The 111,235-nt window shown below is 65.3% G+C and carries 112 protein-coding genes, 2 tRNA genes and 1 riboswitch (2 of these 115 running past the window's edge); of the genes, 72 read left to right on the top strand and 42 right to left on the bottom strand.

What is annotated here, in order from left to right; genetic code table 11:
• From D002_RS0112665 to D002_RS0112655, 3 genes are all read left to right on the top strand, one after another.
• Positions 1–902, top strand: partial view of a molybdopterin oxidoreductase family protein gene (locus D002_RS0112665; protein ID WP_018142300.1) — the 3' portion only. Its footprint begins 2,014 nt before the window's first position; 902 of the gene's 2,916 nt are visible here — the last part of the coding sequence; its start codon lies off the left edge, out of view; the stop codon is at positions 900–902.
• A 69-nt stretch (positions 903–971) separates the two neighbouring features.
• On the top strand, positions 972–1,667 hold the full coding sequence (locus D002_RS0112660) for a 4Fe-4S dicluster domain-containing protein (RefSeq protein WP_018142299.1): 696 nt from the start codon (positions 972–974) through the stop codon (positions 1,665–1,667).
• Positions 1,668–1,693: 26 nt separating this feature from the next.
• Positions 1,694–2,746: a DmsC/YnfH family molybdoenzyme membrane anchor subunit gene (locus D002_RS0112655; RefSeq protein ID WP_018142298.1), complete on the top strand. Its 1,053-nt coding sequence runs from the start codon at positions 1,694–1,696 to the stop codon at positions 2,744–2,746.
• Positions 2,747–2,852: 106 nt separating this feature from the next.
• Here the strand turns inward: D002_RS0112655 and D002_RS13890 are convergent, their stop codons facing one another.
• Both D002_RS13890 and D002_RS0112645 read right to left on the bottom strand, forming a co-directional pair.
• Complete coding sequence (locus tag D002_RS13890; RefSeq protein ID WP_018142297.1) at positions 2,853–2,987, bottom strand: hypothetical protein; 135 nt, start codon at positions 2,985–2,987, stop codon at positions 2,853–2,855.
• Between the two features lie 221 nt (positions 2,988–3,208).
• Positions 3,209–3,285, bottom strand: a tRNA-Arg gene (locus tag D002_RS0112645).
• Positions 3,286–3,469: 184 nt separating this feature from the next.
• On the opposite strand from D002_RS0112645, the gene D002_RS0112640 reads away from it, so the two are divergent.
• Positions 3,470–4,354 (top strand): c-type cytochrome, encoded by an 885-nt coding sequence (locus tag D002_RS0112640; RefSeq protein WP_018142296.1) that lies wholly within the window; start codon positions 3,470–3,472, stop codon positions 4,352–4,354.
• Between the two features lie 74 nt (positions 4,355–4,428).
• Here D002_RS0112640 and D002_RS0112635 read toward each other — a convergent pair whose 3' ends face one another.
• The 3 genes from D002_RS0112635 to D002_RS0112625 all read right to left on the bottom strand — a co-directional run bounded on the left by D002_RS0112635 (position 4,429) and on the right by D002_RS0112625 (position 7,041).
• Complete coding sequence (locus D002_RS0112635; protein ID WP_018142295.1) at positions 4,429–5,934, bottom strand: YifB family Mg chelatase-like AAA ATPase; 1,506 nt, start codon at positions 5,932–5,934, stop codon at positions 4,429–4,431.
• Between the two features lie 60 nt (positions 5,935–5,994).
• Positions 5,995–6,255 carry a ubiquinone biosynthesis accessory factor UbiK gene (locus tag D002_RS0112630; RefSeq protein ID WP_018142294.1) on the bottom strand — a complete coding sequence of 87 codons (261 nt, stop codon included), beginning with the start codon at positions 6,253–6,255 and terminating at the stop codon, positions 5,995–5,997.
• A 63-nt stretch (positions 6,256–6,318) separates the two neighbouring features.
• Positions 6,319–7,041 carry a pteridine reductase gene (locus D002_RS0112625; protein WP_018142293.1) on the bottom strand — a complete coding sequence of 241 codons (723 nt, stop codon included), beginning with the start codon at positions 7,039–7,041 and terminating at the stop codon, positions 6,319–6,321.
• Between the two features lie 82 nt (positions 7,042–7,123).
• Between D002_RS0112625 and D002_RS0112620 the strand changes: the two genes are divergently transcribed.
• Positions 7,124–8,323, top strand: a complete 1,200-nt coding sequence (locus tag D002_RS0112620; RefSeq protein WP_018142292.1) for a class I SAM-dependent methyltransferase — start codon at positions 7,124–7,126, stop codon at positions 8,321–8,323.
• A gap of 76 nt (positions 8,324–8,399) precedes the next feature.
• The gene (tsaD, locus tag D002_RS0112615; protein ID WP_018142291.1) at positions 8,400–9,419 is read left to right on the top strand and encodes a tRNA (adenosine(37)-N6)-threonylcarbamoyltransferase complex transferase subunit TsaD; all 1,020 of its coding nucleotides are present in this window, start codon (positions 8,400–8,402) and stop codon (positions 9,417–9,419) included.
• Positions 9,420–9,431: 12 nt separating this feature from the next.
• On the opposite strand, the gene plsY is transcribed toward tsaD, so the two are convergent.
• Positions 9,432–10,049, bottom strand: a complete 618-nt coding sequence (gene plsY / locus D002_RS0112610; RefSeq protein WP_018142290.1) for a glycerol-3-phosphate 1-O-acyltransferase PlsY — start codon at positions 10,047–10,049, stop codon at positions 9,432–9,434.
• 44 nt (positions 10,050–10,093) lie between these two features.
• Between plsY and D002_RS0112605 the strand changes: the two genes are divergently transcribed.
• The 10 genes from D002_RS0112605 to ccoS all read left to right on the top strand — a co-directional run bounded on the left by D002_RS0112605 (position 10,094) and on the right by ccoS (position 20,735).
• Positions 10,094–10,918 carry an alpha/beta fold hydrolase gene (locus D002_RS0112605; RefSeq protein ID WP_018142289.1) on the top strand — a complete coding sequence of 275 codons (825 nt, stop codon included), beginning with the start codon at positions 10,094–10,096 and terminating at the stop codon, positions 10,916–10,918.
• Positions 10,915–11,787 (top strand): malonyl-ACP O-methyltransferase BioC, encoded by an 873-nt coding sequence (gene bioC, locus D002_RS0112600; RefSeq protein WP_018142288.1) that lies wholly within the window; start codon positions 10,915–10,917, stop codon positions 11,785–11,787. The genes D002_RS0112605 and bioC overlap by 4 nt, the downstream gene beginning before the upstream one ends.
• A gap of 204 nt (positions 11,788–11,991) precedes the next feature.
• Positions 11,992–13,476 (top strand): cytochrome-c oxidase, cbb3-type subunit I, encoded by a 1,485-nt coding sequence (ccoN, locus tag D002_RS0112595; RefSeq protein ID WP_018142287.1) that lies wholly within the window; start codon positions 11,992–11,994, stop codon positions 13,474–13,476.
• 19 nt (positions 13,477–13,495) lie between these two features.
• Entirely contained in the window at positions 13,496–14,230 is a 735-nt protein-coding gene (ccoO, locus tag D002_RS0112590) for a cytochrome-c oxidase, cbb3-type subunit II (RefSeq protein WP_018142286.1), read from the top strand.
• A gap of 18 nt (positions 14,231–14,248) precedes the next feature.
• Positions 14,249–14,467: a cbb3-type cytochrome c oxidase subunit 3 gene (locus D002_RS0112585; protein ID WP_018142285.1), complete on the top strand. Its 219-nt coding sequence runs from the start codon at positions 14,249–14,251 to the stop codon at positions 14,465–14,467.
• Complete coding sequence (gene ccoP, locus D002_RS0112580; protein ID WP_018142284.1) at positions 14,464–15,396, top strand: cytochrome-c oxidase, cbb3-type subunit III; 933 nt, start codon at positions 14,464–14,466, stop codon at positions 15,394–15,396. The genes D002_RS0112585 and ccoP overlap by 4 nt, the downstream gene beginning before the upstream one ends.
• 180 nt (positions 15,397–15,576) lie before the next feature.
• Positions 15,577–16,977, top strand: coding sequence for a cytochrome c oxidase accessory protein CcoG (ccoG, locus tag D002_RS0112575; RefSeq protein WP_018142283.1), 1,401 nt, complete (start codon positions 15,577–15,579; stop codon positions 16,975–16,977).
• Between the two features lie 111 nt (positions 16,978–17,088).
• Positions 17,089–17,922, top strand: a complete 834-nt coding sequence (locus tag D002_RS0112570) for a FixH family protein (protein WP_018142282.1) — start codon at positions 17,089–17,091, stop codon at positions 17,920–17,922.
• A gap of 17 nt (positions 17,923–17,939) precedes the next feature.
• Positions 17,940–20,483, top strand: coding sequence for a heavy metal translocating P-type ATPase (locus D002_RS0112565; RefSeq protein WP_018142281.1), 2,544 nt, complete (start codon positions 17,940–17,942; stop codon positions 20,481–20,483).
• 30 nt (positions 20,484–20,513) lie between these two features.
• Entirely contained in the window at positions 20,514–20,735 is a 222-nt protein-coding gene (gene ccoS / locus D002_RS0112560) for a cbb3-type cytochrome oxidase assembly protein CcoS (RefSeq protein ID WP_018142280.1), read from the top strand.
• Between the two features lie 307 nt (positions 20,736–21,042).
• On the opposite strand, the gene rpoH is transcribed toward ccoS, so the two are convergent.
• The 4 genes from rpoH to ftsY all read right to left on the bottom strand — a co-directional run bounded on the left by rpoH (position 21,043) and on the right by ftsY (position 24,635).
• Positions 21,043–21,909 carry an RNA polymerase sigma factor RpoH gene (gene rpoH, locus D002_RS0112550; protein ID WP_018142278.1) on the bottom strand — a complete coding sequence of 289 codons (867 nt, stop codon included), beginning with the start codon at positions 21,907–21,909 and terminating at the stop codon, positions 21,043–21,045.
• A gap of 102 nt (positions 21,910–22,011) precedes the next feature.
• Positions 22,012–22,941: an ABC transporter permease gene (locus tag D002_RS0112545; RefSeq protein ID WP_026181712.1), complete on the bottom strand. Its 930-nt coding sequence runs from the start codon at positions 22,939–22,941 to the stop codon at positions 22,012–22,014.
• Entirely contained in the window at positions 22,938–23,615 is a 678-nt protein-coding gene (gene ftsE / locus D002_RS0112540; RefSeq protein WP_018142276.1) for a cell division ATP-binding protein FtsE, read from the bottom strand. The genes D002_RS0112545 and ftsE overlap by 4 nt, the downstream gene beginning before the upstream one ends.
• Before the next feature lie 12 nt (positions 23,616–23,627).
• Positions 23,628–24,635, bottom strand: coding sequence for a signal recognition particle-docking protein FtsY (gene ftsY, locus D002_RS0112535; RefSeq protein WP_018142275.1), 1,008 nt, complete (start codon positions 24,633–24,635; stop codon positions 23,628–23,630).
• Between the two features lie 55 nt (positions 24,636–24,690).
• Between ftsY and D002_RS0112530 the strand changes: the two genes are divergently transcribed.
• The 14 genes from D002_RS0112530 (at position 24,691) to D002_RS0112465 (ending at position 39,602) form a co-directional block, all read left to right on the top strand.
• Positions 24,691–26,097, top strand: coding sequence for a pitrilysin family protein (locus D002_RS0112530; protein ID WP_026181711.1), 1,407 nt, complete (start codon positions 24,691–24,693; stop codon positions 26,095–26,097).
• Positions 26,098–26,111: 14 nt separating this feature from the next.
• Positions 26,112–27,416 carry a pitrilysin family protein gene (locus tag D002_RS0112525; RefSeq protein WP_026181710.1) on the top strand — a complete coding sequence of 435 codons (1,305 nt, stop codon included), beginning with the start codon at positions 26,112–26,114 and terminating at the stop codon, positions 27,414–27,416.
• Positions 27,403–28,005: a 16S rRNA (guanine(966)-N(2))-methyltransferase RsmD gene (gene rsmD, locus D002_RS0112520; RefSeq protein WP_018142272.1), complete on the top strand. Its 603-nt coding sequence runs from the start codon at positions 27,403–27,405 to the stop codon at positions 28,003–28,005. The genes D002_RS0112525 and rsmD overlap by 14 nt, the downstream gene beginning before the upstream one ends.
• Positions 28,006–28,186: 181 nt before the next feature.
• A complete protein-coding gene (locus tag D002_RS0112515) occupies positions 28,187–29,809 on the top strand; it encodes a BCCT family transporter (RefSeq protein ID WP_018142271.1) in 1,623 nt (540 codons plus the stop codon).
• 8 nt (positions 29,810–29,817) lie between these two features.
• Positions 29,818–30,699 (top strand): NAD(P)-dependent oxidoreductase, encoded by an 882-nt coding sequence (locus D002_RS0112510; protein ID WP_026280054.1) that lies wholly within the window; start codon positions 29,818–29,820, stop codon positions 30,697–30,699.
• 376 nt (positions 30,700–31,075) lie between these two features.
• The gene (gene rpmE / locus D002_RS0112505) at positions 31,076–31,279 is read left to right on the top strand and encodes a 50S ribosomal protein L31 (protein WP_026181709.1); all 204 of its coding nucleotides are present in this window, start codon (positions 31,076–31,078) and stop codon (positions 31,277–31,279) included.
• Positions 31,280–31,283: 4 nt separating this feature from the next.
• The gene (locus D002_RS0112500; protein WP_038055492.1) at positions 31,284–32,156 is read left to right on the top strand and encodes a thermonuclease family protein; all 873 of its coding nucleotides are present in this window, start codon (positions 31,284–31,286) and stop codon (positions 32,154–32,156) included.
• The gene (locus D002_RS0112495; protein ID WP_018142267.1) at positions 32,156–33,022 is read left to right on the top strand and encodes a M48 family metallopeptidase; all 867 of its coding nucleotides are present in this window, start codon (positions 32,156–32,158) and stop codon (positions 33,020–33,022) included. The genes D002_RS0112500 and D002_RS0112495 overlap by 1 nt, the downstream gene beginning before the upstream one ends.
• A gap of 83 nt (positions 33,023–33,105) precedes the next feature.
• Positions 33,106–34,326, top strand: a complete 1,221-nt coding sequence (locus tag D002_RS0112490) for a malic enzyme-like NAD(P)-binding protein (RefSeq protein WP_018142266.1) — start codon at positions 33,106–33,108, stop codon at positions 34,324–34,326.
• A gap of 28 nt (positions 34,327–34,354) precedes the next feature.
• Positions 34,355–35,278: a malate dehydrogenase gene (gene mdh / locus D002_RS0112485; protein WP_018142265.1), complete on the top strand. Its 924-nt coding sequence runs from the start codon at positions 34,355–34,357 to the stop codon at positions 35,276–35,278.
• Positions 35,262–36,218 carry a 5'-3' exonuclease H3TH domain-containing protein gene (locus tag D002_RS0112480; protein ID WP_369772096.1) on the top strand — a complete coding sequence of 319 codons (957 nt, stop codon included), beginning with the start codon at positions 35,262–35,264 and terminating at the stop codon, positions 36,216–36,218. The genes mdh and D002_RS0112480 overlap by 17 nt, the downstream gene beginning before the upstream one ends.
• On the top strand, positions 36,215–36,874 hold the full coding sequence (locus D002_RS0112475) for a DUF1007 family protein (protein WP_018142263.1): 660 nt from the start codon (positions 36,215–36,217) through the stop codon (positions 36,872–36,874). Before D002_RS0112480 ends, D002_RS0112475 begins: the two co-directional genes overlap by 4 nt.
• 11 nt (positions 36,875–36,885) lie before the next feature.
• Entirely contained in the window at positions 36,886–37,425 is a 540-nt protein-coding gene (locus tag D002_RS0112470) for a pseudouridine synthase (protein ID WP_018142262.1), read from the top strand.
• Positions 37,426–37,544: 119 nt separating this feature from the next.
• The gene (locus tag D002_RS0112465) at positions 37,545–39,602 is read left to right on the top strand and encodes a transglycosylase SLT domain-containing protein (RefSeq protein ID WP_026181707.1); all 2,058 of its coding nucleotides are present in this window, start codon (positions 37,545–37,547) and stop codon (positions 39,600–39,602) included.
• A gap of 299 nt (positions 39,603–39,901) precedes the next feature.
• On the opposite strand, the gene D002_RS0112460 is transcribed toward D002_RS0112465, so the two are convergent.
• Positions 39,902–40,285 (bottom strand): group III truncated hemoglobin, encoded by a 384-nt coding sequence (locus D002_RS0112460; protein ID WP_018142260.1) that lies wholly within the window; start codon positions 40,283–40,285, stop codon positions 39,902–39,904.
• Positions 40,286–40,353: 68 nt separating this feature from the next.
• On the opposite strand from D002_RS0112460, the gene D002_RS0112455 reads away from it, so the two are divergent.
• Positions 40,354–41,262: a fructosamine kinase family protein gene (locus tag D002_RS0112455; protein ID WP_018142259.1), complete on the top strand. Its 909-nt coding sequence runs from the start codon at positions 40,354–40,356 to the stop codon at positions 41,260–41,262.
• A gap of 303 nt (positions 41,263–41,565) precedes the next feature.
• Here the strand turns inward: D002_RS0112455 and proC are convergent, their stop codons facing one another.
• Positions 41,566–42,384 carry a pyrroline-5-carboxylate reductase gene (gene proC / locus D002_RS0112450; protein ID WP_018142258.1) on the bottom strand — a complete coding sequence of 273 codons (819 nt, stop codon included), beginning with the start codon at positions 42,382–42,384 and terminating at the stop codon, positions 41,566–41,568.
• Positions 42,381–43,094: a YggS family pyridoxal phosphate-dependent enzyme gene (locus D002_RS0112445; protein WP_018142257.1), complete on the bottom strand. Its 714-nt coding sequence runs from the start codon at positions 43,092–43,094 to the stop codon at positions 42,381–42,383. Before D002_RS0112445 ends, proC begins: the two co-directional genes overlap by 4 nt.
• A gap of 137 nt (positions 43,095–43,231) precedes the next feature.
• Here D002_RS0112445 and D002_RS0112440 point away from each other — a divergent pair, with 137 nt between their 5' ends.
• From D002_RS0112440 to D002_RS0112430, 3 genes are read left to right on the top strand one after another with little or no spacing between them, the layout of a single operon-like run.
• On the top strand, positions 43,232–44,266 hold the full coding sequence (locus D002_RS0112440) for a type IV pilus twitching motility protein PilT (protein ID WP_018142256.1): 1,035 nt from the start codon (positions 43,232–43,234) through the stop codon (positions 44,264–44,266).
• A 53-nt stretch (positions 44,267–44,319) separates the two neighbouring features.
• Entirely contained in the window at positions 44,320–45,492 is a 1,173-nt protein-coding gene (locus D002_RS0112435; RefSeq protein ID WP_018142255.1) for a PilT/PilU family type 4a pilus ATPase, read from the top strand.
• 17 nt (positions 45,493–45,509) lie between these two features.
• Positions 45,510–46,628: a PilT/PilU family type 4a pilus ATPase gene (locus D002_RS0112430; RefSeq protein WP_018142254.1), complete on the top strand. Its 1,119-nt coding sequence runs from the start codon at positions 45,510–45,512 to the stop codon at positions 46,626–46,628.
• Positions 46,629–46,751: 123 nt separating this feature from the next.
• Here the strand turns inward: D002_RS0112430 and D002_RS0112425 are convergent, their stop codons facing one another.
• The 11 genes from D002_RS0112425 to gshB all read right to left on the bottom strand — a co-directional run bounded on the left by D002_RS0112425 (position 46,752) and on the right by gshB (position 55,490).
• On the bottom strand, positions 46,752–47,660 hold the full coding sequence (locus D002_RS0112425; RefSeq protein ID WP_018142253.1) for a dihydroorotate dehydrogenase electron transfer subunit: 909 nt from the start codon (positions 47,658–47,660) through the stop codon (positions 46,752–46,754).
• Positions 47,657–48,949: a dihydroorotase gene (locus D002_RS0112420; protein WP_018142252.1), complete on the bottom strand. Its 1,293-nt coding sequence runs from the start codon at positions 48,947–48,949 to the stop codon at positions 47,657–47,659. Before D002_RS0112420 ends, D002_RS0112425 begins: the two co-directional genes overlap by 4 nt.
• Positions 48,946–49,959, bottom strand: coding sequence for an aspartate carbamoyltransferase catalytic subunit (locus D002_RS0112415; protein ID WP_018142251.1), 1,014 nt, complete (start codon positions 49,957–49,959; stop codon positions 48,946–48,948). Before D002_RS0112415 ends, D002_RS0112420 begins: the two co-directional genes overlap by 4 nt.
• A gap of 18 nt (positions 49,960–49,977) precedes the next feature.
• Complete coding sequence (gene pyrR, locus D002_RS0112410) at positions 49,978–50,496, bottom strand: bifunctional pyr operon transcriptional regulator/uracil phosphoribosyltransferase PyrR (protein WP_018142250.1); 519 nt, start codon at positions 50,494–50,496, stop codon at positions 49,978–49,980.
• Positions 50,493–50,888, bottom strand: a complete 396-nt coding sequence (gene ruvX, locus D002_RS0112405) for a Holliday junction resolvase RuvX (protein ID WP_018142249.1) — start codon at positions 50,886–50,888, stop codon at positions 50,493–50,495. Before ruvX ends, pyrR begins: the two co-directional genes overlap by 4 nt.
• Positions 50,889–50,890: 2 nt before the next feature.
• Entirely contained in the window at positions 50,891–51,469 is a 579-nt protein-coding gene (locus tag D002_RS0112400; protein ID WP_018142248.1) for a YqgE/AlgH family protein, read from the bottom strand.
• An 86-nt stretch (positions 51,470–51,555) separates the two neighbouring features.
• Entirely contained in the window at positions 51,556–52,512 is a 957-nt protein-coding gene (locus tag D002_RS0112395; protein ID WP_018142247.1) for a TonB family protein, read from the bottom strand.
• A gap of 54 nt (positions 52,513–52,566) precedes the next feature.
• A complete protein-coding gene (locus D002_RS0112390; RefSeq protein WP_018142246.1) occupies positions 52,567–53,100 on the bottom strand; it encodes a Gx transporter family protein in 534 nt (177 codons plus the stop codon).
• 25 nt (positions 53,101–53,125) lie between these two features.
• On the bottom strand, positions 53,126–53,500 hold the full coding sequence (locus tag D002_RS0112385) for a NusG domain II-containing protein (protein WP_018142245.1): 375 nt from the start codon (positions 53,498–53,500) through the stop codon (positions 53,126–53,128).
• Positions 53,497–54,534, bottom strand: a complete 1,038-nt coding sequence (locus D002_RS0112380) for an FAD:protein FMN transferase (protein ID WP_018142244.1) — start codon at positions 54,532–54,534, stop codon at positions 53,497–53,499. The genes D002_RS0112385 and D002_RS0112380 overlap by 4 nt, the downstream gene beginning before the upstream one ends.
• A 5-nt stretch (positions 54,535–54,539) precedes the next feature.
• Positions 54,540–55,490: a glutathione synthase gene (gshB, locus tag D002_RS0112375; RefSeq protein ID WP_018142243.1), complete on the bottom strand. Its 951-nt coding sequence runs from the start codon at positions 55,488–55,490 to the stop codon at positions 54,540–54,542.
• A 184-nt stretch (positions 55,491–55,674) separates the two neighbouring features.
• Here gshB and pilG point away from each other — a divergent pair, with 184 nt between their 5' ends.
• The 6 genes from pilG to D002_RS0112345 are packed head-to-tail and all read left to right on the top strand — an operon-like array spanning position 55,675 to position 65,279.
• On the top strand, positions 55,675–56,091 hold the full coding sequence (pilG, locus tag D002_RS0112370; RefSeq protein WP_018142242.1) for a twitching motility response regulator PilG: 417 nt from the start codon (positions 55,675–55,677) through the stop codon (positions 56,089–56,091).
• Positions 56,092–56,128: 37 nt separating this feature from the next.
• Positions 56,129–56,494 carry a PleD family two-component system response regulator gene (locus D002_RS0112365; RefSeq protein ID WP_018142241.1) on the top strand — a complete coding sequence of 122 codons (366 nt, stop codon included), beginning with the start codon at positions 56,129–56,131 and terminating at the stop codon, positions 56,492–56,494.
• Positions 56,491–57,072 carry a chemotaxis protein CheW gene (locus tag D002_RS0112360; RefSeq protein WP_018142240.1) on the top strand — a complete coding sequence of 194 codons (582 nt, stop codon included), beginning with the start codon at positions 56,491–56,493 and terminating at the stop codon, positions 57,070–57,072. The genes D002_RS0112365 and D002_RS0112360 overlap by 4 nt, the downstream gene beginning before the upstream one ends.
• 36 nt (positions 57,073–57,108) lie before the next feature.
• Positions 57,109–59,199, top strand: a complete 2,091-nt coding sequence (locus D002_RS0112355; protein ID WP_018142239.1) for a methyl-accepting chemotaxis protein — start codon at positions 57,109–57,111, stop codon at positions 59,197–59,199.
• 15 nt (positions 59,200–59,214) lie between these two features.
• Positions 59,215–64,791, top strand: coding sequence for an Hpt domain-containing protein (locus tag D002_RS0112350; RefSeq protein WP_018142238.1), 5,577 nt, complete (start codon positions 59,215–59,217; stop codon positions 64,789–64,791).
• The gene (locus D002_RS0112345) at positions 64,788–65,279 is read left to right on the top strand and encodes a hypothetical protein (RefSeq protein WP_018142237.1); all 492 of its coding nucleotides are present in this window, start codon (positions 64,788–64,790) and stop codon (positions 65,277–65,279) included. The genes D002_RS0112350 and D002_RS0112345 overlap by 4 nt, the downstream gene beginning before the upstream one ends.
• A 42-nt stretch (positions 65,280–65,321) precedes the next feature.
• On the opposite strand, the gene D002_RS0112340 is transcribed toward D002_RS0112345, so the two are convergent.
• The 4 genes from D002_RS0112340 to metK all read right to left on the bottom strand — a co-directional run bounded on the left by D002_RS0112340 (position 65,322) and on the right by metK (position 69,743).
• Positions 65,322–66,068 (bottom strand): 16S rRNA (uracil(1498)-N(3))-methyltransferase, encoded by a 747-nt coding sequence (locus tag D002_RS0112340; RefSeq protein ID WP_018142236.1) that lies wholly within the window; start codon positions 66,066–66,068, stop codon positions 65,322–65,324.
• A 6-nt stretch (positions 66,069–66,074) separates the two neighbouring features.
• Positions 66,075–66,929, bottom strand: a complete 855-nt coding sequence (gene metF / locus D002_RS0112335; RefSeq protein WP_018142235.1) for a methylenetetrahydrofolate reductase [NAD(P)H] — start codon at positions 66,927–66,929, stop codon at positions 66,075–66,077.
• A gap of 95 nt (positions 66,930–67,024) precedes the next feature.
• Positions 67,025–68,437 (bottom strand): adenosylhomocysteinase, encoded by a 1,413-nt coding sequence (ahcY, locus tag D002_RS0112330; protein WP_018142234.1) that lies wholly within the window; start codon positions 68,435–68,437, stop codon positions 67,025–67,027.
• A 19-nt stretch (positions 68,438–68,456) separates the two neighbouring features.
• Positions 68,457–68,537, bottom strand: a riboswitch (S-adenosyl-L-homocysteine riboswitch).
• A gap of 33 nt (positions 68,538–68,570) precedes the next feature.
• Entirely contained in the window at positions 68,571–69,743 is a 1,173-nt protein-coding gene (gene metK, locus D002_RS0112325; protein ID WP_018142233.1) for a methionine adenosyltransferase, read from the bottom strand.
• A 406-nt stretch (positions 69,744–70,149) separates the two neighbouring features.
• Between metK and tkt the strand changes: the two genes are divergently transcribed.
• The 6 genes from tkt to D002_RS0112295 all read left to right on the top strand — a co-directional run bounded on the left by tkt (position 70,150) and on the right by D002_RS0112295 (position 77,986).
• On the top strand, positions 70,150–72,150 hold the full coding sequence (gene tkt, locus D002_RS0112320; RefSeq protein ID WP_018142232.1) for a transketolase: 2,001 nt from the start codon (positions 70,150–70,152) through the stop codon (positions 72,148–72,150).
• A 41-nt stretch (positions 72,151–72,191) separates the two neighbouring features.
• On the top strand, positions 72,192–73,190 hold the full coding sequence (gap, locus tag D002_RS0112315; RefSeq protein WP_018138126.1) for a type I glyceraldehyde-3-phosphate dehydrogenase: 999 nt from the start codon (positions 72,192–72,194) through the stop codon (positions 73,188–73,190).
• A 133-nt stretch (positions 73,191–73,323) separates the two neighbouring features.
• Positions 73,324–74,502, top strand: coding sequence for a phosphoglycerate kinase (locus D002_RS0112310; protein WP_018142231.1), 1,179 nt, complete (start codon positions 73,324–73,326; stop codon positions 74,500–74,502).
• A gap of 38 nt (positions 74,503–74,540) precedes the next feature.
• The gene (pyk, locus tag D002_RS0112305; RefSeq protein ID WP_018142230.1) at positions 74,541–75,971 is read left to right on the top strand and encodes a pyruvate kinase; all 1,431 of its coding nucleotides are present in this window, start codon (positions 74,541–74,543) and stop codon (positions 75,969–75,971) included.
• 78 nt (positions 75,972–76,049) lie between these two features.
• Positions 76,050–77,114: a class II fructose-bisphosphate aldolase gene (gene fba / locus D002_RS0112300; protein ID WP_018142229.1), complete on the top strand. Its 1,065-nt coding sequence runs from the start codon at positions 76,050–76,052 to the stop codon at positions 77,112–77,114.
• Between the two features lie 92 nt (positions 77,115–77,206).
• Positions 77,207–77,986: a lipid-binding SYLF domain-containing protein gene (locus D002_RS0112295; RefSeq protein ID WP_026181705.1), complete on the top strand. Its 780-nt coding sequence runs from the start codon at positions 77,207–77,209 to the stop codon at positions 77,984–77,986.
• Here the strand turns inward: D002_RS0112295 and bioD are convergent.
• Entirely contained in the window at positions 77,920–78,630 is a 711-nt protein-coding gene (gene bioD / locus D002_RS0112290) for a dethiobiotin synthase (RefSeq protein ID WP_155996190.1), read from the bottom strand. The genes D002_RS0112295 and bioD overlap by 67 nt on opposite strands.
• An 11-nt stretch (positions 78,631–78,641) precedes the next feature.
• Positions 78,642–79,538, bottom strand: a complete 897-nt coding sequence (locus tag D002_RS0112285; protein WP_018142226.1) for a phosphoribosylaminoimidazolesuccinocarboxamide synthase — start codon at positions 79,536–79,538, stop codon at positions 78,642–78,644.
• A 265-nt stretch (positions 79,539–79,803) separates the two neighbouring features.
• Here D002_RS0112285 and purE point away from each other — a divergent pair, with 265 nt between their 5' ends.
• The 13 genes from purE (at position 79,804) to trpC (ending at position 91,493) form a co-directional block, all read left to right on the top strand.
• Entirely contained in the window at positions 79,804–80,313 is a 510-nt protein-coding gene (gene purE / locus D002_RS0112280; RefSeq protein WP_018142225.1) for a 5-(carboxyamino)imidazole ribonucleotide mutase, read from the top strand.
• A complete protein-coding gene (locus D002_RS0112275; RefSeq protein WP_018142224.1) occupies positions 80,310–81,491 on the top strand; it encodes a 5-(carboxyamino)imidazole ribonucleotide synthase in 1,182 nt (393 codons plus the stop codon). The genes purE and D002_RS0112275 overlap by 4 nt, the downstream gene beginning before the upstream one ends.
• Positions 81,488–82,105, top strand: a complete 618-nt coding sequence (locus D002_RS0112270) for a class I SAM-dependent methyltransferase (protein ID WP_018142223.1) — start codon at positions 81,488–81,490, stop codon at positions 82,103–82,105. The genes D002_RS0112275 and D002_RS0112270 overlap by 4 nt, the downstream gene beginning before the upstream one ends.
• A 2-nt stretch (positions 82,106–82,107) precedes the next feature.
• Positions 82,108–82,773, top strand: a complete 666-nt coding sequence (locus D002_RS0112265) for an energy-coupling factor ABC transporter permease (RefSeq protein ID WP_018142222.1) — start codon at positions 82,108–82,110, stop codon at positions 82,771–82,773.
• A gap of 145 nt (positions 82,774–82,918) precedes the next feature.
• Positions 82,919–83,242, top strand: a complete 324-nt coding sequence (locus D002_RS0112260; RefSeq protein WP_026181704.1) for a cytochrome c — start codon at positions 82,919–82,921, stop codon at positions 83,240–83,242.
• A 215-nt stretch (positions 83,243–83,457) separates the two neighbouring features.
• The gene (gene rpe, locus D002_RS0112255; RefSeq protein WP_018142220.1) at positions 83,458–84,147 is read left to right on the top strand and encodes a ribulose-phosphate 3-epimerase; all 690 of its coding nucleotides are present in this window, start codon (positions 83,458–83,460) and stop codon (positions 84,145–84,147) included.
• 23 nt (positions 84,148–84,170) lie between these two features.
• Positions 84,171–84,854 carry a phosphoglycolate phosphatase gene (locus tag D002_RS0112250; RefSeq protein ID WP_018142219.1) on the top strand — a complete coding sequence of 228 codons (684 nt, stop codon included), beginning with the start codon at positions 84,171–84,173 and terminating at the stop codon, positions 84,852–84,854.
• A gap of 88 nt (positions 84,855–84,942) precedes the next feature.
• On the top strand, positions 84,943–86,430 hold the full coding sequence (trpE, locus tag D002_RS0112245; protein WP_018142218.1) for an anthranilate synthase component I: 1,488 nt from the start codon (positions 84,943–84,945) through the stop codon (positions 86,428–86,430).
• Between the two features lie 39 nt (positions 86,431–86,469).
• On the top strand, positions 86,470–87,294 hold the full coding sequence (locus D002_RS0112240; protein WP_018142217.1) for a triacylglycerol lipase: 825 nt from the start codon (positions 86,470–86,472) through the stop codon (positions 87,292–87,294).
• A gap of 127 nt (positions 87,295–87,421) precedes the next feature.
• Positions 87,422–88,015 carry an aminodeoxychorismate/anthranilate synthase component II gene (locus tag D002_RS0112235; protein ID WP_018142216.1) on the top strand — a complete coding sequence of 198 codons (594 nt, stop codon included), beginning with the start codon at positions 87,422–87,424 and terminating at the stop codon, positions 88,013–88,015.
• 381 nt (positions 88,016–88,396) lie between these two features.
• Positions 88,397–89,617: a multidrug effflux MFS transporter gene (locus tag D002_RS0112230; protein WP_018142215.1), complete on the top strand. Its 1,221-nt coding sequence runs from the start codon at positions 88,397–88,399 to the stop codon at positions 89,615–89,617.
• 29 nt (positions 89,618–89,646) lie between these two features.
• Complete coding sequence (gene trpD, locus D002_RS0112225; protein ID WP_018142214.1) at positions 89,647–90,681, top strand: anthranilate phosphoribosyltransferase; 1,035 nt, start codon at positions 89,647–89,649, stop codon at positions 90,679–90,681.
• A complete protein-coding gene (gene trpC, locus D002_RS0112220; RefSeq protein WP_018142213.1) occupies positions 90,678–91,493 on the top strand; it encodes an indole-3-glycerol phosphate synthase TrpC in 816 nt (271 codons plus the stop codon). Before trpD ends, trpC begins: the two co-directional genes overlap by 4 nt.
• An 86-nt stretch (positions 91,494–91,579) precedes the next feature.
• Here trpC and crp read toward each other — a convergent pair whose 3' ends face one another.
• Positions 91,580–92,227, bottom strand: coding sequence for a cAMP-activated global transcriptional regulator CRP (crp, locus tag D002_RS0112215; protein WP_018142212.1), 648 nt, complete (start codon positions 92,225–92,227; stop codon positions 91,580–91,582).
• 192 nt (positions 92,228–92,419) lie between these two features.
• Here crp and D002_RS0112210 point away from each other — a divergent pair, with 192 nt between their 5' ends.
• Positions 92,420–92,848, top strand: coding sequence for an OsmC family protein (locus D002_RS0112210; RefSeq protein ID WP_018142211.1), 429 nt, complete (start codon positions 92,420–92,422; stop codon positions 92,846–92,848).
• A 75-nt stretch (positions 92,849–92,923) separates the two neighbouring features.
• Positions 92,924–93,733 (top strand): adenosylmethionine decarboxylase, encoded by an 810-nt coding sequence (gene speD, locus D002_RS0112205; protein WP_018142210.1) that lies wholly within the window; start codon positions 92,924–92,926, stop codon positions 93,731–93,733.
• A 62-nt stretch (positions 93,734–93,795) separates the two neighbouring features.
• Here speD and coq7 read toward each other — a convergent pair whose 3' ends face one another.
• Positions 93,796–94,437 carry a 2-polyprenyl-3-methyl-6-methoxy-1,4-benzoquinone monooxygenase gene (gene coq7, locus D002_RS0112200; RefSeq protein ID WP_018142209.1) on the bottom strand — a complete coding sequence of 214 codons (642 nt, stop codon included), beginning with the start codon at positions 94,435–94,437 and terminating at the stop codon, positions 93,796–93,798.
• A gap of 64 nt (positions 94,438–94,501) precedes the next feature.
• On the bottom strand, positions 94,502–95,680 hold the full coding sequence (locus D002_RS0112195; protein WP_231362946.1) for a (Fe-S)-binding protein: 1,179 nt from the start codon (positions 95,678–95,680) through the stop codon (positions 94,502–94,504).
• A 103-nt stretch (positions 95,681–95,783) separates the two neighbouring features.
• Here D002_RS0112195 and D002_RS0112190 point away from each other — a divergent pair, with 103 nt between their 5' ends.
• From D002_RS0112190 to D002_RS0112165, 6 genes are all read left to right on the top strand, one after another.
• Positions 95,784–96,521, top strand: coding sequence for a YdiY family protein (locus tag D002_RS0112190; protein ID WP_018142207.1), 738 nt, complete (start codon positions 95,784–95,786; stop codon positions 96,519–96,521).
• Positions 96,522–96,603: 82 nt separating this feature from the next.
• Positions 96,604–96,909, top strand: a complete 306-nt coding sequence (locus D002_RS0112185) for a ferredoxin (RefSeq protein WP_018142206.1) — start codon at positions 96,604–96,606, stop codon at positions 96,907–96,909.
• A gap of 58 nt (positions 96,910–96,967) precedes the next feature.
• A tRNA-Met gene (locus D002_RS0112180) sits at positions 96,968–97,044 on the top strand.
• 133 nt (positions 97,045–97,177) lie between these two features.
• Positions 97,178–97,852: a M15 family metallopeptidase gene (locus tag D002_RS0112175; protein WP_369772101.1), complete on the top strand. Its 675-nt coding sequence runs from the start codon at positions 97,178–97,180 to the stop codon at positions 97,850–97,852.
• Between the two features lie 134 nt (positions 97,853–97,986).
• Positions 97,987–98,196, top strand: coding sequence for a hypothetical protein (locus D002_RS0112170; protein WP_018142204.1), 210 nt, complete (start codon positions 97,987–97,989; stop codon positions 98,194–98,196).
• Between the two features lie 202 nt (positions 98,197–98,398).
• A complete protein-coding gene (locus tag D002_RS0112165; RefSeq protein WP_018142203.1) occupies positions 98,399–100,648 on the top strand; it encodes a hypothetical protein in 2,250 nt (749 codons plus the stop codon).
• A 40-nt stretch (positions 100,649–100,688) separates the two neighbouring features.
• Here D002_RS0112165 and D002_RS0112160 read toward each other — a convergent pair whose 3' ends face one another.
• Genes D002_RS0112160 through D002_RS0112150 form a run of 3 tightly spaced genes read right to left on the bottom strand, consistent with a single transcriptional unit; the run spans position 100,689 to position 103,637 of the window.
• Positions 100,689–101,699, bottom strand: coding sequence for a M14 family metallopeptidase (locus D002_RS0112160; protein ID WP_018142202.1), 1,011 nt, complete (start codon positions 101,697–101,699; stop codon positions 100,689–100,691).
• Positions 101,700–101,705: 6 nt separating this feature from the next.
• Positions 101,706–103,145: a glutamate-cysteine ligase family protein gene (locus D002_RS0112155; RefSeq protein ID WP_018142201.1), complete on the bottom strand. Its 1,440-nt coding sequence runs from the start codon at positions 103,143–103,145 to the stop codon at positions 101,706–101,708.
• A gap of 39 nt (positions 103,146–103,184) precedes the next feature.
• Entirely contained in the window at positions 103,185–103,637 is a 453-nt protein-coding gene (locus D002_RS0112150; protein WP_018142200.1) for a hypothetical protein, read from the bottom strand.
• A 142-nt stretch (positions 103,638–103,779) separates the two neighbouring features.
• On the opposite strand from D002_RS0112150, the gene D002_RS0112145 reads away from it, so the two are divergent.
• Genes D002_RS0112145 through D002_RS0112135 form a run of 3 tightly spaced genes read left to right on the top strand, consistent with a single transcriptional unit; the run spans position 103,780 to position 105,662 of the window.
• Positions 103,780–104,343: an RNA polymerase sigma factor gene (locus D002_RS0112145; protein ID WP_018142199.1), complete on the top strand. Its 564-nt coding sequence runs from the start codon at positions 103,780–103,782 to the stop codon at positions 104,341–104,343.
• On the top strand, positions 104,333–105,151 hold the full coding sequence (locus tag D002_RS0112140) for a hypothetical protein (RefSeq protein WP_018142198.1): 819 nt from the start codon (positions 104,333–104,335) through the stop codon (positions 105,149–105,151). Before D002_RS0112145 ends, D002_RS0112140 begins: the two co-directional genes overlap by 11 nt.
• Before the next feature lie 22 nt (positions 105,152–105,173).
• Positions 105,174–105,662 (top strand): DsrE family protein, encoded by a 489-nt coding sequence (locus D002_RS0112135; protein ID WP_018142197.1) that lies wholly within the window; start codon positions 105,174–105,176, stop codon positions 105,660–105,662.
• Positions 105,663–105,686: 24 nt separating this feature from the next.
• Here D002_RS0112135 and murU read toward each other — a convergent pair whose 3' ends face one another.
• Genes murU through D002_RS0112120 form a run of 3 tightly spaced genes read right to left on the bottom strand, consistent with a single transcriptional unit; the run spans position 105,687 to position 108,148 of the window.
• Positions 105,687–106,361, bottom strand: a complete 675-nt coding sequence (gene murU, locus D002_RS0112130) for an N-acetylmuramate alpha-1-phosphate uridylyltransferase MurU (protein ID WP_026181701.1) — start codon at positions 106,359–106,361, stop codon at positions 105,687–105,689.
• A 3-nt stretch (positions 106,362–106,364) separates the two neighbouring features.
• A complete protein-coding gene (locus D002_RS0112125; protein ID WP_018142195.1) occupies positions 106,365–107,372 on the bottom strand; it encodes an aminoglycoside phosphotransferase family protein in 1,008 nt (335 codons plus the stop codon).
• Positions 107,369–108,148 (bottom strand): metallophosphoesterase, encoded by a 780-nt coding sequence (locus tag D002_RS0112120; protein ID WP_018142194.1) that lies wholly within the window; start codon positions 108,146–108,148, stop codon positions 107,369–107,371. Before D002_RS0112120 ends, D002_RS0112125 begins: the two co-directional genes overlap by 4 nt.
• Before the next feature lie 166 nt (positions 108,149–108,314).
• Between D002_RS0112120 and dksA the strand changes: the two genes are divergently transcribed.
• Complete coding sequence (gene dksA, locus D002_RS0112115) at positions 108,315–108,740, top strand: RNA polymerase-binding protein DksA (RefSeq protein ID WP_018142193.1); 426 nt, start codon at positions 108,315–108,317, stop codon at positions 108,738–108,740.
• A gap of 16 nt (positions 108,741–108,756) precedes the next feature.
• On the opposite strand, the gene argA is transcribed toward dksA, so the two are convergent.
• The 3 genes from argA to D002_RS0112100 form a co-directional block, all read right to left on the bottom strand.
• Complete coding sequence (argA, locus tag D002_RS0112110) at positions 108,757–110,127, bottom strand: amino-acid N-acetyltransferase (RefSeq protein ID WP_038055488.1); 1,371 nt, start codon at positions 110,125–110,127, stop codon at positions 108,757–108,759.
• Between the two features lie 101 nt (positions 110,128–110,228).
• Complete coding sequence (locus D002_RS0112105; RefSeq protein ID WP_018142191.1) at positions 110,229–110,702, bottom strand: DUF192 domain-containing protein; 474 nt, start codon at positions 110,700–110,702, stop codon at positions 110,229–110,231.
• A 3-nt stretch (positions 110,703–110,705) separates the two neighbouring features.
• Positions 110,706–110,978, bottom strand: a complete 273-nt coding sequence (locus D002_RS0112100) for a heavy-metal-associated domain-containing protein (protein WP_018142190.1) — start codon at positions 110,976–110,978, stop codon at positions 110,706–110,708.
• A gap of 82 nt (positions 110,979–111,060) precedes the next feature.
• Between D002_RS0112100 and ilvD the strand changes: the two genes are divergently transcribed.
• Positions 111,061–111,235, top strand: partial view of a dihydroxy-acid dehydratase gene (gene ilvD / locus D002_RS0112095; protein ID WP_018142189.1) — the 5' portion only. The gene runs 1,679 nt beyond the window's last position; only the first 175 of its 1,854 coding nucleotides appear in the window; its start codon is at positions 111,061–111,063; the stop codon falls past the right edge of the window.

Below are 111,235 nucleotides of genomic sequence, written 5' to 3'. Positions count from 1 at the left end.
CGTACATCGAGAACCAGGGGTTCTTCATGTACCACCTGGCGCCGAACCAGCAGTTCTATCGCTATGCGAACAAGGACTACCTGGAGCTGGCCAAGCACGCCGGCTGGGTGGGCAAGACCGATCCCATCACCATCGAGCTCTACTCCGAGACCCAGCAGCGCTTCAAGCTGGCCGGCCAGGGCCTGTATGACGGCCCGCAGCCGACCAAGCAGGAACACAAGGATCGTCTGACGCAGTTCTTCGATCCGCTACCGATCTGGCACAAGCCGCTGGAGCAGACGCGTATCGACGAGGACGAGTACCCGTTCTACGCGGTCAACCAGCGTCCGATGTTCATGTACCACTCCTGGGACTCGCAGAACGCCTGGCTGCGCCAGATCTGCGCTCAGAACTACCTGTACATGAACCGCGGCAGGGCGGAGTCCATGGGCATCGAGGACATGTCCTGGGTGTGGATGGAATCGCACAACGGCAAGATCCGCGTGCAGGTGAAGCTGATGGAGGGTTGCGAACCCGGCACCGTCTGGACCTGGAACGCGATCGGTAAGCAGAAGGGCGCCTGGGGCCTGAAGCCGGACGCGAACGAGTCCAACAAGGGCTTCCTGATGAACCATCTGATCAGCGAGTTGCTGCCGAAGAAGGGCGACGCGATCGATGCGATCACCAACTCCGATCCGGTAACCGGGCAGGCCGCGTGGTACGACCTGAAGGTCAAGATAACCCCGGTCGATGCGCCGGAACCGGACGAACAGGGTTCCTTGCCCGAGTTCGAGACGATCAAGCCGGCCCCGGGCATGACCGAGGCCCCGGACCAGTTGCGTTATTCCACGCACAAGCCGGTGCACCTGAATCGTTCCATTCGCGATGTCCTGACCCGCGGCTCGCTGGACGAAGAAAAGTAGCCACGCCGGACAAGGGACCTGCCGCCGGCTGTAGCCAGCGGCCCTAGAGAAATTTGAGGAGTACCTGATATGCGACTTGGACTCGTAATCGACATGGATACCTGCGTTGGCTGTCACGCCTGCGCGGTGGCCTGTAAGCAGTGGAACACCAGTGGCACCACCGGCGCGCTGACCGACTATCGCCCCTATGGCGAGGACCCGTCGGGGGTGTGGTTCAACCGCATCCGCCACTACGAGGTGGGTGACTACCCCAACAACAAGACCGTGAACATCCCGATGTCCTGCATGCACTGCCAGCATGCCGACTGCGTGAATGTCTGCCCCACCGGCGCCTCCTACAAGCGCCCGGAAGACGGAATCGTGCTGGTCGACCAGGACAAGTGCATGGGTTGCAACTACTGCGCTTGGGCTTGCCCCTATGGCGCGCGGGAGCTGGACCGCGAAGACGGCGTGATGAAGAAGTGCACGCTGTGTGTGGACCGCATCTACGACCAGCAGCTGCCGCCGGAAGAGCGTCAGCCCGCCTGCGTGATCACCTGCCCGGCGCATGCGCGCTTCTTCGGGGACTTCGATGACGCCAACTCCGAGGTCAGCCGTTTGGTGCGCGAACGCGGGGGAGTCAAGCAGATGCCGGAGCTGGGCTACAAGCCGGTCAACACGTATCTGCCGCCGCGTATCACCCGACCGATCCCCACCGACGATGTGCGAGCCAATCGGCTGGTCACCTCGGTGAAGGACTGGGTCAACAAGATGGTCGCGCGCTAAGCGCGGCCCGATCGGGAGAATTCGTTATGCATCCAGCATTTTCCGTCATTCTTTTTACCGTCATCTCGGGCGCGGGCTACGGCCTGTTCATCCTGCTGGCGGCCTTCCACCTGGCGGGTATCGGCCCGGCGATGAGCCACGGTGAACTGCTCGTGCACGGTGGCGTGGCCATGGGCATGATCACGCTTGGCCTGCTGCTTTCCACCGGGCACCTGGCGAACAAGAAGAACGCCTGGCGTTCGTTCATGCGCTTCAAGACCTCCTGGCTGTCCCGCGAGGCGGTGTTCGCGGTGCTGTTCTACCCCTTTGCCGGGATCTACGCCCTGGGCGTGCTGTTGCAAGGGCCAGCTGTCGGTCCGCTGGCAGCCGTCGCAGGCGTCCTGGCTGCACTGCTGGCCGTGATTACCCTGTTCTCCACCGGCATGATCTATGGCTGTCTGAAGACGATCCGTCAGTGGAACACTGCGTTGACGCCGGCCAACTACATCATGCTTGGCATCGCCACCGGTACCACGCTGTTTGCGGCCATCGCCAGCGTGTTCGGCAATGCCACCTCCATGCACGCTGGCGTTGCCATGGTGGCGCTGGTCGCGGCGGCCCTGCTGAAGGGGATCTACTACTTCTGGATCTCGCGTGTGAACGGCCCGACCATCAACACCGCGACCACCTTCAACCGTGCAACCGTGCGTCTGCTGGATACCGGCCACACCGCCGGCACCTTCCTGACCGACGAGTTCGGCTATGACCCGCGCAAGGACACCATCGACAACATCAAGATGGGGGTCTTCCTGCTTGGCTTCATCGCCCCGGTACTGGTCTTCGCGTCGATCCTGTCTGGTGCCCCGGAGGCCGTCGCCTGGCTGGCCGCGATCTCGAGCCTGATCGGGATTGGCATGGAACGCTGGCTGTTCTTTGCCGAGGCCAAGCATGTCGTGCGCCTGTATCACGGTGCCCCGAACTGCACCAGCCCGCTGACCCAGCCCGCCAGCGACGGACCGGAAGTTCCGGAAACCGCCGGTGCCGGCGAGAAAGGGCCCGGCTGGCGCCTGGGCGACACGCCTGGGGGTTCGGGCTCCTGACCGACCCTGAAAGACCAAGAAGCCCCGGGCAGCTGCCCGGGGCTTCTTGCTTTTGGGTCAGCACCAAGTCCGGGTCGAGAGGCCCCCGTTGCCCTGACGCCTTGCGTTAATGGGACTTGTCGTCTTCGTGCATGCCGTGAACGATGAAATACCCCACGTAGGCGAAGAACGCGACAATCCCCAGCAGGGTGATGATCGTGAGGATGCCGATCGGCGACTGAAACATGATTTCGGTGAGCATGACAGATCCTCCTTCGTTTGCCTGTCTGTCACCTTCGACGCTAGCCTCGGGATACAAACCATCGATTGATCTGGATCAACACCGCGGTGTTTTCGGGAGGCGAGTTTGCGGCTGGGCGCGCGGCGATCGCGCGTAGCGAATGGTGCGGACTGGGGGCTCGAATCGGACCCTTCGCTACCCCATTACGCAGAAAGGGACCACGAGGGTCCCTTTCTGCGTAATGGCGCGCCCGGCAGGATTCGAACCTGCGACCCCTGCCTTCGGAGGGCAGTACTCTATCCAGCTGAGCTACGGGCGCAAGGTCTGCAATGATACGGGCGCGTACTTCGGTGCGTCCAGCCATATTTGACCGCCGCGCTAGGTTTGTGGTCGTGCTCTGTTCGATGCCCTATACTCTGCGCCCGATTTGCGCGTCTTGCGCGCACGCTTTCAGATAAGCACACCACAAGGCCACGAATGGCCGGAATCTCGGAGGGAGAGAAGTGGCAAATCAACCGATCAAGATGGACACCGGGAACAAGGTGTTGCTGTTTATCGCGTCGCTGGCGCTGTTGGCCACGGTCCTTTTCCTGGTGTCGCACCTGGCCGGCTGGCTCGCCGGTTTGCAGGTCTCCCAGCCCGAGACCGTTAGCGAGGAGCGGATCGCTCAGCGCATCGCCCCGATCGGTCAGGTCACTTCCGGTCGGGTGGATGCAGCCGAGGAAGCGGACGATCTGAGCCCGGGTGATATCTACTCCAACGTCTGCGCGGCCTGCCATGATAGCGGCGCCTCCGGCGCCCCGCTCAAGGATGACACCGACGAGTGGAGCAATCGCCTGAACGAGAAGGGTCTGGAGGGGCTGTTCGAAAACTCCATCAATGGGATTGGCGCGATGCCGGCCCGTGGTGGTGATTCGAGCTTGAGCGACGAACAGGTGCAGGACGTTGTGGCCTTCATGCTGGATGAGGCCGGTGTGGAACATGATCACGAGCCCGCCACCGATGACAACGGTAATGGCAACGGCAATGGTGATGAGGCGGCGGCCGCCGAGGGCGACGAGCCGGTCGAGACCACCGAAGCGGGTGAAGCGGCCGCCGAAGAAGAAGCGGAAGCCGTTGCCGCAATCGCCGTCGACGAGGGTGATGTCGAGCGTGGCCAGTCTCGCTATAACACCTGTGTCGCCTGCCATGGTGCCCAGGGCCAGGGTACCCCGGTGTTCCCGGCGCTGGCCGGTCGTGATGCGGAATACATCGCCGATAAGCTGGTGCGTTACCGTGCCGGCGAGACGGTGGGTGACCGGACGGCCCTGATGGCGCCGAATGCCGCGAACCTTTCGGATGAAGACATCGCGGACCTGGCGGTCTACGTGGCGACCTTCGAAGACTGATTGGCGTCGCTAATCTCAGTACCGAAGCCCCGCCCGGGTTCAGCCCGCGCGGGGCTTTCTTTTTGCTGGGGTGCTTATTGCGTGCGCCAATGGTCCAGGGCTCGGTAGCAAAGGGCCTCGGTCAGGTGGGATGTTGTGATCGCTTGGGCGTCGTTGAGGTCGGCGATGCTGCGGGCGACACGCAGGATGCGGTGGTAGGCGCGTGCGGAGAGGCGGAATCGTTCGGCTGCCGTATCCAGCAGTTGTCGGTCGGTGCGCTGTAGCTGGGCGTAACGATCCAGCGCCGTGCCGTCCAGCGTGCTGTTGAGTCGGCCCTGGCGCTCGTTTTGTACCGCTCGCGCTCGGGCGACGCGCGCCGCCACACTTGCCGAGCCTTCGCAGGGTTCGTTCGAGCTGGCCAGCTCCGCGGGCGGAATGCGGGGGACCTCGATCGCGAGATCGATGCGGTCCAGTAGTGGGGCCGACAGGCGCTTGCGGTGGCGTGTGCGCTGCTCCGGTGTGCATTCGCAGCGTTCGGCTAGGTCGCAGTCGAACCCCTGTGGGCAGGGGTTCATCGCTCCTACTAGCTGGAAGCGAGCCGGAAATTCGGCCTGACGCGCCGCGCGCGAGATGTGGATGACGCCCGTCTCCAATGGCTCGCGCAGCACGTCCAGCACCGAGCGGTCAAACTCCGTTAGCTCGTCCAGGAACAGCACGCCCTGATGGGCCAGCGAGATCTCGCCGGGACGTGGAGTGCTGCCCCCTCCGACCAGCGCCACGCCCGAGGCCGTGTGGTGGGGCGAGCGAAACGGCCGTGCCCGCCAGTCCCCGCGCAGATGGGTACTGCCGCGCAGGCTGTGGATCGCGGCGGTCTCCAGGGCCTCGCCCTCGTCCATTGGGGGCAGGATGCCGGGGATGCGGGCGGCCAGCATGGACTTGCCGCTCCCGGGCGGTCCCACCATCAGCAGGTGATGTCCTCCGGCCGCTGCGATCTCCAGTGCCCGACGGGCCTGATGCTGGCCGCGGACGTCGGCGAGATCCGGATGCGTGGGCGGGGTCGCGTCAGGCGTGCGCGCGGCCGGAAGGGCGGATCGACCGGCAAGGTGAGAGCAGACCTCGGTGAGATGGTGGCCGGTCAGCACGCGCGTGCGGCTCGCCAGCGCCGCTTCGGCTCCGTCCTCCGGACTGACGATCAGGGTGCGTTCCGCATCGGCGGCCGCGAGCCCTGCAGTCAGGGTTCCGCCGACCGGCCGCAGCTGGCCGTCCAGCCCCAGCTCGCCCAGGAATTCGTGTTGGGCGAGGCTCTCCAGCGGGACCTGCTGGCTGGCGGCGAGGATGCCAAGTGCGATCCCGAGATCGAAGCGTCCGCCATCCTTCGGCAGGTCGGCGGGGGCCAGGTTGACGGTGATGCGTCGGCGGGGGAATTCGAAGCCACTGGTCTGGATCGCGGCGCGCACGCGGTCGCGGCTTTCGCGTACCGCGGCCTCGGGCAGGCCGACGATCTGGAAGGCGGGCAGCCCGTTGGCCAGGTGAGTCTCGATGGTGACCAGCGGCGCGTGGATTCCGTCGAGCGCGCGGGCGTAGGCGATGGCAATGGGCATCCTTGCCCCTCCGTTCTGTGGCCGGGCGGTCCGTGCCCGGCGCGGGGATTCAGGTGGACGTTACGATTCGCTTTTGTCGCTTGCTTGAGCTTCCAGTAAAGCGACCCGGGCCTCGAGTTCGGCCAGGCGTTCGCGGGTGCGCTCGAGCAGTGCGACCTGGATATCGAAGTCCTCGCTGGTCACCAGGTCCATGCGTTCGAAGCCGCTTTGCAGGGACGAGCGGACCTGGCGCTGCACGTCTTCCTGCACGTGACGCACCGACTCTGGCAGGCTCTCGGTGATGCGGCGGGCGAGGTCGTCGAAGCGTTTGGGATCGATCATGCGGCACTCTCCTGGCGCAAATTCTTGATGGGACCAGTGTAGCGCGTCCGGCCGGGGTCGCGGCTACTGCGAAGCCGAGCGCCCACCGTCCACCGGGATGATCTGGCCGGTGATGTACGGCGCGTCCAGCAGCAGGAAACGCACGGTGCGGGCGATATCCTCCGGACTCCCCTCGCGCTTGAGGGCGGTGCGTTCAATCATCGCCTCGTGGGTGCCGGCGTTGGTGGCATCTTCCGGCGCGAGGATCGCGCCGGGGGCGACGCCGTTGACCCGCACATCCGGTCCCAACTCGCGGGCGTAGGCCTGGGTCAGGGCCCATAGCCCAGCCTTGGCGGCGGAATACACCGGGTAGCCCTTCAGTGGGCGCAGGGCGTGGATGTCGACGATGTTCACAACGGCCCCGCGCTGGTGCCGCAGCGCCTGGTGGCAGGCCTGGATCAGGAAGGTCGGGGCCCGCAGGTTGGACCCCATCAGGTCATCCCAGGCCTGTGGCGTGATGGCGCCCACGGCGGTCGGATAAAAGGTCGAGGCGTTGTTGACCAGGAAGTCGAGGCGGCCCCATGCGTCCACGGCGTCGCGCGCCAGGCGTTCGATGGCGTCCAGGTCCAGAAGGTCGGCCTGCAGAGTGCGGGCGCTGTCGGGGCGGTCGCCGTTGAGTTCGCCAGCCAGGGCATCGGCATCCGAGTGCGATCCGCGATAATGGATCAGCACCCGCAGTCCGGCCGCGTGCAGCACGCGCGCAATGGTCGCGCCCACGCGGCGGGCCGCCCCCGTGACCAGCACCACGGGTGCTCCGTCGGGGGCCGTATCCCTGCTGTCGGACTGCGCCTGCGTCACGTCTGCCCCCGGGTTGGTACCATTCGTCGCCATGATGCCGCCGAAACCTAGCACAAACGCCCCCGACGATCCGGTCGCCGCCGCGATCGCCGAACGCCTGCAGGCCTCCCTGAAAGAGAGTATCGCGGCGGGCGACGGGTTCCTCCCGTTTCTCGATTACATGCAGGCCGCGTTGTATGCGCCAGGCCTGGGCTATTACGTGAACGGCGCGCACAAGCTGGGCGAGGGCGGCGACTTTGTAACAGCGCCGGAGCTCTCTCCCTTGTTTGGGGAAACCCTGGCCACGTGGTTGGCCCCCGTGTTGCGTGACGACCTTGGCGGGCACGGAACCATGCTCGAATTTGGGGCTGGGAGTGGCCGATTGGCGGGCGATTTTATTGCCACGTTGCGTGAGCAGGGCGTCGACTGGGAGCGCTACTGGATCATTGAGGTGAGCCCGGACCTGCGCGCCCGCCAGCAGGCGCACCTGGAAGCCACGCTCACGCCGCAAGAGTATGCCCGCGTCGCCTGGCTGGACACCTTGCCCGATGCCCCGGTGCGCGGCGTGGTGCTGGCCAACGAGGTGCTGGACGCCTTGCCGGTGGAGCTATTTCGCTGGCGCGAGGGGCGGGTCTGGCAGGTCGGGGTGACGACCGGCGTGGGTGGGGATCTGGGCCTGGCCGAGCGACCGGCTCCGCCGGCCCTGGCCGAGCCGGTGGCGCACTTGCAGGCCGAGTACGGCCCGTGGCCCGAGGGCTATCTGTCCGAGTGGCGGCCCGCGCAACGCGCGTGGGTCGGCGCGCTCGCCGATTGTCTCGCGCAAGGGGTGGCCGTGATCGTCGATTACGGTTTTCCACGTGCCGCCTACTATGCCCCCGAACGCCACCAGGGGACTCTGGTGGGCTACTACCGCCAGCAGATGATCCAGGACCCGCTCGCGCACCCCGGCCTGATGGATCTGACAGCCAGCGTGGACTTCACTGGCGTGGCCGAGGCCGCGGCGGGTGCGGCTCTCGACGTGCTCGCCTACGCCGGGCAGGGCGAGTTCCTGCTGGGTGCCGGACTGCCGCAGCGCTTCGAGGCCCGTGTGGGCAGCGGGGAGGACGCGCGTCTGACCATGCAGGCCGCCCAGGCCGTGCGCATGCTGACCCTGCCGGGGGAGATGGGCGAGCGCTTCCAGATGATGGCCCTGGGCCGGGGTTGCTCGCACCTGCCGTTGACGGCGATTCCGGATCGACGGGGCCGGTTGTGAGGGCCGCCCGGGTTTCAAGTACATGGCACCACAAGGGCTGCTTGGTTCCCGCTCGGAACGGCGGCATGCTGCAGCCATGAAAGTACTGGGTATCGAGACCTCCTGTGACGAGACGGGCGTGGCGCTGATCGACGCGGATCAGGGCCTGCTTGCGCACCGGCTATACAGCCAGACGGATCTGCACGCGATCTACGGGGGCGTGGTGCCGGAGCTCGCCTCGCGCGACCACATCCGCCGTTTGTTGCCGCTGGTGCGCGCAGTGCTGGACGAGGCGGGTGTGGACGGTCACGACCTGGATGCAGTGGCCTACACCGGTGGCCCGGGGTTGCTGGGCGCGCTGCTGACTGGGGCCTCGGTCGCTCGTGCGCTTGCCTGGGGCTGGGATATCCCGGCGCTGGCGGTGCACCACCTGGAGGGCCATCTGCTAGCACCGTTTCTGGAAGATGCCGGCCTGGACTTCCCGTTCCTGGTGCTACAGGTCTCCGGTGGGCACACCCAGCTGATCCATGCCCGCGCGCTGGGCGACTATGACTTGATTGGCGAGAGTATCGACGATGCCGCCGGCGAGGCCTTCGACAAGACGGCCAAGCTACTGGGGCTGGGTTATCCGGGGGGTCCCGCGCTGGCACGCCTGGCGGAACAGGGAGCCGCCGATGCCCTGCGTCTGCCGCGCCCGATGCTGGATCGTCCGGGTCTGGACATGAGTTTCTCCGGGCTGAAAACCGCGGTGCTGACCGCGCTGAAGAAGCAGGTCTACCGGGCGGAGGATGTTGCCCGCGCCTTCGAGGGGGCGGTCACCGACACCTTGGTGGAGAAGACCCGCCGAGGGCTGGAACAAAGCGGGGCCCCCGCGCTGGTGGTGGCGGGTGGCGTGGCCGCAAACACTACGTTGCGCGCCGGCCTGCAGGCGATGGCGCAGCGCCAGGGCGTGCCGGTGTATTTCCCGCGTCCGGAGTTCTGCACCGACAACGGCGCGATGATCGCGCTGGCGGGGCTGCGCCGACTTCAGGCCGGGGCGGTCGCAGAGACGACGGCTCCCGTGGTGGCGGCGCGGGCCCGCTGGCCGCTGGCAGAGCTGACGGCGCCGGGCGCGTAGCCGCCGCGGCCGTCAGTCGTTGGTCGAAGCCGCGGATTTGTCCTTCTTGCCGATGCGGGACTCCTCCCCGCGCATCAGACGCCGGATGTTGCTGTCGTGGCGGATGAACAGGATCACGCTCATCAGGGCGACCGCGGCGCTGATCCAGTGATCCATGCCCAAGAACACCGTGTACACCGGTGCCATGCCCGCGGCGACCAGCGCAGCCAGTGACGAATAGCGCCAGATGGCCGCGACCAGCAACCAGGTCAGCAGGACCAGGCCGCCGGCCAGCGGGTTGAAGGCGAGGATGACGCCCAGCGCCGTGGCCACGCCCTTGCCGCCCTGGAGGCGGTAGTACACCGGGAACACGTGCCCCAGAAAGGCGGCCAGGCCGATCAGTCCGATCGCCCAGCCGGGGAACAGGTCCAATTGCAGGGCCACAAATACGGGTAGCCAGCCCTTGCCGACATCCCCGATGAGCGTGATGATGGCCGCCGTTTTGCCCCCGGAGCGCAGCACGTTGGTGGCGCCGGGGTTCTTCGAACCGGTGGTGCGCGGGTCCGGCAGGCGCAGCAGGTTGCTGACCAGGATGGCCGTGGAAAGCGACCCCAACAGGTACGCGATGATGATGCCGATTGTAATGCCCATGAGCGGTCAGCCTGCCTGCGCGGGTCGAGAGGATTCGGCCGCACATGATACGCAAGCTGGTGGCCGCCGTTCAGGGCGCTGAGATGGGCGGGGGACATTCGCCGGGTGGCGCGCCGACGTTGGTGCTGTTGCATGGCTGGGGTTTCTCCGGCGCGGCGTGGGCACCTTTACGCGCAGCCCTTCCGGCTGCGACGCGTGTGCTGGCCCCGGATCTCCCTGGGCATGGTGCGGCCGGTGATGGCGAGGCGTTGGCCGATGTCGAGCGTTCGGCGGCGGCCCTGATCGGGTCTCTGCCATCGGAGGTGGTGTGCCCGGTCTGGGTCGGCTGGTCCTTGGGTGGGCTGGTCGCGCTGGCGGCGGCCCGTCAGTGGGCGGGCCCGCAGGGCGTACTGCTGATTGGTTCCACGCCGCGCTTTGCGCGGGGTGGCGATTGGCCGGCTGCCCTGCCGTGGGCCGAGCTGGAGGATTTCCGGACGGCGCTGCGGGGTGACCGTCGCCGGCTTGAACGCCGCCTGGCGATGCTCTGCGCCCGCGGCAGCCTGGATGCGGCCTCGCTCGCCCGCACTCTGACCGCCCAGTTGCAGGCCAACCCGGCGGCGCCCGATGGGCTGGAGGCCGGGCTGACCCTGCTGGAACGGTCCGATCTGCGCTCCGCCTGGGCGGATGTGGAGGCGCCCGTGGGGGCGTGGCTGGAGGCCGGGGATGCGCTGGTGCCAGCGGCCGTCGAGGCGTCCCTTCAGAAATTGCGACCGGATGCCCGGATCGGCCGCGGGCCGGGCGGCCACGCCGAGTGGTTCCAGCGGCCGGAGCCACTGGCCGGATTTATCTCCGAATTTTTGTCCGATTGCGGCACCAAGGAGCCGGCATGAGCCAACCCGAAGGATTCAATCTCGACAAGGCGCGCGTGCGCGCGGGTTTTGCCCGCGCGGCGGCGACCTACGAGGAGCATGCGGTCCTGCAGCGGGAGGTGCAGGACCGCATGCTGGGTCGGCTCGACTGGATCCGCATGGAGCCGGAGCAGATCGTCGATCTCGGTTGTGGTACCGGCGAGGCCCTGGACCACCTGAGCCGCCGCTATCGCGGGGCGCGCCTGACCGGTGTGGATTTTGCCCCGACGATGGTGGCCCGGGCGCGCCGCCGCGGCCGCTGGCTGCGGCGGCCCCGGGTCGTCTGTGCGGACCTCGAAGCATTACCGTTGGCGGAGCATTCGTTCGATCTCGCGATCTCCAGTTCGGCCCTGCAGTGGTGCGCGAGTCTGGATCAGGCCTTCGCCGAGGCGCGGCGTATCCTGCGCCCGGGTGGCTTGTGGATGTTCACCACCTTTGGTCCGGACACCCTGCGCGAGCTGCGCGCGGCCTTCGCTGCGGTCGATGGCGGGACGGGCACGCATGTAAACGCGTTTATGGATATGCACGACATCGGCGATGCCCTGGTGCGGGCCGGTTTTGCCGACCCGGTGATGGATCAGGAGGCGCTGACCCTGACCTATCCGGATCTCAACGGGTTGATCCGCGACTTGCGCGGTGTTGGGGTGCGCAACGCCCTGTCCGGGCGCTCCCCCGGATTATTCGGTCCTCGTCGTCTGCGCGCCGTGGCCGAGGCCTACGCGCAGGCGTTCGGCGTTGACGGGCGTCTGCCGGCGACTTGGGAGGTGGTCTATGGCCATGCCTGGGTGCCGGATGCACCGCCGCCGTCGCGTCCCGCGGGTCGCGTGATACCGGTGCAGCCGGTTCGTTGATCTGGATCAAATCTTTCCGACCCGCAGGCCTCGCCTGCGCGCGCATGAAGAATGTATTCTTGCTCTGGTCAAAAGTTCCGCTGATCGCGCTTAATATCCGAGTGAGATAGGCGGTATTGGTTTTTTGTGGGCCCGGAATGGGGTAGAGTTCACGCCCCCGAACGATCGGGACATCCGTGTTCCCCGCAGCAAGGTGGAAAAGTCATGTCACAAGCAGCCACTACGGCGGGTGCCGCACCCGCAGCGTCAGTCGCGACTTCCGAGCAGTACAACTACGCGATCATCAAGCGGTTCGCCATTGCCGCCATCCTCTGGGGTGTGTTTGGCATGGCGGCGGGCGTCTGGATCGCTTCGCAGCTGGCGTTCCCGTTCCTGAACTTCGATATCGCGCAGATCACCTTTGGGCGTTTCCGCCCGGTCCATACCTCGGCCGTGATCTTCGGGTTCGGGGGTAATGCGCTGTTTGCCACCTCTTACTACATCGTTCAGCGAACCTGCCAGACGCGCCTGTGGAGTGACTCCATGGCGAGCTTCACCTTCTACGGGTGGAACCTGGCGCTGATCCTGGGCGTGATCACCTACATGATGGGGATCACCCAGGGCCGCGAGTACGCCGAGTTCAACTGGCAGATCGACATCATCATCCTGGTCGTCTGGGTGGCCTATTTCATGGTCTTCCTGATGACCCTGCTGCGCCGTAACCAGCCGCACATCTATGTCGCGAACTGGTTCTTCATGGCCTTCATCCTGGCCACTGCTTTGCTGCACATCTTCAACAACATCCAGGTCCCGGTGGGCCTGTTCCATCCACACTCCTACTCCATTTTCTCCGGGGTGCAGGATGCGATGACTCAGTGGTGGTATGGCCATAATGCGGTGGGCTTCTTCCTGACCGCGGCCTTCCTGGGGATGATGTACTACTTCGTGCCGAAGCAGGCCGGACGTCCGATCTACTCGTACAAGCTGTCCATCATCCACTTCTGGGCGCTGGTCTTCCTGTACATGTGGGTGGGTGCGCACCACCTGCACTGGACGGCCCTGCCGGACTGGGTGTCCACCTTGGCGGCGACCTTCTCCATCCTGCTGCTGCTGCCCTCCTGGGGTGGCATGATCAACGGCATCATGACCCTGTCGGGCGCCTGGGATAAGCTGCGTACCGACCCGATCATGCTGTTCCTGATCACCGCGCTGGCCTTCTACGGCATGTCGACCTTCGAAGGTCCGATGATGTCCCTGAAGAGCGTCAACGCGCTGTCCCACTACACCGACTGGACTGTGGGCCACGTGCACTCGGGCGCGCTGGGCTGGGTGGCCATGATCACCTTCGGCTCCCTGTACCACCTGATCCCGCGGCTGTGGAACGTAAACCTCTTCAGCCTGAAGCTGGTGTACGTACACTTCTTCCTGGCGACCATCGGGATCGTGCTGTACATCACCGCGATGTGGGTGGCCGGTATTGGTCAGGGCCTGATGCTGCGCGCCTTTGACCAGTACGGGAACCTGGCCTACACCTTCACCGAGTCGGTGGTGTTCCTGCACAAGCCGTACGTGGTGCGCGCCATCGGTGGCGGGTTCTTCCTCGCCGGCATGCTGATCATGGCGTTCAACATCGCGATGACCGTTCGCTCGGGCATCAAGGCCGAGGCCCGCGAGGCCCAGGCCGCGTCCGCCGAAGCCCGCACGGCCTGATTAGGGAGAGACTAGATCCATGAAGCATGAAAGCGTTGAAACCAATGCCGGCCTGCTGATCATCCTCACCCTTGCGGTGATCAGCGTCGGCGGCCTGGTCGAGATCGTGCCGCTGTTCTACATCGACGACACGATCGAAGAAGTGGACGGTGTCCGCCCGTACACCCCGCTGGAGCAGCGCGGGCGTGATATCTACGTCCGCGAAGGTTGCTACACCTGCCATTCGCAGATGGTGCGCCCGTTCCGTGACGAGATGCTGCGCTATGGCCACTACTCGCTGGCGGCCGAATCGCAGTACGACCATCCGTTCCAGTGGGGCTCCAAGCGCACCGGTCCGGACCTGGCCCGTGTGGGTGGCAAATACTCCAACGAATGGCAGGTCCAGCATCTGATTGACCCGCAGTCTCTGGTGCCGGAGTCGATTATGCCGGGCTACCCCTGGCTGGCGACGACGCCGCTGAACTACTCCGACATCGAAGCGCGGATGATCGCGCTGAAGCGGGTTGGTGTGCCGTACTCGCTCACCGACGAGGAATACGAGGCCAACGTCGAGCGGTTCGGTGCGGAACACGCCCGGATGTTCGATATTCGCGACGCCGAGGACAACCTGGTTGGCCAGGCTCAGGCCGAGAACTTTGACGGTAACCCCGGCACCATCACGGAGATGGATGCGATCGTCGCCTATCTCCAGGTCCTCGGGACCATGGTCGACTTCAGCGCATACGACGACGGGCACTTTGCCGAATTCCGGTAAGGAGGAGCGGGCGCCACAATGATGGGACTTTGGGAATGGATTACGGACATGGGCAACAGCAAGATCGTCGCGCTGTTGCTGTTCATGAGCACCTTTATCGGTGTGGTGATCTTCCTGTTTTCCAATCGTCGCCGCGCCCAGAAGTTCGAGACGTATCGCTACATTCCTCTGGATGACGATGATTCACATCGGGAGCCCGTGGCCCGGCGTGACAAAACCGAGAGTGACGAGCAATGAGCACACAGGACAACCGCGATAAGGACCAGAAGAACCAGGTCGAGACCACTGGGCACGTCTGGGACGGGGACCTTCAGGAATATAACAACCCGCTCCCGCGCTGGTGGCTGTGGGGCTTCTACGCCACGGTGGTGTTCGCGCTGGTGTACTGGCTGATCTACCCGGCCTGGCCGATTGGTGACAGCTTCACCAAGGGCTTTAACACCATCACCTTCGAACAGGGTGGTGAAGAACGCACCATGCACTGGAATACGCGTGCGCTGTTGGCCAAGGACATGCAGACCGGTACCTATGCCGTGCGTCAGCGCGAGATGCTGGAGCAGGTCGCCGGCCAGGACTATGAAACCATCCTGGCGGATGCCGACAGCATGAGTTTCGTGAACGCCTACGCCCAGGGTTCCTTCGGGACCTGGTGTGCCGCTTGTCACCAGGTGGGCGGCGCCGGTGTGGTTGGGCAGTACCCGAACCTGCGCAATGACCATTGGAAGTGGGGCGGGACCGTTGACCAGATCGAAGAAACCCTGCGCCAGGGCCGTCTGGGTTACATGCCGGGTTACCGTGACACCCTGAACAGTGACCAGCTGAACCAGGTTGCCGCCTACGTGCTGTCCCTGAACGACTACAGTGTCGACCAGGATGATGCCGATGCCGGCGAACGGATCTTCACCGGCTCCGATGGCGGGTGCTTCCAGTGCCACGGCATGGACGCCCAGGGCCTGAGTTCTCAGGGCGCGCCCAACCTGACCAATGACCTCTGGGGTCTGGTTGACGTGCGTGGCGCAGAGAGCGACAGCGAGCGTCAGCGCCTGGTTGCCAACTTCGTCCGTGACGGAGCCCAGCGCGAGATGCCCGCCTTTGCCGATCGCCTGTCGGAAGCGGAGATCAAGATGTTGACGGCCTATGTCCACTCGTTGGGCGGTGGTCAGTAAGCGGGGACTTCAGACCCGGCGGCTGGCGCCAGGGCCGGCGGCCTGCCGCAGATCTTTAAAGGGGTGTCCAACGGGCAGGATTGACGCCCGGAGGCACCCCTGTTTTGTTGCAAGGAACCGTACCCGCGGGCAAGGCTGGATCTTGCCCCACGCTGCCGGATTAACCTCCGGGAGGTTTTGATGTCCCAGGCCCAGCCGTTGTACGAGGCGCGCGTCCCGATCCACCCGCGATCGGTCAAGGGGCGTTTTCGCAATCTGAAGACGGGTATTCTGCTGCTCGCCTACGGCGTCTTTTTCGGGCTGCCCTGGATTCGCTGGGAACGCGAGTACGGCCCCGACCAGGCGGTCCTGTTTGATATCCCGGGGCGTCAGTTCCACATCTTCGACCTCGTGGTCTATCCGCAGGACATCTTCTGGCTGGCCGGTTTTCTGGTGCTCGCCGCCTTGTTGCTGTTCTTTGTGACGGGGGTGGCCGGTCGTGTGTTTTGTGGCTATTTCTGCTTTCAGACCTTGTGGACCGATGTCTTTATGTGGCTGGAACGCAAGATCCAGGGTGAGCGTCCGGCCCGCCTGCGCCTGGCTAAACAGCCCTGGAACGGCGAGAAGGTCTTCAAGTACGGCCTGACACACCTCTCCTGGCTCCTGGTGGCCTTTTCCACCGGGCTTGGGTTTGTCCTCTACTGGGGGAATGCACCTTCGATTGTGGCCGACTTTTTTACCGGCCAGGCCGTCTACGCCGCCTATGTCACCGCAGGCATCCTGACCGCGACGACCTATACCTTCGCGGGCCTGGCGCGGGAGCAGGTGTGCACCTTTATGTGCCCCTATGCCCGTTTCCAGAGTGTGATGTTCGATCGCGACACCATGATCGTGTCCTATGACGATGGGCGCGGCGAGGGCACCGCAGGCCGGGCCAAGGTGAAGGCGGGCTTGAAGACGCGCGAAGAACGCCAGGCGGCCGGGGTCGGCGACTGCATCGATTGTGGCTACTGCGTCCAGGTTTGCCCGACCGGCATTGATATCCGTGACGGGCTCCAGGTCCAGTGCATCCACTGTGCGCTGTGCATCGATGCCTGTGACACCATCATGGACAAGCAGGGCTGGCCGCGTGGGCTGATCGCCTACACGTCCGAGCGCGAGCAGGAGGGGGGCAAGACCCGCCTGCTCAAGGGCAAGACACTTGGCTATGGGGCCGCGGTGCTGATCGTGATCGTCGCACTCGTCGGCAGTATCCTCGGCCGCCCGCCGGTGGATGCCAACGTGAACCAGGTTCGCCAGCCTCTCTATGTCCAGATGTCCGATGGGCGCACCCAGAACGGTTACGAGATTCGGCTGAACAACACGGCTGACCGCGAGCTGGATTTCGAGATCGGGCTGGCCGGTCTGGACGGGGCCGAACTGGACCTGGGACAGGTCGAGATCATCCGCCTTGAGCCGGGCGAACGCCTGACCGTGGTCGCGCGGGTGCGGTATGACGTGCCGGACGGCACGCCGTCGCCGAAACCCTTCCGGTTTGTGATCACGGATCGAGATGGCTACATCGAACCGCTCGAGGTGAACTCGCAGTTCAGTCATCGGTAACGAATCGGCCTCCGGGCCGCCGGCCGCAGAAACAGCAATCATGCTGGCGGATTTGACGCAATGTCATGCAACCCTCTAGGTTGCTAAATCGCAGGAAACGAAGAAACCATTATGAGCAATCTCGTCATCACCCTGGGGGTTGGCAGCGCCGTACTGGCCTTGCTGTTCGCCCTGATCTATCGCTTCACTCGCCTCAAGGCCTATAGCACCTCGGCGGTGGTGGTGGCCTTGATGTTCTTCGTGTTCATCCCCTACTCGATCCTGACCTGGCAGGGCGCGGATGTCTTCGCGATTCATCTCGCCTTGTACATCATTGTTCCCTACGGTCTCGGGATCGTCTTCACCCAGAAAGAGGCGGAGGCCGAGAACGGGGGCAAGGCCAAGATCGGGCGCCTGCATTGGGCTCCGCTCGTGCTGGTCGGCTTCTTCACCATTGTGGCGTCGGTCCAGGCGGTTCTGATTACGCTGGCACATAACGGGATGCCGCAGCAGTTCATCGGCTCCATCCTGCCCGAACCGGAAAACCGGGCGGAACAAGTCACCTCCGGGTTCCCTGGCACCGTGGCGGGGATGGAGAGCCGCAAGCAGGCCCTCGCGGTGCATCGGGTCTCCGAACTTCTGGAACAACGGCAGAAGGGTTGGCAGGTCCGTCAGGGTTGGTTGGAGCGCCCCACCGAGGGCGAGACCGCGACCCTTCAGGTCGAGGTACGCGATGCCGAGGGTGACCCGATCAATGATGCCCAGGTCCGGGGCCTGTTCATGTGGTTGGCCGACGAACGCCGCGATCAGACCTTCGAGATGCAGGCGATGGGGGACGGTCTCTACCAGGTCGAAGTCGCGCTGCCGGCACCGGGCCGTTGGGACTTGCGCTATCAGGTCGTTCACGACGGGGAACTGCTCGAGCAACAGGCCCGCACCCGTGTGCGTAGCGGCCGCTCCGGCTGAACGAACGCCCTTTCGCCGTGGCGCACGCGTCCGAGTCGCAGGGCCCGGCATCGTCCGCGGCCGATCGCGCACATTGCTTCCACTGTGGCCTCGAGGTTCCGCCCGGGGCCGATTATGCCGTCACCTTCGAGGGCCGCGAGCGGCCCACTTGTTGCCCAGGGTGTCAGGCGGTCGCCGGCGCCATCATTGAGCGCGGACTGGGCGCCTACTACCATCATCGCGACGCCCCGCCCGCCGAGAGCGGTAGCCCCCTAATCCCCGACGAGTTGCGCGAACTCGAGCTGTTCGACCATCCCGGCGTGCAGCAGCAGTTCGTCGTGTCCGCCGGCGCCGGCAATGACCGTCGCGAGGCGGCGCTGATGCTGGAAGGCATCACGTGTGCTGCCTGTGTCTGGCTGAATGAACGCCACGTGCAGGCGTTGCCGGGTGTGGAGAGCTTTCGCGTCAACTACTCCACCCACCGGGCCCAGGTCATGTGGGACCCGGAGCGCATCGCCCTGTCCGACATCCTGAAGGCGATCCGCGACATCGGCTATCACGCCCACCCCTACGACCCGGGCACGCGCGAGCAGGCCATCGCGCGTGAACGTGGTCTGGCCCTGCGGCGGATTGCGGTGGCCGCGCTGGGCATGATGCAGGTGATGATGCTGGCCGTGGCTCTGTGGCTGGGCGCCGAGGACACCGAACACGAAGACCTGCTCCAGTTCATGCGTTGGGTGGCGGCTGCCCTCACCACGCCGGTCGTCTTCTACTCCGCAATCCCGTTCTACCAGAGCGCCTGGCGCGATCTGCGGCATCGCCAACTGGGGATGGACGTCCCGGTCAGTCTGGCCATCATCGCGACCTATCTGGCCAGCCTGTACGCGGTCATCCTCGGCACCGGCGAACACGTCTACTTCGAATCCGTGGTGATGTTCGTGTTCTTCCTGCTGACCAGTCGCTACCTCGAGCTGATCGCGCGCCAGCGCGCCTCTCACGCCATCGATCGCCTGGATCGCCTGGTTCCGGCCATCGCCAGCCGTCGGATTGCCGACGGCCGCTTCGAAGCCGTACCGGTGGGCGAGCTGGTTCCAGGCGACACCCTCCGCGTGCGACCCGGCGAGACCATACCTACCGATGGTGTGGTGTGCGAGGGGGAGTCCACGGTGAACCAAGCCCTGTTAACGGGCGAACCTGAACCGCACCCGGTGCGCCCCGGTGAGCGTGTCACCGGTGGCGCCGTCAATGTCGACGGTCCGCTACTGATCGAAGCCGAGCGCGTCGGAGCCGAAACCACCTTGGCCGCGATCCAGCGTCTGCTCGACCGCGCCCAGACCGAGAAGCCCCGCATGGCCCGAGTTGCCGAGGCCGGCACGGGCTGGTTTGTGGGCGTCGTGTTGCTGTTGACCGCCTTGGCCGGGGTGGTCTGGTATGCCTGGATCGACCCGTCGCGGGCCTTGTGGGTCATGGTCGCCATGCTGGTCGCGACCTGCCCCTGTGCGCTGGCTCTGGCCACCCCGGTCGCGCTGACCGCGACCACGGGTGCCCTGTCGCGCCTGGGCATGCTGGTCACTCGAGGACGCGCCCTGGAGGCCCTGCCCCGAGTCGACCTGGTGTGCCTGGACAAAACCGGGACCTTGACCCTGGGGCAACCCCGCCTGGTGGCCCGTGCCGATCTGCAGCCCCCCCCGGATGCAGGCTCCTGGTTGGATTGGGCCGCGGCGCTGGAGGGGCACTCCGAACACCCACTGGCTCGGGCCATTGTGGGTATCGCAGACGGGACCGGCCCCGTCGCGACCAACGTCCACAACCTTCCCGGTCAGGGCCTGACGGGTCAGATCCACGGCCACCGCGTCGCCATCGGGGGCAGCACGATGCTCCCGCAGGACCCTGCCGCGCCCCCCTCGCCGCCGGAGGGCTTTCCTTTGGCGAGCCCTGTTTGGCTCGTGGTTGATGACCAGCCAGTGGCTCTATTCTGGCTGGCGGATACCCCCCGCCCGGATGCGCGCGCCCTGATCACGGACCTGCAGGCCCGCGGGCTAGGGGTGGTCCTGTTGACCGGCGACCGCCCGGAGGCCGCGCAGGCCTTCGCAGCACAGATGGGGATTCTCGACGCTGTGGGTGGATTGGCGCCCGAGGATAAGCTGGCCTACGTGCGCGCTCGTCAGGCCGAGGGCCGGGTGGTACTCATGGCCGGTGAAGGTATCAACGATGCCCCGGTGCTGGCAGGCGCCGACGTGTCGCTGGCTATGGGTGGCGGCACGCAACTGGCCCAGAACCAGGCCGACCTCGTCCTGCTGTCGGACCGGCTGGAGCAGTTACCCCAGGCCCTGGATCAGGCGCGCCACACACAGCGCGTCATCCATCAGAATATCGCCTGGGCAATCGGCTATAACGCCCTGGCGCTCCCGGTGGCGGCGTCCGGCTTGCTGACTCCCTGGCTTGCGGCACTGGGCATGTCGCTCAGTTCGTTGTTGGTGGTGGGCAATGCGTTGCGCCTTCGACCGCCCCGTGAGGATTCAGCTACCGTTTCCAGTAGCGCTCCGGTCCCGGCATCAGAACGTGGCGCGCCCCCGGTTTAAGGCCACCACGCAGGGGGTTACACTGATCGGATGACGATCCTGTACCTGCTGATCCCGCTCGCCATGCTGTTTGCCCTGGTGGTTGGGCTTGTTCTGTTCTGGGCGATCCGCTCGGGTCAGTACGACGATCTCCAGGGGCCTGCCCACCGCATCCTGATGGACGACGACGATCCCCGTATTCCGACCGGCTCCCAGTCGGATTCGCCGGAGCGTCCGGAAGAGGATGGAGGCCACGAAAAGACCAAGCGCTGACCTCGGTCGAACTTGCGTCGCGCCGCAGCGCGGCTTACCCTTTGCCTAATTCTGTTAGGAACATTCCGAGGGCTGCGAGATGCGCGAGTGGTTTACCTTTTCAAACTTCCCGTTGACGTTCACGGCGGGCCTGATCATCTGGTCCTGGATCAGCTTCTTTTCGGTGATCCTGTTCGGCTGAGCCAGGAGGATTCCGGCCGGGTCGGGTGAGTAGGCCCGATGTCCGGCAACAAAAAGGCCCCGGCATTTGCCGGGGCCTTTTTCGTTCGGGCTCTAATGCCCTCTGCTTTAGCGCTGCGCGGAGACGTTAGTCGTCGAATGCCGCGCGGATACGCTTGATCGCGTTGTTCTCGATCTGGCGGATACGCTCGGCCGATACGCCGTACTCCGCCGCCAGTTCATGCAGCGTCGCCTTCTGCTCCGCCATGTAGCGGCGCATCAGGATGGTACGCGCACGCTCGTCCAGCTCGCCCAGGGTCTGGCTCAACCGTTCCTGGTAGTGGCGATCCCAGTCTTCGTCCTCGGTGACGTGGGCCGGGTCATCGCTAAGGTCCTCCAGGCTCAGGCGTTCGGACGGTGACGCATAGCTGTGCTCGTCGTCCACCTCCGGGCCCGGGTCGAAGCTCGCGTCCTGGCTGGACAGGCGGCGCTCCATCTCCCACACGTCCTTTTCCGAAACGCCCAGATCCTGCGCCACTGCGGAGACCTCCGCGTTGGACAGCCAGCCGAGACGCTGCTTGGCGCTGCGCAGGTTGAAGAACAGCTTGCGCTGCGCCTTGGTGGTGGCGACCTTCACGATGCGCCAGTTGCGCAGGATGAACTCGTGGATCTCGGCGCGGATCCAGTGCACCGCGAAGGACACCAGCCGTACACCCTGGTTGGGATCGAAGCGGCGCACGGCCTTCATCAGGCCGACATTGCCTTCCTGGATCAGGTCCCCCAACGGCAGGCCGTAGCCCTGGTAGCCGCGAGCGACGTGGATCACGAAGCGCAGGTTATGCAGGATCAGTTGGCGTGCGGCATCCAGGTCCTGGCGCTCGTGCAGCGCCACGGCCAGTTCGCGCTCCTGTTCGGTGTCCAGCACCTCGATACGGCCTACGGCCTGCATGTAGTGATCGAGGTTACCCACCGGGACGGGCATGTCGACGCGCGGGGTGGTCAGGGCCTGAGTCATGCGTGGTGTTTCCTCCCGATTCATGGCTCTAGATTAGCAGTCTGTGCGTAGGAGTGCTAAACCCTGTAAAAGTTCCGGCCGTTGGGCCGGGTCGAATTGTCCCTACGGTGCGTCGCGCAGGGCGTGGCCGCTTCCCAGACGGGCACCCAGCCAGCCGAGGAAAAGGCCGGCCAGCATGAGCGACAACAAATGGCTTGCTCCGGGCAAGCCAAGTTCGAACTCGAGTGCGAACGCCGCCGCAGCCTGTTCCAGGGGCGCACGACTTAGGGCAATGCCGACCAGCAGCAGGATGCCCGCAAAGACGCCGCCCCCGAAGCCGGTGAGCAGGCCGCCGTACAGCGATGGACGACGGAGGAATCGGTGGGTCGCCCCGCTGATGCGCGAGATGGCAATCTCCTCCCGGCGTTCGCGCAACTCCGACGCGGTCGCGAGGGCCAGGATCAGCACGGCCCCCAGCCCAAGCAGGGCGCCCACCACGGTCAGGATACGCAGGCCCACCTGGTGCAGGCTGTTCAGCTGGCGCACCCACTCGTCGTCGCTGATCACGGTTGCGTTGGGCGCGAGTGCTTCGAGTTCCTCGCGCAATGCCGTCACCGTTGCCGGGTCGGCAGAGGCCGGCACGACATCGATCACATCGGGCAAAGGGTTCGTATCCAGCCAGTCCAGCAGGCCGGGGTCGGACAGGCCCTCGCGATAGCGTTCCAGGGCTTCGTCGGCGTCGATCCAGGTCCAACGTTCGACCCGCGCGTCGGTCTCCAGGTGGCGTTCCAGTTCAGCGGCCGTTTCCGGTGCGACATCGTCCAGATACAGGGCGATGCGCGGGTCATGGTCGATGTGTGCGGACAGGGCGCGGGCGTTATCCAGCAACACCCAGAGGAAGGCTGGGAGCGTCAGGATGAAGCCCAACACAGCGATGCTGATCAGACTCAGCACGGGGGCCTGGAGCCGCCGTTGGAAGCTGCGTCGGGCGGCATCCCGGTGGGCCTCCACCCATGCGGGCACAGCGTCGAGTACGCGCCGACCGGGTCTCATGCCGGGTGCCCCGCGGCGGCGCGGGCCTCGATGCGCCCGTCCTCCAGGTGCAGGATCGGTTTGCCCATACCCTCGACCAGCCCGAGGTCGTGGCTGGCGATCAGCGCGGTCATGCCGACCCCGTTGAAGTCATCGAACAGCTGGAGGATCTCGCGCGAGAGCGCCGGGTCGAGGTTGCCGGTGGGCTCGTCTGCCAGCAGCAGGACCGGGCGATGGACAATGGCCCGCGCAATCCCGACGCGTTGCTGTTCGCCTGCGGACAGGGTGCGCGGGTTGACCGCCTCCTTGTGCAGCAGGCCGACCTTGTCCAGCGCGGCACGCACGCGTTTGCGCATCTCCGGGCGGCGGTAGGCGAGGATTTCGAGCGGCAGGGCAACGTTATCGAACACCGGGCGATCGAACAGCAGGCGGTGATCCTGGAAGACCAGTCCAATACTGCGGCGAAAACCGGGGATTGCCCGATTGGAGAGCCGATCCAGGTCGTGGCCGTTGACCTGGATACGCCCACGGGTCGGGCGTTCCAGCCCGGCGATCAGCCGCAGCAGCGTGCTCTTGCCGGCACCCGATGGGCCGGTGATGAACGCCATCGCGCCCGCGTCCACCCGAAGACTGACGTTGCTAAGCGCCTCTGACGCGCTGCCGAATCGTTTGGTGACGCGTTGTAGGCGAATCATCCAGAGCGCTCGCTAATCGCCGTCGCGGCCGAGCAGGGCGCGCACGAAGGCGCGGGCATCGAAGGCCTGCAGGTCTTCCGCCTTCTCCCCGACTCCGATAAAGCGCACAGGCACACCCAGCTGCTGCGCAAGGGCGAACAGCACGCCGCCCTTGGCGGTACCGTCGAGCTTGGTGACCACGATTCCGGTCAGGCCGAGGGCCTCGTGGAACTGGCGCGCCTGGTTCAGGGCGTTCTGGCCGGTACCGCCGTCGACCACCAGTAGCACTTCGTCCGGGGCGTGTTCGTCGAGGCGGCCCATCACGCGTTTTACCTTGCGCACCTCATCCATCAGGTTGGTCTGGGTATGCAGGCGCCCGGCGGTGTCGGCGACCATCACGTCGATGCCGCGGGCCTGGGCTGCCTGCAGGCCGTCGTAGACCACCGAGGCGGAGTCGGCCCCGGTGCCTTGGGCGATGACCGCGACGTTGTTGCGCTCGCCCCAGGTCTGCAGCTGTTCCACGGCCGCGGCGCGGAAGGTATCGCCCGCGGCCAGCAGCACCGAACGTCCTTCCGCCTGGAGGTGGTGTGCCAGCTTGCCGATGGTGGTGGTCTTTCCGGCCCCGTTGATGCCCACCACAAGGATCGAAAACGGGCGCTCGGCCGCAAGAATCTCCAAGGGCTGCGAGACGGGTTCGAGGATCTCGATCATGGCCGCCTCCAGGGCGTCCATCAGGGCCTCGGCATCATCCAGTTGCCCGCGCTTCACCTCGCGGGTGATACGATCCATGATCTGCTGGGTGGCATCCAGGCCAACGTCGGCAAGAAGCAGGCGTTCTTCCAGTTCCTCGAAAAGCTCGTCGTCGATTTTGCGCCGGAACAGCGACCCCAGGTCGCCGCCCAGGGCCTGCCCGGTTTTGGCCAGACCTTGACGCAGCCGCTGGAACCACCCTCCACGGGCGGGCTTTTCCGGCTCGGTCCCGGGCGTTTCCGGGGCGGGTGCAACAGGGTCGTCGGACTTGTTCTTGCGGAAACCGAACATGCTCAATGTGGTCAAGTAGAGAGTTCGCCAATGCTAGCACGAGGATTCACGAATCATGCGCGGTAAAGATCTAGTAGCAGTGCTTGCAACCGCACTGGCTTTCGCCTGGCCCGTCGTAGCCCCGGCCGACTCGCTCGAGATGGAATCCGACGTGGTTGAGGCCACGTTGGACAACGGCCTGACGGTATTGGTGTTGGAGGATCGGCGGGCCCCGGTCGTGGCCAATATGGTCTGGTACCGGGTCGGCTCGGCCGACGAGCACAGTGGTGTGACGGGGATCTCGCACATGCTGGAACACATGATGTTCCGTGGGACCGAGGCCTACGAGCCTGGCGAATTCTCGCGCATCGTCTCGCGCCTGGGTGGGCGCGAGAACGCCTTTACCGGTCGCGACTACACCGGCTACTTCCAGATCATCGGCCGTGATCACTGGGAGACGGTAATGGCCATGGAGGCCGAGCGCATGCAGTACCTCAAGCTGCAGGACGATGAGTTCCAGCCGGAGTTGCGCGTGGTGCAGGAGGAGCGCCGCCTGCGCGTGGAGGACCAGCCCAATTCGCTCTTGCGTGAACAAGTGATGGCTACCGCGTTCTTCAACCATCCCTACGGCATTCCCGTGATCGGCTGGATGAGCGATATCGAGGCCTACACCCTGGCGGACACACAGGCGTGGTATGACCGCTACTACCACCCGAACAATGCCGTCGTGGTGGTCGTCGGCGATGTCGATGCCGAGGAAGTGATTGCGGCCGCGCGCGAGCATTTCGGGGACATTCCGGCCGGAGATTTGCCCGAGACGAAGCCGCGTACGGAGACCCCGCAACGAGGCGAGCGGCGCATCACCCTGGAGGCGCCGGCCGAGCTGCCCTTCCTGATGATGGGCTGGAAGGCCCCAGTCCTGAACACACTGGACGACCCGATGGATGCCTACGCCCTGATGGTGGCGGCAGGGGTTCTGGATTCCGGCGAGGCCTCGCGATTTGCCCGCGAGATCGTGCGTGGCGAGGAACTGGCCGGCGCGACGTCGGCCCGTTACAGCCCGTTCAGCCGCCTGGATGACCTGTTCATGATCGCGGCCGTGCCCAGCGCCGATACCGATATCGAGTCCCTGGAGGCCGCCTTATTGGAGCAGGTGGAGCGCCTGAAGGACGAGCCAGTCAGCGACAGTGAGTTGGAGCGCGTACAGGCCCAGGTGATTGCCTCAGAGATCTACCAGCGCGATTCGGTGCGTTCGCAGGCCTTCCAGCTGGGCATGCTGGAAACCATCGGGGTGGGTTGGCAGGAAGGTGATCGTTTCGTGGAACGCGTGCGTGCGGTTACCGCCGAGGATGTGCAGCGCGTGGTACGGGAATACCTCGTGCCCAATCAACGCACGGTCGGCATTCTCGACCCCCAGCCCCTGGATGGCGAGGCCCGTCCCGATTCGGGGCAGGCCTACGGTGATGACACGGGAGGTCTGTGATCATGGGAGCCAAGATGATGCGAGCGGGTGTTCTGAGTGTCCTGGGTTTTCTGCTGGCGCTGGCGCTACCGGCCCAGGCCGTCGAGATCGAAGAGTGGGAGACCACCGAGGGGTTGCGGGTGTTGTTTGTGGAGGCGCCGGACCTGCCGATGGTCGACCTGCGCCTGACCTTCGACGGCGGAGCCTCGCGCGATGGGAGCCAGGGCGGCCTGGCATTGCTGACCAGCAGTGCATTGCGCCACGGTACCGCGGATATGGATGCCGACGAACTGGCCGAGCGCTTCGAGTCCGTCGGTGCCGAATTCGGCACCCAGTCGCTGCGCGATATGGCCATCATCAACCTTCGCAGCCTGACCGAGCCGGACTGGATGGATGCGGCGCTGGATACCCTGACGGACGTCCTGGCCGCGCCGGCTTTCCCGGATAGCGACTTTGACCGCGCGCGGCGCCAGGCCCTGCAAGGTCTCCAGCGCGAGCGCCAGGACCCGGGCAGCGTGGCCACCCGTCGCTTCTACGAATTGATGTACGAAGGCCACCCCTATGCCAACTGGCCGCGGGGTGACCGGGACAGCCTTGAGGCATTGAGTCCCGGGGATGCGCGCACGTTTTTTGAGCGCCACTACACGACCGGCAACGGCGCACTGGCGATTACCGGCGGCCTTGATCGCGAGCAGGCCGAGAGTATCGCGGCCCGCATCTCGTCGGCGCTGCCCCGGGGTCCCGCAGTCGATCCGCTGCCAGACGTACCGCAACGGGACGAACCGGTGGAGGAGCGCATTGACTTCCCGTCGGAACAGGCCCACATCCATATGGGCGCGCCCGCCCTGCGCCGCGGGGACGATGACCACTATGCGCTGACCCTGGCCAATCACGCCTTTGGTGGCGGTGGATTCACCTCGCGGCTGTTCCAGGAGATCCGCAGCCAGCGCGGATTGGCCTATTCGGTCAGCAGCCGCTTTCAGCCGATGGCCGTGGAAGGGCCGTTCCGGATTGGTATGCAAACCGGAGTGGATCAGGCGGACGATGCGGTGAACGCCCTGCGCGACGAACTGCGGCGCTGGCACGCAGAGGGAATCGATGCGGACGAGCTGGAGGCGTCGCGTGAGAACACGGTCAACAGCTTCCCGCTGTCGTTGGCTTCGAACAGCGACATCGTCAGTCTGCTCGGGATGATGGCTTTCTACGATCTGCCGCTGGACTACCTGGAGCGCTACATCGAGCGCATGGAGGCGGTTGAGCTGGATGACCTGAATGAGCGCCTGCGCGAGCGCATCAATCCGGATGCGATGGTCACGGTGATCGTGGGTGGCCAGGAGTAGGCGCGCCCCCGCCGGGCGCGCCGCGCGCATCCGCATCATCGGCGGTGCCTGGCGGCGGCGCTGGTTGCCGGTGCTCGGGGTGGGTGGGCTGCGTCCCACCGCGGATGCCCTGCGCGAGACCCTGTTCAACTGGCTGCAACCCAGTCTCCCTGGTGCCCGCGTGCTGGATCTGTTCGCTGGCACGGGGGCCCTGGGCCTGGAGGCGGCGTCGCGTGGGGCGGCATCGGTGTTGTTGGTGGAACGTGATGCGCGTGCGGCCGCGCAGTTGCAGGCCAACTGCGAGACGCTGAGGGCCGAACAGGTCACGGTGCGCCGCGATGACGCCTTGCGCCTGCTGGCGGCCGCTCCGCCGGATGGGCAGCCCTATGACTTGGTTCTGGTGGACCCCCCGTTCCACCAGGATCGGGTGGTGCCAGTGCTGGAGGCCTTGGTGATGCAGGGCTGGATCCATGCCGACAGTCAGATCTACGTAGAGATTGAGGCCGAGGCCGCCCTCGACTTTCTTGTTTCAAGCGGGTGGCATATCGAGCGAGAGCGCCAGGGCGGGCAGGCCCGCGCCTTGCTTTTGACGCGGCTTCCCGGCGTCTAACGGTGGGTGATACGGCGGGGCTGTGAAGCCCTTCGCAGTTTTTGCAGTGCTGGCTGTCTTTCGCTACGGTGGGCAATGTCCCACCTGACAGCGGCAACGCGCCAACGGGCGCGCACCAGGCAGCTTCGCGGCAAGAAGCAGTCAGGCCCGTGCCCGCAACTCGAACACAAGGGGAAACCGAATGGATGAACAGTCCACCCCCGGTCTGACGCAAACGCGCCTTCGCGGCTTTGGCGTGATCTGCAGCCCGGTCTTCTATGCCTCCAGTATTGTGATCGCAGTGTTTGTGCTGTTTGGGGCGATCTTCCCGGATCGTGCCGAAGCGATCTTCGAACAACTGCAGACCGGGATCTCGGAATATCTTGGTTGGTACTACATGCTGGTCGTAACGGTGTTCCTGGTGTTCTCCCTGTACCTGATGTTCAGCCGGTACGGTGGGGTGCGCCTGGGGGACCAGTTCGAGACGCCGCGCTTCAGCTATGCCGCATGGTTTTCGATGCTGTTCTCCGCCGGGATGGGGATCGGGCTGCTGTTCTGGAGTATCGCCGAGCCGATGTACCACTATCTGAGCCCGCCGCATGCGGAGGGCGAGACCAGTGGCGCGGCCGTCGAGGCGATGCGCTACACCTTTTTCCACTGGGGGCTGCATGCCTGGGCGATCTACATCGTCGTGGGCCTGTCGCTGGCGTATTACGCCTACCGCCACAACCTCCCGCTGCTGATCCGCTCTTCGCTGTATCCCTTCATCGGGGATCGGATCTACGGCCCCTGGGGGCATGTGGTGGATGTCGTGGCCTTGTTCGGCACCCTGTTTGGTGTGGCGACCTCGCTGGGGCTCGGGGTTATGCAGATCAACTCGGGCCTGAACTTCGTGTTCGGGATCGAGGAATCGACCGCCATGCAGATCATACTCGTGGCGATCATCACCCTGATCGCGGTGGGTTCGGTCGCGCTGGGTGTCGACAAGGGCATCAAGCGTCTGTCGAACTTCAACATCGGGCTGGCCGCGATCCTGGTCGCACTGTTGCTGATCATGGGGCCGACGCTGTTCATCCTGCGCCTGCTGGTTGAATCCACCGGCGTTTATGTGCAGAACCTGCCCGAGATGAGTCTGTGGGCCGATACCATTGAAGACTCCGGCTGGGCTGCCTCCTGGACCATCTTCTACTGGGGCTGGTGGATCTCCTGGGCCCCGTATGTCGGCATGTTCATTGCGCGAGTGTCGCGTGGCCGCACCATCCGAGAATTCGTGGCCGGCGTGCTCCTGGCCCCGACCGCCGCGGCCTTTGTCTGGCTGGCCGTGTTCGGGGGTACCGCGATGAGCTACGAGCTCGACGGCGTGGTCGATCTGACCGCCGCCGTGTCGGAGAGCGTGTCCACCGCGTTGTTCGTGACCCTTCAGGCGATGCCGCTATGGGATTGGCTGGCGATTGTGGTGATGGCAGCGGCGACCTTGCTGATCGTGACCTTCTTTGTCACCTCCTCGGATTCCGGTTCGTTGGTCATCGACACCCTGGCCTCCGGCGACGTGCGCAACGGGACCGTCACCCAGCGCGTGTACTGGGCCATCCTCGAGGGGGTGGTCGCCTCCATCCTGTTGCTGGCGGGGGGGCTGGCGGCGCTGCAGGCCGCTGCGATCAGCATCGGATTGCCGTTCTCGGTGGTGATGCTGATCATGGTCATCGGGCTGTACAAGAGCCTGCAGCAGACCGAAGCGGTTACGCCGACCAAGTATCAGAAGGAGGCGCCACCGCCGCATACCCTGTTCGGGTATACCGACGACCTCGACGACAAGATCAAATAGGAGTCGATATGGCTGCGTCCCGAGTGGCGCTGCTGGGATGCGGGCTCATGGGGCAACCCATGGGCCTGCGTCTTTTGCAGGCCGGATTTCCCGTGGTGGCGTACAACCGCACGGTATCCCGCGCCAGTGATCTGGCTACGGAGGGAGTGACCGTTCATAGCGCACCTGCGGCGGCGGTCGCGGAGGCAGATGTACTGGTGCTCATGCTCAGCGACGCAACGGCCATCGAGGCCGTGCTGGGTGCTCTCCCGACCGGGTCGTTATCGGGGCGCTGCGTGATCCAGATGGCGACGATCCTCCCGGCCGAGAGCCGGGCGCTGGCCAAGCGGGTGCGCGCGGCCGGCGCTTGCTACCTGGAGGCCCCGGTGCTGGGTTCCATCCCGGAAGCACGGGATGGCCGCCTGTTGATCATGGCGGGTGCCGATAGCGATGAGGACTTTGCCCGTGCACAGCCCGTGTTGGCGGCCCTTGGCGAGACCCCTCGGCATGTCGGTCCGGTGGGGCAGGGGGCGGCGCTGAAGCTGGCTTTCAATCAGCTGATCGCCAGTCTTACCGCCGCGTTCTCCTTGAGCCTTGCGCTTGTCCGACGCGAAGGCGTGGAGGTCGAGACTTTCATGGAGATCTTGCGCGATAGCGCTCTGTATGCCCCAACCTTCGACAAGAAGCTGGGCAAGATGCTGTCCGGCGACTTTGGGTCCGCTAACTTCCCGGTCAAGCATCTGCTGAAAGATGTGCGCCTGACCGAGCGGGCGGTCGAGGATGCTCAGCTGGTTGGGCCGTGGTTACCGTTGTTGGCGGACCTTCTGGACCAGGCGCAGGACCAGGGGCTGGCGGACGCTGACTATTCGGCGATCTACCGGGCGATTGCCCCGGAGCCCGCCAAACACTGACGGGTGCGGCACGTTGGCGTGGGTTTATGCACAGTGCGTACCAAGTGCTTGCTCATTGCGGTGGTCGGCCCAAAAAGCGGCTCTCGCGCAATAGGGAAAGAATTAATTGAATATAAATCAGTAATTTATTTCAAGTTCGGCGCTGGTCTGATCCTTGTGGGCTTGACGTTCGAGCCAGCGTTCGTTCCGCTTCCGACAATTCGTCCACAAAGTTATCCACAGGCTGTCCCGGACTATAAAACCCTCGGTTCATTCAGTGAGTTGCCATCCGCTTTGCAGAACGGCTCTCGAAAGACGCTCGCAAATGGGTCTTGCGCTGGTGGGTGATCCACGGCTATCCTATCGGACTTTTCGCCAGAACCTGCGTGAGCCGATCATGAAAGCCGATATCCATCCGAACTACCACCAAGTCAAGGTCATCTGCAGCTGCGGGGAGCAGTTCGAGACCCGCTCCACCCTCTCCAGCGAAGAGATGCAGGTGGATGTGTGCTCGCAGTGCCACCCGTTCTATACCGGCAAGCAGAAGATCGTTGACACCGCTGGCCAGGTCGACAAGTTCAACCGCCGCTTCGCATTCTGAAGCCGTGGCGCGCCGGCCGGCGCGAGATGCGACCGGACGCGTAGCCGCTGCGGCGGGCCGCGGCCGACCCAACGAGGGCGCCCTGTGGGGTGCCCTCGTCTGCGTTGGGGGGTTGCTGCTTTTGTTCGCCCAGGCCGTTGCGGCCCAATGCCAGCTGGCGGACCAGGATGCGCGAGGGCTTCAGGAAGTCGAGGTCGACCGGGTCCAGGGTTTCGATGGACTGCAGTTGGCCGATGGGCGCAGCATCCGCCTGATCGGGCTCGCCCCGGCGGCGGAATTACCGGAGACGAGTCCCTTGATGCGACCTCTGCGCCTGCACGAAGACCTGCAGGATGTATTGGACGAACGGATCGACGCGGCTGGCCAGCGCCTGATCCTGCGTCCCGGGCGACCGGCCCGGGATGCCCAGGGGCGTCTCCATATGCACGCCTGGTTACCCGAGGGGCCGCTGCTCGCCAGTGAGCTGATCGCTAGTGGCGCGGCCGTTGCCCGCCCCGGTCTCCAGCCTTCCGCCCTGGACACCTGCTACTACAACGCCGAGGCCGAGGCGCGTGCGGGACAGCGGGGACTCTGGTTGGAGCGTCCTGCCGCCTTTTCTGCGATGGCCCTGGACCGGCACGCAGGCGCCCTGCGTCCAGGGCGGTTGCGAGTGCAGGGCGAGGTGGTTTCGGTGCGTTCGACGGAACGCCACTGGGTGCTGGAACTGGACGGCCCGCTGGATGTGTTCATCCATGAGGATGACCGCGCGCACTGGCCGGATCTTGAACCTGACACTTTGAATGGCGAGGCGGTCATTGTGCGTGGTCAGGTGTATCCTTGGAGAGACCGACTGCGGATTCGCATCCGGAATCCGCGCGATCTCGAGGTGGTCGAATAATGCGCGCTTTTCGCAAGCCCTGGCGGACCGGACGTGGCCGCCTGACATCCCTGCTTCTGACGGTGGTGATTGCCGCTGGTCTCGCCGTGGCGGTCCCCGGTTGTACTACGAACCCGGTGACCGGCCGCTCCCAGCTGATGCTGGTGTCCGAGAACCAGGCGATTGATGCCTCGCGCAGTGCCTATGTCGAGATGCTCGCCCCGGCACGCGAAGAAGGGCGGGTGGACGCCAACCCGGAGATGACCGCGCGGGTCCAGGGCATTACCGAACGCGTGGTGGCGCAGGCCGTCAAGTATCGTCCCGAAACCGCCGACTGGGACTGGGAGATCCGCGTGATCGAGGCCCCGGACACCATCAATGCGTTTGCCATGGCCGGCGGCAAGATGGCGATCTACTCGGGCATTATCGAGCAGCTGGAGCTGACCGATGACGAGCTCGCCCAGATCATCGGGCACGAGATTGCGCATGCGCTGTCCGCGCACACGGCAGAGAAAATGTCGGTGGCAATGGCCAGCAATCTGGCTGTGGCGGGCTACGCGATGACCGGTGACCGTTCGGCGGTCGCATTGACTGGCGCGGCCCTCGGCGCGGCCCTCGCCGTACAGCTCCCGCATAGCCGGCAGATGGAGTCCGAGGCCGACCGCATCGGGATCGAGCTTGCCGCCCGCGCCGGATACAATCCGGATGCGGCCGCCAGCCTGTGGCGCAAGATGGCGGCTCAGTCCAACGGGCGGCACCCGGTATTTCTGAGTACGCACCCGGCACCGGAGTCGCGTCAGCGCGAGTTGACCCGGCTGGCCGATCAGTTCCGGCCGGCGTACGACGAGGCCCGCCGCGGCTCCGTCCCCACGCATCCGGTCAACTGACCCTGGGTTCCGGAGCGGCTGCCGGCCGCTCCGGGGCTCGCTGTTTCGCAAGTCACCGTCTTACAAAAAGGCCCCGCGACACTATGTCCAAGGATTTCAACCAGCGCGCGCTGGAGTACCACGAGCAGCACCCGGCCGGGAAACTGGCGATCCACGTCACCAAGCCGACGGCGACCCAGGAGGACCTGTCGCTGGCCTACTCCCCGGGGGTTGCCGCACCGGTGCGCGCGATTGCCGCCGATCCGGAGCTGGCCTATCGCTATACCGGCAAGGGCAACCTGGTCGCCGTGATTACCGATGGTACCGCCGTACTCGGGCTGGGCAACGTCGGTGCGCTGGCGTCCAAGCCGGTGATGGAGGGCAAGGGCGTGCTGTTCAAGGCCTTCGCCAATATCGATGTCTATGACATCGAGGTGGACGCGCCGCAGCCGGAGGATTTCATCAACACGGTGGCGCGGATTGCCGGTGGCTTTGGCGGCATCAATCTCGAGGATATCGCCGCGCCGCATTGTTTCGAGATCGAGCGCCGTCTGAGTGAGCGCCTGGATATTCCGGTCTTCCACGATGACCAGCACGGGACGGCGATCATCACCGCCGCCGGATTGGTCAATGCGCTGGAAATCCAGGGCAAGAAGCTGAGCGAGGCCAAGATTGTCTGCGTCGGGGCCGGTGCCGCCGGGATTGCCTCCATGCAGCTGCTGGTCCGCCTGGGCGCGGCGAAGCGAAACCTGTTCATGGTGGATCGCAAGGGCGTGATCCACAGTCAGCGCGACGACCTGAACGAGTACAAGCAGATCTTCGCGGTGGATACCGAGGCGCGCAGCCTGGCCGATGCGTGCCAGGATGCCGATGTCTTCATTGGCCTGTCCGGCCCGGACCTGCTGACCCCGGATATGTTGCGCTCCATGGCGCCGAAACCGGTCATCTTTGCGTTGTCCAACCCGGACCCGGAGATTCGGCCGGAGCTGGCGCTGGAAACGCGCGACGACCTGATCATGGCGACCGGGCGCTCGGACTACCCGAACCAGGTCAACAACGTGCTGGGTTTCCCGTTTATCTTTCGTGGTGCGCTGGATGTGCGCGCCCGGACGATCAACGATGAGATGCTGGTGGCCGCGGTTCACGCCCTGGCCGGTCTGGCTCGCGAGCCGGTGCCGCAGGTCGTGCTGGATGCCTATGGTCTGGAAACCCTGGAATTCGGCCCCCACTACATCCTACCGACGCCGTTCGATCCACGCCTGATCGATACCGTGCCGCCCGCCATCAGCAAGGCCGCTCGGGACAGCGGGGTCGCGCGCCTGTAACGTCCACGAGCAAGGACTGAGGAGTCGTATGCAAAAGATCGCCATAGTCGGCGCCGGCCGCGTCGGCGAATCCACCGCCCAGTTCCTGGCGCGCCGCGATGTGGCGCGCGAGATCGCGTTGCTGGATGTGCGCGAGGGTGCCGCGGCGGGCGCGGCACTGGATATTCAGGAGACCGCGCCACTGCTGCGCTTCGATACTCGCCTGAGCGGCAGCCATGAGCCGTCGGTGATCGCGGGATCGGAGCTGGTCATCGTGACCGCCGGATTGCCGCGCAAGCCGGGGATGTCGCGTTCCGATGTGCTGGACAAGAACGTCGAGATCCTCGATCTCATCCTGCAGGACATCCTGGTTCACGCCCCTCAGAGCCGTATCCTGGTGGTGTCGAATCCCGTGGACGTGCTGACCTACCGCGCCTGGCAGAAGACCGGCTGGAGTCGCGACCGCATTTTCGGTCAGGCCGGGGTGCTGGATACCTCGCGCATGGCCGCCTTCATTGCGCTGGAGACCGGGCTGTCCACCCATGACATCCAGGCCTTGGTGCTGGGCGGCCATGGCGACGCAATGGTGCCGATGCTGCGCTACTCGTCGGTCAATGGCGTGCCGCTACACCACTTCATGGATCAATCCACGCTGGACAATATCGTCGAGCGTACCCGCCACGGTGGGGCCGAGATCCTGGCCCTGAAACAGACCTCCAGCGCCTACGGCGCCCCGGCCGCCGCGATCGCCGAGATGGTCGAGGCAATCGCCCTGGATCGCCGTCGGGTGCTGCCGACCGTGGCCCTGCTGGACGGCGAATACGACGAGCGTGACGTGGCCATGGGCGTGCCCTGCATTCTGGGCCAGGGCGGCATGGAGCGCGCGATCGAGCTGGAGCTGAATGCCGAGGAGCGCGCGGCTTTTGACCAGTCTATCGCCGGTGTGCGGAAGGACCTTGAACGCCTTTCCTGAGTCCAGACTGGCAGTAGGTGCCCGGTTGCCGACCCTGACCCTGGTCGACAGCAGCATCTTTGTGTTTCGCGCCTGGTTTGCGCGGGGGCTGGATGCGGATTCGCAGGGGCGTCCCGGTGGTGCGTTGCACGGCCTGGTGCACTCGCTCTGCCAGTGGCTGCCTACCTGCGCGCCGGGGCCGGTCGCCTTCTGTTTCGACACCGGCTTGCGCCGAGGCTTTCGCCACCGCATCGACCCGACCTACAAGGCCCATCGCCCGCCGGCGCCGCCGGAGCTGCGCGAGCAGTTCGAGCGGATCCGCGAGCTGCTGGAACGGCTCGGCTTCGCCACGTTCGCCAATCCCGAGTACGAGGCCGACGACCTGATCGCGACCCTGGCCCGCAGTGGGCGCGCGGCGGGGTATCGGATCGACGTGAAGAGCGCGGATAAGGACCTGACCCAGGTTATCCATGGCCAGCAGGATCGTCTGCACGACCCCGAGCGCGGGCTTGATCTGGATCGCCGGGCCATCGAGAAGCGCTTTCGCCTGCGTCCGGAGCAGGTCGCGGACATGCTGGCCCTGGCCGGTGATGCCAGTGACAACATCCCCGGGATCGAGGGCATCGGGCCGAAGAGCGCGGCCCGGATCCTGCGGCGTCTGCACGACCTCGACACCGTGCTGGCGGACCCGGCGGCGGTCGCCCGCTGCAATATCCGGCGCGCCCCCGTGGTGGCCACGACCATTGCCCAGCAGACCGATGCGCTCCGCCGCTGGCGGCAACTGACCGGGCTCGTCGACCGTATCCCGGACTTGCCGTCTCCGGAGCTGCTGGGGCCTGCGGGCCCCGAGCCGAACGCACGGGCGTGGTTGCAGGACCTCGGCGTAGCGCCGGCCTACCAGGCCCCCCTTCTGGCGGCGGCGCGCGCCTGGACCCCTGCAGATGCGAGGCAGACCGCATGATTCGCCGTTGGGCTCCCCTGATGGTCGCGGTGCTGGCCCTGCTGGTGCTTCTTCCGGGCACGCTGCAGGCGCATCCCCACGCCTGGATCGACCTGGAGATCACGTTCGAACGCGATCGCGACGGGCAGCTGACCCACATGCATCACAACTGGCGCTTTGATCCCACCTATGGGCAGTACCTGTACGACGATGCCCAGGAACACCAGGAGGGCACGACTTCCGAGGAGCGCCTGCAGGCGCTGGCAGCCGAGATCCTCGGCAACCTGGACGAGTATCGCTGGTACAGCCACATCAAGGCGGGCGATGAAACCATTGGCATTGCGGCGGCCGAGGAGCCGCGCATGGCGATGGAGGAGGGGTTGCTGCATTTTCGCTTCCGGCTGGAGCTGAGCCAGCCCGTGGATCCGAAAGCCCGCGACCTGGAGTACAAGGTCTACGACCCGACCTTTTTCATCGAGGTTCTGCACCGCGAGCCGCATGGCATACGCGTAGTCGATGCGGCCGGACTGGTGGATGCGGCTTGCGAGACCCGGCTCGAGCGGCCGCGGCCGGATCCGGCAATGGTCGCGCGCGCCATGGCGTTGGATTACGGCGCCAGCGTCGATTACGACCTCGGTCGGCATTTCGCCGAACGCGTCACGCTGCACTGCGACTGACCCAACAGGCCATGGCTCGGGTTGTCCTCTTTCACAAGCCCTGGGGCGTGTTGCCCCAGTTCACCGACCCTGAAGGGCGCCCGACGCTGGCCGACTTCATCGATGTCTCCGGCGTCTACCCGGCTGGGCGCCTGGATCGGGATAGCGAGGGCCTGCTCGTCCTGACCGACGACGGTCGTCTGAACGCGCGCCTGACCCAGCCCAAGCACAAGACCAGCAAGACCTATTGGGTCCAGGTCGAAGGCGAACCCGATGACGCGGCATTGGAGGCCCTGCGCCACGGCGTCGAATTGAAGGACGGCCTGACGCGCCCGGCGAAGGTGGAGCGCATGGCGCCACCCGACCTACCGGAACGTGACCCGCCGGTGCGCTTTCGTCGCCATATACCCACCCGCTGGCTGGCGATCACCCTGCGTGAGGGCCGTAATCGCCAGGTCCGCCGCATGACCGCGGCGGTAGGGCATCCGACCTTGCGTCTGGTGCGGTACCGGGTTGGCTCCTGGACCCTTGACGGGTTGGCGCGCGGTGAAGCGCTTGTCCTGGAGACCTGATTCTCACGTTGACTCGGAAAGCACGAACTGCCGGCGCCGCAGTGCGAAACGGGACAAAGTTCGTTGCAAGTGCCCCAGGGCTGGTCAATGATGGAGATCCATTGATTCGAGGGTTGGGCATGCGCCTTTCCAGGAGCGTATTGGCCGGGCTGGCCGCCTTGTTGCTGGCCCTGGCCGCGGCATTTCCGGCGGTAGCGGCCGAAGACGATCTCTATGTCTTCGAGCGCAGCCTGTTCCTGCTGGCGGAGCGCGCGCTGAACCGCGGTGACATGACGGCTTATCGCGCCGCGCGCAGCACCCTGACCGGCTATCCGCTAACGCCCTATCTCGATTACCGTGAACTGGCGCGCAACCTGAGTCGCGCCGACCCCGATGCCGTGCAGGATTTTGTGCGCGAGCATGCCGACACCCCTCTGTCCCCCCGGTTGTACAGCAGCTACCTGTCGCATCTGGCGGACGAGGAGCGCTGGTCGGCATATCTGGATTTTGTCGATGATGACCGCCCCCTGTCCGTGACCCAGGACTGCCAGCGGCGCAAGGCGCTGTTGGAAACGGGTGAGCGTGAAGCGGCCCTGGACGACATGGAATCGATCTGGCTGCACGGCCAGTCCCGACCCTCGGCCTGCGATGCCGCGTTGAGCGCCTGGCGTGACGCGGGTGGGCTGACGGACGAGCTCGCTTGGGACCGTTTTGCACTGGCGATGGAAGCAGGCCAGACCGGTCTCGCCCGCTATCTGCGACGCTACCTGGATAGCCGCGATCGCGATTGGGGCGAACGCTGGCTGAACCTGGCCGAGCGCCCGGCGCGGGTGGCTGACGTCGACTTCCGTGCTGGGGACCACCGCGCGGCGGAGACGATGCTGGAGCACGCCTTTATCCGCTGGGTGCGCCAGGATCTGGATGCTGCACTGGAAGGGTGGGAGCAATCCGGCGATCGGCTCGAGCTGGCATCCGAGTCGGCCGGGCGAGTGCAGCATGCGCTGGCCCTTCGCCTGGCCTTGCGTTACCGCCCCGAGGCCCTGGATTTCATGGCTGCCCTGGACCCCGAGGTCTTTGATACCCAGTTGCGCCAGTGGCAGGTGCGGGCGGCACTCTACGAGCGCGACTGGGAAACGGTGATGGACGCGATCCGGGTGATGGATCGTGATGTTCGCGACGAGGCTAACTGGCAGTACTGGTATGGCCGCGCCCTGGAGCAGACCGAATCGCTGGAGGCCGCGCGGCGCTTCTACGAGCGCGCGGCCCAGGAGCGCAACTTCCATGGTTTTCTGGCCGCCGACCGTTTGGGCCAGCCCTACCGCATCGGCCATCAGCCGTTGATTGTCGCGGACGACCGGCAGGCCTCGATCCGTGAACATGCCGGCATGCAGCGCATGCGCGAGCTCGTGCGCCTGGACCGCAATGCCGAGGCCCGCCGCGAGTGGACCCATGCGGTGGCGAATATGGAGATCTCCGAGCTGGAGGCCGCGGCCCTCGCCTTTGCCGACTGGGGTTGGCATGACCGTGCGATTTTCACCGCCGCCCGGGCGCGCGCCTGGGATGATATCGAGCTGCGCTTCCCGCTGGCCTTCGACGACCTGATTGTGGCGGGGGCCCGCGAGCAGGCGATCGACCCGGCCTGGGCCATGGCGATCGCGCGGCAGGAGAGCGCCTTTCTCTATGACGTGCGTTCCGGGGCCGGGGCGCTAGGGGTCATGCAGGTCATGCCGGCGACCGGGCGTTCGATCGCCTCGGCGGCCGGGGTGCGGGTGAACTCTGACTGGGACATCCTCGACCCGGCGACCAACGCCCGTCTGGGGACCTACTACCTGCGCCGGAATCTGGATCGCTTCGGCGGGCACAGCATGCTGTCCAGTGCCGCCTATAATGCCGGTGCACACCGTGTGCGCTCCTGGTTGCCGGAGGACCGGGCGATGGACCCCGACATCTGGGCCGAGCTGATCCCGTTCTCCGAAACCCGCGACTATATCCGCCGCGTGTTCGCCTATCGCATCCTGTACGCGGTGCGTTTGGGGCAAGAGCCGCCGTCGCTGGCCACGCTGCTGTATCCGGTCACCCCGGAATCGCGTCTGGCCGCGAGCCGCGAACAGCACCTGGCGACCCTCCACGCCGCCGACGGCGTCGCCCTCAGCCGCGCCTTCTGCGACGCCCCCGGCTACACCGAAAACGCTTGCTAGGATCGCGCTTGCGAAGGGACTTGTTGACCACGAAGCGCACGAAGACACGAAGAAGGGCCAGGTCAACAGCGGTTTACAGGAAGACGGGAAGGGAAGAAGGGTTCTTGGTGGGAGACGCCCGGGGAGGGCGCTCACGGTGAAGGCCATTGTGTCGCACCCGGGGCCCGCCTGGCCCTGACCATCACGGCCCGGCCTCGGGCCATCCATCCATTTTCCTTCTGACCTTCGAACCTTCCTGTAAACCGCCCTTGACCTTCTTCGTGTCTTCGTGCGCTTCGTGGTGCAAACAAAAAGGCGGATTAGCCGCGGATGATGTCTTCGCGCATGCGGCTGGCGATGCCGTCGGCCAGTTGCTGCCATTCGGCCGCCAGCGGGGGTTCCAGGTGTTCTTCGGTGGTGGCCTTGAAGTGGCGCATCCACACAGCCAGGTCGGCCTCGGTCAGGTTCAGCGGGGCGTGCTTGCCGACCATGTCGATGGTCGGCGGCTGTTCCAGACGCCCGCCCAGGTTCATGTACCAGAAGTCCGCGATCCGGCTGACATGATCCGGGAAGTCCTGGATACGCTCGAAGTGATGGCCGATCTCGGGGTCGGCCGAAAGCCGGCGGTAGAAGTCGTCGATCACCGCGCGGATGCGTTCGGCACCGATCTTGTCGCAGAGGGGTTCGAGCTTGCGAAAGGCCATGGGGATCTCCTGACGGATCCTGCGACAGCCGGTACCCTGCAACTTGAAATGCAATCCGGAAGCCGAGGATGAACCGATTTGATTCAGCGGGCCCCGATGCCGTGACGGCGGCGGTGGCCCAGTGCATTAGCGACCATACCGGAACCGCCTTCCAGCCGTCAGGAAGCCAGGCCTGTTCCGGGGGCTCCATTAATCAGGCGCAGCGTCTAACCGGAACCGACGGCCGCGAGTTCTTCGTCAAGCTGAGCGGAGGCGATGGTGCCGCGATGTTCGCGGCCGAGGCACGGGGCCTGGAAGAACTGCAACGCTGTGGACGGCTGAAGATACCCGCCGTGTGCGGCACGGGATCGGTTGGTGGCACCCATTTTCTGGTGATGGAGAACCTGGACCTGGGTGGGCGGCGCGATGGCGTGGTGTTGGCGCGCGGCATCGCCGATATGCATCAGAAGACCCGAATGCGTTTCGGGCTGGATCACGACAACTTCATTGGGAGTACGCCGCAGCCGAATACTGAACACGACGACTGGGTCTCGTTCTATCGCGCCGAACGCCTGGGCTTCCAGCGCCAGCTGGCCCGGCAACGTGGCGCCGCGGCGTCCCTGCTGCGGGCGTTGGAGGAGCTGGAGGCGTCATTGGGCGGCTTCTTCACCGACTATCGCCCGACTCCCTCCCTGCTGCACGGGGACCTGTGGAGCGGCAACTGGGGCTTCCTGGCCGATGGACGCGCGACGATTTATGACCCGGCGGTGTACTACGGCGACCGCGAGGCGGACCTGGCGATGATGGAGCTGTTCGGGCATCCGGGGCAGGACTTTGTCGCCGCCTACGAGGAGATCCTGCCCATCGACCCTGGCTATGGCGTGCGCCGCACGCTGTACAACCTCTACCACATCCTCAATCACGACCACCTGTTCGGCGGCGGCTATGGCGCGCAGGCCGAGCGCATGATCCGCCAACTCCTAGCCGAACTCCGTTGACGGCCCACGTCGAGTCTTCGAAAGGCAAGGGCGGTTTTACCACGAAGCTCACGAAGGCACGAAGAAGGTCCAGGGCCAGATCAAGGACGATTCACAGGAAGGTTTGAAGATCGGAAGGGGAAAATGGGTTGGAGGATTGGGGGCGCCGCGCGTCGCCGGCGCCAGCCGCGACCGCAAAGGTAACAGCGGGGGCGTGTCCCGCAGCTGCCCCGCACGCTCCTTCCTGACTTCCCTTCTTCCTGTGAATCGCCCTTGATCTGGCCCTTCTTCGTGTCTTCGTGCGCTTCGTGGTGAATCAGGGTTTCAGCGGCCGAGTTCGCGGGAGCGGTCGGCGGCCGCGGTCATGGCGCGCAGCATCAGCTCGCGCAGGTCGCCGTCCTCCAGGACTTGCAGGGCGCGCTCCGTGGTGCCACCCGGTGAAGTGACGCGGTGGCGCAGCTCGGCGGGGCTCTCGTCGCTTTCCGCGGCCAGGCGGGTGGCGCCGGCCAGGGTGCCGAGGGTTAGTTCCAGCGCGGTATCCGCGGGCAGGCCCAGCGACTGTGCCGCCTCCTGCATGGCCTCGATCATCAGGAAGACATAGGCCGGGCCGCTGCCGGAGGTGGCGGTGACCGCGTGCATCAGCTCCTCGTCGTCCACCCAGATCGCGCGGCCGACTGCCTCCAGCAGGTGGGTGGCCGTGGCGCGATCCTCGGGGCCGGCGGTTGGAGCGGCGTACAACCCGGTGACGCCGGCGCCCACCAGAGCCGGGGTGTTCGGCATGGCGCGGATCAGGCGCGTGGCATCGCCCAGCCATCCCGCCAGTTGTGCGGTGGTGATCCCGGCGGCCACCGAGAGCACCAGCGGCCCCCCTTCGCCGACCGCAGTGCTCAGGGTTGGGGCCAGCTCGGGCAGGGTCTGGGGTTTGACGGCGAGGAGCAGGGTTGCGCTGTGGGCGGTCAGTTCCTCCGGGTCGCCAGTGGCGAGTCCCGGGTAGCGGGCCTGCAGATCGCGTATGCGCTCGGGGCTCTTGTCGGCGATGGCAATACGCTCGGCGGCATGGCCGGACTGGATCAGGCCCTGGATCAGGGCCTCGCCCATGTTGCCGGCGCCGATGAAGCCGACTTCGTAGCGGTGTTCCGTCATGCGGACTCCTTCTGGGTGGGGCGTGGGCCAAACAGGGCGGTGCCGATGCGCACCAGGGTGGCCCCCTCGAGGATGGCGGCTTCCAGATCGCCGGACATGCCCATGGAGAGGGTATCCAGCGAATGACCACGGGCGTTCAGGGTATCGCGCAGCTCGCGCAGGCGTGCGAAGGGTTCCCGCTGGCGTTGCGGATCGACCTCGGTGGCCGGGATGGCCATCAGTCCGCGCAGTTCGAGGCCGGGGAGTTCGGCCACGATGGCGGCCAGCGCCTCGGCCTCCCGGGGCGCGATACCGGCCTTCTGCGGCTCCTCGCTGATGTTGATCTGCAGGCAGACTTGTAGCGGCGGCGTCCCTTCCGGGCGCTGGTCGGACAGGCGCCGGGCGATTCGCTCGCGATCCACCGTATGCACCCAGGCGGCGCGTTCGGCCACGGCGCGGGTCTTGTTGCTCTGCAGGGCGCCGATGAAATGCCACTCGAGTCCCAGGGGTGCGGGCGGAGCCTCCAGTGTGTCGTGCTTCTCCACCAGCTCGGGCACGTAATTCTCCCCAAACGCGATCTGCCCGCAGGCATGCAGGGCTCGGATTTCCCTCACGTCACGGGTCTTGCTGACGGCCAGGAGCCGGACCGAATCCGGGTTGCGTCCCGCCTCGCGGCAGGCGGCCTCGATGCGGGCTCGAACGGTGTTCAGGGCGTGGTCTGGTGCGGTCATTTCCCTATGATATAGTCCCGAAGAACACATGGGCACCGTGGATTTTCCGCGGGCTTGCAAGCGACAGGGAGTGGCGGCGACGGCTGCCACTGGGCGGCTGACGCACCTCGGCGTCACGCCCGAACACAGGGGGATGCATGGATATCACGCAGTTGCTGGCCTTTTCGGTCAAGAACGGGGCCTCGGACCTGCATATCTCCGCGGGCATGCCGCCGATGGTGCGCATTGATGGCGACATGCGCCGGGTGAACGTGCCGGTCATGGACCACAAGGAGGTTCAGGGCCTGATCTACGACATCATGAACGACCGCCAGCGCAAGGATTACGAGGAGTTCCTGGAGACGGACTTCTCGTTCGAGGTCTCGGGCCTGGCGCGCTTCCGTGTCAACGCCTTCAACCAGGACCGCGGCGCGGCGGCGGTGTTCCGCACCATCCCCTCCAAGGTCCTGACGCTGGAAGAGCTGGCGGCCCCGCGCATCTTCGAGGAAATCTCCAACTACCCGCGCGGCATCGTGCTGGTGACCGGCCCGACCGGTTCGGGCAAGTCGACCACGCTGGCGGGCATGGTTAACCACCGCAACGAGAACGACTACGGGCATATCCTCACCATCGAGGATCCGATCGAGTTTGTTCACGAGTCGAAGAAGTCGCTGGTCAACCAGCGCGAGGTGCACCGCGATACGCATGGCTTCAGCGAGGCCCTGCGCTCGGCTCTGCGCGAGGACCCGGACACCATTCTGGTCGGCGAGCTGCGCGACCTCGAGACCATCCGGCTGGCGCTGACCGCGGCCGAAACCGGGCACTTGGTGTTCGGCACCCTGCATACCAGCTCTGCGGCCAAGACCATCGACCGGATCGTCGATGTATTCCCGGCGGCGGAGAAGGACATGGTGCGGGCGATGCTGTCCGAGTCCTTGCGCGCGGTCATCGCCCAGACCCTGATGAAGAAGATTGGGGGCGGTCGTATCGCGGCGCACGAGATCATGCTCGGCACGCCCGCGATCCGGAACCTGATCCGCGAGAACAAGATCGCGCAGATGTACTCGACTATTCAGACCAGTGCCGGAACCGGCATGCAGACGCTCGACCAGTGCCTGAAAGACATGCTGGCGCAGGGCGTGATCAGTCGCGAGGATGCCCGCCGCAAGGCGGCCAACCCGGATTCCATTTGATCGATACGGCCCGCTTGGCGTGAACGCCGCACCGGGTATCAGGGGAGAACGCCATGGATCGTGACAAGGCGATCAAGTACATGCACGACCTGTTGCGGGCCCTGGTGGATCGTGGCGGCTCGGATCTGTTCATTACCGTTGGCATGCCGCCGGCCGCGAAGATCGACGGGCGCGTGGTGCCGATGACGGAGCAGAAGCTGTCGCCCTCGCATACCCAGGCGCTCGTGCGCTCACTGATGAATGACAAGCAATCGGCCGAGTTCGAGCGTCATCAGGAGTGCAACTTCGCGATCGGGCTGTCCGGGGTGTCGCGCTTCCGCGTGAACGTCTTCACCCAGCGGGGTAGCCCCGGCATGGTGCTGCGTACCATCAACTCGGTGATCCCGAAGTTCGAGGACATCCAGATGCCGCAGCAGCTGGAGAAGATCACCCAGGAGCGTCGCGGGCTGGTGATCTTCGTTGGCGGCACAGGGTCCGGCAAGTCGACCTCGCTGGCGGCGATGATCGGCTATCGCAACCGCACGACCGCCGATCACATCGTCACCATTGAGGACCCGATCGAGTTCGTTCACGAACACGACAAGAGCATCATCACCCAGCGCGAAGTCGGGGTGGATACCGAGGGCTACGAGATCGCGCTGAAGAACACCCTGCGCCAGGCGCCGGACGTCATCCTGATCGGCGAGATTCGTGATCGGGAGACCATGGATTACGCGATCGCGTTTGCCGAGACCGGGCACCTGTGCCTGTCGACCTTGCACGCGAACAGCACCAACCAGGCTCTGGACCGCATCATCAACTTCTTCCCCGAGGATCGGCGCGAACAGTTGCTGATGGACCTGTCGCTGAATCTCAAGGCGGTGATCTCCCAGCGGCTGGTGCGCCACGAGAATGGCCAGGGACGGGTGCCGGCCGTGGAGATCCTGATCAATACGCCGTTGATGGCCGACCTGATCCTGAAGGGTGAGGTGCACAACATGAAGGAGCTGATGTCGCGCTCGCGCGAACAGGGCATGCAGACCTTCGACCAGGCCCTGTTCGATCTCTACGAAGCCCGCAAGATCAGCTACGAGGAAGCCCTGCGCAACGCCGACTCGGTCAATGATCTGCGTCTGCGCATCAAGCTTGATAGCCAGCGTGCCCAGGACGATGGGGCCCCGGCTGTGGCGGACGAGGGCGGAGACCTGTCCGTGGACGAGCGCGCCGAAGACTTTAACCTGCGCTAGCCGGGGAAGCGGACATCATGAGTCAGCTGCAGATTGAGCCCTACCTGAAATTGATGGCCCAAAAGGCCGCGTCGGACCTGTTCTTTCTGACGGGCGCACCGGCCAGCATCAAGGTCGACGGTCAGCTGCAGCCGATCTCGCGCAAGGCGCTCGCACCCCGGCAGACCGAGGCGATCGCGCGCGAGATGATGAGCGACCATCAAGCGGAGATCTTCGAGCGCGAGACCGCCGTAAACTTCGGTTTGTCGCGCGAGGGGCTGGGGCGTTTTCGTGTGAACGTCTATCGCCAGCGCGGTGAGGTGGCGATGGTAATCCGTTTTATCCGCGTGGCGATCCCGACCATCGAGCAGCTCGGGTTGCCGCCGGTGCTCAAGGACTTCGTGTCGCATAACGACGGACTGGTGCTGATCGTGGGGGCGACGGGTACCGGTAAATCGACCACGCTGGCGTCGATGATCGACTACCGCAACACGAACAGCAGTGGGCATATCCTCACGGTCGAGGATCCGATCGAGTTTCTGTTCAGCCACAAGCGTTCGATCGTGGGGCAGCGGGAGGTGGGCATCGATACGCCCAGCTACGATCATGCGTTGCAAGAAGGTATGCGCGAGGCCCCGGATGTGATCATGGTCGGCGAGGTGCGGTCGCGCGAGACGATGCGTGCGGCACTGACCTATGCCGATACCGGTCACCTGGTGCTGACGACGCTGCATGCGACCAACGCGACCCAGGCCCTGGACCGCGTGATCAACCTGTTCCCCGAGGATAACCGCCCGCAGATCCTGTCCGATCTGTCGCTGAATCTGCGCGCGATTGTGGCCCAACGCCTGCTCCAGACCAAGGATGGCCGCCGCGTGGCGGCACTGGAAATCCTGGTCAACACGTCCTACATCGCGGAGCTGATCCGCGACGAAAAGATCAACGAGATCAAGGAAGTCATCGCCAAAGGTGGCTCGGTGGGGATGCAGACCTTCGATCAGTCCATCGTCAAGCTGTTCAAGGCGGGTGACGTGATGCTGGACGAGGCCCTGAACAAGGCCGATTCGCGGGCCGATCTCGAATGGCGGCTGAACTTCGGCGGCGGTGTGGCCTCGGCCGACGAGACCGAGGAAGAGCTGAAGATGCCCGACCGCTAGGGAGACGCTGATTTCAGCGTCTCCCTAGGAGCCTGCGCACAGGCGAAGTCCCTGCCAACGCCGGGCCAGGGTTTTCCGGGCCAGGGTTTCCGGGACTGGGCCTTCCGGGTCGAGGCCTCTCCCTCAGGCCCGCGTGGGCTCCGGGAAGACATCCTTGGCCGCGAACACGGGCCCGTCCACGCAAACCCGTTTCATCGCGACCCCGTCCGGGGTGCGAACCGGCACCGTGCAGCCGGCGCAGCCGCCCACCGCACAGGCCATAAATTCCTCCAGCGAGACCTGGCAGGGCAGATCGAACTCGGCCGCCAGTTCGGCACAGGCCTCAAGCATTGGGTGGGGGCCGCAGGCGAAGATCTCCACCTGATCCCGTTCGCCTGGGCTGAGCCCGGCGAGCCAGGCGCGTCCCAGGTCGGTGACGAAGCCGTCAAAGGCGCCTGGAAGCCCGGCCTTCGAGGTCAGGCGGCAGGCCACACCCCAGTCTTCCAGCAGCGGCAGGGTCGCGATCGCCCCGTCTGGCAGGCCCGGCCAGAGGATCTCCGACGGGCGTGCATGGAAGGGAAACGGGACCTCGGAGCCCAGCACGGCGTGGGTCTGTCCGGCCTTGCCCTGCAGATGCAGCTGGTGCGCGAGAAAGATCATCGGCGGTATGCCCACCCCGCCACCCAGCAGCAGGCGCTTCGGCCGCTCCGGATTGAGGCTAAAGGGCTGGCCGATCGGCCCCAGCACGCTGAGGGTGTCGCCCTTGGTCTGCTGCGACAGGGCGCGGGTGCCGTCGCCGACCACCTTGTACAGGAACTCCACCCAGCCGGCTTCGCGGTCCACGCGCTGGATGGACAGCGGGCGGCGCATCAGCAGGCGCGGGGCACACTGGAGGTGAGCGAATTGCCCGGGTTGCGCGGCCCGTGCGCATTCGGGTGCGGCAATCCGCAGGATCCACTGGTCGGCCCCGGCATCATGGTGATCCAGGATGCGGCCTTCCTCCTGGAAGATGGTGCCGCGGTGCGGCCGGTCACTGGCGGGGGTCGGGCTCATACGGTGTCCTCGGCGGGGCGGGTCCAGACCGGTCGCCCGGCTACCCAGGTCTCGCGGGTCTGACCGGCGAAGGTCCAGTTGAAGAAGGGCGTATTGCGGCCGGCGCTGAGCCAGTCTTCGCTGCGGACTTCGTGCATCGCGGCCGGGTCCCAGAGCACGAAATCGGCACGTGCACCGGGCGTCAGTCGGCCCTGGGCAAAGTCGAGGATTTCGGCCGGGCCGGTGGTCACCCGGGCCAGGGCCTCGTGCAGACTCAGGAGGCCGTCTTCGACCAGGCGTAGCGTCAACGGCAGCAGGGTTTCCAGGGACGAGATGCCGGGCTCGGTGCTGGCGAACGGCCCCAGCTTGCTGTCCGGTTCGTGCGGTTGGTGGTCGGAACAGATGGCACTGATCTCGCCGCGTGCGACGGCCGCGCGCAGGCCATCGCGGTCCCGCTGTCCGCGCAGCGGCGGGATCACGTGGCAATTCGGGTCGAACTCCGCTACGTCGACCTCGGTCAGGAACAGCTGGTGGGCGGCCACGTCCGCGCTTATTGGCAGGCCTTCGGCACGTGCCTTGGCGATCATCTCCGCCCCGCGGCGGGTCGACAGCCGGGCCACGTGGACGCGGGCGCCGGTTTGTTCGACCAGGGCCAGGATGGCGCCCAGTGCCGCGGTCTCGGCCGCTTCGGGGATACCTGCAAGGCCCAGACGGGTGGAAACCGCTCCCTCGTGCATGCAGCCGGACCCGGTGAGCGCCGGGTCCTGGGCCGAGAGCACGATGGTCAGGCCGAAGGTGGTGGCGTATTCCAGCGCTCGGCGGAGCACCAGCAGACTGGCCAGCGGCTTGCTCGCATTGCTCACGCCGCGTGCGCCGGCCTGCATCAGGGCAGCCATCTCGGCGAGTTGCTGGCCCTCCAGCTGATGGGTCAGGGCGCCCAGCACGTAGACCCGCACACCGCAGGCCTGGTGGGCGCGGCGGTTGATCAGTTCGATCTCGGCCGGGGAGTCGACCGGCGGCTCGGTATCCGGTGGGACGACCAGGCTGGTAATGCCGCCGCGGGCCGCCGCCAGGGTCTCGCTGGCAATGGTGGCCTTGTGTTCCTGGCCCGGTTCGCGCAGGCGTGCCGCGAGGTCGATCAGACCGGGGAAGGCCCACAACCCGCTGCCATCGATGCGGCGGCGAGGTTCGAAACCCTCCGGCGCCTGGCCGCGGGCAAGGATCTCGCTGCCCTGCACGACTAGCTCACCGATTGCATCAAAACCGTCGACCGGGTCGAGGATACGCACGTTCTCGATGAGCACGCTCATGCCTGATGTGCCCCCATCACCATGGACATGACCGCCATGCGCACCGAGATGCCGTAGGTGACCTGTTCGAGGATCACCGAGTGCGGGCCGTCCGCGACCGCCGATTCGATCTCCACCCCGCGGTTGGCAGGGCCGGGGTGCATGACCAGGCAAGTGGGGTGTGCCAACTGAAGGCGCCGGGCGGTCAGGCCGAACAACTGGTAGTACTCGTGCTCGGATGGCAGGTGGGCGTGCTCCATGCGCTCGCGCTGCAGGCGCAGCATGATGATCACGTCGACGTCCTTCAGCCCTTCGTCGAGGTCGTTGTAGACCTGCACGCCGAGCTGGTCGACATCCGCCGGCAGTAGCGAACACGGCGCGACCACGCGCACTTCGCCCGTCTGCAGGATGTTCAGGGCATGGATCTGCGAGCGCGCCACGCGCGAGTGCAGGATGTCGCCGACGATCGCGACCTTCAGCTTGGTGAAGTCGCCCTTGTGGCGGCGGATGGTGAACATGTCCAGGAGCGCCTGGGTCGGGTGCGCATGGCGGCCGTCACCGGCGTTCAGCACGCTGATACCCGGCATGACATGGCGGGCGATGAAATGTGCGGCCCCGCTCTCCTCGTGGCGCACCACGAACATGTCGACGTTCATTGCCTCGATGTTGCGCAGGGTGTCCAACAGGCTCTCACCCTTAACCGCCGACGAGGTGCTGATATTGACGTTGAGGACGTCCGCGGACAGGCGTTTGGCGGCCAGTTCGAAGGTGGTGCGCGTGCGCGTGCTGGCCTCGAAGAACAGGTTGACGATGGTCTTGCCGCGCAGGAGCGGGACCTTCTTCACCGCCTTTTCGTTCATGTTGGCGAACGATTCGGCGGTATCCAGGATCTCGGTCATCAGTTCCCGGTTCAGGCCCTCGATGGTTAGCATGTGGCGCAACTGGCCGTCCTCGGTCAGCTGCAGTCGGTTCGGCAGGGGCCCCGGCAGCGGGAGCCGCGCGTGCGGGCGGGCGATCAGGGTATCGGTCATCCTTGAGTGTCCGGCCGGTCAGGCGTCCAGGTCCTCGGGGTCGATGGCGACCCGTTCCAGGCGCAGGGGCTCGGGACCCCGCAGTTTGATCTGTTCGGCCTCTCCCAGCTCCATGTGGGCACCCGCAATCGCCGCCTCGATGGGCAGTTCGCGGCCGTCGCGCTCGACCAGTACGGCGAGCGCGACCGAGGCCGGGCGGCCATAGTCGAACAGCTCGTTCAGGGCGGCCCGAATGGTGCGGCCGGTATACAGCACATCGTCCACCAGCAGGACATGCTCCCCGTCCAGGTCCTCCGGCAGCTCCGAGGGGCGCACCTGCGGGTGCATGCCGATGCGCGAGAAGTCGTCGCGGTAGAAGCTGATATCCAGCCGACCCAGTGGCCGTTCGATCCCCAGACGTTCGCGCAGGTGTTCCGCGATCCATACGCCACCGGAGTGGATGCCGACCACGATGGGGTTGTCGATTCCGCGGGCCTTCAGGTAGTGGCGGGCCTGTTCGGCCATGTCGTCGAGCAGGGTGGGGACGTCCGGGGTCATGATTCGTTCTCCTGAAACCAGCCTTCGAGAATGACCGCGGCTGCATGGGCGTCCAGCCCCGGGTCGTTGCGTCCCGGCCGGCGGCGTTCGCGGGCCAGGTGGGATGTCAGGTGCTCGTCGCACCAGTATACCGGTTGCTGGTAGCGCTCTTCGAGCGTGCGGGCGAAGGCGCGTATGCGCTTGGCCAGCGGGGTTGGTTTGCCGTCCGCCTGCGTGGGCCAGCCGACCACGAACCCTTCCGGGTCCCAATCCGCCACCAGGGCGTCCAGGGTTGACCAAAGATTGGGGGCATCGGTGGGCATGGTTCGCAGGCCGCGCGCGGAACCGGTGAGTTCCTCGCCCACCGCAACCCCGATGCGCCGCCGGCCGTAGTCGAACGCCAGCAGGCCCATCGTCAGGCGTGGCCGGACGCCGAGCTGATCAGATTGACGTCGATGCCGATCAGCTCCGCGGCGGCCTGCCAGCGTTCGGCACTGGGCCGGTCGAACAGGATATCGGCATCGGCTCGGGTGGTTAACCAGGCATTGTCGGCCAGTTCGCTCTCCAGCTGACCCGGGCCCCAGCCGGCATGGCCGAGAGCGATCAGGACGCGCCGGGGCCCCTTGCCGGCGTTGATCGCCTCCAGGATGTCGCGGGAGGTGGTCAGTACGATGGAATCCGTGATGGGCTGGCTGCCGCGCCAGGTCTGTTCCGCGGAGTGCAACACGAAGCCGTGTTCGGGTTGCACGGGGCCACCGCGGTAGACGGGAATCTCGGGCAGGTCCTCGCCGGGTTCCAGCTCCACGTGTTCCAGTAGCTCGCGTAGCGAGAACTCGGTGGGCTGGTTGATCACCAGCCCCAGCGCGCCCTCTTCGTCGTGATCGCAGATATAGGTGACCGCATGGCTGAAGTAGCCATCGTTCAGGCTCGGCATGGCGATCAGGAAGTGATCGCGCAGGTTGTCGGGCTCGTGGCGAGGGGTCGTTTGCGTCATATTGTCAGTATCGATGCTGACCTGGCGTGCCGCAAGGACGCTTGGAGCGGGTCTGCCTTGCGTTGAGACCCCAGGGCCGAGCTGGATTAACGGACCTGTTCCATCTGATCGCGGCGGAAGGCCCAGGTTCGAGTAATGACCAGCTCATCGTATTCCTCGCGCATTGCCTCAGTGAACGGGGCGTACGGTGCGGCCAGTTCCACGATACGGATGGCAGCCTGATCCAGCACCGGCTCGCCGGAGCTGCGGGCGATCTCGATATTGATCAGCTCGCCCTCCGGGTTCAGGCGCACCGAGAGCACCAGGGTGCCCGACAGGCCGCGGCGGCGGGCCTCGTCCGGGTAGTTCAGGTTGCCGAGGCGTTCGACCTTGTTGATCCAGGCCTGCAGGTAGGCGGCCTCCGGTGCGCTGCGTGCCGCCAGGCTGTCCAGATAACGCGTGCGGTTCGCGCGAGTGGAGAAGGTCTGGCGTTCCTCGGCCGGCGCGGCGCGGGCACTCTCCAGGCCGCGATTCATCAGGGTCGCGGCGGAGGGCTGGTCCTCGGCATCGGGCGCTTCCAGAGGTTCGGGGTCGGCCACCTCGGGCGGTGGGGCCCGGTCGTCCTCGGCCTCGGCCGTCACCTGCTCCGGTTCTGGCTCGGGTTCCGGCAGCGCTGGGTCCATCACCAGTGGACCCGCTTCCGGGAGCGGGGCATCCAGGCCTTCTGGCTCGGGCTCGCCGACGCCAGCATCCTCGGCCTCGGGGGCCTGTGCCTCGCGGACTTCCTCGCCCTCGCCGCTGGCGGCCTGATCCTGGGTGGCGATGTGTTCCACCGCCTCTTCGGGTTCCGGGGGCGGGGCGTCGGGATCGGTAACCCAAGTAATATCCAGGGGTTCTCGGGTTGGGCTCTCGATCGGATCGACGGCAAATCCGATGCCCAGGATGATCAGGGCATGTGCGACGATCGCGAGGAAGATCATGGTCCCCAGGTGATCCTGTACGCGGGGGCTCTCCGGCGGGAATGCGCCTCCCGGTGACGGGTCGGGGGTGGTTTTCGCGGTCATGCCCGCTCCAGCCGACTCGCAAGGCGGGTCGGGCAGGTGCGGTTGTTGCTGGCGCTAGTGGCGGACATGGCGCTGGATTCGCGGGTCGGCGAGGACATGGGCGGTCAGTATACCGGTCAGGCTGCCGGTGATCAGGGCGGCAAGCAACAATGGTGGCAAGACGAACGGGAGGTTGGGGTGGGGGATGATGACCATCCAGGCCAGTAGGAACTGACCAGTGATATGGGCCATCGCGGCGGCGATCGCCAGACCGACCGGGCCCACGTGGCGTGGCGCAAGCGGACGCAATAACGCCAGGATGGCCAGGGTGGCCACGGCCCCGGCGATGGAAAGCCAGAAGGTCGGACTTAGCAACGTCCCCAGCAAAAGGCTGCTGCCCACCACCCGGATCAGCGTGACCGCGACGGCCGCGCGCCAGCCCAGGGTGAGCAGCGCGATCAGCGTGATGATGTTGGCCAGCCCCGGTTTGAGACCGGGAACCGGGCTGGGGATGGCGGCCTCAAGGATTTGAATCCCGATGGCGATGGCGGCCAACGCCGCGATGGCGCGGTCGTGCCGGGTGATGCCGGTGTGCGGGTCCGCGCTCATGGCTGGCGTGTTCATCCGCGCCTAGCTAGTAATGCATGCTGTCGAAGCCCGGCTCCGCACCCAGCACCTGCAAGGTCAGGCGGTTGGGCAGGCTGACGGCGACATCGCCATGGGCCTGCAGCCAGCCACTGGACTCGCAGATGTTCTGGCGTCCCGGAGAGTCGGCACAGCGCGCCCGGCCAGGTTCGATCTCGACGCGGGTGATCCCGGCGGGACCCTGGATCTCCAGAACCCGGGTGCGATCCAACGGCTCGTGCTGGGTGGCCGCTCCGGCCTGGCTGATGACGAGTAGGCGAGCATCCCCGGAGGGGCTGTAGGTCAGCGTGAAGGCCGCGACCACGACCGTGGTGGCCGCGGCCCCTATCAAGACGTCGCCCCAGCGCAGCAGGCCTTGTTTCACGGGAGTTCGCGCACCACGAACGGTTCGTGGTCTCGGCTGGGTTGGACGCGTTCGGCCAGCCCTGGCGTTGCCTCGATGCGATCGTCCAGCACCACAAGGGCGTGTTCGATCCCCATTTTCTGGGCGTACTCCAGCCAGGCATCGGGTCCGGCGATCATCAACGTGGTGGCGGCCGCGTCCGCCAGTGCCGGGTCGTGGTGGAGTACGGTGGCGCTTTCGATACCCTGGCTGGGACGACCGGTGCGCGGATCGATCACGTGGTGGATGCGCTCGCCCTCCCATTCGTAGCCGCGCTCGTAGTCACCGGAGGTGAACAGGGCTTCTCCGGCCTCCAGCTCGATACTGCCCAGAGTGCCGCCATGCGGGTGGCGGATGCCGACCCGCCACGGCCGGCCCTGTGGGCGTCCGAGCGTCATCAGGTCACCGCCGGCATTGAAGATCGCCGCCTCGACGCCGAGCTCTTCAAGCAGCTCCAGGACGCGCTCCACCGCGAGGCCCTTGGCCAATCCGCCAAAGTCGAGCTGCAGGTCCGGGTGGGTGCCGCGCAGGCGCACCCCGTTGCGCTCGATGTCCTTCATGCTGGGCGGATCGTCCAGTAGGCCGTCCAGGGTTTCCTGGTCCGGGGGCGGACCTTCGGGCTCGTCCTGGTGGAAACCCCAGGCGGCGATGAGTTTGCCCAGCGCGGGGTTGAACAGCCCGTCGCTCAAGGCCTCCATCTCGCGGCCGCGCTCGATCAGTGGCAGCACCGAGGGTGGGGCGCTGAATTCGCCCTGCAGGGCCAGCAGTTCGTTGGTGCGTCCGAGCGATCCAGGCTCCCAGGCGTGCCAGGATTGATGCAGCACCTCCAGTTCCTCCTGGACGGCCGCCTCGATGGCCTCGATGTCGTACTGGCCGGCCGGGTACAGGGTCAGGTCCACCAGGGTCCCGAAGGCGTAGAAGCCGAGCGCTTCGGTATCGGGTTCTTCGCGTCCGCAGGCGGTCAGCAGGAGGGCTGCGAAAAACAGCGTCAGGGTGCGGGTCATCAGGGGGTGCATGCCGGTCATCCTTCGCTCGGGCGGCAGAGGTAGTCGATGTACTGTCCGGCCAGGTCGTGGCCGCCCGCGGCGTCCAGTTCGCGCACACCGGTGGGACTGGTGACGTTGATCTCGGTGAGGTAGTCCCCGATCACGTCGATGCCGACGAAGTCCAGGCCCCGGGCCTTTAGCTCCGGGGCGATCTCGTGGCAGATCCAGCGGTCACGCTCGGTTAGCGGTCGGGCCTCGCCCCGGCCGCCGGCGGCAAGGTTGGCGCGGCTCTCGCCCTCCGCCGGGATGCGCGCCAACGCGTGGTCGTAGGGCTCCCCGCCGATCAGGATGATGCGCTTGTCGCCAGCGGTAAATTCCGGAAGGAAGCGTTGTGCGACCACACTGCGCTGGTCGAACTCGGTGATGGTCTCGAGGATCACCGAGGTGTTCGGGTCGCCCTGGCGCACGCGAAACACCGAGGCCCCGCCCATGCCGTCCAGGGGCTTGACCACGATATCGCCCTGGACCTCAAGGAAGGCGCGGATCCGGCTGCGGTCGCGGGTGATTAGCGTGGGCGGACAGCACTGCGGAAAGTGGGCGGTAAAGGCCTTCTCGTTCACGTCCCGCAGGGCCTGGGGGCGGTTCGACACCCGCACGCCGTCGCGCGCGGCGAGATCGAGGGCGTAGGTCGCGTAGACAAACTCGAGGTCGAACGGCGGGTCCTTGCGCATGAGCAGCAGATCGAAGCGGCTCGCCGGGCCGCTCTCGACGTCGCCCAGCGTAAAGAAATCGGAGCGCGTGTCGCGCACCGTGATCGGCCGGCTGCGGGCAGCGGCCCGACCCTCCTCGATCCACAGGTCAGCGGGTTCCAGATAATGCAGATGGTGGCCGCGGGCCTGGGCCGCAAGCATCATCGCGAAGCTGGTGTCCTTCCACGGTTTGATGGAGCCGATCGGGTCCATCAGTATGGCAATGTTCTTGGCCACGTTGCCTCGTTTGTGCGCAAAGTCTCGGGGGAGTATGCCATGCAGGTTGGGGGTGGCGCGGCCTCTCGCGGCGACGCGGCGGCTATGGCACTTGCGGCCCGCGCTGGGCAATATCACAGTGTGCTGTTTGTCACAGGGCCCCGGTTCCGCTAGATTCGGGGCGAAATGACCTCAGGGGGAGAAGGTGTCTAACGCGCTTGCCGAAGCGGACTCGGCCACCGAGTTTCAGGGGCTCAAGGTCATGGTGATCGATGACAGCAAGACCATTCGGCGCACGGCCGAATCCTTGCTGCAGAAGCACGGGGCCGAAGTCATCACTGCCGTGGACGGCTTCGAGGCGCTGTCCAAGGTGGCCCAGTCGCGCCCGAACATTATCTTCATCGACGTCATGATGCCGCGTCTGGATGGCTACCAGACCTGCGCCCTGATCAAGAACAACAAGCAGTTCCGCGCTACGCCGATCATCATGCTGTCGAGCAAGGACAGCGTGTTCGACAAGGCGAAAGGCCGCGTTGTGGGATCGGAGGATTACCTCACCAAGCCTTTCACCAGGGAAGACCTCCTGGGCGCCATGCGTCAATACGCCAGTCCGGCGGCATGACGCACCCCGTCACTATCAACAAGGAAAGACGAACTCCATGGCCCGCATTCTGATCGTTGACGACTCGCCGACCGAAATCCATGTCCTGCGCACAATGCTCGAGAAGCATGGCCATTCGGTGACGACCGCCGAGAGCGGTGAAGACGGAGTCGCCGCGGCCAAGTCACAGGTCCCGGACCTGATCCTCATGGATGTGGTCATGCCGGGTCTGAATGGTTTTCAGGCCACGCGTCAGTTGTCGCAGGCCGATGAGACCGCGCATGTCCCTGTGGTCGTGGTCAGCACTAAGGATCAGGCGACTGACCGCGTGTGGGCGATGCGTCAGGGCGCCCGCGACTACATCACCAAACCAGTTGTCGAAAAGAACCTGCTCGAAACCATCGGGAAGTATCTGTCGGCATGAAGACCGACCTGTCCTCGCCGTTTGCGCTGCTCGCGAACCTGGATCGCGAAGGGCGCCGCGTGAATCGCGAACTGCGGCGGGATATTGGTACGGGTTGGCGTGGGGTGCTTCTGCGCGTTGGGGAATTCCGTTTTCTGGTGGATATGGATTCCATCGCCGAGGTCACCGACCCGATGGCGCTGACCCGGGTCCCACTGGCGGATTCGGCAGTGCTGGGTGTTGGCAATCTGCGTGGGCTCGTTTTGCCGGTTTTCGATATGGGCAAACTGCTGCTGGACCGCCCGCTGCCGGATGACGCGACCGGACAGCGCGTGATAGTTGCGCCGCAGGGCCAGGGTATGGCCGGGTTGCTGGTCAGCCAGGTCGAGGGGATGCGCCGCTGCATTCCATCGCAGCGCCGTCTCGAGGTCTCGGTCCCGGAGGCGGCGCGGCCGTTTATTACCGGCGGGTTCGATCTGGGTCACCGGTTGCATCCGGTGCTGGATTTGGATCTGTTACTTAATGATAACAATCGCTTTTCTGGCCTGGGCTTGGCCGGGACATCCAATAGCGAACAGTCCTCAGTTGCCGTCGGATGACGGTGGTTGCGGGGCTGCGACAGGGGGTATGAACTGATGGGATCGAATCGTCGCGCACGCAATCTTTTCCTTGGGGGGCTGCTGGTGCTGGCTCTGATCGCGACGGGCGCAGCATTTACCTATCACGAGTACGAGCAGAGTCAGTACCGTGACCGCATCGCCCTGGCTAACGATCTGCGCCTGCTGTCGCAGCGGTTGGCGACCAGCTCCCTGGAGGCGGCCGCAGGCTCCGAGCAGGCCTTCACCGACCTGCGGACCCTGCGCGACGACTTCGAGACCCGCCTGGGGCGCATCCGAGAGGGTGGCGAGGGGCTGCAGCCGCTGCCCGAGGCCCTGCAAGACGATATCGCGGAAGTCGACCGTGAGTGGTCGGCTTACCGTGACGAGATCAACACGGTCATTCTGGGGCGCTCGGATATCCAGTTGATCACCGAGTTCTCCGACGCAGTGGCGGCCTTCTCCCCAGAACTGTCCCGTTTGTCCGACGACGTGGTGCGGCGCATGACCCAGATCGGCGAGCCGGCGGACCAGGTCTACGTGGCGGCGCGCCAGACGATGCTGATCCAGCGTATCGCCAACAGTCTGGGGCAAGTGCTTCAGGGCGGTGCCGAGGCGGCTACTGCGATCGAGCGCTTCGAGCGTGACGCGACGCTGTACGGACGTGTGTTGGACGGCCTTATTGAGGGGTTCGTCCCGCTGGGCATCGAGGCCATAGATGATGCCCAGGCGCGTGCGACGTTGCAGGAGATCGCCACGCTGTTCGTGGCCTTCAGTGAGGCCGTCGAAGGGGTGCTGGACACCTCCACTCAGGTGTTTGAAGTCAACGCAGCAGCCTCCAATGTCGAGGCCCGCAGCGGGGGCATGCTCGAGACGACCGGCGAGTTCGAGAACGCGATCGCCCGCGAGGCCGAGCAGGCCGGGGTTATTGCCGGGATCGGTTTCGCGCTGGGTGGCCTGGCGCTGTTGCTGCTGATCGCGATGGGGCTGTTCCTGTACCGCGATACCAAGCGCGAGCTGGCCGAGACCGAGGCGCAGAACGAACGCAACCAGCAGGCGATCCTGCGACTGCTCGACGAGATGATGAATCTCGCCGACGGTGACCTCACCGTGAACGCAACGGTGACCGAGGACTTCACCGGGGCCATCGCGGACTCGATGAACTACGCGATCGAGAACCTGCGTACCTTGGTTGCGACGATCAACACGGTGTCGGCCGACATCAGCGAGTCCTCGGCAACGACTCGTTCCCAGGTGCTCGGTCTGGCCGAGAAGTCCGAAGAGCAGGCGCGCGAGATCCAGCGCGCGGACGATGCGATCGACGAGGTGTCGCGCTCGGTCGACAAGGTGGCACAGGACGCCGAGCAGTCGGCCTCTGTGGCACGTAACTCGGTGGAGATCGCGTCCCGCGGGGCGGGCACCGTGCGCCGTTCCATCGAGGGTATGGACAGCATCCGCGAGCAGATCCAGGAGACTGCGAAGCGGATCAAGCGCCTGGGCGAATCCTCGCAGGAGATCGGCGACATCATCGGCCTGATCAATGACATTGCCGAACAGACCAACGTGCTCGCGCTGAATGCGGCGATCCAGGCGTCCGCCGCGGGCGAGGCCGGCCGCGGTTTCGCAGTGGTGGCGGACGAGGTCCAGCGCCTCGCGGAACGTTCCTCCGGCGCGACCCGTCAGGTCGAGGGTCTGGTCAAGGCCATCCAGGCGGATACTAGCGAGGCCGTCAGCTCCATGGAGCAAAGTACCGCGAACGTGGTCCAGGGGGCCGAGCTGGCCCAGGCCGCGGGCGAGGCGCTGTCCGAGATCGAACAGGTTTCCGCCGACCTTGCCGACCTGATCGACGGCATATCCTCCTCGGCGCGCAAGCAGTCCGAGATGGCGCAAGACGTGGCCTCCATCATGGCCCAGATCCGCGAGATCACCTCCGAGACCACACAGGGTACCCAGTCCACGGCGGCCGCGATCGGCGATCTGGCGCAGCTCTCGGCCCAGCTGCAGTCCTCGGTATCGGACTTCAAGCTGCCGGCTCCCGGTGGCCTTGTCGATGCCGCGGACGACGTTTCCGAAGCGGTGGACCCCGATCCCGACGCCGGCGCGGATCCTTCCGACGAACAGCGGGCCTGACGGCGGGCCGACCCGATGGCATCCAGCGCACTGAACTGGGTCCGTGACGAACTCGACAAGCTGTTTGTCGAGGTCCAGGACGCATTGCGGCGGTACTCGGACGACCCGTCCTGCGGCGATTGTCTGGCCGAGGCCCGCAGCCGGGTCGACCAGATCCGCAATACCCTGGTCATGGTCCAGGTCGAGAGCGTGGTCCTGATCTGCGACGAGATGCTGCAGGTCCTGGAACAGCTCGAACAGGCGGACGAGCCGAACGTGGCGGCGACCGAGCCGCTACTGCGGGCCGCGCTGCAACTCCCGGATTATCTCGAGAACGAGGGCGATGGCGAACTGCCCTCGCCGATGATCCTCGTACCGCTGCTGAACGAGCTTCGCAGCAGCCGTGGCGCCTCGTTACTGCTGGATGTGGCGGCGTTAATGCCGGACCCACAATCGGTGGATGATGCCCGCGTGGGCTCCGGCGACGAGGTGCTGGAGCCGGTCGCCCGAGTGCCGGTACTGCAACAGGCGCGGCGCCGTTTCCAGCGTGACCTGCTGGAGCTTGTGCGAGGTGACGATGCGACCACGCCGGCTGGGCGCTTGCAGGAGACCGCTCGTGTGGTCGAGGAAGCGGTTCCGGCGGGTGAGGCCCGCCGCCTGTTCTGGGTGGCGGGTGCCGTGCTCGAAGCCATCGCCCAGGGCGGGGTCGAAGCCGATACCGATGTGCGCCGACTGATCGGCCGGATTGATCGCGAGCTGGGTCGTTACCTCAGCGTTCTGATTGCTCACGTTGAGTCGTCCGGTGACGGGTCCGAGCCCGAATACGAGGCCCCGGCCGCGCTGGTCAAGACGCTTTTGTTCCACGTGGCCTGTGCGACCTCGGAAGGTGAGCAGACCCTGGCCGTACGTGAGGTGTTCGGGCTGGATAGCCTGAATCTCGACGAGGAGAGCGGTGTCGGGCGATCGGTTTACGACAACCTGCGTCAGGCCTTGGAAGACGATCTTGCCGAGGTGCGCGAGCGCCTTGATGTCCTGATGCGCTCACCCGTCCGGGGGGCCGAGGACCTCGATAACCTGCGTGAACAGGTCGAAAGGATCGGCTCGACCCTCAGTCTGCTGGGCCTGGATTCCGGACAGGACCACACGGATGCCCTGGCGGCCTCACTGACTCCTGAGCGTGCCGGAGAGGCGGACGAACAGGTCGACATGGTGCTGGCGGAGCACCTCCTGGCCCTAGAAGCCCTGTTGGAATCCGGTCTGCGTCGCAAGAGCACAAGCCCCACGCCTCAAGCCGAGTTTGATCGTGCCCTGGCGGTGGCGGTGTACAAGGAGGCCTTGGTTGACGTCCGCCGGGTTCGTGACCTGTTTCTCGGATTCCTCGACGCAGGTCCGGAGACCTCGGGTGATGGCCTTGACGAGGCCCGGGAGGGTCTGCGCCGTATCGAGGGGGCGATGTCGATGTCGGGCTTCGAGGCCCTGCACGCCCTTCTTGGCCCGCTGATTCGACATCTCGATTCCCGTGCCGGCATGGCTGCGACCCAGCTGGATGCGGGCGAGATTGAAGCCCTGGCCGAGGTGCTCAGCAGTATCGAAGTGGCGCTGGAGTCCTCCGGTCAGCCGTGGCGCGAACTGGACAGCGTCCACGAGCGTGGGATTGCAGCGCTGCAGCGGATCGGCGCCATCTCCGGTGGTGACTCCGAGGCTGAAGGGAAACCGCTGCAGGACCTTGCGGCAGCCGACGACCACGATGTTGGCTCCGCGTCGGCACTGGATGCCGGGCTTGATGCCGGGGCGCCGGACGACGCGGCGCATGAGCTGGATTTGGACGACGTGGGTGCCACCTCCAGCCCGGTTCCGGCGGGTGGGCGCGATTCGCTCCCATTCGATGACACCGTGCTGGCGGAGCAGGTTCGTGGCCCGGATGTGGACCCGGAGATCCTGGAGATCTTCCTTGAGGAATCGGACGAGGAGGTGGCGAGCCTGGGCGAGCACTTCCCGCGCTGGCAGACCAATCCGGCCGACCTGGAGACCCTTTCGGTCATTCGGCGGTCGTTCCATACGCTAAAGGGATCCGGCCGTCTCGCCGGCGCCCTGCGCCTGGGGGAGTTTGCCTGGGCGCTCGAGTCCTTCCTGAACCGGTTGTTGGACTCGGGCCACGAAGCGGATCATGCAACCCTGCAGGTGATCGAGGATGCCATTGGCGTGCTGCCTGGCTTGGTGACCGAGGTCCGTGACGATACCGGTCCGGATACCCCGGTGCTGGATATCGCGTTGCGACTCCGGGCCCTGGCCAGTGGTGACGTGGCCACCGACGCCGAGCCCGAGGATGACGCCGCCGCCGAGCGTGTCGCACCACCAGGGGCGGAAGAAGATTTCCTGGCCTTGGCGCGCACCCTTGATGGGCTCGATGCACCAGAGCCTGCCGAGCCCACCGAAGCGACGGAGATTGCGGAGGAGGCGGTTGCCGACTCTTTCCTGCAGGAACCGGGCGCCTTCGTGCCGGACTTGCCACCGGAAGAGGCGTCCGAGTCCGAAGAGGTAGCAGCCTCCCCTTTGGACCTCGAAGACCTTGAGCTCCCGGCTGATGCGCTCGACACCAATGAAGAGGTGCTGAGCGAAGAGCTGGAAGAGCCCGCGACCGCCGGGATCGAGGTCGGCGACGAACCGGCTGACCTCGACGAGGAGTCACTCGCAGCCGTCGGGGCCGTCGACACGGGGGAGCCCGAGTCCGAAATCGCCCGCATGGAAACGGACCCGCAGCTGTGGCAGGTCTTCTCCGCCGAGGCGCAGGTTCATCTGCTCACGCTACGGGGCTGGCTGGACGAGTCCCAGTGGCGGCCGGACCGGATTCCGAATCACGATCTGGAGCGCGCGCTGCATACCCTGAACGGGAGCGCGCGGACGGCCGACATTCGGGGGATCTACTCGGTTTGTGGGCCGTTTGAGCGCCTGATCCGCATCCATCGTGACATGGAGTGGGCATTGCCCACCCAGGCCATCGAGCTGTTGCGGCAGCTGGAAGGCTACGTGGCGGATGCGGTGGGGGACGAGGAGCCCGATCCACGCAAGGTGATGGATCCACCCACTTGGGCGCCCGAGGTCTATTCCTTGCTGGATCATGCGACGGCCGAACAGTTGTTGCGGGCCGAGGAGGATGCGGGCGAAGAGGATGCGCCGGAATTCGCGGGCCCCGGTTTCGCCGGCGACGAGCCGGCTACGCCAGCGGCCGAGGCCGAGTTCGAGATTGACTGGGAGTTTGCCGAGGTCTTCATCGAGGAGGCCCGCGATATCCTCGAGGCGGCCTTTGCCGCCCTGGGTGGCTGGCGCGAAGCCGGTGGCCGCCCCGGACCCGACCAGAACACCTTCCAGCGCGAACTGCATACCTTGAAGGGCAGTGCCCGCATGGCAGGCTTCACCGTGGTCGGGTCCGTTGCGCATGCGCTGGAGAGCGCGCTGAGCGTCGAGACCGAGACCGGCCTGGAACCCCGCGACGGTTTCTTCCAGCTCGCCGAACGTGCCCTGACCGACGTCCAGCATCTGGTTGAACGGGGCGTGGGGGCATGGCAGATGGACGAGTCTGCCAGTGAATCACTGCCGGCCCTCCGGGCCTGGGCGGCCGGAGAGTCTGCCGAAGGGGCCGACGCTGAGTCGGATGTGCCGTCGGAGACAGCGGCCGAATCTGAAGACTCGGTGGCGAGCGATACCGGGGATGAGGATGCGCCGCCGACGCAGGTGCCGAGTGCCGCCGGGGATCAGCGTACCCACGAGGCGCCCGAGGCAGAAGGGCGCCGCATCCAGGACCAGGTCCGCATGGATGCCGAGGTGCTGGACAGCCTGGTGAACAATGCCGGTGAGCTGGCGACCTTCCATCGGCGCTTCGAACAGACCGTCGGGCGGGTCGAAGGTCAGGTCGACGAGCTGGAGCGCACCATCGCCCGCTTGCGTGACCAGCTGCGCAAGCTCGAGATCGAGACCGAGGCGCAAATCCTGTTCCGGGTGGAAGAAGAGAGTGGCGAAGAGGCCCTGGACTTCGACCCGCTGGAGATGGACCGCTATTCCGGCATTCAGCAACTCTCGCGCGCGCTGGCGGAGAGTGTCAGTGACCTCGAGGCCCTTAAGCAGGAAGTGGGCGACGAGCTGCAGAATGCCGGTGGCATCTTGCTGCAGCAGCGGCGGGTGGGTACGGATCTCCAGGATCAGCTGATGCGTCAGCGCATGGTGCGTTTCGCCCGCATGGCGCCGCGTCTACGTCGAGTCGTGCGGCAGGCGGGGGAAGACCTGGACAAGCCCGTGCGTGTGGAATTTACCGGGCAGGGCGCCGAGCTCGACCGCGCCTTGCTGGAACGGCTGGTGTCGCCGCTGGAACACCTGTTGCGCAACGCGATTGCGCACGGCCTCGAGACGCCGGCTGAACGCGAACAGGCCGGAAAGCCCGCGCAGGGACAAATCGACGTCAGCCTGGAACAGTCCGGCAGCGAGATCCGGTTGCAGGTCACCGACGATGGCAAGGGCATCGACGCCGAGGCCATTCGTGCCCGTGCCGTGGAGCGTGGACTCATTGCGGCCGATGCCGAGGTGAGCGATCCCCAGGCGTTGCAGCTCATCCTGCAATCCGGATTTTCCACGGCCGCCGAGGTCTCGCATGTCGCGGGCCGTGGTGTGGGTCTGGATGTGGTGAACAGTGATGTAAAGCAGCTGGGTGGGACGCTCGACATCCAGTCGACACCTGGCAAGGGCTCCCGCTTTACCATGCGGTTGCCGTTTACCCTGGCCATTTCTCAGGCCCTTTTGGTGCAGGTGGGCGAGGAGACCTTTGCCGTCCCGATGGCCTCGGTGGAGGGTGTGGTCCGGGCCCGAGCCGAAGAGATCGATCGGCGCGACGGCGAGGCGACGTACAACTATATTGGACAGGACTATCAGGTCCGTGGCCTCGGCGACCTGATGGGCGTCGAGAGCCAGGCCGGCGTCGAGCATTTCCCGGAGCACCCGTTCCCGCTGCTGCTCGTGCGAGCGGATGATCAGCGCGTTGCCCTGCGCATTGATGGCCTGCTGGGTAGCCAGGAAGTCGTGGTGAAGTCTGTGGGGCCGGTATTGAGCCGTATCCCGGGCGTGGCCGGTGCCACACTGCAGGGCGATGGTTCGGTGATGTTGATCCTGGATCTCAGTATGCTGGTGCGCTTCGCGGCTGCAGCGGCGTCGCTGCCGGAGGCGGCGCAGCCGGTGATCGAGGCCCATAGCGTCAAGCGCATCATGGTGGTGGACGATTCGATCACCATCCGCAAGGTCACGGCCCGCCTGCTAAGTCGTCATGGCTACGATGTGGTCACTGCCCGCGACGGTCTTGACGCGATCAGCCTGCTCGACGAGCGGCGGCCGCAGCTGATCCTGCTGGACGTCGAGATGCCGCGCATGGACGGCTTCGAGTTTGCCTCCCATGTGCGCGACCATCCGGATTTCGGGCAGGTCCCGATCATCATGATCACCTCGCGTAGCGGGACCAAGCACCGCGAGCGGGCAAACCGTCTTGGGGTCAATGGTTACCTCGGCAAGCCCTATCTGGAAAATGACCTGCTGAACGCGATCCGTGAGCAACTGCATGAGGTGCCGGCATGAGCGAGGAAGGGCAGACCGAAGCGGTCGAGGCCGTGATCGTTCAGCTGGACACCGGGTCCATCCTGTTGCCGCGTAGTGCCTTCCTTGAGGTGACGACGCGTGCCGGTGTGGTGGAGCAAGATTCCGAGCACCCGGATATCCCGTGGCTGGAGCCAAGCCTGGTCTGGCAGGATGTGCGGGTGCCGGTGGTCAACGTGAACCAGTTGCTGGACCCGGAGCGTGACAGTGGCGCGGATCGGCGCCGGTTTAGCCGCTTGCTGGTCATGCAGGCGGTGATGCAGCCGGATCACCTGCCCTTCTACGCGTTGGAGGTGCGGGGGACCCCGCATCCGGTGCAGATCACCCCACAGAACATCTATGCCCTTGAAGATGCCGAAGCGACGCCCTGGTCCTGGCGGGTCAAGGCCTCCGGCGTGACGACCCACCTGATGCGGCTGGATACCCTGGAGCAGCGTCTGCTGGAGCTCGGCGAGGCGCAGCCGGCCTGATCTTAGGGGTACGTAACGACGTCAGCTCGTGCGGGTGTTCCACTATCCCTGGAGGTCGCCAAGGCGCGCCTGAACCAGCGTGATGAGGGCGATCGTCGCTGTCTCGGTGCGCAAGGTTCGCGGCCCCATCCCCACCCCAAGAAAGCCGCTCGCCTGGGCCTGCTCGTGTTCCTCGGGCGTGAGTCCTCCCTCCGGTCCGATATACAGCGCGATGGATTGAGGCGCCGATTCGAGCGCTGCGAGGCGGCTTTCCAGACCCGGTCCACCTTCTTCCGCGAGAATGCGCACCCCGTCGGGAAGGCCCGCGAGGGCGACCCCTGGGTCCGCTGCCTCATGCAACTGCGGCAATTCGTTCCGGCCACACTGTTCTGCCGCAGCTTGCAGGATGCCGCGCCAGTGGCGCTGGCGTTTCTCCAGACCTTTGTGGGCGGCGGCCGACCGCGAACGTTCACAGAGTACCGGGCGAATGGATTGTACGCCCAGCTCCACGGCCTTCTGAATGGCGAGGTCCATGTGATCCCCACGGGCGACGCCCTGAAGCAGATGCACAGGAAAGGTGGGGTGACTTGGGTCGGCGGCACGCGGGCCGAGATGGAAGGTGCCGTGGCGGCGATCGGTTAGTTCGAGTGTGGCCTCGAACTCGTTGCCGTGGCCGTCGAAAACGCGGCAAGGGGCGCCGCTTTTCAGGCGCAGGACTGTAGTGGCGTAGTGCAGTCGATCTTGCGAAGCGGGGAAGGACTGCCCCGCGGCCAGTGCCTCGTTTTCAAGCAGTAGCCGGGGGCAGCGCATATCACTCTACTTCCGATTGTTGAGGTCCAGGGCCTTCCAGATCTGTTCGGTCGGTCCGGCCTGGTTCATCGAATAGAAGTGGATACCCGGGGCGCCCTTCGCCAGAAGGTCGTCGGTCAGCCGCGTGGCGAGCTCGATGCCGAGCTTGCGGATCGACTCCTTGTCATCACCGTAGGCCTCCATCCGCTTGCGGATGTAGCGCGGGATCTCGGCACCGCACATCTCGGAGAAGCGCACGATCTGGGTGTAGTTGGTGATCGGCATGATCCCGGCGATGATCGGGATATCGATGCCCATCTTCTGCACCCGTTCCATGAAGGCCACGTAGGCATCCACGTTATAGAAGTACTGGGTGATTGCAGCGTCGGCGCCGGCGTCCACCTTGGTCTTGAAATTCTCGAGGTCCTTCTCGGCATTGGGCGCCTGCGGATGGAACTCCGGATAGGCCGCTACCTCGATCTTGAACTGGTTGCCGAACTCGGCGCGCACGAACTCGACGAGTTCCGAGGCGTAGCGGAAGTCACCGCTCGCGCGGCTGGTGCCGGACGGCAGGTCACCGCGCAGGGCGACGATGCGTTTCACGCCGATGTCGCGATAGGTCGACAGCAGGTCGCGCAGCTCGTCCTTGGATGAGGAGATGCAGGAGACGTGCGGGGCGGCCGGAATGCCGTCGTGGTCGATGATGTCCTTGACCGTCTCCAGGGTGCGGTCGCGGGTGGACCCCCCGGCGCCGAAGGTGACGGAGTAGAACTCGGGATTCAGGGCGCCCAGGCGCTTGCGGGCCTTGGCCAGCCGTTCGGCCCCGGCCTCGTCCTTGGGCGGGAAGAATTCAACGCTGTAGACGCGTTCTTGTGTAGACATGTTTGTCCTCCAGGCAAAAAGAAGGCGGGCCGCACGAACATGCGGCCCGCCTCGGCGTTCACATTAGCAACGAATTGAAATGTGAGGCTGGCCGATCAGTAGCGGTAGTGTTCCGGCTTGAACGGGCCATCCGCCGACATACCCAGGTACTTGGCCTGATCGTCGGTCAGACGGGTCAGGTTGGCACCCAGCTTCTTCAGGTGCAGCTGCGCAACCTTCTCGTCCAGGTGCTTCGGCAGCACGAACACGTTCTTGTCGTACTCGTCACCCTTGGTCCACAGCTCGATCTGAGCCAGGGTCTGGTTGGTGAAGGAGTTGGACATCACGAAGCTCGGATGACCGGTACCGCAGCCCAGGTTCACCAGACGGCCTTCGGCCAGCATGATGATCCGGTTGCCGTTCGGCAGGATGATGTGGTCAACCTGCGGCTTGATGTTCTCCCACTCGTACTTGCGCATCGCGGCCACGGCGATCTCGGAGTCGAAGTGACCGATGTTGCAGACGATGGCCTGGTTCTTCATGCGGGTCATGTGATCTTCGGTGATCACATCCTTGTTACCGGTGGCGGTAACGAAGATCTCGGCCTTGTCGGCCGCTTCTTCCATCGTGACCACACGGAAGCCTTCCATGGCGGCCTGCAGGGCGCAGATCGGGTCGATCTCGGTGATCCACACGGTGGCACCAAGACCGGCCAGCGACTGGGCGGCACCCTTGCCGACGTCACCGTAGCCGCAGACCACGGCGATCTTGCCCGCGATCATCACGTCGGTGGCGCGCTTGATGGAGTCCACGGTGGACTCGCGGCAGCCGTACAGGTTGTCGAACTTGGACTTGGTGACCGAGTCATTGACGTTGATCGCCGGGAAGGCCAGTTCGCCGTCTTTCGCCATCTGGTACAGGCGATGGACACCGGTGGTGGTCTCTTCGGTCACGCCCTGGATCTTGGCGAGCTGCTCGGAGTACCAGGTCGGCTGCTTGGCCAGACGATCCTTGATCGAGGCAAACAGGGCGACTTCTTCTTCGTTCTCCGGGTTGGAGATGACGGACGGGTCCTTCTCGGCCTTGGCGCCGATGTGCAGGAGCAGCGTGGCATCGCCACCGTCGTCCAGGATCATGTTGGCGCCGCCGTCGAATTCAAAGATACGGTGGCAGTAGTCCCAGTACTCTTCCAGGGTTTCGCCCTTCACGGCGAAGACCGGGGTGCCGTTGTCGGCGATAGCGGCCGCGGCGTGGTCCTGGGTGGAGTAGATGTTGCAGGAGGCCCAGCGCACGTCGGCGCCCAGGGCTTCCAGGGTCTGGATCAGGACCGCAGTCTGGATGGTCATATGCAGGGAGCCGGCAATCTTGGCGCCCTTGAGCGGCTTGGAGGCCGCGAACTCTTCGCGAGTCTGGACCAGGCCAGGCATTTCGGTCTCGGCGATCGCAATTTCCTTGCGGCCGAATTCGGCAAGGTTAATGTCCTTGACGACGTAGTCGGTCGTTTTCTTGTCGTTCATCACAGCATTCATGGATTAACTTCTCCGTCTATCTGGATGAGCGCCGTGTGCATTTTTCAGGGGACATCCAGCTGAGCCTGACGGTTGGACCGCTGCAGCGCTCCTCAGCCGGATGGGTATTTTGCTTACAAAATGTCGGGTGTGCTTAGAGGCCCGCCATCTTCTTAAGTTCCTCGGCCTTGTCGGTACGCTCCCAGGGGAGGTCGACGTCTTCACGACCGAAGTGACCGTAGGCGGCAGTCGCCTTATAGATCGGGCGCAGCAGGTCCATCATCTGGATCAGACCCCACGGACGCAGATCAAACACGTCGCGCACGAAGCCTTCGATCTTGCGATCGTCGACCTTGCCGGTGCCGAAGGTGTCGATGGTGATCGAGGTCGGCTCGGCCACGCCGATGGCGTAGGAGACCTGGATCTCGCACTTGTCGGCCAGGCCGGCGGCGACGATGTTCTTGGCCACATAACGGCCGGCGTAGGCGGCGGAGCGGTCCACCTTGGACGGGTCCTTGCCGGAGAACGCGCCACCACCGTGACGGGCCATGCCGCCGTAGGTGTCGACGATGATCTTGCGGCCGGTCAGGCCAGCGTCGCCCACCGGGCCGCCGATCTCGAACTTGCCGGTCGGGTTGATGTGGATCTGATCCTTGGAGACTTTGCCCAGCCACTCGGTCGGCAGGACCTTCTTGAAGATCTCTTCATAGATCGCTTCCTGCAGATCTTTCTGCGAGATCTCGGGGCTGTGCTGGGTGGACAGGACCACCGCGTCCAGGCCGGCCGGCTTGCCGTCTTCGTAGCGCAGGGAGACCTGGCTCTTGGCGTCCGGGCGCAGCCACGGCAGCTTGCCGCTCTTCATCAGTTCGGACTGGATGCGCACCATCTTGTGGGCGTAGAAGATCGGGGCAGGCATCAGGGTGTCGGTCTCGCGCGCGGCGTAACCGAACATCAGGCCCTGGTCGCCGGCACCCTGGGTGGCGCGGTCGGAGACGTCGCGGTCCACACCCTGAGCGATGTCCTTGGACTGTTCGCCAAGCACGTTCAGCACGGCGCAGGTCTTGCCGTCGAAGCCGACGTCGGAGTCGTTGTAGCCGATCTCGCAGACGGTCTCGCGCACCAGGCTTTCGTAGTCGATCTGCGCGCCGGTGGTGATCTCGCCCAGCAGCATGACCATGCCGGTCTTGGTGGCGGTTTCACAGGCGATACGGGCGTGCGGGTCCTGCTCGATGATGGCGTCGACGATGGTGTCGGACACCAGGTCGGCCATCTTGTCGGGGTGACCGGCAGAGACAGATTCCGAAGTAAAGATGTAGTCGTTGGACATTAAGCGTTTCCTTTTGGGTCGGTTCTATTTAGTTTTGCGCAAAACGACCTCTAGTGTAACGCGACTCGCCGGAATTTTCTAAGCCCCTCCCCGGCAATGGTGGGGGCATCGCGACCTGCGCCAGCGGCAAGGCCGCAGCGTGGCGCGGTCTGGGGCCGACTTGCCCCGCTGCTCGAAAGTGGCCAAAATGCATCGCCTTTGATGGGAAGCGCTGCCCGCTCTGCGCTCATGTGGCAGGAGACGAGAGCGCTTCCGCAGGCTGCTCGGGGCACGCCGCGCCCCTGGAGCGCCGGCAGGTACTGGTACTACCTCGTTCGGCCGACTCGTCCGGGTCTGCCGCGCTGGCGCCCTGCGCCGCTGCCCGCCATCAGCCGAATCCAACACTACTTTAGAGCAGGAGATCAGCATGCCGACCCGTAGAGAGCTTGCAAACGCCGTCCGCGCCTTGTCGATGGACGCGGTCCAGAAGGCCAATTCCGGTCACCCGGGTGCGCCGATGGGGATGGCGGACATCGCCGAGGTGCTGTGGAACGACTATATGCAGCACAACCCGGCGAATCCGAGCTGGCCGGATCGCGACCGCTTCGTGATGTCCAACGGCCACGGTTCCATGCTGGTCTACTCGCTGCTGCACCTGACCGGCTACGACCTGCCGATGGACGAGATCAAGCAGTTCCGCCAGCTGCACTCGCAGACCCCGGGTCACCCCGAGTATGGCTACACCGCCGGCGTCGAGACCACCACGGGTCCGCTGGGCCAGGGCATCTCCAACGCGATCGGCATGGCGCTGGCCGAGAAGATGATGTCGGCCCACTTCAATCAGCCGGGTCACGACATCGTTGACCACAATACCTACGCCTTCCTCGGCGACGGCTGCATGATGGAAGGGATCTCCCACGAGACCTGCGCCCTGGCCGGCACCCTGGGCCTGGGCAAGCTGGTCGCCTTCTGGGATGACAACGGCATCTCCATCGATGGCGAGGTTGAAGGCTGGTTTACCGACGACACCCCGGGCCGTTTCGAGGCGTATGGCTGGCACGTCGTGCGCGGCGTGGACGGACACGACGCGGATGCGGTCAAGGCCGCCATCGAAGAGGCGCGCAAGCACAGTGACAAGCCGAGCCTGATCTGCTGCCGCACCGTGATCGGCTTTGGTTCGCCGAACAAGTCTGGCAAGGAAGAGTGCCACGGTGCCGCCCTGGGCGATGACGAGATCGCGCTGACCCGCAAGGAACTGGGCTGGGAGCACGCCCCGTTCGAGATCCCGAACGACATCTACGACGGCTGGAGCGCCAAGGACAAGGGCGCCAAGGCCGAGGCCGAGTGGAAGGAGCGTTTTGCCGCGTACAAGGCTGCGCATCCGGAACTGGCCGCCGAGTTCGAGCGCCGCATTGCGGGCGATCTGCCTGCCGACTGGAGCGAGAAGGCCAACGCCTACATCAAGCAGACCGTCGAGAAGGCCGAGAAGGTCGCTTCGCGCAAGGCCTCGCAGAACGCGATTGCTGGCATGGCCCCGGCCGTCCCGGAACTGCTGGGCGGCTCCGCCGACCTGGCCGGTTCCAACCTGACCATGTATTCCGGCTCCAAGGGCGTCAGCAAGGACGACGCCGCGGGCAACTACGTGTACTACGGCGTGCGTGAATTCGGCATGGCCGCGATCATGAACGGCATTGCCCTGCACGGCGGGTTCATCCCCTACGGCGGCACCTTCCTGATCTTCTCCGACTACGCCCGTAACGGCATCCGCATGTCCGCGCTGATGAAGCAGCGGATCATGTACGTGTTGACCCATGACTCCATCGGTCTGGGCGAAGACGGTCCGACCCACCAGCCGATCGAGCAGACCCCGAGCCTGCGTCTGATCCCGAACCTGAACGTCTGGCGTCCCTGCGATGCGGTGGAGACCGCGGTTGCTTGGAAGGCCGGTATCGAGCGGACCGACGGCCCGTCGGCCTTCATCCTGTCGCGTCAGGGTCTGCCGCATATGGAGCGCGATGGCGAGCAGCTTGCCAACATCGCCCGTGGTGGCTATGTGCTGAAGGACTGCGACGGCACCCCGGACCTGATCTTCATCGCGACCGGTTCCGAGATCGAACTGGCCGTGCAGGCCGCCGACGAGCTGGCCGGCGAAGGCAAGAAGGTGCGCGTGGTGTCCATGCCCTGTGTCGAGCTGTTCGAGCAGCAAGACCCGGCCTACCGCGAGGCCGTACTGCCGAACGCCGTGCGCGCCCGTGTCGCCATCGAGGCCGGCGCAACCGCCACCTGGCACAAGTTCACCGGCCTCGACGGCGCGGTGTTTGGCCTGGATCGCTTCGGCGAGTCCGCCCCGGGTGGCGCCCTGTTCGACTACTTCGGCTTCAAGCCGGGGAATGTCGCCCAGGTTGCGCGTGACGTGATGAAGGGCTGAGCCCGAATTGATTCTGCATAAGCAATAGAGAGGAGACTCCCATGTCTATCAAGGTTGGTATCAACGGCTTCGGTCGCATCGGTCGCATGGCCTTCCGCGCCATCGCCAAGGACTTCCCGAACCTGCAGGTGGTCGGCATCAACGACCTGCTGGATCCGGAGTACCTGGCCTACATGCTGCGTTACGACTCCGTGCATGGCCGCTTCGAAGGCGACATCAGCGTCGACGGCGATCACCTGGTGGTGAACGGCAACCGTATCCGCCTGACCGCCGAGAAGGACCCGTCCGCGCTGAAGTGGGGCGACATCAACGCCGACATCGTGATCGAGTCCACCGGCCTGTTCCTGACCGCCGAGACCGCCCAGAAGCACCTGGACGCCGGCGCCAAGAAGGTCGTGATGTCCGCGCCGTCCAAGGACGACACCCCGATGTTCGTGTATGGCGTGAACCACGGTGACTACGCCGGCCAGAACATGGTCTCCGCCGCCTCCTGCACCACCAACGCCCTGGCCCCGGTGGCCAAGGTGCTGAACGACACCTGGGGCATCAAGCGTGGCCTGATGACCACCGTGCACGCCGCCACCGCGACCCAGAAGACCGTTGACGGCCCGTCCATGAAGGACTGGCGCGGCGGCCGCGGCATCCTGGAGAACATCATCCCGTCCTCCACCGGTGCGGCCAAGGCCGTGGGCAAGGTGCTGCCGGAACTGAACGGCAAGCTGACCGGCATGGCCTTCCGTGTGCCGACCTCCGACGTCTCCGTGGTCGACCTGACCGTGGAACTGAACGGCGACGCCAAGTACGACGACGTCTGCGCGGCCATGAAGAAGGCCTCCGAGGGCGAGCTGAAGGGCGTGCTGGGCTACACCGACGAGCTGGTGGTCTCCACCGACTTCCGTGGCTACACCGCCCCGTCCGTGTTTGACGCCGGCGCCGGCATCCAGCTGGACCCGACCTTCGTGAAGGTCGTGGCCTGGTACGACAACGAGTACGGCTACACCTGCAACATGCTGCGCATGGTGGAACACGTCGCCAAGTAAGACCGGATGGCCGGGTCCCCTGGGGATCCGGCCATTTCCGTATTCCAGCGTCTCTTGAGAGGCCTGGGGCCAACCCCGTTGGGGTTTGCCCGAAGCCTTTTTCTTTCCAATCGTATTTCCGAGAGGTACTCCCATGTCTGTCATCAAGATGACCGATCTCGACCTGCAGGGCCGCCGTGTGTTGGTGCGCCAGGATCTCAACGTCCCGGTGAAGGGCGGCAAGGTCACCTCCGACGCGCGTATCCGCGCGAGCCTCGAGACCGTGCAGAAGGCCCTGGAAGGCGGCGCCAGCGTGATGCTGATGTCGCACCTGGGCCGGCCGACCGAGGGCGAGTTCTCCGAAGAAGACTCCCTGGCCCCGGTCGCCGAGCACATGGCCGGTCTGCTCGGGCGCGAAGTGCGCCTGGTGCGGGATTACCTCGACGGAGTGGACGCGAAGCCGGGTGAAGTCATCCTGCTCGAGAACGTCCGCTTCAACGCGGGCGAGAAAAAGGACGACGAGGCGCTGGCGAAGAAGTACGCCGCGCTGTGCGACGTGTTCGTGATGGACGCCTTTGGTACCGCCCACCGCGCCCAGGCCTCCACCCACGGCGTGGCGAAGTTCGCCCCGCAGGCCTGCGCCGGCCCGCTGCTGGCCAAGGAGCTGGAGGCCCTTGGTCAGGCCCTGGAGACCCCGAAGCGCCCGCTGGTGGCGATCGTCGGTGGTTCCAAGGTCTCGACCAAGCTGACCGTGCTGGAGTCGCTGTCCAACGTCGTCGATCAGCTGATCGTGGGTGGTGGCATCGCCAATACCTTCATCGCGGCCCAGGGCCACGGAGTGGGCAAGTCCCTGTATGAGGCGGACCTGGTCGACGAATCCAAGCGCCTGATGGAGGCCGCCCGTTCCAAGGGCGGCGAGATCCCGGTCCCGACCGACGTGACCGTAGGCAAGGAATTCTCCGAGTCCACCCCGGCCGAGACCAAGGCCGTGAACGCCGTGGCCGACGACGACATGATCTTCGATGTCGGCCCCGAGACCGCGGCGACCTACGCCGAGGCCCTGCGCAACGCCGGCACCATCGTCTGGAATGGCCCGGTGGGCGTGTTCGAGTTCGACCAGTTCGCCGGCGGCACCAAGGCGCTTGGTGAGGCGATTGCCGAGAGCAACGCCTTCTCCATTGCTGGTGGTGGTGACACCCTGGCCGCCATCGACAAGTACAACCTGGCCGATCGCATCAGCTACATCTCCACCGGCGGCGGTGCCTTCCTGGAATTCCTGGAAGGCAAGACCCTGCCGGCCGTCGCCATCCTGGAAGAGCGCGCCAAGGGCTGAGGCCCGGGCGCGTCCACCGCTGACGGAGATCGACGCGGATGAGACGCACCAAGATCGTGGCCACCCTCGGGCCGGCCACGGATACCGACGAGGCCATGGAGGCCATTATCCGCGCGGGCGTGGATGTGGTCCGGCTGAACTTTTCACATGGCGACCCGGATGATCATCGCCAGCGCCTGGCGCGACTGCGTGCGGCGTCCGAGCGCGTCGGCCGCTGTGTTGGCGTGCTCGGCGACCTGCAGGGGCCGAAGATCCGGATCGACCGCTTCGAGCAGGGCAAGGTGTACCTGGAAGAAGGCGCGCCTTTTGCGCTGGACGCCGATCTCGACCGCAACGCCGGGGACGAGACCCAGGTCGGCCTGACCTACAAGGAGCTGCCGGCCGACGTGCACCCGGAGGACATCCTGCTGCTGGATGACGGCCGCATCGTGCTCAAGGTCACGGCGGTCAACGGCGGCCGGATCGAGACCACGGTGGAGGTCGGCGGCGAGCTGTCCAATAACAAGGGCATCAACCGCCAGGGCGGCGGCCTCTCGGCCCCCGCGATCACCGACAAGGACCGCGACGATATCCGCCTCGCGGCCGAGTTGGAGGTGGACTATCTGGCCGTGTCTTTCCCACGGTCTGCCCAGGATCTGCACCTTGCGCGCAGCCTGCTGAAGGACGCCGGCTGGGAGGCCGGGATCTGCGCCAAGATCGAGCGTTCCGAGGCCCTGGAGGTGATCGACGAGATCATTGCTGCCTCCGAGGTGATCATGATTGCGCGCGGCGATCTCGGCGTGGAGATTGGCGACGCCGAGTTGCCGGGCGTGCAGAAGACCCTCATTACCCGTGCGCGTACCCTCAATCGTCTGGTCATTACCGCGACCCAGATGATGGAGACCATGATCCAGAACCCGATCCCGACCCGCGCCGAGGTCTTCGATGTCGCGAACGCGGTCCTGGACGGGACCGACGCGGTGATGCTCTCCGGTGAGACCGCGACCGGTCGCTACCCGGCACGCGTAGTGACCAGCATGGACCGGATCTGCGAGGCCGCGGAGCGCCAGCGTGCCGCGCGGCAGTCCGACCACCGCATGGATTCCACCTTCGGTCGCGTGGACGAGGCCATCGCGATGGCCACCATGTATACCGCCAACCACCTGGACGTGGCCGCGATTGCCGCGCTGACCGAATCCGGATCCACGGCGCTGTGGATGTCCCGCATCAGCTCCGGCATCCCGATCTACGCGCTCACCCAGCACGAGTCGACCAGTCGCCGCATGACGCTCTACCGTGGCGTCTACCCGGTGACCCTGGACCCGATCCCCGAAAGCCATGAAAGCGTGAACCGTGAGGCGGTGAACTTGCTCAAGGCCGAGGGCGTCGTGCAGGATGGCGGGCTGGTTATCATTACCAAGGGCGACCTGCAGGGCGAGCATGGCGGGACCAACGCCATGAAGATCGTGCGCGTCGGCGAACTGGCCTGACCCGCGCACCACCGGCGGTCGTGTAACCGAGAATCGACTTTTCTACTACCTCAGTCCGAATCCTGTAAGGAGGAATCCATGGCACTGATCTCACTTCGCCAGCTTCTGGACCATGCCGCCGAGCATGGCTATGGCATGCCGGCTTACAACGCCAACAACATGGAGCAGGTCCACTCGATCATGGAAGCGGCCGCTGCGGTCGACTCCCCGGTGATCATTCAGGCCTCCGCCGGTGCCCGCAAGTACGCCGGCGAGCCCTTCCTGCGCCACAACATCATCGCCGCCATTGAGCAGTACCCGGACATCCCGGTCGTGCTGCACCAGGACCACGGCTCCGAGCCGGCGGTCTGCCTGCGCTCCATCCAGTCCGGCTTCAGCTCGGTGATGATGGACGGCTCCCTGATGCCCGACATGAAGACCCCGGCCACCTACGACTACAATCGTGACGTGACCGCCAAGGTCTCCGAGATCGCCCACGCCTGCGGTGTGTCCGTGGAAGGCGAGCTGGGCTGCCTGGGTTCGCTGGAAACCGGCATGGCCGGCGAGGAAGACGGCTCCGGCGCCGAAGGCAAGCTGTCCCACGACCAGCTGCTGACCGACCCGGACGAGGCCGCCGACTTCGTGAAGAACACCAAGTGCGACGCTCTGGCGATCGCCATTGGTACCTCTCACGGCGCCTACAAGTTCACCCGTCCGCCGACCGGTGACATCCTCGCCATCCAGCGCATCAAGGAAATCCACAACCGCATCCCGGATACCCATCTGGTCATGCACGGTTCCTCCTCGGTGCCGCAGGAGTGGCTGGAAATCATCAACAAGTACGGCGGCGACATGGGCGAGACCTATGGCGTGCCGGTTGAAGAGATCCAGGAAGGCATCAAGCACGGCGTGCGCAAGGTCAACATCGACACCGACCTGCGTATGGCCTCCACCGGTGCGGTGCGCAAGTTCCTGGCCGAGAACCCGAAGGAATTCGACCCGCGCAAATTCCTGAAGGCCTCCACCGCGGCCATGAAGGACATCTGCCAGGCCCGTTACGAGGCCTTCGGTTGCGCCGGCATGGCGTCCAAGATCAAGCCGATCTCCCTGGACGACATGGTCAAGCGTTACCTGTCTGGCGAGCTGGATCCCAAGGTCAACTGATCTTGCGGAATGCAGCACATGAAAGGGGGCTTCGGCCCCCTTTTTTTGTGCCATGATGAGCGCATTAGCAAGCCTTGATGGAGGCCTTCGCGATGCATCGACTGATCCGTTATTGCCTGACCGCCGTGATGCTGGCGGCTGTGGCCGGTACCGCCCATGCCAACCCGTTCAGCCGCGAGATCGACCCGCAGGACATCATCGATCGCGCCCAGGCGACGGTGGAGAACATGGCGACCCATCCCGAATACGAATCGCTCCAGGAGGAGCTACGCGATGCCCGGGGCGTGGTGATCTTCCCGCGGGTGGCGCGGGGTGCATTCCTCGTGGGGGGCTCCGGTGGGATCGGGGTCTTTCTCGCCTGGGATGACGAGCGCGGTGATTATTCACCGGTCGCGTTCTATTCGCTGGGTTCAGTCAGCTTCGGCATGCAGTTCGGGGGCGATGCGGCCGAGGTGGTGATGGTGGCGCGCACCCAGGATGCGGTGGACTCCATGTTCGGGTCCGCCATTCGTCTGGGTGGGGATGCCTCGGTGGCTGCGGGTCCGGTAGGCGCGGGCCGTAGCGCCACCCCGACCGCCGATTTCCTGTCCTACTCGCGTTCCCGTGGTGCTTATCTGGGAATGAGCTTCTCCGGTTCGCGGATGACCGTGCGCGACGACTTCAACGAGGCCTATTACGGCGAATCCCAGCGTCCGGTGCATATCATCGAGTCGCGCCGTGTCGACCGCGAGGGTACCCGTGCGCTGCGCGAGACCCTGGCCGCCTTCCGTACCGATTCCGGGGCGGAATCCGAAGAGGCCCGCGATCAGGGCCGCGAGCAGGCCCCGGTGGAGCCGATTCGACCGGACAACTTCGAGGTGGAGAGCTTCTGAACTAGCGCCGCCCGCGTGATGCCTTCCGGTGACTCGACGATCGCGGCGTGCGTGCGCGCGCGCAGGGCGGCTCGGTTGTCGAGGCGCGGATCGGCATCCGCCCGGCGGCGGTTGAGCACGATGCCGGCTAGCACCAGCCCGCGCCGCTCCAGGGCCTCCAGGGTGAGCAGGCAGGTGTTGAGTGCCCCCAACCGGTCCTCCGCGACCAGCAACACGGGCAACCCCAGCGCGCTGGCGAGATCCGCGTTCAACCCGTCCGCGCACAGTGGCGAGTAGAAGCCTCCCGCGCCCTCGACCAGCCGGGGGCCTTCCGCGTCAGTCCCGCAGGCGGTGACGAGCTGTGCGACGGTCAGACGCACCCCCTGGTTCGCTGCGGCCTGGTCTGGCGCGATGGCGTCGGGGAAGCGCCAGGGCGTGACCTGTTCGATGTCGGCATCCGGAAGCCCTGCGGCGCGGGTCAGATTCAGCCCGTCTTCGGGGGTCAGGCCGTTGGCGCCCGCTGGGCAGCCGGACTCCACGGGCTTTCTTGGCTGCGGTTTCAGGCCTCGCTCGTGCCAAAGCTGTAGCAGGGCACAGCTGACGAAGGTCTTGCCGACCCCAGTGTCCGTGCCGGTGACGAACAGGCCCTGCGGTGGGGCGGCCATGTCTTCCCGAGTCATGCGTCGCCGGTCAGGCGCTCCAGGGCCTCGCGGTAGCGCGCCGCGGTCTGTTCCACCACCTCCGCGGGCAGCTCGGGGCCGGGCGCCTGCTTGTCCCAGTCCAGCGTCTCCAGATAGTCTCGAACGTACTGTTTGTCGAAGGATTCGGGACTGGTACCGGGCGCATAGCGGTCGGCGGGCCAGAAGCGCGAGGAATCCGGGGTCAGTACCTCGTCGATCAGGTGCAAGGCCCCTGCGGCGTCGACGCCAAACTCGAACTTGGTGTCGGCGATGATGATGCCGCGTTCGGCCGCGTAGTCGCGAGCCATCGCGTAGATCGCCAGGGCGGCATCGCGGACCTGCCGGGCGCGTATCTCGCCGATGGTTGCGATCACCGCGTCGAAGTCGATGTTGGCGTCGTGGTCGCCGACCTCGGCCTTGGTGCTGGGAGTGAAGATCGCCTCCGGCAGCTTCGAGGCGAGCCCCAGCCCCAGCGGCAGCGGGATGCCGCAGACCGCGCCGCTGGACTGGTAGTCCTTCCAGCCGGAGCCGATCAGGTAGCCGCGCACCACGGCCTCCACCGGCAGGGCCTCCAGGCGGCGGATGACGAGGCTGCGGCCTTCCAGAGGGGCACGAATGGCCGGGTCGGGTATGACCTGTTCCAGCGGGATGTCGGTGAGCTGATTGGGGATGTCCAGCTCGCGTTCCACCTTGTGCATCCAGAACTGGGTAATCTCGGTCAGCACCCGGCCCTTGTCCGGCACCGGTGTGGGCAGGATCACGTCGAAGGCCGACAGGCGGTCGGTGGTGACCATCAGCCAGTGATCGGCATCCACCGCGTACAAATCGCGCACCTTCCCGCGATGGACGAGTTCGAGGTCGGGAATCTGGCTTTCGAGCAGGGTGTCAGTCATGCCGCGATTCTACCGGGCGAGGGCTTTTTTCACCACGAGGCGCACGAAGACACGAAGAAGGTCAACGGCGGTTGCACCACGGAGGACACAGAGAGCACGGAGAAGGTCGTAATGGTATCGGAGGCGGCAGGATGTGCAGAGCAAAGCGAATCGCATCATGTCTCTGTAGCTCCGACCGGCATTTTCTTCGTGCCTTCGTGTGCTTCGTGTTGAACACGGCTTGTAGGGTGGGGCCGGGGTCGCTATCGTTCGGGCCATGACTGAGATGGCAGGCAATTCGGCGGCGCCCTGGGTGGGCGTGGTGATGGGGAGCACTTCTGACTGGGCGACCATGGAGCGCGCGGTGGATGTGCTGGAGGAACTCGGGGTCCCGTTCGAGGCCCGGGTGGTTTCGGCCCATCGCACGCCAGATCTCCTGTTCGAGTATGCCGAGCAGGCGCGCGGGCGTGGCCTGCAGGCGATCATCGCCGGGGCTGGCGGGGCCGCGCACCTGCCAGGAATGCTGGCCTCCAAGACCCCGGTTCCGGTGCTCGGCGTGCCCGTCGCTTCGCGTCACCTTAAAGGGCAGGACTCTTTGCTTTCCATCGTGCAGATGCCGCGCGGCATTCCGGTGGCGACCTTTGCGATCGGCGAGGCCGGAGCGGCCAATGCTGCGCTGTTCGCGGCGGCGATGCTGGCCAACCACGATACCGGCCTGCGCGCGCGTCTGGATGCCTTTCGCCAGTCCCAGAGCCAGGCCGTGCTGGGGCAGACCCTGCCGCCGGACCCGTCATGATCCAGCCCCCCGCGACCCTCGGGCTGCTCGGTGGCGGGCAGCTCGGCCGCTATTTCGTGCAGGCGGCGCTGGAGATGGGGTATGCCGTATGGGTCCTGGACCCCGATCCGGCCAGCCCGGCCGGTCGTCTGGCGACGCGGCATCTGTGTCAGCCCTTCGACGACCCCGCGGCGCTAGAGGCCCTGGCCGGGCAATGCGCGGTGATTACCACCGAATTCGAGAATATCCCACGCGCCGCCATCGAGTGGCTGGATGCCCATGCCTGCCTGCGTCCGGGCCCGCGTGCGCTGACCATTGCCCAGGATCGCCTGGAAGAAAAGGCCTTTCTTGGCGAGATCGGCGTGGCCGTGGCCCCGTGGCAGGCCCTGTGGGCGGGCGCAGCCCTCCGCCCCCCCCTGATCGACGAGGGTCCGGCGTTCCCCGCGATCTTGAAGACCGCGCGGCTCGGTTATGACGGGAAGGGCCAGGTGCGCCTCGCGCATGCCGATGAGCTGGTGCAGGCCCATGCCGAGTTGGGCGGAGTGGATTGTGTACTGGAGCAGCAGGTCGACCTGGAGCGCGAGGTCTCGGTCTTGGTGGCTCGTACCCCGGACGGCCATGTCGAGGCCTTTCCGGTCGCGGAGAACAGCCATCGTGACGGCATCCTCCATCTGACCCGAGTGCCCGCCCGTCTGGACGAGCCCACGCGCGAGCGTGCTACGGCCATTGCCCAGCGGATTGCGGAATGCCTGGAGTACCAAGGGGTGCTGGCGGTGGAGTTCTTCCTGACGGTCAACGGCGAGCTGCTGGTCAACGAGATCGCCCCGCGGCCGCATAATTCCGGACACTACAGCCTGGATGCCTGCACCGTCAGCCAGTTTCACCAGCAAGTCCGCGCAATCTGCGGGCTGGGGCTGGCCCCGGCGATGCTGACCACCCCGGTGGCGATGGTGAACCTCCTGGGCGATCTGTGGCCGGCGTCGACCGCGCCCGACTGGCAGGGGGTGCTGGAGGCCGGACGTGCCCGGCTGCATCTGTATGGCAAGACCAAGGCGCGGCCCGGCCGCAAGATGGGACATGTGAATGTGCTGGGCCTGCCAGGCGAGGACGATGCCATCGCCGCGGCCTCCACCGCCGAGAGCCTGTGGCAGGGACTGTCCGATGCCGCGGGCGGCCCGGCGGCGCGGGGTGATGCATGACCGAGGCCTTCCCCAACGCCCAGGCGCGGCGCGCCCGGCAGACGGAGCTGAAGCGCGATCTGGAGTTCGAGGACACCCTGGCCGGGGAACGCCTGCGTTTTCGCACCACCTGGGGACTCTTCTCGCCCCGGCGGATCGACGATGGCACACGGATGTTGTTGGAGCGCATCCAGGTGAACCCGGCGGATGCCTGTCTCGACCTTGGCTGTGGCTACGGGCCGATCGGCCTGACGTTGGCGCGCAAGGCTCCTCAGGGCCACTGCACCCTGGTGGATACGAATTTCCTGGCGGTGGAATACAGCCGTCGCAATGCCGAGCTGAACAGCATCCACAATGTCGATTGCGTGACCAGCAACGGTTTCTCGCAGATTCGTGACCGGCGCGTTGACCTGGTGACCTCCAATCTGCCGGCCAAAGTCGGGCGGGAGATGCTGCAGACCTATCTGTTGGACGCCCACGAGCAGATGAACCCGGGTGGCCGCATCTATGTCGTAACCATTACCGGATTGCGGCGTTTTATCGAGAAGGGGTTCAAGGACGTGTTCGGCAATTACGACAAGGTCAAGCAGGGCCGCGAATACACCGTTGCGGCCGCGGTGCGCGAGCCCGACTGAACATGATCGACGGGGCGGGCGAACTGCCGGTCGCGCTCCGGGTGCTGTCCGCCCTGCTGCTCGGTTTGGGGCTGATCGTGATGCTACGGCGCATGCCCTGGGAGAGCTTTTTCGTGCCCGGCCGCATACAGCTCTTCGTGATTGCCACGCTGTGCCTGCTGCTGATCTGGAGTATGCGCGCACAGACCCTGGATGGGCTGGCGCTGCACTTTCTCGGCATGACCACTGTAACCCTGATGTTCGGCTGGCAGTTGGCGATCCTGATGGTCTTCCTGGTGGTCGCGATCCTGGGGCTGTTCGGGGTGATTCCATTGGCTGCCTTCCCGCTGACTGTTCTGCTGGCGGGCATCCTGCCGGTCGCGGTCACCTGGGGGTTGTTGCGCCTGTCCGAGGCGCGCCTGCCGGCGCACATGTTCATTTATCTCTATGCCGTTGGCTTCCTCGGTGGGGCGCTGTCCGTTGTTGCGACGGTACTTGCCTCGGCCGCGATTTACGGGCTGTTCACCGATCTGGTCTGGGTCGATATCGTTCGCGACTACCTGCGCTACCTGGCCCTGCTGGTGCTGCCGGAGGCGGTGATCAATGGCATCGTGATCACCGGGTTGGTGATGGTCCGCCCCGAGTGGCTGGCGACCTGGTCGGACGAGCGCTACATCCATGGGCGCTGATGCCGCGAATGGCGTGGTGCCGCGCTCTGCAGGGATGCCCCTGCTTGATTCTGCGTTAATACGGCATTCAGGAAAGCCCTGCTATCGTTCGCTTCAAGACAGGGCGATGACCCTGTCCAGGATCGTGAACGAGGAGACCACAACAATGAAAACCAAGCTGTTTGTACTGGCCGGCATTGCCGGGAGTGTCCTGATGCTGTCCACTGCGGCCCAGGCTGCCGATATTCAGGCCGGTCAGACGAAGTACCAGAACACCTGTGCCAGCTGCCACGGCGCCCAGGGCAAGGGGCAGGCGATCTTCCCGGCGCTGGCCGGCAAAGATGCGGATTACCTGACCGATAAGATGGAGCGTTATCGCGCCGGCGAGGAAGTGGGTGATCACACGGCCCTGATGCGTCCGCAGGCCCAGGGTCTGAGCGACGAGGACATCGCTAACCTGTCTCATTACATCGCGTCCGAGTTCAACTGATCGGTTCGCTCTGCGAACGACCAGTGGAGGCAGCCAGCGGGCCGGGGTTTCCCCGGCCCGTTTGCGTTGGGGGTGCTTTCCGAACCCTGGGCTTTTGCCTGGCATGGCGGCATCCGGTAAAGTTCCGCGGTTCATAGTGAGACATTGAATCCTGTCTCCCTGGCGCATGACCGGTGGTCGGTCCTGCTTCACCCGTGATCTCTGCGAGGCTTTCCATGGCACAACCCGATTTCATCGCCCCGTCCATCCTGTCCGCCGACTTTGCCCGTCTGGGCGAAGAAGTCGACAACGTTCTGGCCGCCGGTGCCGACACCGTGCACTTCGACGTGATGGACAACCACTACGTGCCCAATCTGACCATCGGCCCGCTGGTCTGCGATGCCCTGCGCAAGCACGGCGTGACCGCGCCGATCGACGTGCATCTGATGGTCAAGCCGGTAGATCGCATCATCCCGGACTTTGCCCAGGCCGGTGCCAGCTACATCACCTTCCACCCGGAGGCGTCGGACCACATCGACCGTACCCTGCAGCTGATCCACGCCGAGGGCTGCAAGGCCGGGCTGGTATTCAATCCGGCGACCCCGCTGTCCTATCTCGAGTACGTGATGGACAAGGTCGACATGATCCTGCTGATGTCGGTGAACCCGGGCTTCGGTGGCCAGAAGTTCATCCCGAACACCCTCGACAAGCTGCGCGCGGCGCGCAAGATGATCGACGCCTCCGGGCGTGACATCCGCCTCGAGATCGACGGCGGCGTGAAGGCCGACAACATCCGCGAGATCAAGGCCGCCGGGGCCGATACCTTCGTCGCCGGGTCCGCCATCTTTGGTGCTGGTAGTGACACCGATCCGAACCGCTACGACAGCATCATCCAGCAGATGCGCGACGAGCTGGCCAAGGCCTGATTCGACCGCCTCCGGAGACCGGGATGTCCCTGAATCGCCCCCGCATGATTCTGATCGATTTGGACGGCACGCTGATCGACAGCGTGCCGGACCTGGCCTACAGCGTGGATGCGATGATGCGCGAGCTGGGCCTGCCCGAGCGCGGCGAGCCGGCCGTGCGCAATTGGGTGGGCAATGGCGTGGAACGGCTGGTCAAGCGGGCCCTGATCAACGAACTCGACGGTGAACCGGACGCGGAGTGGTTCGAGCGCGCACTACCGGTGTTCATGCGCATCTATCAGGAGAATACGGCCGGGCGTTCGCCGCTTTATCCAGGCGTGCGCGAGGGGCTGGATCAGCTCAAGGCCGCAGGCTACCGCCTGGGTTGCGTGACCAATAAGGCCGAGCGTTTCACCGTGCCGCTGCTGCGCGAGAAGGGCATCCTCGACGACTTCGAGATTGTGGTCGCCGGCGATGCCCTGCCGCAGAAAAAGCCGGACCCGGCGCCGCTGCTGCATGCCGCCGAAAAGCTCGGGGTGGACCCTTCCGAGGCGCTGATGGTCGGGGATTCCAAGAGCGACGTGAAGGCGGCCCGGGCGGCCGGCTTTCAGATCGTCTGCATGACCTACGGTTATAACCACGGCAATGACATTCGCGACGAGAACCCGGATGCGGTCCTCGACCGGCTGGATGAACTGCCCAGTCTGCTGCCTGCGCGGGCGGCCTGAATGATGGCAACGGGCCGGACAATGGGGCGATGGCGAGACGGCGAATGAACCGCCGTGCCATCCATCCCCATTGTCAGGAACCGTTGTGATGACTCCCGAACAGTTCGATCAATTGGCCCGCGAGGGCTATAACCGCATCCCACTGGTGCGTGAGGTCCTGGCGGATCTCGAGACCCCGCTGTCCATTTTCCTCAAGCTGGCCAACCGGCCGTACTCCTACCTGTTCGAATCCGTGCAGGGCGGGGAGCGTTGGGGCCGGTACTCCTTCATTGGTCTGCCGGCGCGCACGCGGGTGCGCGTGCATGGCCACGAGATCACGGTGGAGACCGACGGCACGGTGATGGAGCAGACCACCGAGACCGATCCGCTGGCCTGGATCGAGGCCTATCAGGCGCGCTTCAAGGCCGCCGAATTGCCTGGGTTGCCGCGGTTTACCGGTGGTCTGGTCGGCTACTTCGGTTTCGAGACCGTACGTCTGATCGAACCGCGCCTGGAGGGCCCGGAGAAGCCGGACGCGCTGGGTCTGCCCGATATCCTGTTGATGGTCTCGGAGGAGGTGGTGGTGTACGACAACCTCTCCGGGCGGCTGTATCTGGTGGTGCATGCGGATACTACGCAGGCCGATGGCCAGGCCGTGGCCGCTGCTCGTCTGGATGATCTGGAGACCCGCCTGGGCGAGCCGCTCGTGCCGCCGGAGGACCCGCCGCATCCGCACGCGGTGCCAGAGTACGTGGCCGGCTGGTCGGCCGAGGGCTTCCGGGCGGCGGTCGCGCGGGCGCAGGAATACATCATGGACGGGGACGTGATGCAGGTGGTGCTGGCCCAGCGCATGAGTGTGCCGTTCTCCGCTCCGCCGCTGAACCTCTACCGTGCCCTGCGGGCATTGAATCCATCGCCGTACATGTACTTCCTGGATCTGGATGACCATCACGTGGTCGGGGCCTCACCGGAGATCCTGGTGCGCCTGGAGGATGACCGCGTGACCGTGCGGCCCATTGCCGGGACTCGCCCGCGTGGCCGCACCGAGGAGGAGGATCGTGCGCTGGAGGTCGAATTGCTGGCCGACCCGAAAGAACGTGCGGAACACCTGATGCTGATCGATCTCGGTCGCAACGACGTGGGCCGGGTCTGCGAGATCGGCTCGGTGGAGGTGACCGACACCATGAGTATCGAGCGCTACTCGCATGTGATGCACATCGTCTCCAACGTGGAGGGCCGGCTAGCCCCGGGTCATTCGCCGATGGACGTACTGCGCGCGACCTTCCCGGCCGGGACGGTCTCCGGCGCCCCGAAAATCCGGGCCCTGGAGATCATCGACGAGCTGGAACCGGTCAAGCGCGGCCCGTATTCCGGTGCGGTGGGGTATCTCTCCTGGTCCGGCAACATGGATACCGCGATCGCGATCCGCACGGCCGTGCTGCACGACGGCGAGCTGCACATCCAGGCCGGGGCCGGCGTGGTCCACGACTCGGTGCCGGAGAACGAGTGGCAGGAGACCCTGAACAAGGGCCGTGCGGTCGTGCGGGCGGCCGAGACCGCGTTGGGCGGGCTCGGGCCTCGCCGCCACCGCGAATAGGGCGCGGGCAAGCCTATGGGTACCCGGGAGAACGTAGGCATGACTCCGTGGTTTCCCGTCCGCTGTGCGGGCCTTTGGCGTCTCTTGCTGCTGGTGCTCGGGCTATGGCTATTGCCAGGGCTGGTGGCGGCCCAGGTTGTGGTGCTGGTGCCGGGCGGCTGGGATCGTGGCGATAGTTTCCGGCATGCCGGCTTCACCGCGGCCCTGAATGCCGCCGGCTACGCCGATGGCGGTCGGATTCGGGTGGTGCCCGAGGCGCCCTGGTTCGACCGTGCTGTGGACCCGGCGCCGCGCCAGTTCTACACCGTTGACTTGCCCAGTAGTGCCGCTCTTCCGGAGCAGAGTCGCGCGTTGGGACAGATGGTCGAACGCCTGGTGCGCCGACATCCGGACCGGGAGCTGATCCTGGTCGGGCATTCCACCGGTGGCGTGGTGGCCCGCGACTGGCTGGTGCGGCGCCCGCACCCGGCGGTCTCCACACTGGTGACCTTTTCCGCGCCGCATGCGGGTGCCGGCTGGTCGGCGCTGGCACGCTCGGTGGCGGATGCCCTGGCCGATTCGGCGCTCGGGCTTTACGCCCCATTTGCCGGCCTGCAAGGCTTGCATCGCCGCGATGGGCTGTGGGGCCCGGATCGTGCCTCCCCGGATGCCGCCTATCTCGAGTGGCTGAACACTCGAGAGCACCCTCCGATCCGCTATGTGTCGGTGGTACGGCTCGCGGACCCGTGGGTAGACGCCGCCAGTCAGGACATGAATCGCCTGCCGGCCCTGCGCGGACGAGCGCACACCTTGCCGAGCCCAGGTGGGCACCGGCTAGAGGCGGCTGACGGTACCTTGCTGGCGGCGCTGTTGCTGCCGCGATGAAGACACGCGGTTTCGGCTGCGTGAACGCGGTTACGCCGCGACCGGCCCGGGCCCGGGTTATGCTGGTGTCCAGGCGCGGAGTCCGCGATGGTTTTTCCGTTTGTTTCTGTCCCCAGGGGCGCCAGCCATGATCCTGATGCTCGACAACTACGATTCGTTCACCTTCAACCTGGTCCAGTATCTGGGCGAGCTGGGCGCGGACGTGGTGGTGCACCGCAATGACCAGATCACCCCGGACCAGATCGCGGAGCTCGACCCCGCGGGCATCGTGATCTCTCCCGGCCCTTGCACACCGAACGAGGCGGGGGTGTCACTGGAGGTGATCCGGCGCTTTGCCGGCGCGATCCCGATCCTGGGCGTCTGCCTGGGGCATCAGGCGATCGGCCAGGTGTTTGGTGGCCGTGTGGTGCGTGCCCGCGAGATCATGCATGGCAAGACCTCGCCGGTGCATCACACCGGGGTGGGGGTGTTTGCCGGGCTCGAGAACCCGCTGGAGGCCACGCGCTACCACTCGCTGGTGGTCGAGTCCTCCTCGCTGCCCGACTGCCTGGAGGTGACTGCCTGGACTCAACGCGAGGATGGTTCTCGGGACGAGATCATGGGTCTGCGCCATCGCGAGCTGGAGGTAGAGGGCGTGCAGTTCCATCCAGAGTCCATCCTGACCCGCCAGGGTCACGAACTCCTCGATAACTTCCTGCGGCGCCTGTCCCAGCCGGTGTGAACCTAGGGAAACACGGATCAATGTACACGCTCGCGTTGGTACCCCAGGTTTCCCGAGACAAGGCGCGTCGTGCGGCGGGTAGTGGTTCTACCCGCAAGCGACGCAACGCCGGATCGGGGAACCTGAGGTACCAACCCCGCAATCTAGTAAACGAAGGGGCTCGGCCGCCCGTTGTTATCAGAAACGGGCGCGCGCACAGCGTTGCGGCTCCCTTGTGCAGAGTGACTGCACGGCAGTCACCGCGCCTTGTTCGCTCGCAAAAGCGACTCGAGCGCGAGCGTGCACATTGATCCGTGTTTCCCTAGGGGCGCTCCAGACCCAGCTACGCAACGCACTTCGTCCACGCGGTCCGCGTGCTGCTCTGAGGCGCGGAGGGGAGGCGTGAAGGGTTCCGCCGTCGAACGCCGCACGCGATTGCATTTCGCTCTGCTAGTCGCGCCGCTGTCCATGCTGGCGCCGTTTTCCCTGGATACCTATCTGCCCTCGTTTCCGGCGATGGCCGAGGCCCTGGCCGTGGATGGTGTGGCCATGCAGGCAACGTTGTCGGCCTATCTGGTGGCGTTCGCGATCGCCACACTGGTCGCGGGTCCGCTGTCGGATGCCTATGGCCGGCGCCCGGTGGTGCTGTGGGCGTTGCTCGCCTATGTGCTGACCTCGGCACTGCTGGTGGTGGCCGTGGAGTACTGGCAGGTTCTGACGTTGCGCGTGGGGCAGGGGCTGGCGGCGGCGGCCGGTGTCGTCGTCGGGCGGGCACTCATCCGTGATCGCTTCGACCCTTCCGATGCCCGGCGGGTGTTTTCCCTCGTCACCATGATGTTCGCGATCGGTCCGGCGGTGGCCCCGATCCTGGGTGGCTGGCTGCAGGCGGCCTATGGCTGGCGCTCGGTGTTTGCCTTCCTGATGCTCTACGGTGTCTTTCTTTTGCTGGCCGTGCGTGCCTGGCTGCCGGAAACCCTGCCACCGGTCGGGCGTGTCTCCAGTCACCCGCGTCTGGTGATCCAGCGTTACCTCGGCACGCTGGATAACGCCGCGTTTTTGATCCCGGTGGGGGTGCACGCGGCCCTGTTCGGGGCCATGTTCCTGTTCGTTGCGGCGTCTCCAAGCATCATCTACGTGCACCTGGGCGGTGGTGAACGTGATTTTTGGTGGCTGTTCGGGCCTCTCGTCGTCGGTCTGGTCGTGGGGGGCTTTGTGGCTGGTCGTGTCGTCGGGGTGGTCAGCCCGCCACGGGCGGTGGTCATCGGACTTGGCCTGTCCGGACTGTCGCTCGTGCTGGTGGGGCTGGCCGTGCTGGCCGAGGGCCCGATCGTGGCGATCACGTTGCCTTTTGCGCTGTATAGCTTTGCCCTGGCCCTGGCGATGCCTTCGTTGACCTTGATGGCGCTGGATTGCTACCCCGCCGCCCGCGGGATGGCGGCCGCGATGCAGTCTTTTATCCAGCTCGGCTTCAGCGCCTTGCTCGCGCTGTTTCTGGTGGACTGGCTGGATGATGCCATGGGGCATCTGGTGCTCGCGGCCCTGTGCATTTGGGTCCTGGCGCTGGTCGGGTGGTGGGTTGCCGCCGCCAGCGGTCGTGTCGGCCCGAAACGGGCGTTACACTAGCGCTCCCGACCCCCGGCAGGAGTAGCCCTGTGACCGTGCAGCAAGCGATAGCGGCCCTGATTGAGCGCCACGACCTGGACGAGGCGGCCATGACCGCCGTGATGCAGGCGGTGATGACCGGCGAAGCCACTGACGCCCAGATCGGCGCACTCCTGGTCGCGCTACGCATGAAGGGCGAGACCATCGACGAGATCCGCGCCGCCGCCGGCGTGATGCGCTCGCTGGCGACTCGGGTCGAAGTTTCGCGTGACGGACTGGTGGATACCTGCGGGACCGGCGGTGATGCCTCCGGTACGTTCAATATCTCCACGGCCTCGGCGCTGGTCGCGGCTGCGGGGGGGGTGCGTGTTGCCAAACATGGGAATCGCTCGGTGTCGTCGAAGTCCGGCAGCGCCGATGTGCTGGAGTCTCTCGGGATCTCCCTGGCCCTGTCGCCCGCTGCCGTGGGGACCTGCATCGACGAGGTCGGTGTGGGCTTCTTGTTCGCTCCTGCTCACCATGGCGCGATGAAGCATGCGATTGGGCCGCGCAAGGAACTCGGAGTGCGCACCCTGTTCAATGTGTTGGGTCCTTTGACCAATCCGGCCGGGGCCCCGAACCAGGTGCTGGGCGTATTCTCCGATGCCTGGGTGCGGCCACTGGCCGAGGCCCTGAAGGGGCTCGGTAGCGAGCATGTGCTGGTGGTGCATGCCGAGGATGGCCTTGACGAGATCAGCATTGCGTCGCCGACCCGGGTGGCGGAGCTGAAGAATGGCGAAATCCACGAGTACACCATCCGCCCGGAAGACTTCGGGCTGGTGACTCGGGCGCTGGATACGGTTCGGGTCGACAGCGTGGAGGCCTCGGCCAGCATGCTGCGCGGCGTACTGGATGGGCAGACGGGAGCCGCCCGCGACATCGTTCTGCTGAATGCCGGGGCGGCGATCTATGCCGGTGGCGGGGCGGATACGCTGGCGGCAGGCGTCGAGGCTGCCGCCAGAGCGATCGATTCCGGCGCGGCGCGCGAACGGCTGGAGCGCCTGCAGGCAACCAGCACACGATTGGCAAACAAGGAAGCCGTATGAATGAAGGCACCGCAGTCCCCGACATCCTGAAGCGGATTCTGGAACGCAAGCGTGAAGAACTGAAAGAGCGTGAGGCGTACTGGCCGTTGCGCGAGCTGCGTGGCTGGATGGGGTCGGCCCCGGAGCCTCGCGGGTTCCGTGCGGCCCTGAAGAACGACGTTGACGCGGGTCGCGCGGCGGTGATCGCGGAGATCAAGAAGGCCAGTCCGAGTCAGGGGCAGATCAGCCCGAATTTCAACCCCGAGGCCTTCGCTCGAAGCTACGAGCAGCACGGGGCGACCTGCCTCTCGGTGCTGACCGATGTGGATTTTTTCAAGGGGCGTGACGGCGATCTGCGGGATGCGCGTGTGGCCTGCCAGTTGCCGATCCTGCGCAAGGACTTCGTGATCGACCTGTACCAGGTCTACGAGGCGCGAGTGCTGGGGGCGGATTGCGTGCTTTTGATCGCGGCCGCCCTGGATGACACCGCGCTGCACGAGCTGTATTTCCTGGCCCATGAGCTCGGTATGGATGCGCTGGTGGAGGTCCACGATGCCGAGGAGCTGGAGCGGGCGAAGCGGATCAATGCCGACCTGATCGGCATCAACAACCGCGACCTGCACAGTTTCGAGACACGGCTTGAGACGACGTTGGAGTTGAAGGGTCAGGTGCCGGAGGAGGCCTTGCTGGTGACCGAGAGCGGCATCCACACCCGTGACGATGTCGCGCGCATGCAGTCCGCCGGGGTGAATGCCTTTCTGGTCGGTGAGGCCTTTATGCGCACCGAGGACCCGGGCGTGGCCCTCGGTCAGCTGTTCCGCGGCGAATCGTAGCGTCTAGTACCCAAGGACGCTGACATGCTGGGCCGAAAGGAAAGGCCCGGGGTGCGGGACCTTCGGGGTCTGGGGTCGATGCCGCGTCAGCGGGTGCCGAATACCACGATGGTCTTGCCGTGAGCGGTGATCAGACCGCGTTCTTCCAGGTCTTTCAGTACCCGCCCGGCCATTTCCCGCGAGCAGCCGACGATGCGCGCGATCTCCTGGCGGGTGATGCGCAGTTGCATGCCATCCGGGTGGGTCATGGCGTCGGGCTGGCGCGCCAGGTCCAGCAGGGTATGGGCGATCCGCCCGGTGACATCCACGAACGCGAGGTCCATCACCTTGCGCGAGGTCTGGCGCAGACGGGTGGCGATCTGGCTGGTCAGCAGCATCAGGATCTCGGGGTCGCGCTGAGCGATCTCGCGGAACTGGGTGTACGGGATCTCCGCAGTTTCGGTGTCTTCGCGGGTGGTGACGGTCGCGCTGCGCGGGTCGTCCTCGAACATGCCCAGCTCGCCGAAGAACTCGCCCTTGTTCAGGTAGGCGAGGACCAGCTCGTGGCCGTTATTTTCGCCCAGCACCGACACCGAACCGCTCACCACGTAGTACAGCGTGTCGGGCACGGTGCCTGAGTGAATAATCGTGGTGCGCTTGCGGTACTGACGCCGATGGCAGTAGCCAAGGAAACGCTCCAGCGCGGGTGAGGGCTGGGCGGGGCGGTAGACGAACGGGTTGTTCAAGGCTTCCATGGTCACGTCCGATATGAGCTTCCTGAGAATGTGCATCAGTGTAAAGCAGCGTTTGAACCCAGTACCCGGGGGTGCCTGCAGCGGTTCACAAAATCCGGCAACAGGCCTCTGATTTTGTGCAGCAGGTCCGCCCTGAGTAGAGTCCACTTTGAAGTATAGGCACGGATCCTTCCATCCAACAGGAAAAAACCGATGCAGGTGAAAGTGAAATGGCTAGACCAGGTGGCGTTTGTCGGTGAGACCGACAGCGGCCATGCGGTGGTAATGGACGGTGCGCCGGACGCTGGTGGGCGTAACCTGGGCGCGCGCCCGATGGAGATGTTGTTGCTGGGGATGGGCGGTTGTACCAGCTTCGATGTGATTGCGATGCTGAAGAAGGCGCGTCAGCAGGTGCTGGACTGCGAGGTGAGTGTGGAGGGGACGCGGGCGGAGACCGTGCCGAAGGTGTTCACGGATATTCATGTGCACTTTCGGGTGTACGGCCACGAGTTGTCGGAAAAGCAGGTCGGGCGTGCGGTGGGCCTGTCCGCGGAGAAGTATTGCTCGGCCTCGCTGATGTTGGGCGCCTCGGCGAAGGTGACCCACGACTTCGAGATTATTGAGGGCCCGGCGCCGCGCTGAGGTTCTTTTCTTGGACTCGGAGGCCGAGGCGTCTACAATTCGCCGCTCGCTGCGGCCCGGGCAAGAGGACACGCCATGCCTCGTCACAAGAAGCAAATCAAGCTCCACGGTTTCAACAACCTGACCAAGAGCCTGAGCTTCAATATTTACGATATCTGCTATGCCTCGGGTGACCGGCATCGCGACGAATACATCGCCTACATCGACGAGGCGTACAACGCCCAGCGTCTGACTCAGATCCTGTCCGATGTGGCGCACCTGATCGGGGCGAATATCCTCGACATCTCGCGCCAGGACTACGATCCGCAGGGTGCGTCGGTGACCATGCTGATCTCGGAGGAGCCGGTGGCCACCGAGAAGATCGGCTACACCGAGGGCCCGGGCCCTCTGCCGGAGACCGTGGTCGGCCACCTGGACAAGAGCCACATCACGGTGCACACCTATCCCGAGGCGCACCCTGAGGGTGGCATCGCAACCTTCCGTGCGGACATTGATGTGTCCACCTGCGGGCGGATTTCGCCGCTACGGGCCTTGAACTACCTGATCCACAGCTTCGAGTCGGACATCGTGATCATGGATTATCGCGTGCGTGGTTTTACGCGCGACGTGCGCGGCAAGAAGCATTTCATCGATCACAAGATTAATTCCATCCAGGACTTCCTGTCGCGCGACACCCAGGAGAAGTACCAGATGGTGGATGTCAACGTGTACCAGGAGTACCTGTTTCACACCAAGATGGTGCTAAAGGACTTCGACATGGACACGTATCTGTTCGGCCTGGGCAAGGACGACTATTCGGCCAAGGAGGCCAAGCGCATCTCCAAACTGCTCAAGCACGAGATGATGGAGATCTTTTACGGCAAGAACATGAATCGACCGGGCTAGATACCTGCCGCCTTAGGCGTGATCTCTCAATAGGTTGTCCACGGGGCGCCTCCGCGCTCGGGTCAGATCCAGTAGGCTGTGCGTGTCATCACGCTGGAGGTCAGTGGCATCAGGATATTGCGCACCGGCCAGGGCGGCGCCTTGCCACCCAGCGCCATGGCGTGCGCACCGTGCTCCACTTCGTCCTGCTTCATCTGCGCCAGGATGCGTGTGGAGACCTCGTCCTGGGCCGGCAGGCGTTCCAGGTGGCGATCCAGATGGCGTTCCACCTGACGTTCGGTCTCGTCGATAAAGCCCAGGCTGTAGGCGTCGCCGGTCAGGCCGGCCAGCGCGCCCATCCCGAACGAACCCATATACCAGAACGGCCCCAGCAGGCTGGTGCGGCCTCCCAGGTCGTGCACCCGCCGCGCACACCAGTGCAGGTGGTCGCCTTCCTCACGCGAGGCCTGGTCCAGGTGCTCGCGGATCTCGGGGTTGCGCGCGGTCAGCATCTGACCCTGATAAAGGCCCTGGGCCGCGATCTCGCCGGCATGGTTCACGCGCATTAGCCGGGTCGACAGGTCGCGCTCGTGATCGTCCAGATGCGGACCTATATTGTCCCCGCCAGGTGATGGCCGGCCAGTCGAGCGGGCTTGCCCGGAGACGACCTTCACGAACGCATCGGCCTGGTTGATCAGATGATCCAGCGGGGAGAGGTGGCGCATGGTTTCGTACCGGTTGGAAGCGTCTTGGCGGATTCCATAAGGGTACCGCAAGCGGGTGCTGGGATCAGTGCTCCGCGCGGGTTTTCAGACGCCCGGCCAGGAACCGAGCGGGCGACCGGATCGGCGGTGCGGTGCTCCTGTCGGCCGCCAGTGCGCGCAGGTGTACGCTGCAGCCGACATTGGGGCTGACGATCACATCCGGGTGATCCCCGGTTAGCGCTTCCAGGGTTTGGTGCCCGAGGCCATCGGCCATGCTTGGCTGGGTCAGCATTGCGGTGCCGCCCGCCCCGCAACAGTTCGGGGCGTCATTCACTGAGGTCAGCGTAATCCCGGGAAGCGCGCTCAGTAGCGCGGTCAACGCCTGGGCCTCCCGGGTCACGTTGCGCTGGGTGCAGGGTAGATGAAGGGCCACTCGCGTGGGTGCGTCGTCCCATGGCGACGCGCCGTTGTGTGCTTTCAGCTGCTGGGCTAGAAACCGGGTGAGGCTCATGCTGCGGGCCGCCAGGGTTCCGTCCGGGTATTCGCGTAGCGTGGCCTCGCAGCCGCTGTCCAGCGCAATGACAGGCAGGTTGCCGGGGAAGGCTTCGATGTTTTTCGCGCGCAGGGTTTGTGCAGCAACACCGTGGCCGACGTGCTGGTCGAGCGCGCCGCAGCAGACCTGGGCCTTCGGGATGGCGACACGAACGCCCAGAGCGGCCAACAGCTCCAGCGCGGCCTCCAAATCGGGTCCGGTGAAGAAGCGATCCATGCAGCCGGTGAATAGCAGGGCGTCGGCGGTTTCGATGTCCGCGGTCGCGCGAAGCCGGGGCGTTTTGGTCAGCGAGTCCCGGGTGTGGGCAAGACTGCGTCGCCAGTCGCCTGCGGGGAGCAGCCGGTCCATATGCAGGTACGCGCCGCTGCGGGCCGCCAGCCCCCCGAGACGGCGCAGGGTTGGGTGTTGCAGGGCCTGGTGCTGGAGTGTCTGGCGCCAGCGGCGGGCGCGTGAAGGCCTGGCCGGGTGTTCGTCCAGGATCTCGCGGGCGCGGTCCATCAGGGCTCCGAAAGGCACGCGTGCCGGACACACGGCCTCGCAGGATCGACAACCCAGACAGCCTTCCAGGTGGCTGCGCAGGCTTTCGGATTCGGGTTCCAGTCGACCCTGGGCCAGGCCTTGCATCAGGGTTAGTCGCCCGCGCGGCGAGTCGCCCTCCACCTGATGCCAGCCGTACGTGGGGCAATGCGGCAGGCACAGTCCACAGTGCACACACTGGTCCGCCGCAGAAAGTCCCCTGAATCTCAAGGGCTGGTCCGATGCTCCCAACGGCTTTGCTAGGGTTTCGCCTCTATTCTCTTCTGTGAGGTTTCCCATGCTCGTGCGTTCGTTCCGACCTGTTGGCCCCGCGTTTGTCTCGCTCATCCTGTTGAGCATACCAGCCTCGCAAGGGCTGGCCTGGGAGGCTGAAGGCTGGCAATCGACCATTGAACTAGGGGCCTCGAAGACGACCGGCAATACCGAGTCGACCAATGCCACTGCGCGCTTCCGCGCCGAGCACACCACGATCGACTGGCGCAATCGCATTCGTCTGGATGGGTACTTTCACGAAGAAGACGATGAGACTACCGGGCAACGTTACATCGCCGGCTATCAGGCGGACCGCAAGCTGGGCGAACACGATTATCTGTTCGGGGCCCTGCGCTACGAGAGAGATCGCTTCAGCAACTACGACTACCAGGCCTCGGCTACGACGGGTTACGGTCGCCGGCTCATCGACGGCGAGCGGGTGCGGCTGGACGGCGAGATCGGTGCCGGTATGCGCCAGGTGCGCATCCGCACGACCGGGGAGACCGAGAGCGAGCCGGTTGGTCGACTGGCCGGAAACTTTCGCTGGGATATCAGCGACAACGCTCGGCTGACCGATGAGCTGCTGATCCTGACCGGTAGCGACAATACCGAGATCGAGAACATCCTTGCCCTGACCGCGGACATCTCGAGTCGGTTGGGCCTGCGCACCAGCTTCACCGTGAAGCACAACACCGACGTCGAGCCTGGTGTGGAAAACACGGACACCATCACGGACGTCAGCCTCGTCTACCGCTTCCGCTGATCGCGTGGACAGCGGGCGTGGTCGCCCACCGTTTCGTGGGCGGCAGCGTTATCATGAGCCGGATCGATCACCGGAGAATCCGATGGGGTACTACCAGCGCCATATCTTTTTCTGCACCAATTGCCGGGAGGACGGCAATTGCTGCGAGGATCACGGGGCGACCGAGATGCGCGCCTACGCCAAGAATCAGGCGAAGGCCATGGGTATCCACGGCAAGGGTCAGGTGCGGGTGAACACCGCCGGCTGTCTCGACCGCTGCAATGAGGGCCCGGTGGCGGTCGTTTACCCCGAAGGCGTCTGGTACACCTACCATGACGAGCGCGATATCGACGAGATCCTGGAAGAACACCTGAAAAACGGGCGTATCGTCGAGCGCTTGCAGATCTGACGCATGCCGCGTTCACTTGACTTTGAGCGGCGGGTTCCAGAGAATTCGCAGCCCGCGTGGCTACGTAGCTCAGCTGGTTAGAGCACATCACTCATAATGATGGGGTCCCCTGTTCGAATCAGGGCGTAGCCACCACCGATTCCTTTAAAAGGGCTGCCTTCCGGCAGCCCTTTTTCGTTTCCCCCGCTCTCGGTTTCGTGGTTGGCGATGCGTATGCTGATCCCTCTGACGAGCGGGGAGTGGCGAGATGCGCATGATCGTTGTATCGATGCTGAGCCTGGCGTGGCTGTTGGCGGTGCCGGTTGCGGCGGATGGGCAGTCCCGGCCGGCGGGTTTTGTGGACGCCGCGGATGTTGTGCCTGGGCTGGTCGAGGAGATCCGTTATTTTGGCGAAGAGAACTTCGTGGGGGAGCCGATTGATGGTTATCAGGCGCCCGCCTGTATTCTGACCCACTCGGCGGCGAAGGCGCTGGCTCAGGTGCAGGAGCGCCTGGCCGGGTTTGGGCTGGGTCTCAAGGTCTTCGACTGCTACCGGCCGCAGCGGGCGGTCGCGCACTTCGTGCGCTGGGCCGAGGACCTCGAAGACACTCGGATGCAGGATCGGTACTACCCGGATGTCGCCAAGGAGGATTTGTTCGAGCAGGGCTATATTGCTGAACGCTCCAGTCATTCCCGGGGGTCGACGGTGGATCTGACGCTGATCGACGCCGAATCCGGTGAAGAGCTGGATATGGGGACGGGCTTCGATCGATTCAGTCCGACCTCGTGGCCTCGCGCCGATGTTGCGCCCCAGCCACGCGCCAATCGCATGCTGCTGCAGCGCCTGATGGTGGAGGCCGGCTTCGAACCTTACGATCAGGAGTGGTGGCATTTCACCCTGGCTGCTGAGCCGTTCCCTGAAACCTACTTCGATTTTTTGGTCGACCGCGAGCGCGTAGATTGATCCATGTCTTTCTAGTCACACATTGCACCCGAGCGTGTCATATTGCCGCCTGCGAGACCCTCGGCTAGACTGCGCGCCGGCCAGCGTTGTGTGTCGCAACGCGGGCCACCCCCGAACAATCTCGGACGAGTCCCATGAAACGATACGGAATCCGCATCCGTCTGCCAGAAGGCAGCACCATGGCCATGCCGCACCTGCTGGGTCCCGACTGGGAATCCTATCGCTGGTACGACACCGAGGCCGCGCGCGAAGAAGCCCTGGCCGACATGCAACGCGACCTCCCGAACTACCGCAAGGGCGACCATATTGCCCAGGTGTTGGAACGCGTCGAACGCGACGGCTGACGCCCCCTTCTGCCCGGCTGGCCGCCCGGCTGGCCCTTGTGTGACCGCCCCTTCCCGGCGGAATGGGCGCCCCTCGCACCATTAGATGTGTTTCCCGTGGTTGAAACGTGCCCCCCCGCGTGCTTAAGTGCGGGGCACGAACGGAATTACATCACATTTTTTGGTCCTTATCCGCCCGCTCGGACTGCAGGAGTCGTTGACCATGCCGACAAACAATTCTAACGAAAACATGGACCACGAGGTGCGGGCTGAGCCGGAGGTGCCCGAGGGCGGGGAGATCGAGACGCTGAGCCCCACTCCATCAAGGGCCGCGCGCGCGACGCAGCCGCGCAACGCGGCCCGGTCGAATGTCCTGGAGGGCAAGCTCGAGCGGGGTGGCGAACCGCACTACTTCACCGAGCGCGATCTCGACCGCATCCTGGAGAACCTTGATCACCTGCGCAATTCGGTATTCCCGCGCCTGACCAAGGGCAGCCAGTCGGAGGAGCACAAGCAGCAATTCTTCCCGTCGGTGTGTCTGATTGGCGTGGGCCGCTGCGGGTCGAACATCGCGTTGGATGTGGCTGCGCTCGTGCACAGTGCACGCTCCAATTACCTGCGCGAGTTGGATAACGAAGAGGCGGGCGGGCGCGAAAAGGAAGGACGCCCCCTGCGCTGGATCCGCAAGAGCCTGAACCTGCCGCCGGCCAATGCGGTGAAGCCGGTCTTCCTGATCGAGCCGATGGTGATGCTGGGCGATCTGGACAAGGACATCGAGGGTCGCATTCGCTTCTCCAACCGGGCGGGGCAGAACAACTTCATCGACAACTACAACAAGATGAAGATCATGGACCTGTCCGAGGTGCATGCGGGCGGCGCGGGTAATGCCCCCATCCTGGGCCAGTACCTGGCGCGCATCATCCTGAACAAGGACACCGACCAGTTCGCCAACGAGGACTGGAAGTTCATCCATTCCTATCTGATCGATTCCTGCGGGATCAAGGCGAACCAGTCGCGGCTGTACTTTTACATCTTCAGTGCAGGGGGTGGCACCGGCTCCGGCATGGCCTCCGAATTCGGGCTGGCGCAGCAGTATTCCTACATGCGCAAGACCTTCGATCCCAAGCTGGAGAAGCGCGAAGCCGCCAACCGTGATCACTCGTTCGTGTTCGAGCCGATCTTCGCGGCGGGGATCTGCATCCTGCCGAACATCCAGGACAACCGGGTCGAGATGTCCGAGGCGCTGCACATCAACGCGGGGCGTCTGCTGTGCAAGTACCTGGCGGAGGAATGGGACTTCTCCTACAACTTCGAGGCCGAGGAGACGCGTGACGAGGACATGATGCATCGCATCCGTCCGTGGAACGCGATGATGCTGATCTCCAACGACATCATGCGCTACGCGGAGGAGACCGACGACGGCAACATCCGTCACGTCGACGTGAACGCGATGGAGCGCTATGCCAACCAGTACATCTCCCAGCAGATCTTCAACATCCTGACCGCGCAGGCGGTGACCACCGACTACGACGAGGACTATTTCCGGCGTGCCGGGGTGGATATCGGAGAAACCATTCGCCTGGATGCCAACGACCTGTTCATGAGCCTGGCCGGCCCGGTTGCGGTTGCCTACGCGGAATCGGAGGTGGCAACCAGCGAGGACGCGGCATCCAAGAGCACTGCGCTGGATATCGACGACCTGTTCTTCCGTTCCATCGACCTGCCCCACTTCAACAAGCAGACCGAGGCCATCGAGGGGATCAGCCTGCTGCCGATCGATGCCCCGCGTTATCGCGAGGCGCTGAAGGGGTACAAGGAATCGGACATGGACGCGACGCACCTGCGCGATCTGCATTTCTTCAAGAATTGCTCGTCCATCGTCACGATCCTGTCGCTACCGAAGGACTACAAGCTGTCCTACATGGACCTGAATCGGCTGAAGTCGCACCTGAACGGCCTGTTCCCGAATACCACGCTCAAGCGCTACGCCCTGGTGATCGGTGCCTCGGCCAACCTCTCGTTGACCACTCTGGTGGTGAAGAGCCCCTGCCTGTCGGACGACTTCCTGACCCTGTTTGTCGCCTACATCAAGCGCTGCTTCGCCAATGACAAGACGCGCTTTGACGACACGCTGGATCACGCGGTGCTGGAGCTGATACGGGCCGAAGAGTTCGACGAGGCCCGCATCGACGAGATGCTCAACGAGCACGAAAACCCGACGCGCATCCTCGATACCAATTGGTACGCGATCAAGCCGATGTACGAGAAGAAGTATCGCGAGATGTGCAGCAACGAGAAGAGCTTTGTCTCGATCAACGACATCCGCCTGAGTCGCGAGAACGTGAAGCAGGCGATCCGCTATCTGCGCGAGATCTACCGTCATCGCACCAGCAAGACGCAGATCATCAGCCTGAACGACTCCGGCAAGACAGCCACATCCGCGCCGAAGCGCCGCACCAGCAGCAAGAAGTAGGCGGGCGCCCTGGCCGAGACGCCCGCGGTGGTGTATCGGGTCAGGGCAGTGTCAGTGGCTCCATCAGGTAGCACAGGCAGTCCTGGGCGATCACGCGGGTATCCAGCGTGAGCATGGACGGCATGGCCTGGCGCTTGAGTCGGATCTCCTGGCCAGTACGTTCCAGATACTCGTCGGTGACCTCGGAGCCGTCCTCTGCGATCGCGATCAGCGGATCCCGGGCGTCTGCGTGGACGTTGACCAGGCGCGAGCCGGCAGGCAGTAACTGGAAGTTCAGGCCATCCAGGTCGGGCTCCAGGCGCACGTGGTGCTGCGCATCCAGTCCCGCCTGTAGTCCCGCCCGAACCCGAACCTGGGCCACCGTGTGGAAGATCTCGATGGCGCCTTTCCGGGGCGGCTCTTCGGCGAAATGGTCCAAGTGCAGCACGGCATCAATCATCTCACGGGCGTGATCCACGCCGGCCGCGTCCTCAGGATGGCCGCATTCCAGCGTGACGGACGGCCCGAGGCGCGCCAGCGCCATGGAGGCGACCCCGCGGGGTCGGGTGAAGTACACCACCGTACGTCCGAACAGCGCGGCCAGGTGCAGGAATGGTGCATCCAGACGGTTGATGCAGGCGTAATGCGGATTGCGCCCGGTGTTGTTGTGCAGGTCGATCGCGGCGAACAGGCCGCGCCCCTCCAGACGTCGGCAGAGTTCGGCAAAGAGGTCGGCCTCGGGCGAGCCGCCCTGCTCGGTCCCCGGCCAGATGCGGTTGAAGTCGGGCTGATGGTCCAGGTGCCGCTGATTGAGCGCCGCGGCCTGCGGGTTGCCCACGATCAGGGTGAGCGCCCGAGGTAGCGGCCGCCCGGTGTACTGACGCAGGAGCTGCTGGACGGCGTGCAGGCCCACCGGCTCGTTGCCGTGCAACAACAGGACCACGGCCACGGCCGGCTCGCGCTGGCCTTCCAGGTGGATCAGTGCCGGGCCGGGTACGCACTGGTGCAAAGTGGTGGGCGTAGCCTCGAGGAAGCCGTCGGGCAGTTCAAAGTATTCGGTTATCGTGGTCACAAGTAATTAGAGTCCCCAAGTGTGAACGGCTGCACCGGTGTTCTGCCAGCCACGGTAGGCCCGGACCAGGCCTGGCCAGTCGCGTCCATGTCGCGCGACCCAGGCGCGTTGCCATTGGGCGCCGGTCTGGCCGCTGGCGACCCGTGCGGCGATGATGCCGAGCAGGGTATTGCGTTCACTGGCATCGATGCCCAGGCGTTCCAGCCCCTCGGCGGCCCGGGGTAGCAGTTCGCGGGTAATCAGGCGGGGTGCAGGCATTGGATCCCGGTGTCCCCAGCGCAGACGTGCATCGAGACCGTGGCGCGCCGCATTGTAGAAGTTGTCGCGTGCCTCGGAAAACGGGGTCTCCAGTGTGCCATCGGGCGATTCGGCCACCAGGTACTCGATAAGCCCCAGCGCAAAGGCCGTATTGGCCAGCATGTCGATCAGCGACGGTCCGGCCGGAAGGCAGCGAAACTCGAGCCGCAGGCTATGCCGGCCATCGGCGTCGCAGCCGACAATGGGGCGGTTCCAGCGCCAGATCGTGCCGTTGTGGAAGGCAAGGTGCGCCAGCCGGTCGGGTGTTTCGTCCAGGTCCACAGGGAGCAGCACCGGGAAGTGTTCGAGGTTTTCGGTGAACAGCTCGCCGATGGAGTCGTGCAGGTAACCGGTTCCGAAGGTGACGCGGCGGATCGGTCCGCGTGCCGAGTTGGCGAATCCGCCGACCTCCACAGACTGCTCGAAAAGCGGGATGCGGCTCTCGGCCCACAGGTCGTGGCCGAAGATATAAGGCGTGTTGCCCGCAGCGGCCAGTACCGGCGCAGTCGCGACCATGGTGGCGTTGTAGGTGCGGTGGGCGATCGCCGGGCGTGTCTCGATATGTATCTGGAACGAGGTGGCGGCGGCCTCCAGCATCACGTCCGCGTGGCGGTGCTGGAGGTGTTCGTGGCCGACAATATCGACCTCCAGCGGACGCTGGGCGCGCTGCTCCAGAATGGCGCTGTTCAGGGCCCGGTAGCGGGCCTGGTGCGACATGTGGTGGAGGCCCAGATCGCCGGGCTCCAGGGTGGGCAGGCTGCCGGCCATGAGCAGTTCGGCGCCGGCATGCCGAGCGGCGCGGCGCGCCTGGCGCAGGGTCTCGTTCAATTCGTCGAGAATGGCACCGAAACAGCCGTGCCCGGTATGAAACACGCTGCTGTTCAGCTCGATGTTGAACTGTGCCAGCTCCGGGGTGGCCAGCGGGCTGTCCATCGCTTCGAGAAAGGCGTCGTTCACCGGGAGCGGGCGCCCGTGCGTATTGCACAGCCAGGCCTCGATCTCAAAGCCTAGACGGGGCGGTGGGGGTGTTTCCAAGGGGGGCGCAGTCTTTAGCCAGTCCAACAGCCAGGCGGTTTCGTCGGCGAGGACACGGCGAAAGCGCTCGAAGTCTTGCGCCCCAAAATGCTCCTCGCGGATCTCCTGACCCAAGGCTAGTGGTTCCTCGTTATATTCATGGCAGGACCACCACTAATCCTCGTCCCGGTCGTCGGGTGCTTCGTCGTACAGGCTCTCGAGTAAATCGCCCCAGATCTGTTCGTGCTGTTCGATGAAGGTCAGAAGGCCCTTGCGGAACGCGAGGTAGTCGGTCTCGAAGGCCTCAAAATCGGCCCCGCCGTTCAGCAGCTTGGCGGCCCGGTCGGTCTGCTGCAGACTGTCGCGCAGGTTGAGGCTGGTGGCCATCGCGCCCTTGACGCGCTCGCGCTCATGCGGGATCCAGGCGCGGTCCGACAGCATGGAGCGTAGGTTCTCGCCCAGCTCCAGCAGGCGCTTGCGCAGGCGCGGAACGGCTCCGATGGTGCCGGTCTTGAGGTCGCCCCAGACGGCATCGGTGATCAGGCGTGCCCAGCGTTCGCGCAGGTCCGCGACGGTCGCGGGGTCAAAGGCGAACGAGCGCTCGAGTTTTTGCGGATCGAATGGCATTGGGTATCCTGAGCGCAGGAGTCGAGGGTGAGCGACTCATATGAACGACCGGACCGGAATAGCCCGCCGCCCGGTAGCGTCCTACAGGGTACAAGAACAAGCAAGGCCGCACGTACGGCCTGCGGATGGAGGAAGCAACAACATGGCGACCTGGTTCGCGCAGCGCAGGCTGCGTCAGAAGGTGTGCGACCTGCGGCCCCAGATGTATCGCATGGCATTTGCGTGGTGTCATGACGCGGCGCTGGCGGACGATCTGGTGCAGGAGGCAATGATGAAGGCCCTGACCCGGCTGAAGTCGTTGCAAGACGAGAACGCCCTGAAGGCCTGGGTGTTTCGGATTATGACCAACTGCTACCGGGACTGGGGGCGGCGGCAGAAGGACACGGTGGATGTGGACAGCATGGAGCTGCCCTGCGAGGACTGCCCGGAGCAGCAAACTGAACGCAACCGCATGATCGCGGATGTCCACCGGGCGATGGCCGAACTGAGTACCGATCACCGGCAGGTGGTCGCGCTGGTGGACCTGGAAGGCTTTGCCTATTCCGAGGTCTCGGAGGTGCTGGATGTACCCATCGGCACGGTGATGAGTCGCCTGAGCCGGGCTCGGGCACAGTTGAAAAAGGTGCTGCTGGAGCAGCAGGCCGACACGGGGAAAGCGGCCGATACACCCTATCTCAAGGTAGTGAGGAATCGGCATGTCGAATGAACGACTGAGTGCAAAGAACCGGCCTAGCGAGGAGATTCTCAACGCCTTCGTGGATGGTGAATTCTCCCCCGAGGACCGCCTGCACACCCTGAAGACGATTTCCTCCAGTGAGCACCTGAGCCGGGAAGTCTGTGACATGCACCAGCTCAAGGAGCTGGTCAATATGGCCTACGAGGACGTCCCGGCCGGGCGCGCCAGCACCGGTCGCTGCCGTCTCTCGCGCGGGGGCCGTTCGGCCTGGTTCCCGTCCGTCGCCGCCGGCGTCCTGGCACTGGTCGTGGGTTCGCTGGGCGGGTACGAGATCACCCGCGATGCCGGGTTCTTCAGTGGCCAGCATTCGGCCGCGAATGGGCAGGATGCCGGCGCCCTGGCGCAGGTCGCTGCCAGTCGGGATACGGCGGGTGGCGCCGCGGCCCCGCAGCAGGTGTTTTCGGCCACCGAGACCGACCAGATTTTGCTGCACATCAATGAGGGCGACACCCGTGCGATGGCAGAGCTCCTGGATGATATCGAGAGCATGTACCGAGAGGCGGCGACGGTCGGGCGCGACTTGAACGTGCAGGTCGTGGTGCACAACAATGCAATGAATCTGCTGCGCGCCGACAGCGCGCCCTACCCGGAACGGGTGGCCAGCATGGCGGAGGCGTATCCCACGCTGCGGTTCACCGCCTGTGCCCAGACCCTTAACCGTCTGGCGCGCGAGGAGGGCAAGACGGTCGACATCCTGCCGCAGGCCGAGCTGATCGATTCCGGCGTCGCCGAGGCGGCCCGCCGTCAGGCCGAGGGCTGGATCTACATCAAGGTCTGATCCGGGCGCGCCGGGAATTCCGATGATCCCTTATCTACGCGTTGCGCGCCCCGGCTGGCTTCTGGCCGGGGCGTTCTTGTTGATGCTGGTGGCTGGTGGTGCCACCGCGCTGCTGTTTGGAACCGTTTCCGAGGCACCGGCGGCCGACGAGCCGCTGCGGGTGGTCTATCACATCAACACCGATGACCCGGAGCTGCACCTGAATGCCCTGCGCAATCTCCAGAACCATATCGACGGTAGCCCTGCAGATGTGGTGCTGGAGATCAAGGTGCTGACCCACGGCAGTGGCGTCAGTCTTTTGCAGCACGCTGCGGAGGACCCTGACCTGCGTAGCACCGTGAATACCCTCAAGCTGCAGGACGTGCGCTTTCTGGTCTGTGGTAACACGCTGGACTCGCGCGGTCTCTCGCGCAGTGATCTGTACGAGGTGGCCAAGGAGGATGTGGTTTCAAACGGGATCGGCGAGCTGACGCGGCTGCAACGTGGCGGCTATACCTACATCAAGCCTTGAGCCCGACGCATAGCCGCGCCGCGTTCAACGCTGGCCGAGCTCGGTATCCAGTGTGGACAGACGTTCCGGGGTGCCGATGTCGCGCCAGTCGCCCGTGTAGTGCTCGCCGGTAACCCGTCCGGCCGCGATGGCCTCGCGTAGCAGCGGCCCCAGGGCGTGACGCCCGGGCGGCAGATCCTGGAACAGCTGCGGGTTATACCAGCCGATGCCGCTGAAGGTCAGGCGCTCGCCGCCTTCCAGCACGACCGATCTCCCTTTCAGGCCGAAGTCGCCCTGTGCGTGATGCCCGGGGTTAGCCACCAGTACTAGGTGCGCGAGCGCACCGCTGGACGCCGTGGACATGTTGGCTGGCGGAGTCAGAGGGTGGTCACACCAGACATCGCCATTGACGACCAGGAACGGTGCGTCGCCCAGGAGCGGCAGGGCCTGGCGGATGCCGCCTGCGGTCTCGAGGGCGCCCTCGGGCTCCGGCGAGTAGTGGAGGGTGATCCCTTGGTGCTGCTCGCCCAGGGCCGCACGGATCTGCTCGCCCAGATGTGCGAGATTGATCACCACATCGCGGTATCCGGCGGCCGCCAGGCGGTCCAGCGTGTGTGCGATCAGGGGGCGTCCGCCCGCCTCCAGCAAGGGTTTGGGGCAGTGGTCGGTCAGGGGGCGCATGCGTTCGCCGCGCCCGGCGGCCAGGATCATTGCGCGCACGTTCTAGTCCCTTTGCCTCTGCTTGGGCATGCGTTCGGGCATGTGCTCGCGGAACCACTCGGCGACGGGCGCCAGTTCAGGGTGCGACAGCCCTTGTGCCAGCAACCGGTGCAGGCGCGGCAGGTGCTCGAGGTAGCGGGGTTTGGCATCCCGGCGTGCCAGGCGCACGAAGATCCCCAGGATCTTCGTGGTGCGCTGGACGCCGAGCACACGATAGTGCTGGCGGAAGGCCTCTCGATCCCAGGCGGTGCTCGCGAGGTAGCGTTCCACGGCGCGCTCCACGGTGGCGGGTGATACGTCGCGCCGGGCGTCCTCCAGCAGCGAGACCACGTCATAGGCCGGGCTGCCGAGCACGGCATCCTGAAAGTCGAGGACGGCACAGTCTGTGGACGAGTCGGGTGGCAGCATCAGGTTGTCGACATGGAAGTCGCGCAGCACCAGAGTGTCGGGCAGCGCAGGCAGGTTTTCGAGAACGTCCTGCCAGGCGTTCAGAAAGGCCGCCCGGGACGCGCTCGGTATCGACGCGCCCTGCTGTTCCAGCCAGTACCAGTCGGCGAACAGGGCCGCCTCGTCCAGCAGCCGCTGAACGTCGTAGGTGGGCAGGTCCGCCGCCTCGGCGGCGTGTTGCGGCCAGGCCTGGTGCAGTTGAATCAGGGTGTCGATTGCCCGGTCATAGAGCGGCGCTACTGCGGCCCCGTCGGCCAGGGCTTGGGTGAAGGTCCGATCGCCGAGGTCCTCCAGCAGGACGAAGCCGGCCGCCGAGTCGTGGACGTGTACATGGGGTGGGCGCAGCCCGAGGGTCTCCAGCAGCCGCGCGATGCGCACGAACGGATCGGTCGCCTCGCGTTCCGGCGGCGCGTCCATCAGCACCATGGGCTCGGCGTCGCGGCGCAGGCGGAAGTAACGCCGGAAGCTGGCGTCTGCGCGCAACAGGGCGAGGTCCGTGAACGTCCCCGGCTGGCCCTCTAGCCAGGACAAGATCTGCTTGCTGCGGACGTCGTCCGGGATCATGTGCGGATCTCGGGTAGGTCGCCGGGCACCCGCTCCACGCGGGTTGTGATCCGGCCGTCGGGGTGCAGTTCCAGCACGCGGTATCCAGCATGTTCAGCGTCCAGGGCGAAGGCCGCGGAGCCCGGGGCGAACTGGATGCAGGTGGAGGGGCATCCGAGTAGTTCCACGCCACCGCGCACGGCGCGGAAGTCCTGGTGGATGTGCCCGAACAGGCAAGCGCGTACGTGCGGGTGACGGTCCAGTACCGCGAAAAAAGCCGCGGGGTTGGTGAGTCCGATACGGTCCATCCAGGCGCTGCCGATCGGCACCACCGGATGGTGGACCGCAATCATCGCCCAATGCGCCGGGTGGTCACCGAGTACCTGGTCGAGTCGTTCCAGTTCTTCCACGGTCAGGGTTCCGGACGCCTGATCCGGCATGGCGGAGTTGAGCCCCACGAGCAGCCAGTCTCCCAGCTCTTGGTGCCCATCCACGGCGTGACCGGCTTCCGCGAAGGCCTGCTGCAGCAGGTGTCGTGAATCGTGGTTGCCCGCCAGTCCAGCCAGTGTCCAGCCCTCCAGGTGTTCGTCGAGCAGCCCGAGGATGCGGGTGTAGACCTCCGGGGTGGGCGTCTCTGCCAGGTCACCGGTGAGCCACAGCAGGTCGGGCTCTTCCTCGCGCTGTTGCAGGGCGGCGAGTACACGGGCGAGCTGTTGATCGCTGTCCGGGTAGCCCGGCCGGATCGGTCCTGGTTCGAGGCCCAGGTGGGTATCGCTGATCTGGAAGATGCGTTGCATGCAAGGCGTGTCGCTGTTGTGGTTCGTGTGCTCGGAATGTGTGCTGGGGCGCGCCACCATTGTTGCCGCCCGCCCCGGTTATTGCCCTATACTCGATCGGGTGTACCGCATATCGCGCCGGGGCCTTTTCCGCATGGGGCGGGAGGGGGCTGGCGAGGGGTCCGAGATGAGCCAAGAAGCCAAGATCCGCCCGGATTCCGGGTATCGTCCGTCCGAGGACGAACCCTACATGAATCCGCGCCAACTGGACTACTTTCGTGCCAAGCTCGAGGCCTGGCGTGCCGAGCTGATCGACGAATCGGAACAGACCCTGGAGCATCTGCGCACGGAGAGCTGGCAGGAGCCGGACCCGAACGACCGCGCCAGCCATGAAACCGACGCCGGCCTGGAACTGCGTACGCGGGATCGCTACCGCAAGCTTCTGAACAAGATCGACGCGGCGCTGGCGCGCATCGACCGGGGGGAATACGGCTACTGCGAGGAGAGCGGCGAACCCATCGGGATCGCCCGGCTGGAGGCCCGACCGATTGCCACGCTGAGTGTCGCCGCCCAGGAAGCCCACGAACGCAACGAGGCTCGGTACGAACAGTAGTTCGCCACGGGTAGGCTTACCCTTCGTCTGACAGCGTGCGGGTGAAGACCCGCGAGTTTCGGGCCTGGTTGTAGCGAGCCTGGCGGCCGGCGGGCAGGTCGTCCACCTTGCCCAGCGTGTAGCCGCGCTCCTGGAACCACTGCGCGGTGCGCGTGGTGAGCACGAATACGCGCCGGATACCCTGGTCCCGCGCCAGCCCTTCCATCGCCTGCAGCAGCCGATCGCCGCGCCCGCTCCCGCGATAATCCGTGTGCAGGGCAAGACAGGCGATCTCCGCCGCATCTGACTCGAAGGGATAGAGCGCCGCGGTGCCGATGATCAGGCCATCGGCCTCCAACACCTGGAAGCGATCAATCTCCAGCTCCAGATGCTCGCGAGCGCGGTGGACCAGGACCCCTTCCGCTTCCAGTGGCTCCAGCAATGCATGAATGCCTCCCACATCGTCGAGGGTCGCCTGGCGCAGGCGCTCCAGCGGTTCGCGTGAGACCAGCGTGCCGATCCCCTGGCGGGTGAAGAGCTCGGTCAGGAGGCCGCCGTCGTCGCGCCGGTCCACCAGGTGTACTCGCATCTCGCGGGCATGGCAGGCGTCGATTGCGCTCCTCAGGTGATTCGCCAGTTCCTGCGGCAGATCGGCTCCGGTCTCCAGCAGTTCCTGGGCGGCCGGAACGGTGAGTTGGTCGAACACCCCATGTTCCGGGTCACGCAATACGCCCGCTTCGGTCAGGAAGATCAGCTTGTCGGCATCCAGCGCGATCGCCACCTGGGTGGCGACGTCCTCGCCGGAGAGATTGAAGACCTCGCCGGTGGGCGAGTAGCCCAGTGGCGAGACCAATGCGACCTGCTCCCGGTCCAGCAAAGCGGTGAGTGCGGCGGTATCGATCCCGCGGACCTCGCCGGTGTAATGGAAGTCCACGCCGTCGCGCACACCCAGTGGGCGCGCGGTGACGAAGTTGCCACTGGCCACCCGCAAGCGAGCGTTGCCCGTTCCTGGCTGCCCCAGGCTGCGCGAGAGCAGGCCTTCAATCTGCAGGCGCAGCCGTCCGACCGCGTCGAGTACCGCTTCCAGGGCCTGGGCGTCGGTGACGCGCAGGCCGTTGGCATAGGCCGGGGTCAGGCCGCGCTCGCCCATGCGCGCCTCGATCTGCGGCCGCGCCCCGTAGACCAGGACGACTCGAATCCCCAGCGCATTGAGCTTGGCGATGTCGCGCATCAGCGCAGGGAACTCCGGCGCCAGGGCCGCCTCGCCCGCCAGCGCAATCACCATAGTGCGCCCGCGATGCGCCGCGATGTAGGGCACGGCGTCGCGGAACCATGCAAGCTCCCCGAGCTGCGGGGCTCGCCGCGAGGGCGTGTGCGGTCCTGGGAATGGTGGAGGTGCGTTGGTCACGGCGCTTTCCGTTTCCTGTCGGTGTCCTGAGCGGACAGTCTAGGGAAACTCGGATCAATGTACACGCGGGCCTGAAGGACCCGGTCTTGTGTCACTGGCCGCTATTGGCTCGTGTTGACCAGGCGTTCGAGGTCCGGGACGGTATCGTTGCGTGTGATCCCGTGTTCCTCGAACCAGCCGGCGTTGACCTCCAGCGCGTAGAGCACGGGTCGCTTGGCGCTGTGAATGCGGGTGGAGTGCGGTGTCATGCTGGCGATGTTGGTGATGGTGAAATCCGCATCGATAAAGGCCACGTCCAGCGGGATGCGAGTGTTCTGCATCCACATGCCGTATTCCGCCGGGCGCGACCAGATGAACAGCATGCCGTGGTCATCGGGCAGGTGGTCGCGGTGCATCAGACCGAGGCGGCGACTGCGGTCGGTGGCGGCGATTTCGATGGTGAGGGTCTGCTCACCGAGGCTCAGCTCGGCGGTCGGCAACTTGTCGTACGCGTGCGCGAGGCTCGCGCCGAGGACGAACAGCAGTAGCAGCCCGGCAAGGCCGAGGAATGCCCGACCCCGCAGCGCAGCGGTCACGGATTATTCGCCGCTCATGCGCCCGACGGCGCAGCTGGCGAAGGACTTGGCCTTGGCGCTGGTGGAGCGCCAGCCGGAGACCGAGCCGACCTCGGGGTAGCCCATGCTGGCCAGCTTCGCGGCGACCGCCTCGCGGGCGCTGTCCGGGGCCTGGACCTCGACGGCGCCGCCTTCCACGTCCACCTCGGCGCCGGTTACGCCCTCGACCTGCAGCAGGCCCTTGCGGATGGAGCTGGCGCAGCCGCCGCACTTGATGTTTTCGACTTCGATTTTCATTGCGGATACCTCGGAATACTGGGGTTTGTATCGCTCATTATGTACGATTCCGCTTCTGCATAAACGTTCACGAGACCCGACCATGCCCGCCTACCGTTCCCGCACCACTACCCACGGCCGCAACATGGCCGGTGCCCGCGCCCTGTGGCGTGCCACCGGCATGCAGGATGGCGACTTCGGCAAGCCGATCATCGCGATCGCCAACTCCTTCACCCAGTTCGTTCCGGGCCATGTCCACCTGAAGGATCTCGGCCAGC

The organism is Thioalkalivibrio sp. ALJ7 (assembly GCF_000376865.1).
GTDB lineage: Bacteria > Pseudomonadota > Gammaproteobacteria > Ectothiorhodospirales > Ectothiorhodospiraceae > Thioalkalivibrio.
This window is presented reverse-complemented; position numbering and strand designations above follow the sequence as displayed.

Excerpts from the sequence above, each read along its gene's own strand:
- D002_RS0112660 (WP_018142299.1), top strand. The coding sequence starts at position 972 with ATGCGACTTGGACTCGTAATCGACATGGATACCTGCGTTGGCTGTCAC.
- D002_RS0112655 (WP_018142298.1), top strand. The coding sequence starts at position 1,694 with ATGCATCCAGCATTTTCCGTCATTCTTTTTACCGTCATCTCGGGCGCG.
- D002_RS13890 (WP_018142297.1), bottom strand. The coding sequence starts at position 2,987 with ATGCTCACCGAAATCATGTTTCAGTCGCCGATCGGCATCCTCACGATC.
- D002_RS0112635 (WP_018142295.1), bottom strand. The coding sequence starts at position 5,934 with ATGCCCATTGCCATCGCCTACGCCCGCGCGCTCGACGGAATCCACGCG.
- D002_RS0112630 (WP_018142294.1), bottom strand. The coding sequence starts at position 6,255 with ATGATCGATCCCAAACGCTTCGACGACCTCGCCCGCCGCATCACCGAG.
- D002_RS0112620 (WP_018142292.1), top strand. The coding sequence starts at position 7,124 with ATGATGCCGCCGAAACCTAGCACAAACGCCCCCGACGATCCGGTCGCC.
- tsaD (WP_018142291.1), top strand. The coding sequence starts at position 8,400 with ATGAAAGTACTGGGTATCGAGACCTCCTGTGACGAGACGGGCGTGGCG.
- plsY (WP_018142290.1), bottom strand. The coding sequence starts at position 10,049 with ATGGGCATTACAATCGGCATCATCATCGCGTACCTGTTGGGGTCGCTT.
- D002_RS0112605 (WP_018142289.1), top strand. The coding sequence starts at position 10,094 with ATGATACGCAAGCTGGTGGCCGCCGTTCAGGGCGCTGAGATGGGCGGG.
- bioC (WP_018142288.1), top strand. The coding sequence starts at position 10,915 with ATGAGCCAACCCGAAGGATTCAATCTCGACAAGGCGCGCGTGCGCGCG.
- ccoN (WP_018142287.1), top strand. The coding sequence starts at position 11,992 with ATGTCACAAGCAGCCACTACGGCGGGTGCCGCACCCGCAGCGTCAGTC.
- ccoO (WP_018142286.1), top strand. The coding sequence starts at position 13,496 with ATGAAGCATGAAAGCGTTGAAACCAATGCCGGCCTGCTGATCATCCTC.
- D002_RS0112585 (WP_018142285.1), top strand. The coding sequence starts at position 14,249 with ATGATGGGACTTTGGGAATGGATTACGGACATGGGCAACAGCAAGATC.
- ccoP (WP_018142284.1), top strand. The coding sequence starts at position 14,464 with ATGAGCACACAGGACAACCGCGATAAGGACCAGAAGAACCAGGTCGAG.
- ccoG (WP_018142283.1), top strand. The coding sequence starts at position 15,577 with ATGTCCCAGGCCCAGCCGTTGTACGAGGCGCGCGTCCCGATCCACCCG.
- D002_RS0112570 (WP_018142282.1), top strand. The coding sequence starts at position 17,089 with ATGAGCAATCTCGTCATCACCCTGGGGGTTGGCAGCGCCGTACTGGCC.
- ccoS (WP_018142280.1), top strand. The coding sequence starts at position 20,514 with ATGACGATCCTGTACCTGCTGATCCCGCTCGCCATGCTGTTTGCCCTG.
- rpoH (WP_018142278.1), bottom strand. The coding sequence starts at position 21,909 with ATGACTCAGGCCCTGACCACCCCGCGCGTCGACATGCCCGTCCCGGTG.
- D002_RS0112545 (WP_026181712.1), bottom strand. The coding sequence starts at position 22,941 with ATGAGACCCGGTCGGCGCGTACTCGACGCTGTGCCCGCATGGGTGGAG.
- ftsE (WP_018142276.1), bottom strand. The coding sequence starts at position 23,615 with ATGATTCGCCTACAACGCGTCACCAAACGATTCGGCAGCGCGTCAGAG.
- ftsY (WP_018142275.1), bottom strand. The coding sequence starts at position 24,635 with ATGTTCGGTTTCCGCAAGAACAAGTCCGACGACCCTGTTGCACCCGCC.
- D002_RS0112530 (WP_026181711.1), top strand. The coding sequence starts at position 24,691 with ATGCGCGGTAAAGATCTAGTAGCAGTGCTTGCAACCGCACTGGCTTTC.
- D002_RS0112525 (WP_026181710.1), top strand. The coding sequence starts at position 26,112 with ATGATGCGAGCGGGTGTTCTGAGTGTCCTGGGTTTTCTGCTGGCGCTG.
- D002_RS0112515 (WP_018142271.1), top strand. The coding sequence starts at position 28,187 with ATGGATGAACAGTCCACCCCCGGTCTGACGCAAACGCGCCTTCGCGGC.
- D002_RS0112510 (WP_026280054.1), top strand. The coding sequence starts at position 29,818 with ATGGCTGCGTCCCGAGTGGCGCTGCTGGGATGCGGGCTCATGGGGCAA.
- rpmE (WP_026181709.1), top strand. The coding sequence starts at position 31,076 with ATGAAAGCCGATATCCATCCGAACTACCACCAAGTCAAGGTCATCTGC.
- D002_RS0112495 (WP_018142267.1), top strand. The coding sequence starts at position 32,156 with ATGCGCGCTTTTCGCAAGCCCTGGCGGACCGGACGTGGCCGCCTGACA.
- D002_RS0112490 (WP_018142266.1), top strand. The coding sequence starts at position 33,106 with ATGTCCAAGGATTTCAACCAGCGCGCGCTGGAGTACCACGAGCAGCAC.
- mdh (WP_018142265.1), top strand. The coding sequence starts at position 34,355 with ATGCAAAAGATCGCCATAGTCGGCGCCGGCCGCGTCGGCGAATCCACC.
- D002_RS0112475 (WP_018142263.1), top strand. The coding sequence starts at position 36,215 with ATGATTCGCCGTTGGGCTCCCCTGATGGTCGCGGTGCTGGCCCTGCTG.
- D002_RS0112470 (WP_018142262.1), top strand. The coding sequence starts at position 36,886 with ATGGCTCGGGTTGTCCTCTTTCACAAGCCCTGGGGCGTGTTGCCCCAG.
- D002_RS0112465 (WP_026181707.1), top strand. The coding sequence starts at position 37,545 with ATGCGCCTTTCCAGGAGCGTATTGGCCGGGCTGGCCGCCTTGTTGCTG.
- D002_RS0112460 (WP_018142260.1), bottom strand. The coding sequence starts at position 40,285 with ATGGCCTTTCGCAAGCTCGAACCCCTCTGCGACAAGATCGGTGCCGAA.
- D002_RS0112455 (WP_018142259.1), top strand. The coding sequence starts at position 40,354 with ATGAACCGATTTGATTCAGCGGGCCCCGATGCCGTGACGGCGGCGGTG.
- proC (WP_018142258.1), bottom strand. The coding sequence starts at position 42,384 with ATGACGGAACACCGCTACGAAGTCGGCTTCATCGGCGCCGGCAACATG.
- D002_RS0112445 (WP_018142257.1), bottom strand. The coding sequence starts at position 43,094 with ATGACCGCACCAGACCACGCCCTGAACACCGTTCGAGCCCGCATCGAG.
- D002_RS0112440 (WP_018142256.1), top strand. The coding sequence starts at position 43,232 with ATGGATATCACGCAGTTGCTGGCCTTTTCGGTCAAGAACGGGGCCTCG.
- D002_RS0112435 (WP_018142255.1), top strand. The coding sequence starts at position 44,320 with ATGGATCGTGACAAGGCGATCAAGTACATGCACGACCTGTTGCGGGCC.
- D002_RS0112430 (WP_018142254.1), top strand. The coding sequence starts at position 45,510 with ATGAGTCAGCTGCAGATTGAGCCCTACCTGAAATTGATGGCCCAAAAG.
- D002_RS0112425 (WP_018142253.1), bottom strand. The coding sequence starts at position 47,660 with ATGAGCCCGACCCCCGCCAGTGACCGGCCGCACCGCGGCACCATCTTC.
- D002_RS0112420 (WP_018142252.1), bottom strand. The coding sequence starts at position 48,949 with ATGAGCGTGCTCATCGAGAACGTGCGTATCCTCGACCCGGTCGACGGT.
- D002_RS0112415 (WP_018142251.1), bottom strand. The coding sequence starts at position 49,959 with ATGACCGATACCCTGATCGCCCGCCCGCACGCGCGGCTCCCGCTGCCG.
- pyrR (WP_018142250.1), bottom strand. The coding sequence starts at position 50,496 with ATGACCCCGGACGTCCCCACCCTGCTCGACGACATGGCCGAACAGGCC.
- ruvX (WP_018142249.1), bottom strand. The coding sequence starts at position 50,888 with ATGGGCCTGCTGGCGTTCGACTACGGCCGGCGGCGCATCGGGGTTGCG.
- D002_RS0112400 (WP_018142248.1), bottom strand. The coding sequence starts at position 51,469 with ATGACGCAAACGACCCCTCGCCACGAGCCCGACAACCTGCGCGATCAC.
- D002_RS0112395 (WP_018142247.1), bottom strand. The coding sequence starts at position 52,512 with ATGACCGCGAAAACCACCCCCGACCCGTCACCGGGAGGCGCATTCCCG.
- D002_RS0112390 (WP_018142246.1), bottom strand. The coding sequence starts at position 53,100 with ATGAGCGCGGACCCGCACACCGGCATCACCCGGCACGACCGCGCCATC.
- D002_RS0112380 (WP_018142244.1), bottom strand. The coding sequence starts at position 54,534 with ATGCACCCCCTGATGACCCGCACCCTGACGCTGTTTTTCGCAGCCCTC.
- D002_RS0112365 (WP_018142241.1), top strand. The coding sequence starts at position 56,129 with ATGGCCCGCATTCTGATCGTTGACGACTCGCCGACCGAAATCCATGTC.
- D002_RS0112360 (WP_018142240.1), top strand. The coding sequence starts at position 56,491 with ATGAAGACCGACCTGTCCTCGCCGTTTGCGCTGCTCGCGAACCTGGAT.
- D002_RS0112355 (WP_018142239.1), top strand. The coding sequence starts at position 57,109 with ATGGGATCGAATCGTCGCGCACGCAATCTTTTCCTTGGGGGGCTGCTG.
- D002_RS0112350 (WP_018142238.1), top strand. The coding sequence starts at position 59,215 with ATGGCATCCAGCGCACTGAACTGGGTCCGTGACGAACTCGACAAGCTG.
- D002_RS0112345 (WP_018142237.1), top strand. The coding sequence starts at position 64,788 with ATGAGCGAGGAAGGGCAGACCGAAGCGGTCGAGGCCGTGATCGTTCAG.
- D002_RS0112340 (WP_018142236.1), bottom strand. The coding sequence starts at position 66,068 with ATGCGCTGCCCCCGGCTACTGCTTGAAAACGAGGCACTGGCCGCGGGG.
- metF (WP_018142235.1), bottom strand. The coding sequence starts at position 66,929 with ATGTCTACACAAGAACGCGTCTACAGCGTTGAATTCTTCCCGCCCAAG.
- ahcY (WP_018142234.1), bottom strand. The coding sequence starts at position 68,437 with ATGAATGCTGTGATGAACGACAAGAAAACGACCGACTACGTCGTCAAG.
- metK (WP_018142233.1), bottom strand. The coding sequence starts at position 69,743 with ATGTCCAACGACTACATCTTTACTTCGGAATCTGTCTCTGCCGGTCAC.
- tkt (WP_018142232.1), top strand. The coding sequence starts at position 70,150 with ATGCCGACCCGTAGAGAGCTTGCAAACGCCGTCCGCGCCTTGTCGATG.
- gap (WP_018138126.1), top strand. The coding sequence starts at position 72,192 with ATGTCTATCAAGGTTGGTATCAACGGCTTCGGTCGCATCGGTCGCATG.
- D002_RS0112310 (WP_018142231.1), top strand. The coding sequence starts at position 73,324 with ATGTCTGTCATCAAGATGACCGATCTCGACCTGCAGGGCCGCCGTGTG.
- pyk (WP_018142230.1), top strand. The coding sequence starts at position 74,541 with ATGAGACGCACCAAGATCGTGGCCACCCTCGGGCCGGCCACGGATACC.
- fba (WP_018142229.1), top strand. The coding sequence starts at position 76,050 with ATGGCACTGATCTCACTTCGCCAGCTTCTGGACCATGCCGCCGAGCAT.
- D002_RS0112295 (WP_026181705.1), top strand. The coding sequence starts at position 77,207 with ATGCATCGACTGATCCGTTATTGCCTGACCGCCGTGATGCTGGCGGCT.
- bioD (WP_155996190.1), bottom strand. The coding sequence starts at position 78,630 with ATGGCCGCCCCACCGCAGGGCCTGTTCGTCACCGGCACGGACACTGGG.
- D002_RS0112285 (WP_018142226.1), bottom strand. The coding sequence starts at position 79,538 with ATGACTGACACCCTGCTCGAAAGCCAGATTCCCGACCTCGAACTCGTC.
- purE (WP_018142225.1), top strand. The coding sequence starts at position 79,804 with ATGGCAGGCAATTCGGCGGCGCCCTGGGTGGGCGTGGTGATGGGGAGC.
- D002_RS0112275 (WP_018142224.1), top strand. The coding sequence starts at position 80,310 with ATGATCCAGCCCCCCGCGACCCTCGGGCTGCTCGGTGGCGGGCAGCTC.
- D002_RS0112270 (WP_018142223.1), top strand. The coding sequence starts at position 81,488 with ATGACCGAGGCCTTCCCCAACGCCCAGGCGCGGCGCGCCCGGCAGACG.
- D002_RS0112265 (WP_018142222.1), top strand. The coding sequence starts at position 82,108 with ATGATCGACGGGGCGGGCGAACTGCCGGTCGCGCTCCGGGTGCTGTCC.
- D002_RS0112260 (WP_026181704.1), top strand. The coding sequence starts at position 82,919 with ATGAAAACCAAGCTGTTTGTACTGGCCGGCATTGCCGGGAGTGTCCTG.
- rpe (WP_018142220.1), top strand. The coding sequence starts at position 83,458 with ATGGCACAACCCGATTTCATCGCCCCGTCCATCCTGTCCGCCGACTTT.
- D002_RS0112250 (WP_018142219.1), top strand. The coding sequence starts at position 84,171 with ATGTCCCTGAATCGCCCCCGCATGATTCTGATCGATTTGGACGGCACG.
- trpE (WP_018142218.1), top strand. The coding sequence starts at position 84,943 with ATGACTCCCGAACAGTTCGATCAATTGGCCCGCGAGGGCTATAACCGC.
- D002_RS0112240 (WP_018142217.1), top strand. The coding sequence starts at position 86,470 with ATGACTCCGTGGTTTCCCGTCCGCTGTGCGGGCCTTTGGCGTCTCTTG.
- D002_RS0112235 (WP_018142216.1), top strand. The coding sequence starts at position 87,422 with ATGATCCTGATGCTCGACAACTACGATTCGTTCACCTTCAACCTGGTC.
- trpC (WP_018142213.1), top strand. The coding sequence starts at position 90,678 with ATGAATGAAGGCACCGCAGTCCCCGACATCCTGAAGCGGATTCTGGAA.
- crp (WP_018142212.1), bottom strand. The coding sequence starts at position 92,227 with ATGGAAGCCTTGAACAACCCGTTCGTCTACCGCCCCGCCCAGCCCTCA.
- D002_RS0112210 (WP_018142211.1), top strand. The coding sequence starts at position 92,420 with ATGCAGGTGAAAGTGAAATGGCTAGACCAGGTGGCGTTTGTCGGTGAG.
- speD (WP_018142210.1), top strand. The coding sequence starts at position 92,924 with ATGCCTCGTCACAAGAAGCAAATCAAGCTCCACGGTTTCAACAACCTG.
- coq7 (WP_018142209.1), bottom strand. The coding sequence starts at position 94,437 with ATGCGCCACCTCTCCCCGCTGGATCATCTGATCAACCAGGCCGATGCG.
- D002_RS0112190 (WP_018142207.1), top strand. The coding sequence starts at position 95,784 with ATGCTCGTGCGTTCGTTCCGACCTGTTGGCCCCGCGTTTGTCTCGCTC.
- D002_RS0112185 (WP_018142206.1), top strand. The coding sequence starts at position 96,604 with ATGGGGTACTACCAGCGCCATATCTTTTTCTGCACCAATTGCCGGGAG.
- D002_RS0112175 (WP_369772101.1), top strand. The coding sequence starts at position 97,178 with ATGCTGAGCCTGGCGTGGCTGTTGGCGGTGCCGGTTGCGGCGGATGGG.
- D002_RS0112170 (WP_018142204.1), top strand. The coding sequence starts at position 97,987 with ATGAAACGATACGGAATCCGCATCCGTCTGCCAGAAGGCAGCACCATG.
- D002_RS0112165 (WP_018142203.1), top strand. The coding sequence starts at position 98,399 with ATGCCGACAAACAATTCTAACGAAAACATGGACCACGAGGTGCGGGCT.
- D002_RS0112150 (WP_018142200.1), bottom strand. The coding sequence starts at position 103,637 with ATGCCATTCGATCCGCAAAAACTCGAGCGCTCGTTCGCCTTTGACCCC.
- D002_RS0112145 (WP_018142199.1), top strand. The coding sequence starts at position 103,780 with ATGGCGACCTGGTTCGCGCAGCGCAGGCTGCGTCAGAAGGTGTGCGAC.
- D002_RS0112140 (WP_018142198.1), top strand. The coding sequence starts at position 104,333 with ATGTCGAATGAACGACTGAGTGCAAAGAACCGGCCTAGCGAGGAGATT.
- D002_RS0112135 (WP_018142197.1), top strand. The coding sequence starts at position 105,174 with ATGATCCCTTATCTACGCGTTGCGCGCCCCGGCTGGCTTCTGGCCGGG.
- D002_RS0112125 (WP_018142195.1), bottom strand. The coding sequence starts at position 107,372 with ATGATCCCGGACGACGTCCGCAGCAAGCAGATCTTGTCCTGGCTAGAG.
- D002_RS0112120 (WP_018142194.1), bottom strand. The coding sequence starts at position 108,148 with ATGCAACGCATCTTCCAGATCAGCGATACCCACCTGGGCCTCGAACCA.
- dksA (WP_018142193.1), top strand. The coding sequence starts at position 108,315 with ATGAGCCAAGAAGCCAAGATCCGCCCGGATTCCGGGTATCGTCCGTCC.
- D002_RS0112100 (WP_018142190.1), bottom strand. The coding sequence starts at position 110,978 with ATGAAAATCGAAGTCGAAAACATCAAGTGCGGCGGCTGCGCCAGCTCC.